The organism is Marinomonas sp. MED121 (assembly GCF_000153025.1).
Classification (GTDB): Bacteria; Pseudomonadota; Gammaproteobacteria; order Pseudomonadales; family Marinomonadaceae; genus Marinomonas.
In genome coordinates this window covers 349,716-465,058 of record NZ_CH672429.1, presented here as the reverse complement: position 1 = coordinate 465,058, position 115,343 = coordinate 349,716, and the positions used below count along the sequence as shown (strand labels likewise).

The 115,343-nt window shown below is 41.1% G+C and carries 96 protein-coding genes (2 of these 96 cut by a window edge); 56 read left to right on the top strand and 40 right to left on the bottom strand.

Annotation, left to right across the window (positions count from 1 at the left end):
- A protein-coding gene (locus MED121_RS02135; RefSeq protein WP_009831945.1) for an ATP-binding protein crosses the window boundary here: on the bottom strand, positions 1–7 show its start. 1,400 nt of this gene lie to the left of the window's left edge; only the first 7 of its 1,407 coding nucleotides appear in the window; the start codon lies at positions 5–7; its stop codon lies beyond the left edge, outside the window.
- Between the two features lie 224 nt (positions 8–231).
- Between MED121_RS02135 and MED121_RS02130 the strand changes: the two genes are divergently transcribed.
- Together MED121_RS02130 and MED121_RS02125 are read left to right on the top strand one after the other, a co-directional pair.
- Complete coding sequence (locus tag MED121_RS02130) at positions 232–552, top strand: hypothetical protein (protein ID WP_009831943.1); 321 nt, start codon at positions 232–234, stop codon at positions 550–552.
- A 140-nt stretch (positions 553–692) separates the two neighbouring features.
- A complete protein-coding gene (locus MED121_RS02125) occupies positions 693–1,577 on the top strand; it encodes an acyltransferase (RefSeq protein ID WP_036179150.1) in 885 nt (294 codons plus the stop codon).
- Between the two features lie 50 nt (positions 1,578–1,627).
- Here the strand turns inward: MED121_RS02125 and MED121_RS02120 are convergent, their stop codons facing one another.
- Positions 1,628–4,459, bottom strand: coding sequence for an FAD-binding and (Fe-S)-binding domain-containing protein (locus MED121_RS02120; protein WP_009831941.1), 2,832 nt, complete (start codon positions 4,457–4,459; stop codon positions 1,628–1,630).
- Between the two features lie 341 nt (positions 4,460–4,800).
- Between MED121_RS02120 and MED121_RS02115 the strand changes: the two genes are divergently transcribed.
- From MED121_RS02115 to MED121_RS02105, 3 genes are all read left to right on the top strand, one after another.
- Positions 4,801–5,967 (top strand): PLP-dependent aminotransferase family protein, encoded by a 1,167-nt coding sequence (locus MED121_RS02115; RefSeq protein ID WP_009831940.1) that lies wholly within the window; start codon positions 4,801–4,803, stop codon positions 5,965–5,967.
- A 277-nt stretch (positions 5,968–6,244) separates the two neighbouring features.
- Complete coding sequence (locus MED121_RS02110) at positions 6,245–8,263, top strand: EAL domain-containing protein (protein WP_009831939.1); 2,019 nt, start codon at positions 6,245–6,247, stop codon at positions 8,261–8,263.
- A gap of 54 nt (positions 8,264–8,317) precedes the next feature.
- Positions 8,318–8,527, top strand: coding sequence for a DUF1289 domain-containing protein (locus MED121_RS02105; protein WP_009831938.1), 210 nt, complete (start codon positions 8,318–8,320; stop codon positions 8,525–8,527).
- A 516-nt stretch (positions 8,528–9,043) separates the two neighbouring features.
- Here the strand turns inward: MED121_RS02105 and fusA are convergent.
- The 4 genes from fusA to MED121_RS02080 all read right to left on the bottom strand — a co-directional run bounded on the left by fusA (position 9,044) and on the right by MED121_RS02080 (position 14,690).
- Entirely contained in the window at positions 9,044–11,128 is a 2,085-nt protein-coding gene (gene fusA, locus MED121_RS02100; RefSeq protein WP_009831937.1) for an elongation factor G, read from the bottom strand.
- Between the two features lie 208 nt (positions 11,129–11,336).
- Positions 11,337–12,578 (bottom strand): glycosyltransferase, encoded by a 1,242-nt coding sequence (locus MED121_RS02095; protein WP_009831936.1) that lies wholly within the window; start codon positions 12,576–12,578, stop codon positions 11,337–11,339.
- Between the two features lie 177 nt (positions 12,579–12,755).
- Positions 12,756–13,481 carry a DUF3592 domain-containing protein gene (locus MED121_RS23525; protein WP_009831935.1) on the bottom strand — a complete coding sequence of 242 codons (726 nt, stop codon included), beginning with the start codon at positions 13,479–13,481 and terminating at the stop codon, positions 12,756–12,758.
- Positions 13,482–13,913: 432 nt separating this feature from the next.
- The gene (locus MED121_RS02080) at positions 13,914–14,690 is read right to left on the bottom strand and encodes a ferredoxin--NADP reductase (RefSeq protein WP_036178531.1); all 777 of its coding nucleotides are present in this window, start codon (positions 14,688–14,690) and stop codon (positions 13,914–13,916) included.
- A gap of 306 nt (positions 14,691–14,996) precedes the next feature.
- Here MED121_RS02080 and MED121_RS02075 point away from each other — a divergent pair, with 306 nt between their 5' ends.
- Both MED121_RS02075 and MED121_RS02070 read left to right on the top strand, forming a co-directional pair.
- The gene (locus tag MED121_RS02075) at positions 14,997–15,374 is read left to right on the top strand and encodes a methionine-R-sulfoxide reductase (protein WP_009831932.1); all 378 of its coding nucleotides are present in this window, start codon (positions 14,997–14,999) and stop codon (positions 15,372–15,374) included.
- Between the two features lie 34 nt (positions 15,375–15,408).
- Positions 15,409–16,248, top strand: coding sequence for a CLCA_X family protein (locus MED121_RS02070; RefSeq protein WP_009831931.1), 840 nt, complete (start codon positions 15,409–15,411; stop codon positions 16,246–16,248).
- 2 nt (positions 16,249–16,250) lie between these two features.
- Here the strand turns inward: MED121_RS02070 and MED121_RS02065 are convergent, their stop codons facing one another.
- Positions 16,251–17,162, bottom strand: coding sequence for a LysR substrate-binding domain-containing protein (locus MED121_RS02065; protein ID WP_009831930.1), 912 nt, complete (start codon positions 17,160–17,162; stop codon positions 16,251–16,253).
- A 101-nt stretch (positions 17,163–17,263) separates the two neighbouring features.
- On the opposite strand from MED121_RS02065, the gene MED121_RS02060 reads away from it, so the two are divergent.
- The 9 genes from MED121_RS02060 (at position 17,264) to MED121_RS02025 (ending at position 26,519) form a co-directional block, all read left to right on the top strand.
- Entirely contained in the window at positions 17,264–18,607 is a 1,344-nt protein-coding gene (locus tag MED121_RS02060; RefSeq protein WP_009831929.1) for an aspartate aminotransferase family protein, read from the top strand.
- Positions 18,607–19,443 (top strand): 3-keto-5-aminohexanoate cleavage protein, encoded by an 837-nt coding sequence (locus MED121_RS02055; protein ID WP_009831928.1) that lies wholly within the window; start codon positions 18,607–18,609, stop codon positions 19,441–19,443. The genes MED121_RS02060 and MED121_RS02055 overlap by 1 nt, the downstream gene beginning before the upstream one ends.
- A 104-nt stretch (positions 19,444–19,547) precedes the next feature.
- Entirely contained in the window at positions 19,548–20,519 is a 972-nt protein-coding gene (locus tag MED121_RS02050; RefSeq protein WP_009831927.1) for a TAXI family TRAP transporter solute-binding subunit, read from the top strand.
- Between the two features lie 80 nt (positions 20,520–20,599).
- A complete protein-coding gene (locus MED121_RS02045; RefSeq protein ID WP_009831926.1) occupies positions 20,600–23,200 on the top strand; it encodes a TRAP transporter permease in 2,601 nt (866 codons plus the stop codon).
- 8 nt (positions 23,201–23,208) lie between these two features.
- The gene (locus MED121_RS02040; protein WP_009831925.1) at positions 23,209–23,640 is read left to right on the top strand and encodes a universal stress protein; all 432 of its coding nucleotides are present in this window, start codon (positions 23,209–23,211) and stop codon (positions 23,638–23,640) included.
- Positions 23,641–23,848: 208 nt separating this feature from the next.
- Positions 23,849–24,430: an HD domain-containing protein gene (locus MED121_RS02035; protein ID WP_009831924.1), complete on the top strand. Its 582-nt coding sequence runs from the start codon at positions 23,849–23,851 to the stop codon at positions 24,428–24,430.
- A gap of 84 nt (positions 24,431–24,514) precedes the next feature.
- A complete protein-coding gene (locus tag MED121_RS02030) occupies positions 24,515–24,958 on the top strand; it encodes a GNAT family N-acetyltransferase (RefSeq protein ID WP_036179141.1) in 444 nt (147 codons plus the stop codon).
- 319 nt (positions 24,959–25,277) lie between these two features.
- Positions 25,278–25,451 (top strand): hypothetical protein, encoded by a 174-nt coding sequence (locus MED121_RS24360; protein WP_165474603.1) that lies wholly within the window; start codon positions 25,278–25,280, stop codon positions 25,449–25,451.
- 168 nt (positions 25,452–25,619) lie between these two features.
- Positions 25,620–26,519 carry a bile acid:sodium symporter family protein gene (locus MED121_RS02025; protein ID WP_009831921.1) on the top strand — a complete coding sequence of 300 codons (900 nt, stop codon included), beginning with the start codon at positions 25,620–25,622 and terminating at the stop codon, positions 26,517–26,519.
- Between the two features lie 45 nt (positions 26,520–26,564).
- Here MED121_RS02025 and MED121_RS02020 read toward each other — a convergent pair whose 3' ends face one another.
- The 9 genes from MED121_RS02020 to MED121_RS01980 form a co-directional block, all read right to left on the bottom strand.
- Positions 26,565–27,728 carry a tetratricopeptide repeat protein gene (locus MED121_RS02020; RefSeq protein WP_009831920.1) on the bottom strand — a complete coding sequence of 388 codons (1,164 nt, stop codon included), beginning with the start codon at positions 27,726–27,728 and terminating at the stop codon, positions 26,565–26,567.
- The gene (locus tag MED121_RS02015) at positions 27,725–28,681 is read right to left on the bottom strand and encodes a tetratricopeptide repeat protein (protein ID WP_009831919.1); all 957 of its coding nucleotides are present in this window, start codon (positions 28,679–28,681) and stop codon (positions 27,725–27,727) included. Before MED121_RS02015 ends, MED121_RS02020 begins: the two co-directional genes overlap by 4 nt.
- Before the next feature lie 109 nt (positions 28,682–28,790).
- Entirely contained in the window at positions 28,791–29,573 is a 783-nt protein-coding gene (locus MED121_RS02010; RefSeq protein WP_009831918.1) for a fumarylacetoacetate hydrolase family protein, read from the bottom strand.
- Complete coding sequence (locus tag MED121_RS02005; RefSeq protein ID WP_009831917.1) at positions 29,570–31,252, bottom strand: ABC transporter ATP-binding protein; 1,683 nt, start codon at positions 31,250–31,252, stop codon at positions 29,570–29,572. Before MED121_RS02005 ends, MED121_RS02010 begins: the two co-directional genes overlap by 4 nt.
- 15 nt (positions 31,253–31,267) lie before the next feature.
- Positions 31,268–32,098, bottom strand: coding sequence for an ABC transporter permease (locus MED121_RS02000; RefSeq protein WP_009831916.1), 831 nt, complete (start codon positions 32,096–32,098; stop codon positions 31,268–31,270).
- A gap of 9 nt (positions 32,099–32,107) precedes the next feature.
- Positions 32,108–33,064: an ABC transporter permease gene (locus tag MED121_RS01995; protein ID WP_009831915.1), complete on the bottom strand. Its 957-nt coding sequence runs from the start codon at positions 33,062–33,064 to the stop codon at positions 32,108–32,110.
- A 183-nt stretch (positions 33,065–33,247) separates the two neighbouring features.
- The gene (locus MED121_RS01990) at positions 33,248–34,840 is read right to left on the bottom strand and encodes an ABC transporter substrate-binding protein (protein ID WP_009831914.1); all 1,593 of its coding nucleotides are present in this window, start codon (positions 34,838–34,840) and stop codon (positions 33,248–33,250) included.
- A gap of 213 nt (positions 34,841–35,053) precedes the next feature.
- The gene (locus MED121_RS01985; protein WP_009831913.1) at positions 35,054–36,544 is read right to left on the bottom strand and encodes an aldehyde dehydrogenase family protein; all 1,491 of its coding nucleotides are present in this window, start codon (positions 36,542–36,544) and stop codon (positions 35,054–35,056) included.
- Positions 36,545–36,568: 24 nt separating this feature from the next.
- Positions 36,569–37,681 (bottom strand): mandelate racemase/muconate lactonizing enzyme family protein, encoded by a 1,113-nt coding sequence (locus MED121_RS01980; RefSeq protein ID WP_242603167.1) that lies wholly within the window; start codon positions 37,679–37,681, stop codon positions 36,569–36,571.
- A gap of 152 nt (positions 37,682–37,833) precedes the next feature.
- On the opposite strand from MED121_RS01980, the gene MED121_RS01975 reads away from it, so the two are divergent.
- The gene (locus MED121_RS01975) at positions 37,834–38,727 is read left to right on the top strand and encodes a LysR substrate-binding domain-containing protein (protein WP_009831911.1); all 894 of its coding nucleotides are present in this window, start codon (positions 37,834–37,836) and stop codon (positions 38,725–38,727) included.
- 157 nt (positions 38,728–38,884) lie between these two features.
- Here MED121_RS01975 and MED121_RS01970 read toward each other — a convergent pair whose 3' ends face one another.
- From MED121_RS01970 to MED121_RS01945, 6 genes are all read right to left on the bottom strand, one after another.
- Positions 38,885–40,498, bottom strand: a complete 1,614-nt coding sequence (locus tag MED121_RS01970) for a GMC family oxidoreductase N-terminal domain-containing protein (protein WP_009831910.1) — start codon at positions 40,496–40,498, stop codon at positions 38,885–38,887.
- A 235-nt stretch (positions 40,499–40,733) separates the two neighbouring features.
- A complete protein-coding gene (locus tag MED121_RS01965) occupies positions 40,734–41,645 on the bottom strand; it encodes an alpha/beta hydrolase (protein WP_009831909.1) in 912 nt (303 codons plus the stop codon).
- A gap of 168 nt (positions 41,646–41,813) precedes the next feature.
- A complete protein-coding gene (locus MED121_RS01960) occupies positions 41,814–42,338 on the bottom strand; it encodes a hypothetical protein (protein WP_009831908.1) in 525 nt (174 codons plus the stop codon).
- Between the two features lie 129 nt (positions 42,339–42,467).
- The gene (locus MED121_RS01955) at positions 42,468–42,827 is read right to left on the bottom strand and encodes a ribbon-helix-helix domain-containing protein (protein ID WP_009831907.1); all 360 of its coding nucleotides are present in this window, start codon (positions 42,825–42,827) and stop codon (positions 42,468–42,470) included.
- Positions 42,828–42,942: 115 nt separating this feature from the next.
- Positions 42,943–43,515, bottom strand: coding sequence for a DJ-1/PfpI family protein (locus MED121_RS01950; RefSeq protein WP_009831906.1), 573 nt, complete (start codon positions 43,513–43,515; stop codon positions 42,943–42,945).
- Positions 43,516–43,633: 118 nt separating this feature from the next.
- Complete coding sequence (locus tag MED121_RS01945) at positions 43,634–44,728, bottom strand: hypothetical protein (protein WP_009831905.1); 1,095 nt, start codon at positions 44,726–44,728, stop codon at positions 43,634–43,636.
- Positions 44,729–45,287: 559 nt separating this feature from the next.
- On the opposite strand from MED121_RS01945, the gene MED121_RS01940 reads away from it, so the two are divergent.
- Positions 45,288–45,560, top strand: coding sequence for a hypothetical protein (locus tag MED121_RS01940; protein WP_036178525.1), 273 nt, complete (start codon positions 45,288–45,290; stop codon positions 45,558–45,560).
- Between the two features lie 218 nt (positions 45,561–45,778).
- Here MED121_RS01940 and MED121_RS01935 read toward each other — a convergent pair whose 3' ends face one another.
- The 5 genes from MED121_RS01935 to MED121_RS01915 form a co-directional block, all read right to left on the bottom strand.
- Positions 45,779–47,290, bottom strand: coding sequence for a multicopper oxidase family protein (locus MED121_RS01935; protein WP_009831903.1), 1,512 nt, complete (start codon positions 47,288–47,290; stop codon positions 45,779–45,781).
- Positions 47,287–49,110, bottom strand: coding sequence for a GMC family oxidoreductase (locus MED121_RS01930; protein ID WP_009831902.1), 1,824 nt, complete (start codon positions 49,108–49,110; stop codon positions 47,287–47,289). Before MED121_RS01930 ends, MED121_RS01935 begins: the two co-directional genes overlap by 4 nt.
- A 24-nt stretch (positions 49,111–49,134) precedes the next feature.
- Entirely contained in the window at positions 49,135–49,737 is a 603-nt protein-coding gene (locus MED121_RS01925; RefSeq protein WP_036178523.1) for a sugar dehydrogenase complex small subunit, read from the bottom strand.
- Positions 49,738–49,882: 145 nt separating this feature from the next.
- Positions 49,883–51,592: a diguanylate cyclase gene (locus MED121_RS23520; protein ID WP_009831899.1), complete on the bottom strand. Its 1,710-nt coding sequence runs from the start codon at positions 51,590–51,592 to the stop codon at positions 49,883–49,885.
- 21 nt (positions 51,593–51,613) lie between these two features.
- The gene (locus tag MED121_RS01915; RefSeq protein ID WP_009831898.1) at positions 51,614–52,648 is read right to left on the bottom strand and encodes an amino acid ABC transporter substrate-binding protein; all 1,035 of its coding nucleotides are present in this window, start codon (positions 52,646–52,648) and stop codon (positions 51,614–51,616) included.
- A 284-nt stretch (positions 52,649–52,932) separates the two neighbouring features.
- Between MED121_RS01915 and MED121_RS01910 the strand changes: the two genes are divergently transcribed.
- Complete coding sequence (locus tag MED121_RS01910; protein ID WP_009831897.1) at positions 52,933–55,227, top strand: YgiQ family radical SAM protein; 2,295 nt, start codon at positions 52,933–52,935, stop codon at positions 55,225–55,227.
- 65 nt (positions 55,228–55,292) lie between these two features.
- Here the strand turns inward: MED121_RS01910 and MED121_RS01905 are convergent, their stop codons facing one another.
- Entirely contained in the window at positions 55,293–56,039 is a 747-nt protein-coding gene (locus MED121_RS01905) for a GntR family transcriptional regulator (protein WP_009831896.1), read from the bottom strand.
- 245 nt (positions 56,040–56,284) lie between these two features.
- On the opposite strand from MED121_RS01905, the gene lldD reads away from it, so the two are divergent.
- The 3 genes from lldD (at position 56,285) to MED121_RS23515 (ending at position 59,783) form a co-directional block, all read left to right on the top strand.
- Positions 56,285–57,424, top strand: coding sequence for an FMN-dependent L-lactate dehydrogenase LldD (lldD, locus tag MED121_RS01900; protein WP_036178520.1), 1,140 nt, complete (start codon positions 56,285–56,287; stop codon positions 57,422–57,424).
- Positions 57,425–57,720: 296 nt separating this feature from the next.
- The gene (gene fabV / locus MED121_RS01895) at positions 57,721–58,923 is read left to right on the top strand and encodes an enoyl-ACP reductase FabV (RefSeq protein ID WP_009831894.1); all 1,203 of its coding nucleotides are present in this window, start codon (positions 57,721–57,723) and stop codon (positions 58,921–58,923) included.
- A gap of 212 nt (positions 58,924–59,135) precedes the next feature.
- Complete coding sequence (locus tag MED121_RS23515) at positions 59,136–59,783, top strand: hypothetical protein (protein ID WP_050764514.1); 648 nt, start codon at positions 59,136–59,138, stop codon at positions 59,781–59,783.
- A 68-nt stretch (positions 59,784–59,851) separates the two neighbouring features.
- Here MED121_RS23515 and MED121_RS01885 read toward each other — a convergent pair whose 3' ends face one another.
- The 4 genes from MED121_RS01885 to MED121_RS01870 form a co-directional block, all read right to left on the bottom strand.
- Positions 59,852–62,737, bottom strand: a complete 2,886-nt coding sequence (locus MED121_RS01885; protein WP_165474602.1) for an insulinase family protein — start codon at positions 62,735–62,737, stop codon at positions 59,852–59,854.
- A gap of 185 nt (positions 62,738–62,922) precedes the next feature.
- Positions 62,923–63,687 (bottom strand): YciK family oxidoreductase, encoded by a 765-nt coding sequence (locus tag MED121_RS01880; RefSeq protein ID WP_009831891.1) that lies wholly within the window; start codon positions 63,685–63,687, stop codon positions 62,923–62,925.
- Positions 63,688–63,720: 33 nt separating this feature from the next.
- Positions 63,721–64,443: a bifunctional 2-polyprenyl-6-hydroxyphenol methylase/3-demethylubiquinol 3-O-methyltransferase UbiG gene (ubiG, locus tag MED121_RS01875; RefSeq protein WP_009831890.1), complete on the bottom strand. Its 723-nt coding sequence runs from the start codon at positions 64,441–64,443 to the stop codon at positions 63,721–63,723.
- A gap of 81 nt (positions 64,444–64,524) precedes the next feature.
- A complete protein-coding gene (locus tag MED121_RS01870; protein ID WP_009831889.1) occupies positions 64,525–65,856 on the bottom strand; it encodes a TRZ/ATZ family hydrolase in 1,332 nt (443 codons plus the stop codon).
- A 270-nt stretch (positions 65,857–66,126) separates the two neighbouring features.
- On the opposite strand from MED121_RS01870, the gene gyrA reads away from it, so the two are divergent.
- From gyrA to MED121_RS01815, 11 genes are all read left to right on the top strand, one after another.
- Positions 66,127–68,808 (top strand): DNA gyrase subunit A, encoded by a 2,682-nt coding sequence (gene gyrA / locus MED121_RS01865; RefSeq protein ID WP_009831888.1) that lies wholly within the window; start codon positions 66,127–66,129, stop codon positions 68,806–68,808.
- A 107-nt stretch (positions 68,809–68,915) separates the two neighbouring features.
- A complete protein-coding gene (gene serC / locus MED121_RS01860; RefSeq protein WP_009831887.1) occupies positions 68,916–69,998 on the top strand; it encodes a 3-phosphoserine/phosphohydroxythreonine transaminase in 1,083 nt (360 codons plus the stop codon).
- 120 nt (positions 69,999–70,118) lie between these two features.
- Positions 70,119–71,240 (top strand): prephenate dehydratase, encoded by a 1,122-nt coding sequence (pheA, locus tag MED121_RS01855; RefSeq protein ID WP_009831886.1) that lies wholly within the window; start codon positions 70,119–70,121, stop codon positions 71,238–71,240.
- A 61-nt stretch (positions 71,241–71,301) separates the two neighbouring features.
- Positions 71,302–73,578: a prephenate dehydrogenase/arogenate dehydrogenase family protein gene (locus MED121_RS01850; protein ID WP_242603166.1), complete on the top strand. Its 2,277-nt coding sequence runs from the start codon at positions 71,302–71,304 to the stop codon at positions 73,576–73,578.
- 16 nt (positions 73,579–73,594) lie between these two features.
- Positions 73,595–74,278 (top strand): (d)CMP kinase, encoded by a 684-nt coding sequence (gene cmk, locus MED121_RS01845; protein ID WP_009831884.1) that lies wholly within the window; start codon positions 73,595–73,597, stop codon positions 74,276–74,278.
- Between the two features lie 171 nt (positions 74,279–74,449).
- Complete coding sequence (rpsA, locus tag MED121_RS01840; protein ID WP_009831883.1) at positions 74,450–76,135, top strand: 30S ribosomal protein S1; 1,686 nt, start codon at positions 74,450–74,452, stop codon at positions 76,133–76,135.
- 201 nt (positions 76,136–76,336) lie between these two features.
- Positions 76,337–76,945, top strand: a complete 609-nt coding sequence (locus MED121_RS01835) for a flavin prenyltransferase UbiX (RefSeq protein ID WP_009831882.1) — start codon at positions 76,337–76,339, stop codon at positions 76,943–76,945.
- Positions 76,946–77,146: 201 nt separating this feature from the next.
- On the top strand, positions 77,147–79,030 hold the full coding sequence (locus MED121_RS01830; protein ID WP_036178515.1) for a methyl-accepting chemotaxis protein: 1,884 nt from the start codon (positions 77,147–77,149) through the stop codon (positions 79,028–79,030).
- A gap of 210 nt (positions 79,031–79,240) precedes the next feature.
- On the top strand, positions 79,241–80,095 hold the full coding sequence (gene yghU / locus MED121_RS01825) for a glutathione-dependent disulfide-bond oxidoreductase (RefSeq protein WP_009831880.1): 855 nt from the start codon (positions 79,241–79,243) through the stop codon (positions 80,093–80,095).
- Between the two features lie 209 nt (positions 80,096–80,304).
- The gene (locus MED121_RS01820) at positions 80,305–82,098 is read left to right on the top strand and encodes a YHYH protein (RefSeq protein WP_009831879.1); all 1,794 of its coding nucleotides are present in this window, start codon (positions 80,305–80,307) and stop codon (positions 82,096–82,098) included.
- A gap of 107 nt (positions 82,099–82,205) precedes the next feature.
- Complete coding sequence (locus MED121_RS01815; RefSeq protein WP_009831878.1) at positions 82,206–82,853, top strand: hypothetical protein; 648 nt, start codon at positions 82,206–82,208, stop codon at positions 82,851–82,853.
- Positions 82,854–82,972: 119 nt separating this feature from the next.
- On the opposite strand, the gene MED121_RS01810 is transcribed toward MED121_RS01815, so the two are convergent.
- On the bottom strand, positions 82,973–84,250 hold the full coding sequence (locus MED121_RS01810) for a YjiH family protein (protein ID WP_242603165.1): 1,278 nt from the start codon (positions 84,248–84,250) through the stop codon (positions 82,973–82,975).
- Positions 84,251–84,601: 351 nt separating this feature from the next.
- On the opposite strand from MED121_RS01810, the gene MED121_RS01805 reads away from it, so the two are divergent.
- Complete coding sequence (locus MED121_RS01805; protein ID WP_009831876.1) at positions 84,602–84,829, top strand: hypothetical protein; 228 nt, start codon at positions 84,602–84,604, stop codon at positions 84,827–84,829.
- A 128-nt stretch (positions 84,830–84,957) separates the two neighbouring features.
- On the top strand, positions 84,958–86,805 hold the full coding sequence (locus MED121_RS01800; protein WP_009831875.1) for an alkaline phosphatase D family protein: 1,848 nt from the start codon (positions 84,958–84,960) through the stop codon (positions 86,803–86,805).
- An 11-nt stretch (positions 86,806–86,816) separates the two neighbouring features.
- Here MED121_RS01800 and MED121_RS01795 read toward each other — a convergent pair whose 3' ends face one another.
- The gene (locus MED121_RS01795; RefSeq protein WP_009831874.1) at positions 86,817–87,080 is read right to left on the bottom strand and encodes a hypothetical protein; all 264 of its coding nucleotides are present in this window, start codon (positions 87,078–87,080) and stop codon (positions 86,817–86,819) included.
- Positions 87,081–87,096: 16 nt separating this feature from the next.
- Positions 87,097–87,843: a tRNA (N6-threonylcarbamoyladenosine(37)-N6)-methyltransferase TrmO gene (gene tsaA / locus MED121_RS01790; RefSeq protein WP_009831873.1), complete on the bottom strand. Its 747-nt coding sequence runs from the start codon at positions 87,841–87,843 to the stop codon at positions 87,097–87,099.
- A 133-nt stretch (positions 87,844–87,976) separates the two neighbouring features.
- Between tsaA and MED121_RS01785 the strand changes: the two genes are divergently transcribed.
- From MED121_RS01785 to rimJ, 16 genes are all read left to right on the top strand, one after another.
- A complete protein-coding gene (locus MED121_RS01785) occupies positions 87,977–89,236 on the top strand; it encodes a glutamate-5-semialdehyde dehydrogenase (protein ID WP_009831872.1) in 1,260 nt (419 codons plus the stop codon).
- Between the two features lies 1 nt (position 89,237).
- Positions 89,238–89,912, top strand: a complete 675-nt coding sequence (nadD, locus tag MED121_RS01780; protein ID WP_009831871.1) for a nicotinate-nucleotide adenylyltransferase — start codon at positions 89,238–89,240, stop codon at positions 89,910–89,912.
- A gap of 14 nt (positions 89,913–89,926) precedes the next feature.
- Positions 89,927–90,280 (top strand): ribosome silencing factor, encoded by a 354-nt coding sequence (rsfS, locus tag MED121_RS01775; protein WP_036178511.1) that lies wholly within the window; start codon positions 89,927–89,929, stop codon positions 90,278–90,280.
- An 88-nt stretch (positions 90,281–90,368) separates the two neighbouring features.
- Positions 90,369–90,836, top strand: coding sequence for a 23S rRNA (pseudouridine(1915)-N(3))-methyltransferase RlmH (gene rlmH / locus MED121_RS01770; protein WP_009831869.1), 468 nt, complete (start codon positions 90,369–90,371; stop codon positions 90,834–90,836).
- A gap of 10 nt (positions 90,837–90,846) precedes the next feature.
- A complete protein-coding gene (gene mrdA, locus MED121_RS01765) occupies positions 90,847–92,727 on the top strand; it encodes a penicillin-binding protein 2 (protein WP_009831868.1) in 1,881 nt (626 codons plus the stop codon).
- Positions 92,720–93,844, top strand: a complete 1,125-nt coding sequence (gene rodA, locus MED121_RS01760; protein WP_009831867.1) for a rod shape-determining protein RodA — start codon at positions 92,720–92,722, stop codon at positions 93,842–93,844. The genes mrdA and rodA overlap by 8 nt, the downstream gene beginning before the upstream one ends.
- Positions 93,841–94,965, top strand: coding sequence for a lytic murein transglycosylase B (mltB, locus tag MED121_RS01755; protein ID WP_009831866.1), 1,125 nt, complete (start codon positions 93,841–93,843; stop codon positions 94,963–94,965). The genes rodA and mltB overlap by 4 nt, the downstream gene beginning before the upstream one ends.
- Positions 94,965–95,909, top strand: coding sequence for a septal ring lytic transglycosylase RlpA family protein (locus MED121_RS01750; RefSeq protein ID WP_009831865.1), 945 nt, complete (start codon positions 94,965–94,967; stop codon positions 95,907–95,909). The genes mltB and MED121_RS01750 overlap by 1 nt, the downstream gene beginning before the upstream one ends.
- 77 nt (positions 95,910–95,986) lie before the next feature.
- Positions 95,987–97,135 carry a D-alanyl-D-alanine carboxypeptidase family protein gene (locus tag MED121_RS01745; RefSeq protein ID WP_036179110.1) on the top strand — a complete coding sequence of 383 codons (1,149 nt, stop codon included), beginning with the start codon at positions 95,987–95,989 and terminating at the stop codon, positions 97,133–97,135.
- Positions 97,136–97,154: 19 nt separating this feature from the next.
- Complete coding sequence (locus MED121_RS01740) at positions 97,155–97,463, top strand: DUF493 domain-containing protein (RefSeq protein ID WP_009831863.1); 309 nt, start codon at positions 97,155–97,157, stop codon at positions 97,461–97,463.
- Entirely contained in the window at positions 97,463–98,104 is a 642-nt protein-coding gene (lipB, locus tag MED121_RS01735) for a lipoyl(octanoyl) transferase LipB (protein WP_009831862.1), read from the top strand. Before MED121_RS01740 ends, lipB begins: the two co-directional genes overlap by 1 nt.
- 3 nt (positions 98,105–98,107) lie before the next feature.
- Positions 98,108–99,067: a lipoyl synthase gene (gene lipA / locus MED121_RS01730; RefSeq protein WP_009831861.1), complete on the top strand. Its 960-nt coding sequence runs from the start codon at positions 98,108–98,110 to the stop codon at positions 99,065–99,067.
- 215 nt (positions 99,068–99,282) lie between these two features.
- Positions 99,283–100,131 (top strand): polyamine aminopropyltransferase, encoded by an 849-nt coding sequence (speE, locus tag MED121_RS01725; protein WP_009831860.1) that lies wholly within the window; start codon positions 99,283–99,285, stop codon positions 100,129–100,131.
- 119 nt (positions 100,132–100,250) lie between these two features.
- The gene (gene speA, locus MED121_RS01720) at positions 100,251–102,146 is read left to right on the top strand and encodes a biosynthetic arginine decarboxylase (protein WP_009831859.1); all 1,896 of its coding nucleotides are present in this window, start codon (positions 100,251–100,253) and stop codon (positions 102,144–102,146) included.
- A gap of 452 nt (positions 102,147–102,598) precedes the next feature.
- On the top strand, positions 102,599–103,285 hold the full coding sequence (locus tag MED121_RS01715; RefSeq protein WP_009831858.1) for a hypothetical protein: 687 nt from the start codon (positions 102,599–102,601) through the stop codon (positions 103,283–103,285).
- 73 nt (positions 103,286–103,358) lie between these two features.
- Positions 103,359–104,243: a ribosomal protein S5-alanine N-acetyltransferase gene (gene rimJ, locus MED121_RS01710; RefSeq protein ID WP_009831857.1), complete on the top strand. Its 885-nt coding sequence runs from the start codon at positions 103,359–103,361 to the stop codon at positions 104,241–104,243.
- Between the two features lie 73 nt (positions 104,244–104,316).
- Here rimJ and MED121_RS01705 read toward each other — a convergent pair whose 3' ends face one another.
- Positions 104,317–105,021 (bottom strand): cupin domain-containing protein, encoded by a 705-nt coding sequence (locus MED121_RS01705; RefSeq protein ID WP_009831856.1) that lies wholly within the window; start codon positions 105,019–105,021, stop codon positions 104,317–104,319.
- Positions 105,022–105,429: 408 nt separating this feature from the next.
- On the opposite strand from MED121_RS01705, the gene parC reads away from it, so the two are divergent.
- Positions 105,430–107,718: a DNA topoisomerase IV subunit A gene (gene parC, locus MED121_RS01700; RefSeq protein ID WP_036178509.1), complete on the top strand. Its 2,289-nt coding sequence runs from the start codon at positions 105,430–105,432 to the stop codon at positions 107,716–107,718.
- Between the two features lie 55 nt (positions 107,719–107,773).
- On the opposite strand, the gene MED121_RS01695 is transcribed toward parC, so the two are convergent.
- Complete coding sequence (locus MED121_RS01695; protein WP_009831854.1) at positions 107,774–108,682, bottom strand: LysR family transcriptional regulator; 909 nt, start codon at positions 108,680–108,682, stop codon at positions 107,774–107,776.
- A gap of 185 nt (positions 108,683–108,867) precedes the next feature.
- Between MED121_RS01695 and MED121_RS01690 the strand changes: the two genes are divergently transcribed.
- Positions 108,868–109,401, top strand: coding sequence for an NAD(P)H-dependent oxidoreductase (locus MED121_RS01690; protein ID WP_036178505.1), 534 nt, complete (start codon positions 108,868–108,870; stop codon positions 109,399–109,401).
- A gap of 112 nt (positions 109,402–109,513) precedes the next feature.
- On the opposite strand, the gene MED121_RS01685 is transcribed toward MED121_RS01690, so the two are convergent.
- Positions 109,514–110,491, bottom strand: a complete 978-nt coding sequence (locus MED121_RS01685; RefSeq protein WP_050764513.1) for a LysR family transcriptional regulator — start codon at positions 110,489–110,491, stop codon at positions 109,514–109,516.
- Between the two features lie 123 nt (positions 110,492–110,614).
- On the opposite strand from MED121_RS01685, the gene MED121_RS01680 reads away from it, so the two are divergent.
- From MED121_RS01680 to MED121_RS01670, 3 genes are all read left to right on the top strand, one after another.
- Positions 110,615–111,799, top strand: a complete 1,185-nt coding sequence (locus MED121_RS01680) for a multidrug effflux MFS transporter (protein WP_009831851.1) — start codon at positions 110,615–110,617, stop codon at positions 111,797–111,799.
- Between the two features lie 13 nt (positions 111,800–111,812).
- The gene (locus tag MED121_RS01675; protein WP_009831850.1) at positions 111,813–112,220 is read left to right on the top strand and encodes an NUDIX hydrolase; all 408 of its coding nucleotides are present in this window, start codon (positions 111,813–111,815) and stop codon (positions 112,218–112,220) included.
- A 162-nt stretch (positions 112,221–112,382) separates the two neighbouring features.
- Entirely contained in the window at positions 112,383–113,408 is a 1,026-nt protein-coding gene (locus MED121_RS01670) for a LysR family transcriptional regulator (RefSeq protein ID WP_009831849.1), read from the top strand.
- Positions 113,409–113,820: 412 nt separating this feature from the next.
- Here the strand turns inward: MED121_RS01670 and MED121_RS01665 are convergent, their stop codons facing one another.
- A complete protein-coding gene (locus tag MED121_RS01665) occupies positions 113,821–115,212 on the bottom strand; it encodes an MmgE/PrpD family protein (protein WP_009831848.1) in 1,392 nt (463 codons plus the stop codon).
- Positions 115,209–115,343, bottom strand: the 3' portion of a protein-coding gene (locus MED121_RS01660; RefSeq protein WP_009831847.1) for an aspartate ammonia-lyase. It continues 1,287 nt past the right edge of the window; only the last 135 of its 1,422 coding nucleotides appear in the window; its start codon lies off the right edge, out of view; it ends in the stop codon at positions 115,209–115,211. The genes MED121_RS01665 and MED121_RS01660 overlap by 4 nt, the downstream gene beginning before the upstream one ends.

Genomic DNA, 115,343 nt, shown 5'->3' with positions numbered 1-115,343 from the left:
GGTTCATAGATTAATTTTTGTCATTCAATAATTTGGGTCAATGTAGCTTGAAGCATACGATTAAATAGGGCTAATTGACTAGATGTGTCTTGTGTAAATAAAGAGGAAAAAAAGTGAGCAGGCTGTTTTTTAATCAAATAAAGCCATTTATAATGCTCGGCCGACGACATTAATCTGCCATAGTGGCATGAAATAGATGACTGAAAATCTTGTAAATTGTAAGTGAGAAATATGCCTCCGTTCCGATTCCATGAAGAAGCGATTAGAAAATTAGACGATAAAACAAGACGAAGAGCTTGGCGTATTGCGTTATTTCAATCCAAAGTGTTCTTAAAACCTATTGTGATTCTTAAAATGATGCTCTTGCTGGCAAGTTTAGGGTATTTGCTTACTGGCCCTCTTGGGGGTGTTACTGGTGCTTGGATTCCATTTGCGATTTCCCTACCATTTATACTGCCTTTTCTTTTACATCATGATTATGAAAAACATGTCAGACCTGAGCTAATTCGTATCTCGAATGAATTGAAGCATGGTGCAAAAGTAAAATTCTAAATATCCTGCCTTTCCACAACAATCATCTTTCCATGTAATTAGAGTAAGGCATTCTTAAAGCCATAGGTTGTGAAAGAGGGACTTTAGCTCAAATTAAAAAAACAGTATTATGCAATTTCGTTATGTTTGTTGGTGTTGATATGAGTAATGTTTCTTTTCATGTGAAGGCGTTTTTCTCGCTTTTATTAATAATTATAAATACCTTGTTTTGGTTTACCCCAGTGGTTGGTCTTGGGGTGCTAAAAGTTTTGCTACCTAATCAATGGGTGAGAGGAAAATTAAACCTTCTCATTGACTGGATGGCAACCTGTTGGATCGCATTAAATAATGTCAATCAAGCGGTTTTAGGCCAAAGCAAAATTAAGCGCTATGATGAGGCAAGTCTTTCGACACAAGCTTGGTATATGTTAATTGCAAACCATCAATCTTGGGTTGATATCTTGGTGTTACAGCGTGTCTTTAATCGTCAAGTACCTTTTCTTAAATTCTTTTTGAAACAAGAGCTTATCTGGGTGCCCTTTATTGGTTTAACTTGGTGGGCATTGGATTTCCCTTTTATGAAGCGATACAGCCAAGCGGCAATCGCCAAGCGACCTGAATTAAAAGGTAAGGATATCGAAGTGACGCGTAAAGCCTGTGAGAAGTATCAGTTTTCACCTGTCACCGTGATGAACTTTTTAGAAGGCACACGTTTTACTCAAAGCAAATATGAAAAACAAGGAAAGGTGTTTAATCACCTTCTCACCCCAAAAGCGGGTGGTTTGGCTTTTGCATTATCTGTCATGGGGGAAAAGCTAGATAACCTCTTGGATGTGACCTTGGTTTATCCAGAGGGTATCCCTAGTTTTTGGGATTACCTTGGTGGCAAGGTAAAAGAGGTGAAAGTGCATGTCCGTGTTTTGCCTATAGATGAAAAACGGGTCGGTAATTACCTTGAAGATGAGGCTTTTAGACAGGCGTTCCAACTTTGGGTAAATGAGCTTTGGCAGCAAAAAGATCAGCAAATAGAGGTTATGCTGAAATAAATTACCAATGACCTCCATGTCATTTTAAATTCTGGCTGATTAAGAAAACCTTAATCAGCCGTCTTTGCTTGGCTTACCTCATCCAATAAATAATACAAAGATTGGTAAGGCACCCCAGCATGTTCGCTGAGGCCAATTTCGCAAGTTCTACTTGAGGAAATGCCCCGTTCACACTCTTTTGGTAGCTGCTGTTTAAGGGTTGCTAAAGCACTTTGATTAAGCTCTGGGTGAGAAAAACCTTTATCACCTGCGAAACCACAGCAGCCTATATCATCAGGTACATAAATATTGTCGCAGAGTAAGTTTGCTAAGTTTAACATGCTCGGCTCTAATCCTACTTTCTTCGTGCTACATGTAATATGAAGGCTAATGCTTTCAGTGCTTTTTTGAATATTAAGCGCAGGCACTAAATGTTCTAAGGCAAACCGAACCGGATCATAAGCCTCAATCTCTTTGTCTAAACCTTGGTCGGCGCTATTTATGCAGGGACTGGTATCAAACAATACAGGCCATTTTCCATTTTCAGAGGCTGTGATGAGTGCTTGGTTTAACTGGCTGCGTTTTTCATCTGCTTGATCAAAAAAGCCTTTGCTTTGAAATGGCATACCGCAACAAAGGTCTGCAACCTGTTTCGGGAGGATGACATCAAAACCTGCTTTATCTAACAGCTCGAAGATGACTTGAGTCAGACTGCGTGAGTCTTTCTGGTCCGGATCTATGCCTAAGGTTCTATTGGCGCATGATGGAAAGTACACAACTTTCTTTAAATGCTTAGCCTTATTTGCGCTTGTTTCTTTGAGCCAATGATTTGCTTTTGGGGTGTTAGGTCGCCATTCACCGACAGTGCCTTGGCTTACTTTGTTGACTTGAGAAACCAGTTTAGACATGGTTTTGTTGCCAATAATATTGCGAGTTATATTGGCACTGTCTAACGCCATTTTTATCAGTTTTGTACTGGTATCAAAATGCTTGGCAGCCCACTTTGCTTTGTTTTCATTTACTTTATTGTTTTCTTGTCGTAAATGTCTCGTTAAATCACCCGTATTAATGCCAACAGGGCATGCCATGCTGCAAAGCCCACAACCTGCACAGGTATCAATAGCTTGGTATTGGTAGTCTTTCTCTAAAGCCGTTAACCGTTCTTTCTCTTCAGGTGCGTTTGCCAAACGTGATAATTCACGGCTAATGACAATACGTTGCCTTGGCGAAAGCGTGAGGTCTTTTGAAGGGCAGTTGCTTTCGCAAAAGCCACATTCAATACAGGCATCAATTAATGGGTTGCTGGCGGGTAATGGTTTTATATTTTCTAGATGAATATTTTTATTGTCGTTTAGAATCACGCCAGGGTTAAGTATGCCTGTGGGGTCAAATATTTGCTTGATTTTCTCCATGACGCCATAGCCAGTCTGGCCCCATTCAAGCTCAACAAAAGGGGCCATATTGCGGCCTGTTCCATGCTCTGCTTTGAGTGAACCTTGGTATTTACCAACCGTCATATTGGCAACGTCTTTCATTAAACCATCATATCTTTCTATATCCGCTGGAGTATCAAATGACTGCGGAAAGACAAAGTGCAAGTTTCCTTCTAACGCGTGGCCAAAAATGACGGCATCATGGTAATGCCATTTTTCAAATAAACTGTGTAAATCATTCACGGCATTAGCTAGTTCTGCCACTGGATAGGCGACATCTTCAATTAAGACGGTTGATCCTGTGCTTCTTATTGCACCGACTGCTGGAAAAACGCCTTTACGAATTGCCCAGTATTGGGCGCATAAATGCGCATCTTGGCTAAATTGGTAATCAAGACAAGCAGGCTCACCTGATTGGTTTAACACTTGATTGATCTTGTCGACTTGTTCTTCTAATTGGTGGAGACATTGAGCTCTGGTCTCAACCAATAATACACATGAGCCTTGTTGTAATTGAGGCATTGTTTGGCTAATAGCATCATGATGACGAACAGAGTTTAAGGCAGGCCAATCCATGAGTTCAACGGCAGCCACAGGAGTGTGCTTTAAGCGACTTACTGCGTCACAGGCGGCTTGAATATCATTAAAAAAGATTAAAGCAGAGGCCTTGTGCTTTTCTTCAACCATGGTGCGATAAGCAACATTGGCAATAAAACCGAGAGTGCCTTCAGAGCCTATTAATAAATGGGCAAGAATATCGATAGGGTCAGTAAAGTCTGTCAGCGCGTTTAGGGCATAGCCAGTTGTGTTTTTAAGGCGATATTTGTGTTCTATTTTTTGTCTCAACTGAGGATCATTTTTAACCTCTTGAGCTAAAAATGATAAGGCTTCTAGCATGCTGCTATGGTTTTGTTTGAATTGGGTGACAGACTCTGGGTCGGCAGTGTTTAATTGACTGCCATCTGCCAAAATGCAATGAATAGATTCTAACGTATGGTAGGTATTGTGCGCTGTTCCACAACACATACCAGAAGCATTGTTAGCTGCTATCCCACCAATTTTTGCAGAATTAATTGATGCTGGGTCAGGGCCTATCTTACGGCCATAAGGTGCGAGGTACTTATTCGCCTGTGCACCGATAATGCCGGGTTCAAGTTGTATGATCTTACCTTCTTCAAGGATTTTATAGTTTTGCCATTTATTACCAAGAGAGATAAGAACAAATTCGGTAATGGCTTGCCCTGATAAGCTTGTGCCTGCCGCTCGAAAGGTAATAGGCACTGAGTACTTATTGGCCGCTTTTATTATATGAATGACTTCTTTGATTGATTCAACCTTAATGACAGCCTTAGGAATAAGTCGATAAAAACTGGCATCTGTACCGTAAGCGAGTGTGCGTAGCGGGTCTTCAATAATATTGTTTGCTACACAGAGTGTTTTTATATTTGACAAGAATTCCTGATACTGCATTTTTACTCTCTTTGGTAAGACCAATATTATTATTTAGTTGAATTTCAAGCTAACCCCATAAAAAATGTTTGTCAAAGGTAAATAACTAATGAAATATATGACCTTATTGGTAATACCAATTATTTGGTGAGATATTTTTAAAACACTCACTAGATAACTTCTACGATGACTTAAAAAGTGGCCTTATGGCAATGCTGGAAAAGCTTCCTCTGTGTGTTTTTATCCTGTATAAAATGCTTTTTTTTAATCTGTATGCTTGGTAATTATCTTGCCTGTCTGTTTGAAAATCACAAAGGCTTGATAATATTTACCCTAAATTAGAAATGTGTCAGGAAATTTGAATGAAGTTGTCTCAGTTGTTAACCGCTCAATCTCAACAGATGGAAAGCTCGCTTGTACGTGAGCTTCTTCACTATAGTCAGCAGCCCGATATTTTATCTTTTGCTGGTGGTCTACCTGATGAGGCTTATATGCCTGATTTTCCTGCTTTAGAGAGTGTGGCAGATAGTCGTCAATATGGTCCTAGTGAAGGTGAGAAGGCGTTGCGTGAGCAGGTTGTTGCAACTGTGGCTGAGCGTGGTATTCAAGCGTCTGTGGAGCAAACATTAATCACTAATGGTTCGCAACAAGGCTTGGATATAGTGAGCCGTCTGATTTTAGACAGTGATTCCATGATTTTAACTGAACAGCCAACTTACCTCGCTGCAATTCAAGTGTTTAAACTGCAAGGGGCGATCATTCAGGATGTTATTTCTGATGATGAAGGAATGTCAGTTGCTATGATGCGATCGCTTATCGAAGCGCATCAACCCAAAGCGGTTTATTTAATTCCAAATTTTCAAAATCCAGCGGGACATTGCTACAGCTTAAAGCGACGTCAAGAAATTGCTGCTTTGTTAGATGAAAAAGGGATTTTGCTGATTGAAGATGACCCATACCGAGATTTGTGTTTTGAAGAAGTGGATAGAACGCCTATTTCAAGTCTTCTTAAAAGTGCGCCTTGGATTTACATGGGGAGTTACTCTAAAGTCCTATGGCCTGGACTAAGAACAGGTTATCTTGTGTCTTGTGAAGAGATTGCCCCTTATTTGGTAAAACTGAAGCAGGCGACCGATTTACATACAAATCGATTAGGACAAAATCTCATTGCAAGCTACTTGGCAACAGGTGAGTTTCCGGCTCATTTAGAAAAACTTCAGCGAGTCTATAAAGCAAAGCGCGATACTATGATGTTGGCTTTGGATAAGTATTTAGGTGACCTTGTTCAGTTTGAAAAGCCCGCTGGTGGCATGTTTGTTTGGCTAACCTTGCCAGAGGGTGTGTCTTCGAAAAAGGTCTTGGCGGATGCGCTTGAGAAAAAGGTGCTGATTTTACCTGGCACGCCTTTTTACCCAAATAACAGTGAAAACTTTGATCGTAATATTCGTTTGAGTTTTGCGCGTGTACCTGAATCCAAGTTAGACCAATCTATATCTTTATTGGCTGATGTTATTAAAGCACAGCTTTAAGTCGCCTTCTCCTTCTTAAAAGCCACCAATTTATGGTGGCTTTTTTAATTGATTAGCCATCAGCTACTTGGGCTTTCTCTTCTTCGTTTCCTTCTCGTTCATTGTCGCGCTGCTTATTAAGTCTAAAGTTACTTTGCTCTACATCATGAAACCCATCAAACAGGCTTTAGCCAAGAGTCTACTAGTGTCATTATTTTAGTAAGTTTTTAGGGATGTTTGGTTCTCATGGTCGAGTTCCAATGCAAATCACAAGGATGTAGAAACGAGGTAACTTGTATTGTTAATCAATGAAGAGCAGCTGAGTGTTTTTTTAGAAGGTTTGCCTTGTATGGCCTATATGATGCGTGCTGATGGCACTCTTTTAGGGGTGAATCGTCGTTTGAAGGCTCTGTTTGAGCAGACTGATCTAAAACAAGCTGTTAAAAGCCAGAATGAGGTCTCTTGTTTTGATGCTTTTCGCCTTTTTTGTAAGAGAGAGTTCAAAAAACTGACTGACTTCTCTACAGGGTTCTCTACAGGGGGGGGATGGCAATATGCTGACACTTTATTTTTGCATATGAGTTTGAGCCCTTATGGTTTAGAGGGTGAGCAAAACGCCATACTTGGGTTGGTTGAGGATGTCAGTGAGAGTCAAATTGAGTGTGTTAAAAATGCGCAATATAAAGCTGTGTTTGATTCTATTAAAGAAGGTGTTTTGCTAGCGGGAGTTGATTCAAAAATAAAGGCTGTTAATCCTGCCTTCAGTGATATTACCGGTTATAGTGCTGCTGAAATGTTAGGAAGAAATCCTTCAATGTTAAGCTCTGGGCATCATGATAAAGCGTTTTATACTAAGGTTTATAAAGATCTTTATGAGCTAGGGCAATGGCAAGGAGAGGTTTGGAATAAACGTAAAAATGGTAGTCTCTATGTGCAATGGCAAACGATTACAGCACTTAAAAATGACGCCGGAGAAGTGGATGAGTTCTTGGCTATTTTCAGTGATATCACTCATCAAAAAGCGCGTCTTGAAGCGATTGAGTTCAGAGCAAATTTTGATCATTTAACCGGGTTGCCGAATCGCGCTTATTTTCATGAGTTAATGGCGAATCAACTGGTTAAAAGTTGCAAAGAGAAAAGCCAGTGTGCCCTCATGTATTTAGACCTAGATAACTTTAAGCGAATTAATGACACCTTAGGCCACAGTGTGGGCGATAGTTTATTAAAAGAGGTCAGTCAGGTTATAAGCAAGGTGATAGGTGCCAAAAATACTCTAGCCAGGTTAGGTGGAGATGAATTCGTTGTCATGGTGCCTTGTTTTAAACAGATCTCAGAGTTGGAAGAGGTTGCTCAAGCTATTGTGGATGCACTTAAGGTGCCTTTTGTAATAGGTGCCAATTTGGTCCACACAGGTGCGAGTATAGGGATAGCTTTATCTCGTAATGTAGAGAGTGTCGAGGAGATATTGCGACTTTCTGACTTGGCAATGTATAAGGCAAAAGAACAAGGTAAAGGTCGATTTGTGTTTCATACAGGCCAGATGTCTGACGATGTACAAGCTGCTAGAAACTTGGAATTGGAACTGAGAAAGTCGATTGCAAATCGAGATATTCGGGTTGCCTTTCAGCCTATTGTTGATATTGCGACTAAAGCCGTGCTTGGTTATGAGGCGTTAGCGAGATGGACGACGTCATCAGGTCAGGTTGTGTCGCCGGATGTGTTTGTTGCCTGTGCAGAGGAATTAGGGTTAATTCAGGCGTTGTTTGAAGTGGTTTATACCAAGGTATTAGAAGGGTTTTTGGATCTTCAAAATCAGCATGCTAAAGACATCTATGTTTCGATTAATTTATCCTGTTATCAAATTCCAAGTTTATTAAGTGTTGACTGGATGACTTCTCAATTAGCCTATTATCAACTGGCGCCGGGCAATATTATTTTAGAAATTACAGAAGGAGTGTTACTTAAGGATTCGGTCAATACAAGGCTCTGGTTAGAAAAGGTAAGGGAGGCAGGTTATCGTTTGGCCTTGGATGACTTTGGTACAGGTTTCTCGTCTTTAGCTTATTTAAAAAGTATTCCTGTGGATATTTTAAAAATAGACAGACGATTTGTGGCTGACATTGCTAATGACGAATCGGACTTGGCTCTGGTAAGTGCCATTTTAGCCATTGCAGAAGCCTTCTCAATTAGAGTGATTGCTGAAGGGGTTGAGCGGGAGTGCCAGCGTCAAGTATTAGGGCGTTTAGGTTGTGGCTTGGCACAAGGTTATTATTTTGGTCGGCCAACAGAAGTAGAGCAACAGGGTTTAACTATTTAGCTGACGACATGATTGATAACTTGTTATTATCTCTTTATTTGTGAGGAATAAGGTTTGTCTGATCTGAAGGGTATTAATATTGAGCCTGAAATTAAATCGCCCTGTATGTCTTTATGTTGCTTGGATGAGCAAGATATTTGCATAGGTTGTCATCGCAGTGTGAAAGAAATCACAGGCTGGAGTCGAATGGATCATCAGGCGAAAAAAGAGACGATGCAAAAAGTTGCTGAGCGCGAGCAGGCTAGCGGGCGTATGATGCGTTAGCAAGCTGTTAGTTTATTCTTAGGGTTAATTGATGTGAAAAGCTGAGATAGATTATCTTGGCTTTTTTTGTGCCTCAGTTTCATGTCTGTGCTTCGCTAACTACTTGGAAGTGCGAAGCAGTAACTTTCTAGTTTCTAGTTGGTTCTAAATTTTAGGCAAAAAAATCGATAACTAAATTATCGGGTTTTTGTGTTTCTCAAAGCTTAGGTATTAACCGTTAGCTTTTTTCTCACCTTGTGCTTCGCTAACTACTTAAGAGTGCGAAGTAGTAACTTTTCAATTCATTATAAACATCATAAATTTTAGGCAAAAAAAAACCGATGAATATATCATCGGGTTTTTGTGTTTCTCAAAGCTTAGGTATTAACCGTTAGCTTTTTTCTCACCTTGTGCTTCGCTAACTACTTAAGAGTGCGAAGCAGTAACTTTTCAATTCATTATAAACATCATAAATTTTAGGCAAAAAAAACCCGATAACTAAATTATCGGGTTTTTGTGTTTCTCAAAGCTTAGGTATTAACCGTTAGCTTTTTTCTCACGTTGTGCTTCGATTACTGCTTCTGCAACAGAGTTCGGGCAAGGAGAGTAGTGAGAGAACAGCATAGAGAACTGACCACGGCCAGATGTCATAGTACGTAGTGTACTGATGTAACCAAACATTTCTGATAGAGGTACGTCAGCTTTAATACGAACACCAGATACACCAGCGTTTTGGTCTTTGATCATACCGCGACGACGGTTAAGGTCACCGATTACATCACCAACGTGATCATCAGGCGTAAACACGTCAACAGCCATGATAGGCTCGATCAATTGAGGGCCCGCTTTAGGCATAGACTGACGGAAAGCGCCTTTAGCAGCGATTTCGAAAGCTACAGCAGAGGAGTCAACTGCGTGGAAACCACCGTCGAACAGTTCAACTTCAACGTCAAGAACAGGGAAGCCCGCTAAGGTACCTTCGCCCATCATAGACTTAAAGCCTTTCTCTACAGCTGGGAAGAATTCTTTTGGTACGTTACCACCAACAACAGAAGAGCTGAATGTGAAACCAGTACCCACTTCACCAGGCTTGATGCGATAGTCGATCTTACCGAACTGACCAGAACCACCAGACTGTTTCTTGTGAGTGTAGCTATCTTCAATTGATTGAGTGATAGTTTCACGGTAAGCAACCTGAGGTTGACCAACAACTAGGTCTACACCATAGGTACGCATTAGGATATCAACTTTGATATCTAGGTGAAGCTCACCCATACCACGTAGGATTGTCTCACCAGTTTCTTGGTCAGTTTCAACGCGGAATGTTGGATCTTCTGCAACCATTTTACCAATCGCAATACCCATCTTCTCGTTACCACCTTTATCTTTAGGTGTAACAGAGATAGAGATTACTGGCTCAGGGAATACCATGGCTTCAAGTGTACATTCGTGCTTAGGATCACAAAGAGTGTGACCTGTTTGAACGTTTTTCATACCAACGATAGCGATGATGTCACCCGCTTGCGCTGTGCTGATCTCGTTACGATCATCAGCTTGCATCTCAACCATACGGCCGATACGTTCAGTTTTACCAGTGAAAGAGTTAAGAACTGTATCACCTTTATTAAGTACACCAGAGTATACACGTACGAAGGTTAGGGCGCCGAAACGGTCATCCATGATTTTGAATGCCAATGCACGGAAAGGTTCGTCAGCAGATACAATTGCTTTCTCGCCGTTTGCATTACCTTCTTCGTCAGTAAGGTCTTGAGGCTCAACTTCAGTTGGGCTTGGTAGGTAATCAACAACCGCATCAAGAAGAATCTGCATACCTTTGTTCTTGAACGCAGAACCACAGTATGTAGGGAAGAAAGCAAGGTCACGTGTACCAGTACGGATACAACGTTTGATGTCTTCCATTGAAGGCTCTTCACCCTCCATGTATGCCATCATTAGGTCGTCGTCTTGCTCTACCGCAGTTTCGATCAACTGTTCACGGTAAGCTTCAACATCATCAACCATGTCAGCTGGAACATCTTCGATTGAGTAGTTTTCTGGTTGTCCAGTTTCGTCCCAAACGTAAGCTTTACGAGTTAGAAGGTCAACAACACCAGTGAACTGATCTTCAGTACCGATAGGCAATACCATGATTAGTGGTGTTGCACCTAGTACGTTACGTACTTGGTCAGTAACGCGGTAGAAGTCAGCACCCAAACGGTCAAGTTTGTTTACGAAGATGATACGAGCAACTTCTGAATCGTTAGCATAGCGCCAGTTAGTTTCAGACTGAGGCTCAACACCACCAGAACCACAGAATACACCGATGCCGCCATCAAGCACTTTAAGAGAACGATATACTTCTACTGTGAAGTCAACGTGTCCAGGTGTGTCGATAACGTTGAAACGGTGGTTTTTCCAGAAACAGCTTACTGCTGCAGACTGGATGGTAATACCACGTTCAGCTTCTTGAGTCATGAAGTCAGTTGTAGATTCGCCTTCATGTACTTCACCGATTTTGTGGATCATACCGGTAAGTTTAAGAATACGTTCTGTTGTAGTTGTTTTACCCGCGTCAACGTGAGCAAAAATACCAATGTTTCTGTAGTGCGATAAGTCAGCCATTACATTACTCTAATATATAAGGTTTGGACGAAAAATTTTCGCGCAAGTATACAGGATAACAGGAGCCTATTTGAAGGGGATTTAAGCAGTTAATTTTGTATTAATAAGTCAAAATTAAATAAATCACTTAAAGTTTTGGCTTTAGCCCCTATGAATAGGGGCTTTTGATAAATTCTTGTTAGTTTGTATTGGTTGAAAAAAAGACAATTTAGTCACATTTATTCGGTTTGTTTTTAGCCTCAATCCACTGTGACATGTATTGAGTGCTCTTCAAACTATGGTGTCTTACCATTAATCCCATGAAATTCTGTTGACGATTTTCACTTTGAGCGGCTTTTGCATCGTTTAGGCGAGCAATAAACTTTTTGTGCCATTCATCTTTGTGGTAATAGGTTGTGAGTATTGCTAAACCTTTTTGCTGACTTAACTGCCAGGCAGACTTATCTTGATATAAGGAGATAGCGGCGTTAACAAAGTCATCGTTAGAATCACAAATTTCACCATTCCAAGCTAGCTCACCATGCATTGATTCTGCGCCGACAGGTGTTGTTATACTTCCTGTACCATTTAGCATTGCTTCAACCAACTTTCCTTTAATGCCTGCCCCGAAGCGAATAGGTGCTAAGCAGATTCGTGATTGCTGCATGACTTGGTTCGCATCCCTTGCCCAGCCCTTAATCAGAAAGCCTTGTTTTTCATTATGCAATTGGGTTGCTTTAGGTGGTGGATAAGCGCCATAAATGTGCATTTGAGCTTGGGGCAATGCTTGTCTGATTTTTGGCCAGATTTCAGTTTTGAGTTGTAAGACTGCATCCCAGTTTGGTTCATGGCGAAAGTTGCCGATACTGATAAAATGCTGTCTTTGTTCGAAACTAGGCAGTGTGTTTAAGTCAGACTGAGTAATTGACGGCAGCATAAAAGGAAGATGCATTAGCTGGTATTGTGGGATATTAAATTTATCTTGTAGCAAGGTGTATTCATAGGCAGAAATCATGAGTGTTAAATCGCTACGTAATATAGCCGCAATTTCCCTTAACCCTAAGTCGGTGTGCATATTTTTGAGCTCAAAGTCTTTATTTGACTTCACCGCTTTGTGCCTAGCATGACGTAAGCTATGTAAATCTTCAGTATTAAGGACTCTTAATGCATCGGGACAATGCTTTTCAATGCGCCAAGCAAACTGCTCTTCCATCATAAATCGATCGAAGATGACAACATCTGGATTAAGCTCAATGACATAATCATCAAAGCTTGAATGATTAAGCGTAATTTGTGTTGTCTTTATACCTAATGCATCTAGGTTAACCATATGTTCGGTTTTCTGGGCTGGGGTAGCAAAGCTGATAGTGAAATGTTCGGCCTGCAGACTGTTTATTAGCTGCATCATACGTGACCCAGCTGCGGATGAGTTCGGCTCAGGCCAGACATAGCCTATGATTAAAATGTGCACGTTAATCTCTTAAATAAAATCAATGAAAGGGGATTAACGGCTATGGTAAATCTTTGAACCGAGACAATATAGTGAAAAGTGTTTTATCTCAGTAAGCTTGCTTTGCTAAGTGTTGCTCTTCTACTACCGCTATTTAAAGTCAAAAATAATCAGCAAAGAAGAGTTTAGGAAACGAAGTTACCATTTAAAGCTAGGGGATTTAGGTTTGATGGCTAAAAAAGAGGTATCAAAATAATATTCGCTGGGGTTATCTTCTTTTATTAAAACAGTGACTTGGATATCTTCTAGCATGTCGCTTGGGTCAAATAATAAATAGTCGCTTTTAAAAATATGTAAAGCACTGTGATCGGGTGCCAGCCACTCAGTACAGATACGGTAAGGTTTTAGGCCCTTTGCTTCTAATTCAGGGTCAAGCTCAACATTTCTCACCACTGTTTTTATCTCAACACCATTGTGACGTAGGTAGCGTATTTTATGTTGCTGTTTAAAGTCTTTAAGGTGAATAGCAATAAAGGCCAAAATAAGTAAGCAGCCTAAATTCGCCCAAATGCTGACTTTAGACGCAAGACTGGGGGTCGGTTTTATAATCGCTTTACTTGGCATTGAAGTGCTGTAAATTAAGGCGATTTTTTCGCCAACCTGATAATAGTTTGAGTCTTGATGAATTTGGAGTCGAAACTCAATAAGCTGATTAGTGAGCGTTTTAAAGTTAACGAATAAGCTTGTTTTTCCCGTTTGATTAAAACCAGAATCATCAAAATTAATGATTTTCATCACAGTGCCTGTTGTTTCTAAGCTGTCTTGGAAGGGGTGTTGGCTTTGATAATAAAAGATACTGGCAATAAAGAGTAAAAAAAGGCCAAGAGTGAGTAAAATATATTTGATACGTTCTAATGTGTGCATAGTGACTTCCCTTTATTTTAACGCACTGCAAATCCTTTACAGTCAGGTGATAAAAATGAGAGTTTCCAGCTTAAATAGTTGATCTAAATCATCTAGTTGAACTAGGTTTTGATGGGCAGAATAAGGTATGAGGACGCAGTCTGACCAGAAACCTTTTTTTGCTTTTTGTTGCTGCTTTGTAACAAGGCTGAGAAAGCTTTTATCTTCTTTTATCTTGTCGTGAATGGCGCATTTAAACGAATAAATTGTTTGAAGCAAAACAGGCTAAAAGGAAGAGGAAATAACGCTAACGAGTTATTTCCTAGTATTTAGTCGCTTGATTGCTTTTTAAGGACATAGTTTTGAAGGTAATGAATTAAAGGGGAATGGTCTAAAGCATAAGTTCTAATTCACTAGCTTTATAACTCACACAAAGACCATTTTAAACAAAGGCTATTTCTCAACGAAGGCTCTTTCAATAACATAATCACCCGCTTCACCAATACGAGGTGAAATATTAAAACCTCTCTCATCAAGTAACTCACGACATTCTGCGAGCATCGCCTGGTTACCACATATCATAACTCTGTCTGTTGCAGGGTTCATGGGGGGGAGGTCTAAATCATGGCAAAGCTTGTCATTTCGAATGAGTTCGGTCACTCTGCCTTGATGCTTGTAATTCTCTCTCGTAACAGTTGGGTAGTAGCTCAGCTTATCTTTAATCTCTTCACCTAGGTATTCATGATTAGGCAGTTCAGTTTCAATAAAGTCTTGATAAGCTAAATCAGCAATATGTCTTGTGCCATGAACTAAAATAACCCTTTCAAAGCGCTCATAAACATCTGGGTCTTGTATGACACTCATAAATGCCGCTAAACCAGTCCCTGTGGCAAGTAGAAAAAGGTTTTTCCCAGGAAGAAGGTCGTCAACAATCAGGCTGCCTGTTGCCTTGCCTCCTAAAATGATATTTTCGCCTACTTGGATGTTTTGTAGTAGAGAGGTAAGAGCGCCATCTGCGACTTTAATGCTAAAGAATTCAAGTTCATCGGCATAGTTTGGGCTGGCGATGCTATAGGCTCTTAATAAAGGTTTTGCGTTAACTTCAAGCCCTATCATCACAAACTGACCATTCTTAAATCTAAAACCCGGGTCCCGTGTGGTTTTGAAGCTGAATAAGCCATCGTTCCAATGATGGACTTGGGTGACTTGTGCTGTGCTTAAACTTGCCATAATTGGCTCCATATAATGATCTAATAACAAGACTATAAGGTGTGAGAAAGATAAAAACCTATGGATTGTGATGATTATCTATATAGGTATTGGTTATATTTTTGATATTATTGTTTTGTTTTTGTTATATTTAAATTCACTATCAATATAGCCAAAACCTAAGACCTTAAAGGTAAAATCCATTTAAATGAGAATGTATCCTATCACAAGTATTAATGACACCTTTTGTAATATAATGGAGAACTAAACCAAATTTACTTAATCCAATAAACGTTAGGTAAATAATTATTTAAGTGAGAAAGAAAGATGACTAAGCCCCTAAACCCTTTAAATGCAGCTGAGCAGCAGGTAATTATTCATAAAGGTACAGAGCGTCCTTTTACTGGAGAGTACACAGATACCACAGCAGAAGGTGTTTATCTTTGCCGCCAGTGCGATGCGCCTCTGTTTTATTCTGAGCACAAGTTTTTATCCCATTGTGGCTGGCCAAGTTTTGATGATGAGATTGAAGGTGCAATTAAACAGCTACCTGATGCTGATGGCAGACGCATAGAAATTGTATGCGCTAGTTGCGATGGACATCTCGGTCATGTCTTTGAAGGAGAAGGCTTAACAGCGAAAAACTTAAGACACTGTGTGAATTCAATTTCAATGAAATTAGTCACTCTTGAAGCGGCTAAATAGTCAGGCAAGTTCACTAACTTTGAGTCTAATAACATTGTCTAGAAAGCCAGCTGATCTCTTTTACCGTTTCGCGAAGTCGCCTTCTCAGTCTGTCTCTGATGAGCCGGAGATTAATTTTGTCGTGATACGAAAGCAATTTAACTTTCGCTCAATTCAAATAGGCAACTGGGTAACTCAAGCGGAGCAAAAAAAAGCGGCCTACTCTTTTTATGCTGCTCTCAACACGCTCATGCGAATATTGCAGGCGCCTGAAAGTCTGATTTCGCTTAGAGGGAGTTTGTCTTTACAGTATGGTAAGGGAGGCCGACCGGGTGTTGCCGCACATTATTCGCCAAGGGAGCGATGTTTTGCTTTAGCCAAAAACGCAGGTCCAGGCAGTATCGCCCATGAATGGTTTCATGCCTTGGATCATTACTTAGGTTCACAGGCGTTTTTATCTCTTCCCAAATTTGATTCATCTTTAAATTATCAAAGTGGCTGTCTGTTTGCATCTAAGGCTTGGCTTCTAGATGCGGCAATACGTCAACATCCGCTTAATGATTTGTTATCAAATTGTTTTAAAGCCATTTTACTCGATGAGAGTGGCCAAGCAGCAAGCCAGCTTGTTCAAAACGCCAACCTTATTGATAAAAAACTTAATCAACTTTATTACAGCTTGCCAGAAGAGCTATGTGCACGCGCTTTCGAAGCGTATGTTGAAGATGCGGGAATCACAGATGCAAGTCTGGCCAACTCATTTTTGGTAAAAGGCAGTCTATATTCCAAAGAAGCAGAATTAGGCCTCTATCCTAAAGGTGAGCAAAGGCAAAATATTAATCTTGCCTTTAATGAGTACTTTAAAATGTTAGGTGCCTACCTCAATAGCGGCTTGTGACCCTAAAGAGGTTTAATTTCAGTGAGTAACCATTGATAGAAGTGTTGTACTTGTTCGTTTTGTTGGCGGTAACTAGGGGCTAAAAAGTAGAAACCAAAGCTACTTTGATAGCGCATATTCAAGACATTAACTAACTCCCCACGCTTGATAAATTCAGACGCTAAGAAGTCTGGTACAAGGGCTATCCCTTGTTTTTGTTTCGCCGCCTCTAAAGACATAAAGAAATGTTCGAAACCATGATGGTAGTTTGGTATTTGCGCCTGTTTTTTTTCGGCTAACGTGCTGCTTAGAAATTGTGACCAGAGTTGTGGCCTTGTAGTGTGCATGAGAAGAGGATGGTTAAGAATATCCTCAGCTTGAGATATTGGAGCCTGAGCCAGAAGATCGGGGTGAATCACAGGGATTAGCACTTCTTCTGCTAACAGTGTTGAGTTTTCATGGCTTAAAGAAAGCGGTAAGCAACGAATCGCAATATCTGCACTGGCTTGATGAAATTGAAACGCACCATCACCTGATACCATAGTCAATCTTAAGTTTGGTAAAGCATCTGTAAGACGTTCTAAGCGTGGAATAAGCCAAAGGTGACTTAATGACGGGGTGATATTTAACGTTAAACTATGATTATTCATTTCTAATTGTTGCAAGTTTGCAGTAGAACTCTGAATTTGCTCTAACGCTGCCATGATGGTCGGTAGATATTGTTTGCCTGCTTTGGTTAAAGCAAGGCCTGTCGTTGTGCGATCAAATAAGGCTAACTGAAGGTGCTCCTCTAAGGATTTTATTTGTTTGCTAATTGCTCCTTGGGTAACACAAAGCTCAACCGCCGCTTTTGAAAAGCTTAATTTGCGTGCGGCCACTTCAAACGCTTTTAATGCATTTAGAGGGGGGAGTTTATTGGGCACAGCTGACCTCATTACTTTTTCTCATAGGGTCTGAGAATATATCGTTTGTGGGTGAGGGTAAAGACATCATAAATTTAGTTTCTTCTTGATAATGATGTGAACCTAAAACTGTAATGAACCATATTTTTCAACGCCACTGCCATGCCAATTTACCTGTCGCCGCTCGCGGTGAAGGTGTTTATATTTTTGATCAAATGGGTAAGTCCTATTTAGATGCGAGTGGCGGTGCTGCTGTATCTTGTTTAGGCCATAGCCACCCTGCAATAAAAGCGGCTTTACATGAACAAATTGATCAATTGGCCTATGCCCATACTGGTTTTTTTACCACTGAAGCTGCACAAAACTTAGCCGATAAATTAGTTGCAGCAGCCCCTGGCTCCCTTGAGCATGTGTACTTTGTCTCTGGTGGCTCAGAAGCCGTTGAGTCAGCCCTAAAATTAGCTCGTCAATATTTTGTTGAAAAAGGTGAGAAGCAAAGATCTCGCTTTATTTCGCGAAAACAAAGTTATCACGGTAATACCTTAGGCGCGCTTTCTGTTGGGGGGAACGCCTTACGACGTGAGCCTTTTTCTCCTTTACTTATGCCTGTTGGGCATATTTCTGCTTGTTTTGCATACCATGGTCAAAGTGCGACTGAAACCGCCTTCGAATATGGGCAACGCATGGCAAACGAACTTGAAGAGCGCTTGTTAGAGGTTGGTCCAGAAACGGTAATTGCCTTTATTGCGGAACCTGTTGTGGGTGCAACCGCGGGGGCTGTCGTAGCCGAAGAAGGTTACTTCAAGCGTATTCGTGAAATATGCGATAAATATGGCGTACTTCTTATTCTTGATGAGGTCATGTGTGGTATGGGTCGTACAGGTACCTTATTCGCCCATGAGCAAGAAGATATTGAAGCTGACATGGTGACCATAGCGAAAGGTCTAGGGGCGGGTTATCAGCCAATTGGCGCTATGATCGCATCTTCAGAAATACATAATACGATTGCCAATGGTTCTGGATTTTTTCAGCATGGCCATACCTATATGGGCCATGCAACGGCTGTCGCGGGCTCATTGGCAGTATTGAATACGATTGAGCAGGATAATTTACTTCCTCGGGTGAAAGCGGCGGGCAACTTATTACAGACCAAGCTTGAAAGTCGTTTTGATAATCATCCTTTTGTCGCAGATGTGAGAGGCCGTGGTCTGTTTCGTGCGATTGAAATCATGGCAGACAAAGAAAAGAAAATCCCTTTTGCAAGTCATACTAAATTGCATGCCAAAATTAAAGCCCAAGCAATGGAGCTTGGTCTTATGTGTTACCCCATGCCTGGCACCATTGATGGTAAAGAGGGGCATCATGTTTTATTAGCGCCGCCTTTTATTATTGCTGATGAGCAACTTGATGAGTTAACCGACAAGCTGTATTTTAGTATCGATGCTGTGACTCAAAAACATTATAAGGAAGTAGTGTAATGCAGGTGCAAAACAAGCTTAATCAAGATAACTGTATTGTGATCGTGGCGCCCAATGGTGCTCGTAAAAGTAAACTAGATCATCCTTCTCTTCCAATTACGCCCGATGAACTTGCTGATGATGTTGCTCAATGTGTGGCAGCTGGCGCCAGTATGGTCCACCTTCATGCTCGTACAAAAACGGGCCGCCATTCCCTTGAAATAGAGGATAACCTAGCCGTTATTAAGGCGGTTAAAGAAAAACTGGGTGATCAAGTGATGATCCAGTTAACCACGGAAGCGGTTGGTATTTATCAACCTGAGCAACAAATGGCATTGATTCGTACAATCAAACCAGAAGCGGCGTCTTTCGCTTTATCTGAGTTGATTCCTGATAGTTCTCATGAAAAGACCGCCAGTGAGTTTTTTTATTGGGTTGCCCAAGAGGGAATTGTTGCCCAGTACATCGTTTATAGTGCAGAACAACTTGCCTATTATTTAGATCTTAGAAAGCGAAATCTTTTGCCTAAATCAAAACATCATTTATTACTGGTTTTGGGCCGCTATCACAAACAACAAGAATCAGAACCATCCGATTTAGAACCTTTTATTCATCTGATAGAACAATTAGATAAAATTCGCTGGGCAGTTTGCGCTTTTGGCAAAAAGGAACAAGACTGTTTAGAGGCCGCAGCAAAATTAGGCGGAGATATTCGGATAGGGTTTGAAAATAATCTATTTTCTCAAACAGGGGAGTTAGCAAAAAATAATGCGGCTCAAGTTGAAGAAATGGTAGCGCGTTTGACACAGATTAAATGCGTCGCAATGAAAACTGATACCTTAAGGAATCAGTTTTAGTACACCTAAATTGAAATCGGTGTTTTGCCCTTGTTGGTTAAAAAGACAAGGAAAAACTATCACTTATCAAATAAAAGCAATTAATAAAAGCTAAGGGGTCGTCAATGAAATACATTAAATCCACACTTATCGGTGCAGGTATTGCAGCATGTTTTGGTGGAGCGTCTGTTACTGCTCAAGCGCAGGAATTTATCACCATAGGTACAGGTGGTGTAACAGGTGTTTATTATCCAACGGGTGGTTCAATTTGCCGTTTGGTGAATAAAGCACGTAAAGAGCATGGCATACGTTGTAGTGTTGAGAGTACGGGTGGTTCTGTATATAACATTAACACTATTCGTGAAGGCGAATTGGATATGGGTGTGGCTCAATCTGATTGGCAATATCATGCTTACAATGGCACCAGTAAATTTAGCAAAAATGGCAAATTTGAAGATTTAAGAGCGGTTTTCTCTGTTCACCCAGAACCTTTCACCTTGGTTGCACGTGCTGACTCCGGCATTAAGACCTTTGAAGACTTAAAAGGTAAGCGTGTCAATGTGGGTAATGCGGGTTCTGGTCAACGCGGTACCATGGAAGTTGTAATGAATAAATACGGCTGGGATATGGATGACTTTGCTTTAGCTTCCGAGTTAAAAGCAGCAGAGCAGTCTAAAGCTTTATGTGATAACAAAATTGATGCCATGGTTTATGTGGTAGGTCACCCAAGTGGTTCGATTAAAGAAGCAACAACCTCTTGTGATAGTGTGATCGTTGAGGTGTCAGGCACTAAGATTAATCAATTGGTCGCCGATAATTCTTTTTACCGTACAGCAACGATTCCAGGTGGCATGTACTCAGGTAATGCAAACGACATAGGCACCTTTGGTGTTGGTGCTACTTTTGTTACTTCAGCAAAAGTTGCTGATAACCTAGTTTATAACGTTGTTAAAGCTGTGTTCGAAAACTTTGAAACCTTCAAAAAACTTCATCCAGCGTTTGCAAATCTGAAAAAAGAAGAAATGATCAAAGATGGTTTGTCAGCACCACTACACCCAGGTGCGGTTAAATACTATAAAGAAGCGGGTTTGATGTAAGTCGACAAGTTGATTTAATTGTCACTTCAACAGGGGCTTAGGCCCCTGTATTTTTTCGTTTTCGGCATAGGAATTAATCTATGAACCCCAAACATTTATCTGACTCAAATAATGAGCAAGGCAATGCGGCTGATGAGTTTTTAAGCTCAGAAACGGGTAGTCGCCAATTTAACGGAAATATGGCTAAGCTTGTTGTCGGTACCTTGATTGCCTGGGCAAGCTTTCAAATATGGTATGCTTCTCCGCTTCCTTTTATCTTCAATTTTGCTACCTTTAATGAAGACCAAGCTAAGTATATCCATTTGTCTTTTGCGATTTTTCTCGCTTTCTTTTTATTTCCTGCAACAAAAAGTTCCAGTAAGTCCTCGGCATCTTTACTTGATATTTTACTGGCGCTAGCTGCCTCAAGTGCGTGTTTATATTTATTAGTTTTTCGCAATGATCTTGCCTCTCGTATGGGAGCGCCAACTGTTACTGATATTATTGTGGCTGTTGTGGGTATGCTCGCGTTACTTGAAGCCACACGACGAACGCTAGGGCCGCCATTAGTAATCGTAGCAGTGGTGTTTTTGACCTTTACTTTTGCGGGTCAATATATGCCAGATGTGATTGCCCACAAAGGGGCAAGCCTGAAGAAAGTTGCATCTCATCAATGGCTAACAACGGAAGGGGTTTTTGGAGTTGCAATTGGTGTTTCCACTACCTTTGTATTTTTGTTTGTCTTATTGGGATCATTGCTTGATAAAGCCGGGGCAGGTAATTACCTGATAAAAGTCTCTTTCTCTTTGTTAGGGCATATGCGTGGCGGACCCGCTAAAGCGGCGGTTGTGGCATCTGGTTTGAGTGGCATTATTTCCGGTTCTTCTATTGCGAATGTGGTTACCACAGGTACCTTTACCATTCCTTTGATGAAGCGTGTTGGTTTTCCTGGTACCAAAGCGGGTGCAATAGAAGTTGCGGCTTCAACGAATGGTCAGCTAACACCGCCTATCATGGGTGCAGCAGCCTTTTTAATGGTCGAATACGTCGGGATTCCCTATATAGAAGTTATTAAGCATGCAATTTTACCTTCTATTATTTCTTATATTGCCTTGGTCTATATTGTTCACCTTGAAGCCTTAAAGCTAAATATGAAGGGGATTGAGAAGCTCAATAAACCCACACTTGCAATGCGAATGTTGTCTTGGATGAGCACATCCGTAATCTTGTTGGTGTTAGGGCTTGTCGTTTATTACGGCTCAACCCTGCTGGAAATGACGCTGGGTGATGCGGCTTATTTGGTTATGTTGCTAGCTATCGTGGCTGCTTATTTTGCTTTGGTAAAACTCTCAGCGGCTTATCCTGATTTGGCAGAAGACGAAACCAGTATCGAGTTAGATCACTTACCTGAACCTAAACCAACGGTTTATTCGGGCCTTTATTTCTCTCTACCAATTGTTGTTCTTTTGTGGGCATTAGCCGTTAAACAATATTCGCCGCAACAATCTGCATTTTATGCGGTGGTGTTTTTAATTGCTGTGGTGCTGACTCACAGACCAATAAAAGCTTGGTTTCGAAACGAAACCAATTGGGCTGGGCAGTTTAAAGTATGCTGGAATGAATTTATTGATGGCATGATCACCAGTGCGAGAAATATGGTCGGTATTGGTATTGCGACAGCGGCGGCTGGGATTATTGTCGGAACAGTAACATTAACAGGTTTAGGTCAGATGATGACTGAATTTGTTGAGTTTATTTCCGGTGGCAATCTTATTCTGATTCTTATTTTTACCGCGATTATTTGTATTGTGTTAGGCATGGGTTTACCGACAACCGCCAACTATATTGTTGTCTCTACCTTGATGGCACCTGTCATAGTGTCTTTAGGCGCTGAGAATGGCCTAGTTGTGCCTTTAATTGCGGTCCATCTCTTTGTTTTCTACTTTGGTATTTTGGCTGATGATACGCCACCGGTTGGTCTGGCTGCGTTTGCCGCTGCCGCGATCAGTGGTGATGATCCCATAAAAACGGGTATACAGGGGTTTATATATGACATACGAACGGCAATCTTACCCTTCATGTTCATTTATAACACTCAGCTTTTATTGATAGGTATCGATTCCATTCTCGATCTCATATTAACCGTTGCCAGTGCGATAGTTGCCATACTTGTCTTCTCGGCAGGAACCCAAGGTTATTGGTTGGTTAAAAGCCGACTATGGGAATCGCTAGTACTTGTTTTAATTGCCTTTAGTTTATTCCGTCCAGGTTTCTGGTGGGATATGGTTTATGAGCCAAAAACACATGTTGCACCAAGTGCATTAATTCAAGAAGTAGAAGCCCTTAACCAAGGTGATTTTATTCAACTTCAAGTAGAAGGTGTCACCATTGAAGGGGATGAGGTCAGCAAAACCGTCTCATTGCAGCTTACTCAAACCGATGGGGATGGCATGGCAAGGCTTCAATCTTTTGGTTTGAACCTGACTCAAGACGGTGAGATTTGGACAGTGGACTATGTAGACTTTGGTAGTGCTGCAGAGAAAGCCAATATTGATTTCGGTTGGCAAATTATGGGCATAGAAAAAGACTCTGATAGACCACCTAAAGAACTGGTGTTTATTCCAGCATTGTTGATCTTACTCTTGATTCGTAAGTTACAACAATTAAGGCTTGATGCTCCCGTATCTGGTCAAACTGCTTAGGAGGCATTATGTATAACACTGTGCTAGTGCCAGTTGACCTGGCAGAAAAAGGCTATACAGATAAGGTGATAGAGCATGCTTTGCATCTTCTATCACCTGGTGGCAACTTAATTCTTTTGACCGCATTAGCGGGTTATCAAATGCCTTTAGTTGGCTCTTTCTTTCAGCCGGGAACCTTTGATAAAGCAGTAAAGCAAGTACATCAGAAACTGGTTGAGTTTGTGAATGATGAGCTTCCTATTGATGCAAAAGACTGCACGATTAAAGTGGTTGAAGGTAAGCCAGTAGAGTCGATTTTGAGTGTGGCCAAAGAGAGCCAAGCACAAGTGATTGTCATGGCGAGCCATAAACAGTCTAAGGTGGGTTATATGATGATTGGCTCAATCGCGAATAAAGTATTAAGCCACTCGGACATTCCTGTCATGGTCGTGAAGGGTTAGGGTTTAAAATAATCTAAGCGTTAATAATAAGTGTTAGACAATTTAGGCCGCACATCATAGTGCGGTTTTTTTGTTTTTGCGTATTAGGGCAGAAATTAAATGATGAATTGGTGAAAATAATTTGCTTATTAGATACAGTTTCTTAAATACAGTGAATTCAAATTTACGTATCCTAACTGCCTGATAATAATGAGATAAAGGATTAGCTATGTCAGATATAAAGCAGATACTAAACTTCATGGTTGAAGTAGAAAAACTCAAATCAGTCTTACGTAAAACAAAACCTGTTGGACACACTCGTTATGAAAACTCCGCCGAGCATAGCTGGCATGTGAGTCTTATGGCGCTTTTACTGAAAGATCATGCTGATGACGAGATAGATATTAATCGGGTAATTAAGATGCTTCTCATCCATGATTTAGGTGAAATAGAGGCTGGAGATACCATTATTTACGCCTCAGAAACAACTGAGTTAAAGCAGCAAGAGAGTCAAGGCATACAGAAACTTTTTGCGCTTTTGCCTGAAGAGATGCAAGTTGAATTCAATAGCTTATGGTTAGAGTTTGAAACGGGCGTAACGAATGATGCTAAGTTTGCTAAAGCCATTGATAGGGTGCCTCCGCTTTTACATAATATTCATGGAGAAGGGCATAGCTGGAAGCTGCATAATATCCCTAAAGAAAAAGTATTCTCATTAAATAAAGAGCGTATTCAAGGTGCCAGCCATACATTATGGGAAGCAGTAGAGATTGAGCTTGATAAAGCGGTTGAAGTTGGCCTGCTAAGCTAACTGAGAGTGCTAAGCATTTAATTCAGTTTAAACTTCGTGCTAATGACCTGTTTCATTATAGGTCTAAATATGGGTCTGCTTAAAATGACTAAAGCAATTCAGCTAAGACAAGTCTGTATTCAAGATGCAAAAAAGCTTTTAGCTTGGCGTAATGATGAGCTCACAAGGCTATCAAGTCATAATCAAAATGTGGTTGATATGACAGAGCATCAAGCTTGGTTAGAGAAATCTCTAAAAAACGTAAACCGCAAACTGCTTATTGCCGTTTATCAAGGAGATGATATTGGCTCATTGCGCGCAGACTATGATAATGAAAAACAGGCCTGGCAGCTTTCTTGGACTTTGGCACCAGACTTTAGAGGTCAGGGGCTGGCTAAGGAAATGGTGCGTCTTTTTGCGAAAAATATACAGGATGCGGTTTGGGCTGAGGTGAAAGAAACTAATCTAGCTTCAGTACGTGTCGCTGAATATGCAGGGTTAGATTTTAGTCATGCAAAAGATAACATTCTGTATTTTTCTCGTTCTTAATTCCCGTTAACGAATAAGTTAGAAAAGACGTAATTTAACGTAATATCTCATTATATCTTGCTTCTATAAACTCGATTAACTTGATCCCCTTTCAAGTGGGCCTAAAAGCCGCCAAAGCAAGGATGCTACATGGCTTTAACTGTCATAAAATTGATATAAATCCGATATAAAAACCTTAAATTTGCAATATTAAGCTCAATAAATGGCACTTTTGGTCGATGACATTTATAGGGTGATATTTAATCTAAATGTCATTAAATCTCTCAATAATTGAGTCGAACAATAACCGATGACTTTAACGGATTTAAAGGTGGAATGTATGCAATCGGAAAAATTGAGTTTAGCTCTAGATAAGGACCTAGTAGTAAATCAGAGCCTTGAAAAGCTCGAAGGTAAGGATGAAACCAAACCCTTAGAGAAAGAGAAGCAAACTAAAAAATCTCGTAAAAGTACCAAGGTAAAAGTTGCAAAACGCCTTTGTATTTTTGAATAATAATGCTTTATAACATTGCACGATTATTCACTTGAATGGCAAATAGTGATTGAACTAATCCATTTGCCATTCAAGAATTTTTATTCTTCTTATTAAACTTCATACAAACTCTACTTTTAAAGAGTATTCTTGCCTCATCAAGTTTATTAATCTGTATTTGGACTCTTCATGCTAATTTTACTTTTTCCTATATGGGCCTTATTGCTAAGTGCTTATGCTTACTTTCAGCCGAGCTTTTTTGTAGATTTTAAAAGCTACATCATTCCTTTGCTAATCGTTATTATGCTTTCAATGGGCCTGACATTAACAGCAAAGGATTTTAAGCAAGTCCTGTCGAGCAAACGGGCTGTGATAGTCGGCGTACTCTTACAGTTTATGGTCATGCCAATAGCTGCCTTGCTTGTTAGTAAGGCCTTTGGGTTTGAGAATGAATTAACGATAGGCATGCTTCTAGTGGGCAGTGTGGCTGGTGGTACAGCGTCAAATGTTATGTGCTATCTAGCAAAAGGGGATACTGCTTTATCTATTTCAATGACAAGTATCTCAACTTTAATCGGTGTGGTATTAACCCCACTTTTGGTTGCGCTTATGGTCGGAAAGGGAGTCGATATTCCGGTTCAAGCAATGCTTGAAAGCTTAGTCAAAATTGTACTTTTACCCGTCACAGTCGGCGTATTATTGAATACTTTCTTTGCCAAAAAAGTGGAAAAAATTCAGTTCTTATTACCTTATGTTTCTATGTTTACCATCGTCTTTATTATCGCCATAGTGGTTGCATTAAGCGCTGGGAAACTGGCTGAAATAGGTTACTTGATTGTTTTAGCTGTGATGATTCATAACAGCATAGGTTTAATCTTAGGGTATAGCGTAACCCGCTTATTAGGGTTTGATGAAAGAGTTTGTCGAACGATTGCGTTTGAAGTCGGGTTACAGAACTCAGGGTTAGCTGCCGCTTTAGCGATTAAATTCTTTACACCTGTTGCTGCATTGCCGGGCAGCATATTCAGCATTTGGCATAATGTATCGGGCTCGCTATTAGCGAGTTATTGGAGCAAGCAAAAAAGTTAGATAAAAAGGCCTGCTAACATTAAGTTGCAGGCCTCGTTTTAGTGCTTATAGACTCTCTATTTCAATTAGTAGTTTGCGTGCATCCCTATTACCATTTTCTTTGGCTTGGTTTAACCACATAATTGCTTTGTCAGAGTTCTGTGTCGTTCCCTGACCAAGGTAATAAAGTTTACCTAACTGGTATTCCGCAAAACCATCAGTCCCGTTTGCGGCCTTTAAATACCACTTAAGAGCAAGAGCAAAGTTTTTATCTGTGCCTTGTGCTAATCGATAGGCTTCGGCTAGGTATAAATAGGCATCTTCATAATCTTGTTCTGCGACTTTCTTGTACCAATAAAAGGCTTGAGCTAAATCTTTTTCTGTTCCATTGCCATAGTGGTAATTTTTGGCTGTGATAAAACCTGATTTTAAATGGCCTTGTTTTGCTGCTTTCTTATACCAAAATGCAGATTTTAAATCGTCACGCTTTATTCCTTCACTATATTGATAGCTTTCGCCAAGTCTATATTGTGCTTCTCTGCTACCTTTATTCGCGGCTTTTTGGAACCAATAAAAAGCTTGTGAATAGTCTTTAGCATGCACATCACCATAATAATAGTACTTACCTAGATATAGCTCGGCTTGGCGGTTATTTTGAGCTGCTGCTAGCCTAAACCAATAAAGCGCTCTTTCTTTGTTCTCTTTTACGCCTTTTCCCCAGTATAAATAAAATCCAACACTTGACTGTGCTTTAGCTAACTCTAAATTTGCAGACTTTTTGAACCAATTAAATGCTAACGTTTTATTTGTGCTGAAACCACCATTGACGTAGCAGTTTCCAGTAGAATACATGGCTTGGCTTTGTACTTCTTTAGAATAGAAATTGTCACTTTCAGCCGCTTTTTTAAAAAGCTTACAGGCTTCATACCTACTTTGAATTGTGATTTCTATCTCATTTTTGCATTGAGCTCTCATATATGTAGCTTCGGGAGTATTTTTTAAGCTATTACTATTGGCTTTATTACAAATTTCTTTTTTTATCAGTAACCGCTTTTTGTCCGTTAAGCCCTTATTATTTGATGCTTGGGCTACAAGAGATTCAATTGACTTTAATGCTTTATAAACTTTTTTGTCGCTCTTTGCTTTGTTGACATAGATATCATTTATTGAATTCGTTGCGCAGCCAGCAAGCATTAAAGATAATATTGCAGCGCAATAACTAAGTTTCATAATTTATCCTTTGTTTTTGGAAATGTATTCTTTTCTAGTTTTTGTAGAAATACGAGTGATTTTAGGTTTCCATTATCCGCTGATAGCTGAAGCCACTTTTTAGCTTCTTGTTTGTCTTCTTCTACACCTTTGCCTAAGTAATAAGCATTTCCTAGGTGATAATAGGCGTCTACAAATTCATCTATCGCAGCTCTTTCAAACCAATAAAAAGCATGTTCAAAATCTTGCTCTAAGACATTTCCATTTTGATAGGCTTTACCCATTTCAAATTCAGCTTCATCATTGCCTTGATCCGCGGCTTTTTTATACCAATAAATGGATTTCTTTAAATCATATAGCGCTATTTCATCATTTGAGTAAATTTTGGCAAGAGCAAGTTGGGCGTCTTCATCACTTGTCGCCGCGTAGCTTTCCAAGGTATTTAATGCTAATGCTGGGCTTTCTTTTACATAACCTGCTTTACCTGACTCAATTTCTTCAAGATACTCTAATGCTAGGTCATCTCCTTGTTGAGCTGCTTTTTTAAACCAAAAGAGTGCAAGTTCAATACTTTCTTGCCCATGTAAATTATGTTTAAAGCATCCTGCATAGTCCCTTTGCGAGCTGGCAAGGCCAAAATTAGCGGCTTGTTTGTATAGGTCACAGGCTTTGATATTATCTGCTTCCCTGCCTTCACCAAAATAAAAACAATTGCCATAGCTGTGTATCGATTCTGGGTCTTGTTTAAACGCTAAGGATTCATAAATGTCACAGGCTTTTTTCTGATTTTTCTTTCTGTCAAAACCGTAAAAATAGTCGTTGGCTATGAGATATTGTTTGCGGATTTGTTTTTCTACTTGGCTAACAGGCTTAAGTGAATCCTTATACCTGTTAACATATTTATTGTTAAGCGAATTTGATTGGCATGCGACTAGAGTCATGCCAGTCAATAGCAATATGAGAGGTTTAAACATATTCTTCCCTGTTTAAGAGCTGTAAAATTAATCTGTTCTTAAAAGGGTAACTTATTGTTTGTATTAAAATAAATAAGAAATGAATATATTTTAAATTTTATTCAAAAAGTTAGAGAGTTAGCTCTGCCTCACCTATATCTTGGAAGGAAACGTTAACCTTATCCCCTGCGTTTGCACTAGGGTAGCCACTCCATGTTCCTGTGGTCACCCAGCTGCCTTTAAGAATGTCATAACCGCGTAAATTCGCTTCTTTGATAAAGTCGAAGATCAAACTGACGGGATCACCTTGCGGGTGAGTGCCTGTATCAAGCACAATCTCGTTATCGTTAATGCTAAGCACAAAACCTTGTTGGCTAAAGTTGAGAGGATTATGAGCATCAAAGGGAACCTCTGTTCCTAAAATAAGTGCCCCATTCATTTGATTATCAGCAAGGTGTAAGTTTTCTGCTGCTGTTTGCCAATCTAAAAGGCGGCTGTCCAGTACTTCGATGGCAACACACATCTGATCTAGGCTATTTAAAACGGACTCTTCAGTGACACTGCTTGCCTGATCAGGCAAAGCAAGAAAATCTTGGTTAACTCGAAAAGCTAACTCTGCTTCCACATGAAGCGCATTAAATCTTTTACCTGAAAAGTTTGCTGGGCTTTGCTGGCATAAATGATTGGCAATAGGGGCACAAAAACTTCTTTGGTTAGAAAGTAACCCCGTTTTCCAAAATTTAGGCTTGGTATCTAACTTTTTAACGGTCAGTTGTTGTACTTGATAGGCCTGATCAAGTGTTAAGTCACTAGCTTCTAGCGTGATACTTGTCTGTGTTTGATAAGCCTGAAAAAGGCTTTCAGCGAGTTTTAAACACTTGATATCTGATGCTGTATTGTTAGATGTTGTCATGATTGATTTCTCTCTTGTTGGCGCTGCTTCAATAAATTATCAAGCCAATTTGGGTCCATTTGTGGCACGCTGGATAACAGTTTTTTAGTGTATTCGTGATAAGGAGGGGCAAATAAAACATCTGTTTTTTCTTGCTCGACGACCTTACCTTGGAGCATAACAACAACTTCGTCAGCAATTGCCTTGACGGTAGATAGGTCATGGGTAATGAAGAGGTAAGTGATATTTAAGCTTTTTTGAAGTCGATCTAGTAGGTTTAAAATACCCTCTGATACCACCTGATCTAAAGCAGAAGTGACTTCATCGCAAATAATAAATTCAGGTTCTGCCGCTAGCGCTCGAGCAATCGAAACACGTTGTTTCTGCCCACCCGATAACTCTCCTGGTAAACGAGAAATATACTTATCTGGATCAAGGTCAACTTGGGCTAATAAGGCCTTAATTCTCGCCTGTTTCTTTTCACCTTTAAGGCCAAGATAAAAGTCTAATGGCCGACCGATAATTTGCCCTATGGTTTGTTTCGGGTTTAACGCCGTGTCCGCCATTTGATAAATCATTTGAACATGGCGTAAGGTCTCTTTATCTCGCTTTTTATAGTTTAAAGGGAGAGCTTTATTGTTAAATAAAATCTCACCTTCACCGGCAGCTAATAAACCCGTTAGCACTCTTGCTGTGGTGGACTTTCCAGAGCCTGATTCACCGACAACAGCGAGTGTTTGACCTCTTTTTACATTGATGTTGATGTTATGTAAGACGTTTTGCGTGCCGTTGCCATAGCTGGCACTGATATTTTTAAGTTGTAGAATATAATCGTCTTCTACGCTTTGCTGTTTGGCTTCACGATTGATGTTTCTAACTGCCCACAACGACTTGGTATAGTCTTCTTTTGGGGCACTCAACATGGTTTTTGTATCAGCAATTTCGACCGTGTTGCCATCTTTTAATACTTGAATTCTATCGGCCATTTGCGCCACTACCGCTAAATCATGGGTGATATAAATGGCGGCGGTTTTATATTCTCTTACTATGTCTCTAATCGCCGATAACACTTCAATTTGAGTGGTGACATCAAGCGCCGTGGTTGGCTCGTCAAATATAATCAGGTCAGGCTTGCATGACATGGCCATCGCTGTCATGGCTCTTTGAAGCTGACCACCAGAAATTTGGTGCGGATAGCGAAAACCAATTAAATCTGGAGTGGGTAAGTTAAGCTTTTTATAAAGCTCTATTGCTTCTTTCTCTGCACTTTCACTGCTCATCAAACCATGCTTAATTGGCGCTTCGCAATATTGTTTGATAAGGCTGCTAGCAGGATTAAATGATGCTGCGGCAGATTGGGCAACATAGGCAATTCGCGCGCCTCTTAAGCTTTGCTTCTGTTTTTCACTGGCTTGCATTAAATCAATGCCATCAAACTTAATTTCACCCTCTGTGAGTTTACAACCATTTCTAGCAAAGCCCATGGCGGCAAGTCCGATACTGGATTTACCTGCACCAGATTCACCAATTAAACCCAGTATTTCACCTGCTTTTAAATCTAAATCGACACCATGGACAATTTCACCCCAACCAGAGTCGAGTAAGGCTGAAATTTTTAATCCACGGATAGTGAGCAGAGAGTCAGCTTGCGTGTCTTGTTTAACGGTTTCGCTTGTTAGATTTTCTTCACATATTGTCATCTCATCTCTCCTTAATTATTCGTCTTTTAGGCCGCTGGCATTATGAAGTTTCCAATCCACAACAAAGTTGATGGCAATGGTAAGTAATGCAATTGCGCTGGCTGGAATTAAGGGGGTGATGTCGCCAAAGGTAATCAAGGTGGCATTATCTCGTACCATTGAGCCCCAATCGGCAAGCGGAGGTTGGGTGCCAAGGCCAAGGAAGGAAAGGGCAGAAATAAAGAGAAATACAAAGCAAAATCTCAGGCCAAACTCGGCAATTAAAGGTGAGCTGATATTCGGTAGGACTTCATATCGAATAATCCACCATAGGCCTTCACCACGATATCTTGCGGCTTCAACATAATCCATCACTACGACTGTTTGAGCGACAGAGCGTGCTAAACGGAACACTCGGGTGGAGTCTAAGGTGGCAATCACTAGAATCAATGAGCTGGTGGAGGTTCCAACAATAGTCAATATAAGGAGTGCAAAAATAAGGGAAGGAATGGCCATCAGCACATCCACAGTGCGCGATAATAATTGGTCAACAATACCGCCCATGACAGCAGCGACTATGCCAAGCAAGCCACCTACGAGAAACGCCAGAATAGTGGTCGCAAGGGCGATACCCACTGTATTACGAGCCCCATAAATAATGCGGCTAAACATGTCTCTACCTAGGCTATCTGTGCCTAAAAGGTAAGTGCTGCTCCAAGGTTCGAAAGCGCTGCCTAAAATTTCAGTTTCACCATAGGGTGCAATCCAAGGGGCAAATACCATGGCAATCAGGTAAATACAAATAATGAGAATACCGAACTGAGCACTTAAAGGTGCTGTACGTAAGGAGGATAAAAAGGTAAACATACAAGGCTCCTAACGAGGGTTTAACAAGCGTGGATTACTTAAAATCGATAAAATATCGGCAATTAAGTTAAGTAAAATAAAGGTGCCAGCAAAAATAAGGCTTGCTGCTTGAACGACGGTAATGTCGCGTTTAGAAACAGAGTCCACTAATAATTGACCTAGACCTGGATAAACAAACACCACTTCAACCACCACAACACCTACCACCAAGTAAGCCAGATTAAGCGCGATAACGTTAATAATGGGGGCTAGGGCATTCGGCAATGCATGAAAAACAATGACTCTTGCTGGAGACATGCCTTTCATTCGCGCCATTTCCACATAAGGGCTTGCTAGCACATTGATAATGGATGCTCTTGTCATTCTCATCATGTGCACCACAACCACGAGCGTCAGGGTGATTGCTGGCAATATGGTGCGATACAGCTGCTCAGATAAAGGCATGCTGTCTGAAATATTGGCTAATGAAGGAAAAAAGCTGTTATTGACGCTTAAAAAGAGGATGAGGATATAAGCGACGAAAAACTCAGGAAATGAAATTGACGATAAGGTTGTGATATTCGCAATGCGATCAAACCAAGAGTTGCGATAAAGGGCGGCTAAAATACCCAGAGTCAATGCCAAAGGTACGGCAATAATAGCTGCGTATGCAGCCACAAATAAGGTGTTTGAAAAGCGGTCAGATAATAAATCTGATATCGCTCGACCATTGGCAAGCGAATGCCCAAAGTCACCTTGAATCATATTTGTTAACCAAGACACATAGCGGCTAATAGCGGGTTTATCTAGCCCTAGTTCATGACGAAAAGCAGCAATGGTTTCAGGTGTTGCTGTTTGGCCAAGTACTTCTTGCGCTAGATCACCTGGAAGAATTTCGACCGCAGAAAATATGATTAATGACACGACAAACAAGGTAATTACACCTAGACTTAGTCGCTTTAATGTCATGAGAAGAATGCTGTTCATAGTGTGCTCTTTCCATCTCTTAAAATTGCTTTAATTGCCTATTCCGTTACAAACTCATGGTATAGGTATGAAAAAAGAGGCCTGAAAAAAACTGCCAATCAGGCCCGGAGTAAGAGACGTTTAAATAGGGAGTTAACATGTGCCAAATGATGTGATCATTCGACACACAGGGAGTATTAGGTTTTAAGAAATCCACCAGCGTTCCATGAACCTCAGGCCATCAAGGTTCCAGTTAGAGGCGGTTTGTCCATGCTGTACCTTGTCATTCATTGCTAACACATAGTTACCAAACATGGGGATAATAGTACTGCCTTCATCATGAACAAGGCGCTGCATGTCAAAGTACATTTCGCGGCGTCTTTCTTGGTTAAGCTCAGAGCGAGCGGCAACTAATAGTTGATTGAATTTCTCGTGAGACCAACGAGATTCGTTCCAGCTCACTCCGTCAGCGTAAGCTGTAGTAAACATCCAATCGGCTGTTGGGCGACCACCCCAGTAACTTGCACAGAAAGGTTTTTTCAACCAAACGTTAGACCAGTAACCATCGTTAGGTTCTCGGACGACCTCGATGTTAATACCTGCTTTAGCACTGGTCTCTGAGAATAAAACACCCCCATTAACCGTGTCATTACCCCAAGCACTTTCAGCTAGATTAAGTTGAATATCGAGTTTTTTAAGCCCTGCTTTTTTAAGATAAAAGCGTGATTTGTCTGCGTCGTATTCTCTTTGTTTTAGTTCGTTGTTGAAAAACCGCATAGAAGGGGCAATCGGGTGATCATTACCCACAGTACCATAGCCTTTTAATATCTTATCAACCATTTCTTGACGGTCGATTGCATACTTAAGTGCTTGTCTTACATTATTATCTTTGTAAGGTGCAACATCTGAAAGCATGGGCAGGGTGTAATGTTTGGTGCCTGTAGTTTGTTCAACTCTCAAGCCTTTACGGCGCTTTAATAGGTGTAAGGTTTTCAGGTCTGGACGGTCAATGAGATCAACTTCACCTGTTGTAAGCGCATTTAATCTCGCAGCAGGGTCTGAAATTAAGATGATTTCAATTTCATCTAGGTGAGCTCTATCTTCTTTCCAGTAGTTTTCATTTCTTTGATAAAGGGCGCGAACACCGGGTTCAAACTGCTTTACTTTATAAGCTCCCGTACCATTCATACTGGTGAAATCAATACTCTCTCCCTTGGCTGGGTGTATGACTAAATTGTATTGGCTGAAGATGAAAGGGAAGTCGGCATTACCGCCAGCAAGTTCTATTGTTATTGTGTATTTATCTAGGGCCTTAATGCTAGTGATGTCGGCTAAAAGGGGTTTGGCGCTGGATTTAGATTGTTCGCCTCTGTGATGGTTGATTGAGGCAATGACGTCATTTGCATCAAGTTCTTTGCCATCATGAAAAGAGACACCTTGGCGTAATTCAAAGATCCACATTTTTGCGTCAGGTGTGGCATCCCACTTTAATGCAAGCTCGGGAATCAAAGAGCCATCTGGGGCAATTTCGGTCAAATTATTAAACACACCATAAGCATAAGTGAACATGAAATCATTATTAAAGGTCGCCGGATCAGTTGAATCCGAAGTCGCTCCCTGAGTGAATCCCACTCTTAATGTGCCACCTTTTTTTGCTGGCATAGCCATCAGGTTAGTCGACATCATTGAGCTGGCACCTATGGCTGCCCCAGTTGCTAAAGAGCCAGATAAAAAACGGCGTCTATCAATCGGTTTGTTTAAGGTGTTGGCATGATTTAGAGTTTTAGTTTTATTCATGTTTTGAAGCCTCAGTGATTTACTTTTGTTTTAAATTAGCCCGATAAACAAGCTCACTTTTAATACTTAATGTATGTTTATTGCTCGAAATTTGTCTTTTTATCCCTTAAATATGAAATTCTGGCCCAAAAAAATCATAGTTCTCGATGACAAAGCACCTACTTAAGCGTTTGTCTTTTTAATCGAAAACCATGATCTTGTATTGGGTAAGCGTTAAAATGCCAAGGTGATTGCCTTGGTCGTACAATAATTGTCTAGGGCAACTAATCCTTTTTCGCGCCCTATACCTGAATGCTTGTTACCGCCAAAAGGTACTTCTATTCCTCCTGCCCAGTAGTTATTCACTGTGACTTGGCCTGAATCAATACCTTGTGCAGCAGCCAGTGCTTGATCAATGTTTTGGCTATAGACACCCGCTGCTAAAGCAAAATTGGTACAGTTAGCGGCTTCGATCGCTTCATCTAAGCCATCGACAACTTGCACGGTTAGTACAGGGCCGAATATCTCCTCTTGTACCAACTCATCATCCATAGGCACATCATCCATGATGGTGGGCGCGTAGAACCAGCCACCGCTTTTGGTCTCAAGTTTATGACCACCGCAAGCGGTTTGAATACCGCGCTCTTTTGCTCTTTTAATAAAACCATCAATCTTATTAAGCTGCTGGGCTGAGTTAATCGCGCCGTAGTTTGGGTTTTCTAGCGCATGGGCGGGGGTAAGCTGTTTGGTCTTTTCGACGATTAGGGCAACTAATGCCTTATGGATGCTTTTATCAACCACGAGACGTGAACCTGCAGAGCAAATTTGGCCTGCATTATAAAAAATGGCCCAAAGTACGCCTTCGGCTGTTTTCTCTAGGTCACAATCTGCTAGGGCAAGAATAGGGGATTTACCTCCTAACTCTAGCGTGACACTGTTAATATTTTTAGCTGCTGCCTGCATCACACCTATGCCGGTTGCGACTGAACCTGTGAAAGTAATATGGTGTACGTCTTTATGGTTGACTAAGGCTGCCCCTGCTTCTTTTCCAAGTCCAGGAATCACGTTATAGACCCCATCTGGTAACCCCGCTGCATGAAAAATATCGGCCATCATAAGCGCAGTTAATGGTGTGGTTTCAGCTGGTTTAACCACAGCGGTACAGCCTGCTGCAAGTGCGGGGGCAACACCGCGAATAGTGGTGCTTAATGGGAAGTTCCAAGGGATGATATGAGCGGTGACACCACAAGGCTCTTTACTTGAAAAAGAGAAATTGCCTTGACCTAATGGGTAGCTATTTCCTTCAAGTTTATCGGCGCTGCCAGCATAATATCGTAATGTAGCGATCGCGCTTGATACATCGCCTTGGGCTTCTGCCAGTGGTTTACCTGAATCTAATGCTTCAACCACACTAAAAAGGTCGGCTTTTTGTTCTAATAAAGCGGCGGCTTTATTGAGAATAGCTGCTCGAGCACTGCCTTTAGCCGGTTTCCATACCTGCTTAAATGCTTGGTTGGCAGCACTGATAGCAAGTTCAACATCACTTACCTGTGCTGCACTGACATGAGTAAAGGTTTTAGCAGAGCTTGGATCATCGATAGCAAGCTTGGCATCACCTTCAGCAGCTTGCCATTGACCATTGATATAAAGCTGGGTTGGCAAGTTAGCCAGTGTACCTGTGTGAAAGTATTCTTGGATAAGCTCAGAACAAGGTGTGGTCATCATACTTCTCTCTAAATCTTGTATAAGTTAAAAACGGGATGCGTTATAGCTTACTTGATAATCTGCATTCGCAAGCCATTGACTGTCCATTTCTATGCCCCAGCCAGGCGCTTTAGATAAGTTTAACTGCCCTTTTTCAATCTCAAAATTGGGTGTGAATAACCCAGCTTGCCAAGGATAATAATCAAGGCCTTCAATTGAGTATTCTAGATACTTACCGGCATTTGGCATCGCTGCCATCAAATGGGCTGAAAATAAGGTGACTAACGACAGGTTGGCAGCATGTAAGGTACAAGGTATGTTCTTTTCTTGTGCCATCTTAGCCACTTCTAAGGTACGGGTTATACCGCCTATGTAACACACATCAGGTTGAATGATATCGACAACGTCTTGTTCGATGATTTGGCGCCATACATTGATGTTGTTATCTTGCTCACCGCCCGAGACATCTAATTTCAGTGCTTGGGTTACTTGCTTGGTTTGATCTAATTCCCAGTAAGGGCAAGGTTCTTCAAAGTGGCTGATACCATAGTCTTGCAGCATATGACCGACTTCGATGGCTTTGTCTGCACTAAAGGCACTATTTGCATCAACCAGTAAGGTCACTTCATCCCCTAAACTTTGACGAATATGCTTAATGATTGCTTCAGTACGGCCAGGCCATTGGTCGATATCATGGCCACATTCGCGACCAATGCGAAACTTAAAACTGTGATACCCAAACTCTTCTTTAAGAGCAATAAAGCGCTCAGCTTCTTGCTCTGGGGTAATATCACGGCGCATGCTCGACGCATAAACATCGACTTTGTCTGCTTCGCTACCCAGTAGTTGAGCCACACTTTTACCCGCTATTTTGCCTTTAATATCCCAAAGGGCGGTATCTAGACCACATAAGGCGCGATAGAGGTAAGTGCCTGGAAATTTATGCTCACGTTCTAAAATGAGTTGGGTGAGTGCATTTAGGTCACTTGCATCTTGCCCTAAAGCATGAGGGGCAATGTGTCGGTGAACTACCTTAGCGGTAATATCAGCGTTGTATGTGGAGACCTGTCCCCAGCCTTCATGGCCTTCAACCGTTCTGACTCGAACAAAGCAAACATATTCATTAGTAAAGGTTTCTATGCTGGCGATTTTCATCATGCTCTTTCTATCAATTAATGAGATTGCAATCATTATGAGCTGAGGTTGTGATTAAAAACAAATGAAGTATTATGCCTCTAAGAGGTGGCTTTATTTGTCGATAGAGCATAAAACCAGATCAAACGATGACGTGATGAGTAATAGGAAGTGGTATGGATTATCAATTACCCCCATTAAATTGGTTAAGGGCTTTTGAAGCGGCTGCTAGGTATAACAATTTTACCTTGGCCTCTAAAGAATTAAATTTAACCTCAGCGGCAGTGAGTCATCAGGTCAGATCATTAGAACAACACCTTGGTTTTCAATTATTTGAACGTCTAGCAAGAAGTTTAAAACTCACGGATAAGGGGCGGGCTTATTTGCCTTCGGTGCGAAGAGCATTTGAAGATTTGTCGGCTTCCACCATAGGTTTATTTGGAAGTAAGGGCAGACAATCAATCAGTGTGCGTTGTACTGCGGCTTTCTCTATGCTCTGGTTAGTTCCTAGGTTGAATGACTTTATGCAAAAGTATCCCAATATTGATGTACGCCTTTACACCGCAATTTGGACAGAAGCTTTAAGTCAAGATGACATAGATATAGACATTCGCTTTGGTGATGGTAACTGGCCTGGTTTTAATTCCCAAGAAATTTTGCATCTTCCTTCTGTTGTGGTGGCAACCAAAGAAAGTAAGGAGAGGGTGCTGAATATGGCGATGAAGCGAGATAAAAATTTGCCCCATGATTTAAGGTGTGTGCAAATAATGGGCTGTGAAGGGCGTTGGCAAAAAATTATTGAAGAGAAGTTAAACGGTATCAATATTGGCGTGACTTTAACGGTTGATACCTCCTTAAGTGCTTTGAAGCTGGCTTGCTGTGGCATGGGGGTTGCTTTAGTACAAGAAATATATGCCGAACCTTATCTTAAAGATGGCCGTTTAGTGAAAGTATTTGATGAAGGTATTTATTATGATGAATCTCATTATATTCTAATGCCAGACAGAGAAATGCGAGCTAAGCCAGAAAGCCTGCTATTTAAAAACTGGTTACTAGAACAAAGTCGTTAATGTTATTCGCTGGTGCTATTGAGAGTAATGAAGCTGACTCTGTCCACCCGCCAAGGCGGGTGAACAAATTTGACGCTCCCTCTTAATGAGGGGATGACACTAAGTTGCTTGTACCATGGCTTTTAAGGCTGCTTATAAAAAAGATAAGAGTCATACCCTAAGCATCTGCCAAAATTAAATCCGCTGCTTTTTCGCCCACCATGATGGCTGCTGCATTGGTATTGCCAGAAACAATGGCAGGGAAGATAGAGGCATCTGCTACCCTTAATTGCTGCATGCCATGCACTTTAAGCTCATGATTTACCACATTCTCTTTTGGATCCGGCCCCATACGACAGGTACTGGTTGGATGGAAACAGGTCCAAGCATAACCTCTAATATCCTCGATAAGCTCTTCATCGGATTGACAATGAGGACCAGGTCTTAATTCATCAATAATGATGTCCTTCAAGGCAGGTGTACTCGCAAGTTCCCTTAAGTACTTGACCCCAGCTAATAAAGTATCGACATCTTCTTTAGTCGATAAATAATTAGGTTTAATTTGAGGGGCGTCTAAAGGATCTTTAGAGCGAATCTTAATATAACCGCGTGAAGTTGGCTGGCAATTGGTGAGACCCACTAAAAAGGCAGAAAAAGGGTCAGGGTTCATTAGTGGGCGTGTTCCTGCTGGGGCCTTGGTATAACTTACTGGTGAAAAGTAAAGTTGAATATCTGGCTGTGTAAGGTTTGGGTTGGTTTTAATAAAACCGCCTCCCTGGTTGATACTCAAGCTTAAAGGGCCGCGACGGGTTAATACATATTTAATGCCTGCCTTTAACTTACCCTGCCACGAATGTAACTCATCATTTAGGGTCGGCTTTTTACTGCGGTAAAGGTAATCCATGCCGAGGTGATCTTGCAGATGTTGCCCCACTGCTGGACTCTCTTGTACTAGCTCAATGTCATGTTGCTTTAAAAGCTCAGCTGGGCCTATGCCAGAGAGTTGCAATAATTGTGGACTATTGATGGCGCCGCCAGCAAGAATAACTTCCTTATTAGCGTATAAGGTTTTAAGTTTGCCTTTGTGTTGATATTCAACCCCTATGGCTTTGTTGCCTTTACAGAGAACTTTAGTGGCCTGTGCATGAGTTACTAAGGAAACATTAGGTCGCTTTAATGCTGGGTATAAAAAGGCTTTGGCAGTGGATTGACGAAACCCTTTATGGGTGGTGGTTTGATAAAGGCCTATACCTTCTTGCTCTGCACCATTAAAGTTCGTGTTTTCTTTTAAGCCTAATTGTTTGCCTGCATTGATAAAGTGATTGCAAAGACGGTGTAATTCTCCCGATACGTCTGCCACATGAAGCGGTCCATTGCCCCCACGATATTCATCTTCCCCAAGTTGGTTGGTTTCAGATCGTTTAAAGTAGGGTAATACATCCTGATATCCCCAACCAGGATTACCGGCGGCTTCCCAAGCATCAAAATCGGCTTTATGGCCGCGAATATAGACCATGGCATTAATGGAACTTGAGCCACCTAATACTTTTCCTCTAGGCCAATAGCTTTGACGATTATTTGTGCCTTCATCAGCGTCGGCCATATACATCCAATTAACGGATTTTTGGTAATAGGTTTTGCCATAGCCAATAGGAACTTGAATCCAAAAACGTTTGTCAGTACCACCTGCTTCAAGCACTAATACAGAATACTTTCCTGATTCACTCAATCTATTCGCGATCACACAACCTGCAGAACCAGCGCCAATAATCACATAATCAAAGTCTTGCATACATACCCTCTCGACAACGGAAGCAAGCGTTTATGGCTTGCCCTTTTAAAGGCAAATATAGATCAAGTTAAAATTCTATTTCAAACTATATTTTATCTAATTTGATTAAGGGTATGTTTTGTTTGTTGTAAGGGGTTTGGAAATTTGTTGCCAGTGGTGTGTTGCAAAAAAAAGCGCTCTATAGGCGCTTTTTGTGAATCTGATGTGCTGAAAATTTTATTCAATTTAGAGCCAATTATTCTAGTTGGCCTGTTAGCCAAGCAAGAATATCTGCTGTCACTTCGGCACGATTTGTTTCGTTTAGGAGTTCATGTCGGGCATCAGGATAGAGCTTAAAGGTGACTTTCTCTTGGCCTGCCTCTTGATGGCTTTGTGCCAGTTTACTAAGCCCTTTGCCCATTAATCCGACAGGGTCCTTATCACCACCAATAATCATAATGGGGAGGTTTTTTTGTATTTTTTTGAGTTGGCCTGACTGAAAAAGTTGCGTTAAAGCGGTTAAAAAATCTTGCCATAAGCTGATGGAGCAAGCGAAACCACAAAGACTATCAGCAACATATTTATCAACTTCTTTTGTGTCACGACTGAGCCAATCATATTCTGTCCTTGTGGGCTTAAAGTGATTGTTAAAGGAGCCGAAGGATAAGAATTGCAGTAACTTACTGGGCCTATCAGAACCAAGGCGCATGGCTTCAATATTCGCAACCAGTGTGCCAGCGCGACTCATTAGCGTATTTTGTTGGTTGGAGGCGCTTAGCATTAGGCCGTCAATCGATTTGGCATTGCCGATCAAATAAGATTGGGCGATAAAAGACCCCATACTATGGCCAAAAATATAATAGGGGAGGCTGACTTCTTCTGTGCAAATAGCGTCTCTGACCGTCTCTAAATCAGTTAATACTTTTTGCCAGCCGTCTTGCTCTGCAAACTGGCCAAGTACCCTTGTTTTACTTGTACCATGACCTCTATGGTTGTGAGCGAGGACACTATAACCCTCTGCCACAAGCGTTTTAGCAAAAGTATCGTAGCGCTTGGCATGCTCTGCCATTCCATGAAAAATATGAATCCAAGCCTTTGGTTTTTCATTGGCCCAAACAAAGGTTTGTATTTCATGACCGTCATGGGCCTTTATTACTTGCTCTATCATCTTTTTGCTCTTAAACAGTCAAAATTCTTATGAGAAGGTAAATCAGAATAAACACATGCTGATAGAATTAGATATACCATATCAAGATGAAAATATGTGTTAGAACAAGCATTTCTGTTTGTTTATCAGGTATTTGTTTAAGTAATAAAGAAGAAACGCTATAGCAGTTTAATCGTCATTATATGTTTTAGGATAATACTTTTGGCTGCTTTTAGGTTCGTAATAGGCGTTATATTCTTGTTTTAAAAGTTTATCGACCAGAAAAGAAAGTTTTTCGAATGTGCTGTCTTGATTACTGGATTCCAGCATGATTTTGATAGAGTCTTGGTTATTTTGAGCGCTTAATTCAATGGTTTTTTGTGAATAAGACGTGCTTTGAGGGTAGTTGTTATTCTTATAGTCATTTCCTTCTGGGGTTTGATAGGTAAAACCAAAACTATAACCAGAATAGGTCTCAGCCCCTTTAAACTTACATTCGGTATTCGATTGTGATGAGTTAGGGGGGAGCACTTCATCTAATAAGTTCATTTGGGCGATGATGGATAATTGCCGACAAAGTGTCTCAAATTTTAATTGTTGGGACTTATCTTGAAGGTGGTAGTCCTCACTGGTATTCAAGCTAAATGCTTGTTGCTGAACTGAGCTACAGCCAATGATAGAAACAGCGCTGATTACTAAGGCGAATTTAATCATATTTGAAAATACCTTTTAAATACTCTTTCTTAAAGGTAGATCATAAAAACGAGCGCTTTCTCCTTTTCTTATTTAGAAATGTAAGTTTCTTGAGCGGATTAATGAAATGATCGCCTTTTCATTAAGTTGCTAATGCTTGGCTTGATGAATGGCTTTTTCATTCAATAATATTTCATCGGCATTTAAGGTGTTTATAGAAGTGTTGATGTCGGATGATATTTGCCCGTTTGCTTGTAGTGACAGATAGCGTAGCGCGCAGACTCGTAAAAATGATGTGAAATTTCCCATATCATGGCCCGCATCTATGGACTCATGGTAAAGGCGGGTAATCATTTGAGGAACGAGTAAATCATCTCGTTTAGCAATTTCTTCTAAAATACCCCAAAAGCTATTTTCTAAACGTATGCTCGTAACCATACCGTCAATTCGAAGCGAGCGTGTCGAACTTTGCCAGAGTTGGCTATCGGCTTGAATAAAAAGTTTGCACATGATTCTAACCTTGTTTGTAAAATATGAGTCTAACGAGTATAGCAACGCTTTAAAGCATACTATGAAATGCTTTAAAGCGTTTTTATGTGACGTATTTGTCGCGTATTCCTATCGCTTAGTTAGCTTCAAGTAAAAGGTAGAATTGTTTTAGCCATTCAGGGTGAGCAGGCCAAGCTGGTGCTGTAACAAGGTTGCCTTGAGTGATAGCTTGATCTACTTCTATATCCGCATAAATGCCTTTACTTGCTTCTACTTCATAGCGGCACGCTGGGTAAGCCGAACACTGTCTTCCTTCTAATACTCCTGCTGCAGATAAAAGTTGCGCCCCATGGCAAATGGCCGCCACAGGTTTATCTTTGATGAAAAAATGACGCACCATTTTTATCACCTCATCATTAAGCCTTAAATACTCAGGAGCACGACCACCAGGTATCACTAGAGCGTCATACGTTTCTACTTTTATCTCAGCAAAAGACGCGTTTAAAACAAAGTTATGTCCAGGTTTTTCGGTATAGGTTTGATCACCTTCAAAATCGTGAATCGCTGTTCTTATACTGTCTCCAGTTAGCTTGTTAGGGCAAACAGCATCAACCTGATAACCATTAGCGAGTAATGCTTGAAATGGCACCATGGTTTCATAGTCTTCGGTAAAGTCACCCGTGATCATAAGAATTTTTTTATTATTCATTGTCTTTCCTATCGTTAATTTGAATACGGTAGTTAGTTGTAACAATAAATAATCTATTAAAGGTATTAACGGGTTAATACAGAAGAGAAACGTGCAAGTTAAGGCCCTTAACTTGCGTTTATATTTCGTCTTTCAAGCCTTTAGGGAGAAAACCTTCCATTGCCTCGGTTTGTTCAAAAGAGCAGGCAAGGCGTTGTTTTTGCTGTGCTAATTTAATATTAGGTGCTCGGCTTTCATCGACTTGGCAGTTATGTTCACTAATAAGACGCTTACCTTCTTCGTTTAATTTATCGTCATGAATTTTACGGGTATTGATAGAGAAATCGCCGATTGCTTGAATGTTATTGTTACGACTAAATCTCCTAAAGCCATTAAAGCTAAAATTCTCCTCCACATATCTATCGCTTAAATTGACTAAAGACTGCATGAGTTCATATAGCAATTCGTTTATGCAGGCCTTGCTTAGGACTAATGTGCACTCTATGCCATGTAATTCGGCGAACTCAATTTGTGGATCTTGGGTTTCATTACCTATGTGGAAAATAATATCGATAAGAAACTTTCCATTCTTGCGAGTAGTCATATCTAGGCATTCAATACGGGTTTGATCAAAGCTTAATCTTGCAAAGGTTTGATTGATGACCTTCATATTGAACTCAGCATCAGGGTCCATGCTTAGGTCAAATAATTCAGCATATTGAGCCATTAAGGGCAGATCGTGATGGCTATTAAAAGGGGTGCTGATACGCTTTCCATCTTCTGTTCTAAGATTAAATAGCTCTCTAATTTCATGTTCTCGGGTTTTTTTTAGGGCTAAAAAAACAGTTTGTATAATCTCTGAGGTGGGTAGGTTAGGTTCTACGCGCCATTTACGACCATAAACAATTTTCTTCTTTCGATCAGGTATGTGTTTTTCATAATTTTCCCTGCCAATAATACCAACTTGAATAAAAAGCCCTTGCTCATCTTCAGCGCAGAAAATAGGAAAGGCTTTATCAAAACTTACTTTGCCAAGTAAGTGTTCAACGCTTTCCAAGCTATGGCTGTAACCATAAAAATGTTGAGGGACACAGGTTTGCCCATTAGGAAGATCGACTACCGGTGCGGAAATAAGGCAGTATTCACCTAAAGCAAGGTGGGCTTGAATGTCCATTTGGCTAAGGGATGTGTTTTGAGTTTTATCAACCAATGAGTTATTCACTTTTTTAGTCATAGTACCTGCAACATGTTTAGCATGAGAATATTTGCGAAAACAGAAAAGCGTTTCAAACCTTAGATAGATTAGTCTTGTCTACTTTAGTTCTAATCTATGGAATAAAAAGGTGATTAATTAAAAAATAAAACTGTATGAATGTACAGTTAATTAGATTTCATATTCTGCTTTTATTCACTGTCTGTTGAATGCTATACGTAGAATGTGACTAAAAAGTTCAATCAATTAAACTTTTTTAGCGTGTTCAAACCTATGAGGTAAAAATAGCTAAGCAAGCGATAGCATGTTTTTAAACTTATGATTAACAAGTGTTTTATTGAATCTAGATTCATCTTTATTGTTTATGACTAAAAATTATAAATATTTTTATAAAACAATAACTTAGTTATGTTGTTTGAAAATATGAGCCTTTAACGTTCGTTAAATGAGACTTTTTTATATTCTGTTTTTTAGACTGGCTGAGGGAGAGTCCGTGTTTTATATTTGCATAGGTAAGGGATAACTATTGCTTATTCTTTATTCAAACATATCAATATGATTATATTTAAAGGAATAAATTATGTCGTACATGATGGTAGGGACTTATGGCCCATTTAGTTCTTTGTTAGATGAAAGAGCCATGATGTGCTTTAAAGAAGCAACGGCGCACTTCGACGATTTTATTTATACGCCAGTTGCCGTAGCGACCCAGGTGGTTTCGGGTACCAACTATGCTTTTTTTTGCGATGTTAATTCAAAAGAAAGTAGTCAAGTTTACTCTGCTATGGTCACTATTTTTAAACCCTTAGATGGTGTTGCAGGGATTATGGACATTGAACGACTGGCGAGTTAAATAATTTGTTTTTGTGCTCTTTAAAGCGCGAAAAGGCGGGGCTAAGCCCCGCCTTTTAATTTATGTCTAAGTTAGTTAAGGAACCTGTGATTAAGTCACCTCTTCTCAGTCTACTCTTTTAAGGTATATAGGAAAAAAGTGTCAAACAAGGCGTCACTTTGCGTTTATTAATAGAAAGTCATTGTAGGTACCTTGCAAGAAGTGACAACACAGGTTCCTTAACGTTGAACAACTTCAATTGCCTGCATCATGCCTAAATCTTCATGAGTTAGGTTGTGACAATGAAAAACAAAGGTGCCTGTAAAGTCAGTAAAACGAGTTCTAAAGCGTATACGTGAGAAAGGAGCTAGATTAACCGTATCTAACCAGGTACCTGGCTCAACATCTCCGCCACTTATCATCTGAAACGGATTAACATGGATATGAAAGGGGTGGGATTCTGCTGTATGGTTGTAAACCTCCCATTCTTCCACTGCACCCAATGGGATTTGCCATGGGTTAAGGCAAGAAAAGGGTTCGCCATTGATGGTGTATTTATTCCCCTCAGCGGCACCAGATAGACCAAACTCTAAGCGGCGCCCAAAAGTGACTTCATCATGTTCAATCTTATTAAGGGAGTTAGGCCTTGGCAATTCACCGCTAAAAAGTGGCATATCTAATACCTGTGATTCGACCACTAAACTTCCTAAACGTTTTGCTTCAATGTCGGTGTCACTATCTTCAGGTGTTACTGTTTCTGAATAGATTGCATAGGTCCCTGCTTTTGATGCTTTTACAAGAATATCCGCTCGATTACCCGGAACCATGACAATCTGGTTTTGGACTCGGCTTGTTTTTAATGGATTGCCATCAAAGCAAATAGCGGTGACTTGATGTCCTTGTAGGTTAAATTGCATATTGGCCATATGGCTTGCATTCACCATACGCCACCTTTGAACTTCGCCTTGCTTCATGGTGATGACGGGCTTGTATTGTCCATTAATTAATATAGCACCAGGTTCACTTAATAAGTCGTAATTCTCACATAAGCCTTCTTTATCAAATCTGGGTGTTTGAAAACACAAGACTTGCTCCTTACAGGCTTTAATCTCTGCCACTTCATCGATTTCCCCTTCAATGATTAAAGCGCCAGCCATGCCAGAAGCCACTTGTAAGGCAACTGAGCCATGAAAGTGAGCGTGATAAAAATAGGTACCAGGAGGGTGATCTTTAGGAATGTTGTAAATATAGTGCTCTGATTCTTGGAATCGTACCAAGGTGAAAATATTATCTGCTGGACTTTTAGGTGACACATGAACCCCATGCACATGCATGTTGGTGACATTAAAACCTCTAGGGGTATTGTCTTCTAGAGTAGGTACACTGGTGCAGATTTCCTGTAATGGGTCATAAGGCAGTTTATTATGTAATCCTAAGCGTATGGTGTCTCCCGCTTTCACTCTCAAAGTACGGCCTATTGGTTGATTATCAAAGCAACGCAAATAAGTCTGTTGGTCCATTAGCTCAAAATTGCCATATTGAGCATTAATATTAACCCTTAATAAGCCATCAACCGCGACTTCTTGAGGAGGGTTTTGTAGAGGGCGTGAGTGGGTGTTTTGCGCCCAAGCAGAGGGGGTTGCAGACAAAAAGTAACCTGTACCAGCACCAAGTACACCAGTTAATCCCGTTAACCCAACGCCTTTAATAAAAGAGCGTCTAGGGTATTTATCCTGTTTAATTTTGCTCATGACTGCTCCTTAGTCTGGTGTTTAAAAAACTTATCAATAATATGTTCAGCGCTTCGCAGCCCAAGAGCGGCTGCAGTGAGAGAAGGCGACGCACTGCCAACACTTAAATAATTGGCTGTGCCCACAACATAGAGGTTATCGTGATCAAAACTTTGGCAATGTGAGTTAACGACTGCTGTTTTTGGATCGTCTCCCATACACACGGTACCCGCGATAACCGCATCGCCTGAGGTCAGGCTTAATTGATAGGGCTTATCAAAGTCGCCAGCGACAAATTTATGCCAATTTTCATCGGTTTTAGCGGGCATCTTATCCCCTGTAATAGTGGTGATATTCAATTTATGAAAAATATCCAGATGCCAATCCCATGCTTTTTTACAGCCCTTTAGTGTGTAATCATCAAGTTGAAAGTTTACTTCGGGTCTGGGTAGACCTAATGGGTCTAATTGATCCGAAAGGGTCACTCTGTTATCAGGGTCAGGTAAGATTTCAATGGTACTGTGAATATTTACTTGGCGTGCGGTTCTGTCATCAACATATTGTTTTAATGCCGTACCCACTAAGCCTTTCTCAATGCCTTTTTCTGCTTCTTGTATCGGGCCAATTCCTCCCTTGAAAGCGGCGTTGACTATAAAGGGCGCAATGGAGGCGTACTCAGAACGAAAACTGCCATCTCGCCATTGGCCAAATGCGCCTGTCGCACTGACTGGACCTCGATAGGGATAGACTTTCATGTCCTCTGGCGCATAGCCCAAAGTATTGATATTGGCAAAGCCCATTAGGTTTCTACCAACCTGATCTGATGAGTTACTTAGTCCCGTGCTTGGCACATTAAATTTGCCTGCTGAAAGTAGCATTAATCTGGCGGTTTCAACTGCATGGGCCGCTAAGATAAAGGTTTTTGCTCTAGCAATGCCAATCGGTCCGGTTTCTGGGTCAGCATCAAAATTACGATAGTAAATCTCTTTTACATTTTTACCATCTTGCTCAAGTGCAACTTGATAAACAACACGGTTAGCTAGCACTCGAGTGCCCAATCTTTCTGCTTTATGGACATGCACGCTGGCATCGTATTTGGCGCCGATAGGGCAAATAGGTAGGCAGCTTGAGTTGCCACAACATTGGGGTCTGCCATCTCTTGGGACTGAATTGCGACAGTGAGGTAATGGTTGGCTGTCTGGGCCCAAGTTATTGTCTTTTACGCCTTCGCCTATGACTTTATCAAGATAGGATCTAGGTACCTCTGGCATAGGGTAGTGGATGTCAGGGGAGGGCGCGATGCAATCTGGGCCACCTGCAACGCCCCAGGTATCTTCGACTTGATAATAATAAGGTTCTATTTCTTCATAGGAAATAGGCCAATCTTTGCCCACTCCATACTCGGTTTTCATCCTAAAATCATTGGGAAATAAGCGTTCAGCGTGACCGGTCCAATGCCATGAAGTGCCGCCAACTAGGCGCATAAAAAAACCATCGAAAGCGATTTGTTTCTTGGGTTCTTGTGGCGCGTTTGGGTCGCTAGGTAATTTAGGCTGAACATAATAACTTAATGGGTCATTGTCATCGGGTACCGGCGCCCAAGGCATCATTTTATAGGGTGAATTTGCGTCTTTTTCAAGATCGTTTTTATAGCGGTTAATCGCCTTTACTTTATCTACACGGGCACCCGCATCTAATATAGCAACATTGATTCCAGCTTGAGATAGCTTCCAAGCCATCATACTGCCGACTACGCCTGCTCCTACGATAATGACATCGTCTTCGATCACTTCTTGAGGATGAGTAAGGCTATAGGTTGATTTTTGATTTGCAATTGACATGATTAATCCCTGAAATGGAAAGACTTAGGCTGTTTGAGGAGCGAATGACCAATAGCCAAAAGGGCCCCCGCAGGTCGCTGCGGGCTTCGTGAAGTGGCAGGCTTGCCAGGTGAGCGCTTCATCATAATTGATTTGACCTATGATTCGCTGCTGCATGCTTGCGTCATCTTGACGAGACCCCTCATCTGTTAAAGGCTCCCTTAAATTAGGGCAGAGTCTTTGTACTAACGGGTTAAATCTATCTTTTTCAGTAAGGCTAACTTGGCTTAGATACCAAGCTTTGAGAATTTTTTTAACGGGAGATGAGTGGATTTCAGCCAGAGATTGGGCGTTAACTTGATTCGATTCAGTCAGTTTCTCATAACTTAATAAAAGGCTCTCGTACTGCAAATTAAATTGATAATCTAGTTTGAGCAGTTGCAGAATATCTTGACCTATTTGTATATAGCTTAGATCCAGCTTTACGCCAGTTAACATACTACTCAGGGTTAAAAAGCCTTCTACTCCTTGATGTTTAGCAGCCATGGATGGCGAACTGATGAGGCTGAGGGACAGTGGAGCACTCGCTAATAAAGCAAAGCTTTTTAAAATGTTTCGACGTGATATTGGAGGGCTTATCTTGGGCATGTATTTATCCTTTACATTACGCAAAATGAAATTTGATGTGTATTCGTCAGTTATTCTCGTGTATTCAAAATACCTTGCTTAAGTTTCCTATTTCAACAAGGTATTTCTATTCAAACAAACGCCTTAAACTATCAAGGCTGAGTGATTATTCGTTAAAACTAAAGGCTTCATGTTGGGCTAATCTAACCTGACAACGACCTTGATTCTTAGCTTGGTAAAGTGCGTTATCAGCATCCTTAATGAGCTCTTTCACCTGAGTATCAGGTGAAGGTAAACAGGCTGCAACCCCCATACTCAAAGTCACTACCTTTCGTGGGTTTTGTAAATGAGGTAGTTGTGCTTCTACGATTGTATTGAGTAACATTTTTGCCCTAGTTAGACAGCTGGCTTGGTCCTGCATAGGCAAAATAATAATAAATTCTTCACCACCATAGCGTGCGATCAGGTCTTGATCATGATCAAGTTGCTGCTCAAGCAGTTGCGCAATTTTTAATAAACACTCATCGCCAGCAAGGTGACCATAATGATCGTTATAGGATTTAAACAGGTCAACATCTATCATGATGATACCAATCCAATTGTTGTAATGTAGGGCATGTTGCCATTTATCATTGGCTTCTAAGAAGAAGCGACGACGGTTTGCAACTTGAGTGAGTTCATCTGTTTCACTTAAGGTCTGTAGCTGGTTATTAAAACGCTTAAGTTTACGGTTGGCTTCTTCGGTTTCAAGGTGGGCTTTTTTCAAGCTTTCCTCAGCATCACTGCGGGCCTTGACAAAGACGGAGAAGGCTTGGGCAATCAAGGCAATTTCATCATTACCATTGAGAGGGATTTCAACCGCTTTGCCCCTAACATGCTGCTGCATAATCTTGCTTAAATTGTTAAGCCTACGAATGATATATAAGCGAATAAAGAAATAAGTTAAGCCAGTTAATAAGACAAAAATCGCCGTAAAAATAAATAGGCGATTAATTGCCTTATCAACCACATTTTGATGGCTTTGACTGGCTTTTTTTGCGGCCTCTTTAAGGCTTAAGAAATAATTATAACTACTACCACTAAGTCTTTGCGCGTGCAGTCTGGCTTCTCTAGCTGCAGCTAAAGTAGCCCTGTGACTTTGTTGCAATGGGGTTTGTAGTGCAATGGTTGATTTGAGCAAAGGCGCTATTTGGTTTAAAAAATCTTGTTGCTTTTTTTGACTCAGTTTTAAGCTAGATAATGAGTTAAAAGAAGCCTGACTTAGCTTATCTAATTTATTCAGTTGTCCCTGACTTTGGGTGTTAAGTGCAAGGGAGGTGTAATTTAATGCCGCCAGTGCATGCAGGTAAAAGTCTGGATGGGATTCTTGAGTGTTTTCTTCCACCAGCCATTGAGATAGCAGGGCGAGTTGTTGCGTATTTTCATACTTTTCACGAATCAGTGTTTGTTCCTTAAGTAAACTTAGCTCAAGGTGCTTAAGGCTTTTAAAAAAAGGAACTTGTAGCTTATCAATTTTTTCTAATTGGGCTTCATCCATTTCGGCATTAGAATTTAATTTTTGCCTAACATTTTGATAAATGGCGACCAAGTTTTTATTCAGTACATCTTCGTTTGAGCGGCTTCGATCACTACTGATAAGCTGCTCAATCGCTTGGGCTGCAATGACTTCGGCATCTCGTGCAAGTTCTGCTGCGTTCATTGCACTGTCAAAATGCCCCCCTGAAAGTGCTTTAAACTCATTGGCCTGTTTGGCTAAGGTATGAATGCTCAAGTAACTAGCAATGAGGTAAAAGCAAAGCACGATCAAAAGCGCCGTGTTGAGACGAAAGCTAATGTGCTTATACTTATTTGACTTCAATGTCTGATCGCTCGTCATTATTTAACCTTAGGCATTTTATTATTTAAAGATTGGTGCATAGAGTATGCCACCTTGATTCCAAGGTTGATTAATACCTCTCTTCACGCCGATTTTAGAGTGGGAGCCGAAGTGTCGGTTATAAACTTCCCCATAATTACCCACGGCTTTAATTGCACGATACGCCCATTGATTATCAAGGCCAAGTTGTTGACCAATTTCGCCTTTTTTACCTAATAAATTTTGGACTTCGGCATTTTTACTCTGAGTTAGTGCCTGATCAACATTGGCAGCATTGATGTTTTTCTCTTCCGCTAAAATAAGTGCGTGGACAACGGCTCTAATAATGCGACTCCATTGTGCATCATCATTTCGAACCATAGGGCCTATTGGCTCACGGGAAATGGTATCGGGCAAAAGGCGGTAATTTTCCGGTTTGTCTGTTCGATTAGCACGGTTTGTGGCAAGGTTCATGCGATCTGCTGTATAGGCATCACAGGGGCCTCCCCGAAAAAAACTATCGCCATTTGAGAAAAGTATCTTGGTCTTGAGTTCACGGCTTTCGATGAGATCAACCAAATTTTGATGGGTGCTGGTATTTTGCGTGACACAGACGGTTTTATTATCTAAATCGTTTATTGTTTGGATATTGGTCGCCGCTCGTACAATAAAGCCTTGCCCATCAAATAAATAAACCGCAGGGAAATCTAATTGGTATTGAAACTCACGTGAATGTGTCCAAGTTGAACTGTACATAACCACGTCTGTTTTTAATTCAACTAGGGTGCTAAAGCGGGTTGTTGCACCCACTTCAATATAATTTACAAATTCTTGATCCTTTAATACCGCAGCGGCGGTAGCACGGCAAAAATCAACATAAAAACCTTGCCATTGACCTTCTAGGTTGATTGCACTTCTTGAAGGATCATCTGGGAATACGCCGCAGTTAAGGTCACCCCGTTGAATAACTTGAGTTAAAGTTGAGTTAGGCTTTATGATTTGAGCAGCCTGAGAAAGAGTCGAAAAACTAAGAATAAATAGCGTAAGATATAGGCTCGTTTTTTTAGGTAAAAACATCATAACTCTTATATTTTAATTTCTTAAAGTAAGTGGATACTAACGCATCTTTTTGGTTTTTGAAATGTGAATTTTAATCCCCTTTAATTTAATTATGAACACAACTTCAATTTTTGTTCTGTCACAAAATCTGTTGTAAAACCGTTATTTATAAATTTTGCTTATTATTGCTAGCGAACAAGCCTGTATTCAGCCGTAGATTTCTGGGACAATAGCGGCCATTAGAAATGTTTCGAATAGCAGTCAGTTTTCCTTGGGAAACGGCAAATCAGGCACAGTAAATCATGATCAAAAAACACAAGAGCGCAGCTAACCTATTTTCATACCCACAATACTGGGCTGAATGTTATGGCATAGCCCCATTCTTACCCACAAGTCGTGCAGAAATGGATCAACTTGGTTGGGACTCTTGTGATGTTATCTTGGTGACAGGTGATGCTTATGTCGACCATCCAAGCTTTGGTATGGCGGTTATGGGCCGTTTATTAGAGCGTCAAGGCTATCGGGTCGGCATCATTGATCAACCGGATTGGCGCAGTGCTGAAGATTTTCGACGTTTAGGTGAACCTAACCTTTATTTTGGGGTAACAGCTGGCAACATGGACTCCATGATCAACCGTTATACGGCTGATTTAAAAGTGCGAAATGATGATGCTTATACCCCTTATGGGGCAGGTGGTAAGCGCCCAGATCGGGCGGTGATTGTTTATTCCCAACGTTGTAAAGAAGCTTTTTCAAATGTGCCTGTCATGATTGGAGGCATAGAGGCAAGCTTACGTCGTATCGCCCAATACGATTATTGGAGTAATGAAGTTCGGCGTTCAGTGTTAATTGACTCAACGGCTGATATTTTACTTTATGGTAATGCTGAAAGAGCGATTGTTGAAGTGACTCATGCCATTGCCGCTGGTAAAAAAATGTCTGAAATTAAAGATATTCGCGGAACTACCGTGGTGCTGAATACTCCGCCAGGTGGTTGGACTGAACTTGATTCCACTCGCGTTGATTGGCCGGGTAAAATTGATAAGATTTACAGCCCTTATGAATATATTCCTGAGGGTAAATGTCAGTCTGATGAGGAAGAATCAGATGTCATGCCTATTCGTGTTATTCCGGCGCCTCTGGGTCGTAAGCAGAAGTTAGACCCTGCGAAAACCTATGTGCGTTTGCCATCGTTTGAAAAAGTGTCGAAAGACCCAGTGTTATATGCCCATACATCGCGGGTATTGCATTTGGAGTCTAACCCGCACAATGCAAGAACCTTAGTGCAAAAACACGGTAAAAAAGAAATTTGGGTGAATCCACCGCCAATTCCTTTACTCACAAATGAGATGGATGGTGTGTTTGATTTACCATACGCTCGAGTGCCTCACCCTAAATATGGTAAGGCTAAAATACCCGCTTATGACATGATTAAAACCTCGATCAATATTATGAGAGGTTGTTTTGGGGGGTGTACCTTTTGCTCTATTACTGAGCATGAAGGGCGAGTAATTCAAAGTCGTTCTCATGAATCTATTTTGAATGAAATTGAAGACATTAAGCTGAAAGTGCCAGGTTTTACCGGTCATATTTCTGATTTAGGTGGCCCGACATCTAATATGTACATGCTTAATTGTAAGAATGATGAGATTCAAGCCTCTTGTCGTAAGCTATCTTGTGTTTATCCGACTATCTGTGAAAATCTAATTACAGATCATAGCCCAACTACACAACTTTACCGTAAAACACGTGCGGTTGAAGGCGTGCATACCGTCTCTATTGCTTCTGGGTTGCGTTATGATTTAGCCGTTGAGGACCCTGAGTATGTGCGTGAGTTGGTTACTCATCATGTGGGTGGTTTGCTAAAGATTGCACCAGAGCACTCTGAAACTGATACTTTGGCGAAAATGATGAAGCCGGGTATGGGGACCTATGACAGATTTAAACGTATGTTTGATAAATACTCAAAAGAAGCGGGTAAAAAGCAGCATCTGATCCCTTATTTTATTGCCGCTCATCCAGGCAGTGATGATAAGGATATGTTGAGTCTTGCACTTTGGCTTAAGCAAAACGACTTTAAGCCAGATCAGGTGCAAACCTTTTATCCTTCACCTATGTCATTGGCCACAGCCATGTATCATTCTGGTAAGAACCCTTTAAAAGCGGTGACTTATAAGAGTGAAGATGTGGTAACCATAAAAGAAGCGGAACAGCGAGTGGTGCAAAAAGGCTTTTTACGCTATCACGATCCTGATAACTGGTCTGCATTGCGTAAAACCTTACGGGCAATGGGGCGTGGTGATTTAATAGGGGATGGTGTTAATAAACTGGTGCCAGGTGAAGAAAGAGATAAGCAAGTTTCTCGTCGCCCGAAAAAGGCGAAGCCAGGTCAGGCAACCGGTGCATCCCATTCTAGCAATCGACCGACAATGGCGAAAAATGCGGCAAAGGCAAAAGCAAATCAAAAGGCGGATAAAGCCAACGCAAGGGGAGAGTCTCGTCCTGCTAAATCCCAAAGCGCAGGTAAAAAGCCTGCAGGATCAAGACCGGCGCAGCAAAAATCAGGCAATAGAAAGCCTAAGCGTCCGGGCCGCTAATATTTGAGTTGAATAAAAAAGCAGCCCAGGCTGCTTTTTTTGTGCAAAGAAATACCTTTGAAAGACTATAGAAGTAAATTAGCTTGTTTGAGCGCTCTTTGGCGGCGAGATTCAAGACGGCTAACTTCCAATAAAATATCTTCCACATAAGATAAGTGTTCATGAATCGCTAGCTTAGCCACATTGCCATCACCTGACATGATGGCGTTGTATATGCTGGTATGTTGCTGCATCACCATTTCTCGTGCTTCACTGTGTTGAAATAAGTAGTTTAAATTTGCCTTAATGCTTTGTGACAGCATTTGAAATAAGGCTCGCATGGTATGAAGCATGACCGCATTATGGGCACACTCAGCAATGGTTAAGTGAAAGGCGGCATCTTTTTTTGCTTCTAGCTCTGGTAAGCGCATATTGTGGGCTTGCACTAGATCTTCATAAGCTTTTGTGAGCTTTTCTTTGTCCTGATCGGTACTTCTTATCGCCGCATAATAGGTGGAAATACCTTCTAGGGCATCACGAAATTCTAATAAGTCATACCTAAATTCATCATGCTCTGATAAGGCTTGTAATAAGGGATCTCGCAGGTCACTGCCTAGGTTATCGCTAATATAATTTCCTCCCCCTTGGCGACTGATTACCATGCCTTTTGCTTTTAGGTTCTGAATGGCTTCTCGCAATGAAGGTCTAGATACACTAAAGCGCTCAGCCAGTTCTCTTTCGGGTGGCAATCGATCACCGGGTTTAAGGAGGCCTTCAATCATCATGCTCTCAAGCTCTTTGGTTATTTGATCAGAGATTTTTAAGCTTGCCATTTGAATTTCCTAATTGACTTTTTATGATTTCGATAAATTGGTAATACCATTTAAAGGCTTTATTACATGGATTTTAGCCCTGAGGCATATAAATATCTAGTGCTTGATAATCGGTTTAGGATATGGAATAAAGAGATTAGATAATTGGTAATATTGGTATTACCATTTTTGATGCTCAAATGTCTAAAAATGTTTGAGTGTTTAGTTCTTCTTTCATTTTAATCCTAAAACAAGAGGCTAATCCTGTGATCATTGCATCTTCAACAGACTTTCGAAAAGCCGCAAAAGCAAAGTTACCGCCATTTTTATTTCATTACATAGATGGTGGCTCTTATGGGGAGCATACTTTACGTAAAAATACGCAAGATCTAGCAGAGATAGCCTTAAGGCAGCGGGTGTTAAATGATATGTCTCAAATGGATCTGAGTACGGAGCTATTTGGTGAAAAGTTAAGCCTTCCTATAAGTTTGGCGCCTGTTGGATTGACAGGTATGTACGCCCGTCGTGGCGAGGTGCAAGCGGCGAAGGCCGCGGATAAAAAGGGTATCCCTTTTACCATGTCTACCGTCTCTGTTTGTCCTATCGAAGAGGTAGCGCCAAGTATTGAGAGGCCTATGTGGTTTCAGCTTTATGTCTTAAAAGACCGTGGTTTTATGAAAAATGCCTTAGAGCGAGCGAAGGCGGCAGGTGTTACTACCTTAGTGTTCACCGTGGATATGCCAGTACCTGGGGCCCGTTATCGCGATATGCATTCAGGTATGAGTGGCGAAAATGCGCCCATCCGTCGGGTTCTTCAAGCTATGTGTCACCCCCAGTGGGCATTGGATGTGGGATTGTTAGGTAAGCCTCATGACCTTGGAAATATTTCAACTTACCGTGGCGAAGCGACAAAACTTGCTGATTATATTGGGTGGTTGGGTGATAACTTCGATCCCTCTATCTCCTGGAAAGACTTGGAATGGATTCGCGATTATTGGGATGGCCCAATGGTGATCAAAGGTATTTTAGATGCTGATGATGCTAAAGATGCGGTGAAGTTCGGTGCTGATGGCATCATAGTATCGAATCATGGTGGGCGTCAGTTAGATGGGGTTTTATCTTCCGCTAAAGCTTTGCCTTATATTGCTGATGCAGTTAAAGGTGAGGTTAAAATTTTAGTCGATTCAGGGATTCGTAATGGGCTAGATGTGGTGAGAATGCTAGCGTTAGGTGCCGACTCTACTTTGTTAGGGCGCTCGTTTATTTATGCATTAGCGGCGAAAGGCCAAGCGGGTGTTGAAAGTTTGTTAGATCTTTATGAAAAAGAGATGCGAGTTGCCATGACCTTGTGTGGGGCTAATAAGTTAAGTGATTTAACCCGAGATTCGTTAGTGAGTTTTAAATGACGGTTTTATTGCTTGGTGTGTTTAATAGATTGGGTATGACAAAGTGAGTGATATGATTCTTAGTAATTGTTCTGCTTATAGTTATGTGTCTTGCATTGAATGAAAAAGGAATAATTTAAGGCATTGCCTGATATTCAAAGGGCGAGAGTAGGACTGAGGCGCTGGGTAGGGTATTATGGGCAGGTTTTTATAATTGTTTGGCCAAATGCTAGCAATTGATAATACTGGATTTTTATCACTTTTAGCTAAATCATCTTTTTTATGATGGGCTTAAAATACGACTTTGAGAAAATTTTATGATCATTAAACCAAAAATTCGCGGATTTATTTGTACGACAACACACCCAACGGGTTGTGAGTTGAATGTTAAAGAGCAAATCGAATTTACTAAAAACAAGGGCGAGATTAAAAATGGCCCGAAAAAAGTTTTAGTAATTGGTTCTTCTAGTGGTTACGGTTTAGCGTCACGTATTACGGCGGCATTCGGATCTGGCGCAGCGACTTTAGGTGTTTTCTTTGAAAAGCCTGCAACTGAGAAAAAAACCGGTACAGCGGGTTGGTATAATGCGGCGGCATTTGAAAAGTTCGCCAAAGAAGAAGGCTTGTACGCTAAAAGCATTAACGGTGATGCTTTCTCTAATGAAGCACGTGAGAAAGTGATTGAAACTATCAAGGCTGATCTAGGTCAGGTTGATATGGTTGTTTATTCTTTGGCTTCTCCGGTGCGTAAATTGCCTGAAACAGGCGAAGTGATTCGTTCTGTGCTTAAGCCTATTGGCGAAACTTACCGTGCTACAGCCATAGATACGAATAAAAACACCATTATTGATGCCGAAGTGGAGCCTGCAACAGAAGAAGAGATTGCAGCGACAACCACGGTAATGGGTGGTCAGGATTGGGAGTTGTGGATGTCTGCTCTTGAAGAGGCGGGTGTTCTAGCGGATGGTGCACGTACTGTTGCTTATTCTTATATCGGTTCAGAAATCACTTGGCCTATCTACTGGCATGGTGCGCTAGGTAAAGCGAAAGAAGATTTGGATCGTGCTGCCAATGAAATTAACACACGTCTTGCTGTTAATGGTGGTGGTGCTAACGTTGCTGTGCTTAAGTCTGTTGTGACGCAAGCATCTGCGGCGATTCCTGTTATGCCTTTGTACTTAGCAATGGTATTTAGCATTATGCGCAAAGAAGGGTTGCATGAAGGTTGTATCGAGCAGATTCAACGTATGTTCTCTGAGCGCCTTTATAATGATCTTAATCCTTCATCTAATGTAGATGATGCAAACCGTTTGCGTTTAGATGATCTTGAGTTGCGTGAAGATGTGCAAGCAGCTTGTCGCGAACTATGGCCAAGCATTACAACTGAGAACCTGTTTGAAAAAACAGATTATCAATTGTATAAAGATGAATTTTTGAAATTGTTTGGCTTTGGCGTTGAAGGCGTTGACTATGATGCGGATGTCGCACCAGAAGTTGAGTTCGATGTCATTACCTTGTAATTTGATACTAGGCTAACGCCTTTTATCTGAAAAAAAACCGAGCCTTGTGCTCGGTTTTTTTATATCTGTCACAATGAGGCGGTATTAATATAAAGCTGGGTGCTTGAGTTATCTTCATAGGCGCCGATAAATTAAGGTTAGAGTTTATCTGCTAGTGAGGTACACTCAATAAGGTTATTCTGTTATTTGCTAAGTTTTTAGGCGAGGGTTTTGTGTATAAGTCTGCTGTGCTAATCGCGCTAATGTCATCTGGATTGTTTGCCCAAACGATTGAAAGGCGTGTGGTAGATATTGTCTATGGCGATAAAGTGATAAGAACCACTCACCAAGTTGTGCTCGATACAGAATTGGAAGTCGGTGTTATTCGCGCAGAAGAAACCAAGCCTGAAGTGGCCCAAAACGTTGTTATTACAGCTAATGATGAGCGTTTATCCTATCTTGAACTTAATGAAGCCGCAATGAGAGAACAGTCTATTTATGATGAAGTAAATAGACGGACAGAAGATGCTCCCTATACTGTGCTGTTTACTGGACATATCCCTGCTGAAATACAAAAAAAGCGTATGGCTATGATGCCTGAAGTGGGTTTATTTGGAGATCAGAAGGATAAGCTGCTACAGAATCAGGGGGATATTACCCAAGAAATTGGCTTTCCGACGCAAGAGAGCAATGGGTTAGACACAGGGGACTTTTCTAATATGAGTCCACAGCAACCAGGGTCCCAGAATGCGAGAAACTCGGTTGATTCTGAGTTAGATAACTTTATTAATGGTAAGGGGCGTAGCGAGGTACAAGAGGATAGTGCGCCACAAGTTGAGCAAAGCAATGATGACATGTTAGAAAAGCTAATTGGTGGCTAATCCCAATCCTTGTCAATTTAGGTTTAATCAAAAAAATGCCAGCAAAATGCTGGCATTTTTTATGCTCGTTATAGGTTGGAGTTGGCTGAGACTTCTTGCCAGTTTTCCTTCAAGTCGCTTTCTATTAATGGTTGGTTATGCACCAGTATGCTGGGGGCTTTGCCTGATAAAATCTGCTGGGTGACAAAGTCATTAAAGGTGCTCTGTTTAATTCCTTCAATTGCCGCTATAAATTTTTCGCGCTTGTAGAAGTTTTGTTCGGGTTTTGCGATTTCTCGCCAGAAACGGCTTGTGTCTTCACCTAGTTCTTTTGGCTCGCGTTTTAATTGAACCAAGATGTTGTTGCGAATTGTTTCGAACTCATCAGGAGAGATATTGCAAATGCGCTCAAGGTCTTGGCTGATAAATGTTTCTATCTCATCCACAATCTCAGGGCTTTCATGATCTGGTGATTGAACGGTAAAACCAATCGCGGGTACGTCAGCTTTGGTTAAATTGTGTGTGCTAACAATATAGCCTAGCTGCTTTTCTGTTCTAAGTTGGCTAAAAAAACGGCTGCCAATCGCTTGTTTAAGTAGGGTGAAGTGGGCTTTTTCGGTGAAATTATCTTCAAGCTTTCCTGAAAGAACATACAAGATGGCGTTATCTTGGCTGGTAGTGTCAACTTTGAAGGCTTGTCGGCTACCTGAGTCTAATAGCTGTCGTTTTATTTGCTTGGCAGGAGATGGCTTTAGGCTCGATTGATAAAGGGTTTCAAGGCTTTGGGCAAGCTCAACAGTTTGGTCTTTTTCGATATTACCATTGCTAAAGCCAACTAGATTATATTGACTGAGTGCTTTGTTTTTAAAAGCAATAATGTCCTTGTATTGAATATTGTCTAGAGTGGAAAGCATGTCTGTAATCGTATGACTATCCTCAATTAATATCTCTGATAAACGCCACAGTGCAACAGAATAAGCATTAGCATGCTTGCTATTTAGTAGGTCTTTCTTGAGTTGTTGTTTAGCCAGCTCGAAGCGTTCAGACTCAGGCTCAATTTGATTAATTTGCTTCATTAACCACATAAGGTATTTGTTTTGCTTGTCATTATAGCCTGCGGTAACCAGTGTTAGACCGTTAATATGAGCATAAATGTTGTAGTTTAAATTGGCATTGTAAGGCAGGTAGGTTGCTTCACTTAAGGCATCGTTGAGTAGTCGCGCCCACAACTTATTTAATACATATTGTTGGTTATTATCAGAGGCACCTGGGTAGCGAATCGCGAGATAGTTACTGCTTTTAGGTTTATCAAATCTGTCGTCAGATCTGTGCCAAAAATTAATCCCTTCTGCCTCATATACCTGTTTGGGTATCTCATCGTAGCCATTAATAAGAGACAGGGAGGATGGAATATAAGTGTTTTTCTCTGGTGCCTGCAGTGCATCAATTTTAGGGGCGTGAGTGAGTGATGTTAGAAAATCTTGGTTAAAAGTGAGATTGGCGTATTGGCTCTGGTACCAAGGCTCAAGTTGCCATTCTGGCTCAGTTTGGCCCCAGTGAGTTGGCACTTGTCCTTTTGTTTCAATTTGCACCAGCATGTTGTCACTGGTTAGAAGCGCGGATAAAGCTTTAATCTTTTGTGTGTCTGCAACTTGTGTGATCTGAAACGCATCAAGCACATCCGTTGCTGGGACAGTCAATAGTTGGCTGGCAAGGGTCCTGGATAGTTGCATGGGCTCTATATAGCTGTGGTAATTAAAACCTAATTGAGAAAGGGCTTTTTCCTCTTCAATGTAAGTCTTGTTTATCTCATTGTTTTTGATTTCATTGATATTCGCAAAAACAGCCAAAATAACCTTGTCTATATCGACTAACCCATCATCGGTTAATCGAATTCGAATATTAAAGGTTTGTTTATTTATATAGTCTGCCCCTAACCCAGCGCTTAAAGAGCGTGCCCACCCTTTAGACTTAAGATAGCTATGCAGTGACCCTTGGCTTTCTTGGCCTAGTAAATAGCTTAAATAACGTGTTGGCTGGTCTTTATAATTTGCTTTTTGGGGTGGCAGTATGAAATTTAAACTAAGGGTATTTCTATCTTTAATGGGGCGAATAAATTGCAGTTTATCTGTGTTGTCTAGGGTTAGTGGTGGAAGCTTACTTATGGCAAGTGTTGATGTAAGTGTTGTTGCTTTAATTGCTGTAAAGTACTTCTTGGCAAGGCTTTCTAATTGCTCAAGTGGCAGGTTTGCAACTAATGACAGCGTCATATTTTGGGCAAAGTAAAATGTCTTATAGCTAGCGAGTAGCTGCTCTCTTAAAGGTAAATTTGGTCGATCTTTTAAAGTCTCTAAGTTGCCAACACTAAAGTGGTTGCTTGGGTGTGCTGGGTTAAATAAGGTTTTAAACGCTTGATTGCTGCGTCTTGCATCATCATTGATTTTAGCAATGTATTCAGAGTGAACCGCTTTGCGTTCTCTTTGGGCATATTCTTCACTAAATAAAGGGGCGATAAAAAATTGTGAAAAACGATCTAGCGCACCTTCATAGCCTGGGGCTAAAACATCAAAAAAATAGTTGGTGTGATTGGCGGCTGTATAGGCATTGTTGGAGCCTCCAAACTCATTGATATAGGTTTTGTACTCATCTGCCTCAGGGTATTTTTCTGTGCCTAAAAAAAGCATATGTTCCAGGAAATGAGTGAGACCTTCTTGTCCTTTAGGGTTGTCATTTGCACCAACACCTACAGCTAACGCTGCTGATGCTTTTTCGGCTTTAGGGTCTTGTACTAAAATGACTTGTAAGCCGTTCTTCAGAATAATGTGTCGATATTGGTTTTGATCACTTTGGCTTTGCTTAATAGGGGTCATTGGGTTGTCTAATGTATTCAAGTTTGGTGTTGGTTCAGAAGGCTTTGCAATTAGCTCTGGTGTGATCATAAGAGGGATGAGGCAAATACTGCTGCGTTTAGCCAACTTTACTATGAAATATTTTATGAATCGTTTTTTAAATAAGGACATATTATGCAAATCAAAAAATGGATTTCACATACTAACAGCAGGTGTTTTTTAAGTGCAAAGCTTTTTTAGCCCCATTTTTAGAGGGTTTGAACAAAAAAAGAGAGCCGGAGCTCTCTTTTTTTGTTCGAAAAATTTAAACTTTAATTGCTAGTTTTTTCCTTTTTTTCTTGCGCGTCAATGGATTGACCATTTACTTCAAGGCTGTCATCACCCATTAAATAGAGGTAAAGCGGCATGATATCTTCTGGTGATGCAATTGTATTTGGATCTTCTGCTGGGTAAGCACGAGAGCGCATGCTTGTCGCTGTTGCACCTGGGTTAATGGCATTGACTCGAATTTCAGACGTGTTTTCTAGTTCGTCAGCAAGAAGTTGCATCATGGCTTCGGTAGCAAATTTTGAAACTGCATAAGCGCCCCAGTAAGCACGAGCTTTGCGGCCAACACTCGATGTAGTAAAGGCAATAGAAGCGCTCTTTGCTTTTTGCAATAAGGGCATGACTGCTTGAGTTAGCATAAATTGGCTGGTGACATTGATGCGCATGACCTGCTCAAAAGTGCTGGCTTCATAGTTCGCTAACCCTGTTCTGTCACCAAGAATGCTTGCGTTATGAAGTAGGCCGTCGAGTTGACCAAATTCAGTTTCAATAATGTTGGCAAGGTCGGCGTAATCGTGTTCAGTGGCGCCATCTAAATTCAATGGCACAATGGCTGCCTGAGGGTAACCTAGGTTTTCTATTTCATCGTAAACGGCTTCGAGTTTTTTGGTTGTACGGCCAAGTAAAATAACGGTCGCGCCATGCTTTGCATAATTGATAGCAGCAACTCGTCCTATCCCGTCTCCTGCTCCTGTGACAAGAATGATCTTGTCTTTTAATAGGTCGCTCGGTGCTTGGTAATCTAACATATAAATTCCTTTGAATATCTGAAAGTAAGCGGTCTAATCTATTGTTTTTGTTGTGTGCATCAGATAGTTAACCGATACGTCTTTATTATTTAACCGATATTGCTTGGTGATAGGGTTGTAAGTCATGCCGGTAAGCTCATGGACATCAAGTCCTGCAAGGCGGGCATAATTGCTAAGTTCGGCAGGTTGAATAAATTTAGCATAGTCATGTGTGCCTTTAGGTAGCATGTTCAGTACATACTCAGCGCCAATAACGGCAAATAAATAGGCTTTAGGATTACGGTTAATTGTGGAGAAGAAGACATGTCCACCAGGTTTTACAAGTTTGTAGCATGCTCTGATAATAGAAGAGGGGTCTGGTACATGCTCAAGCATCTCTAGGCAGGTAACAATATCATATTGACCTGCTTCTCTATCTGCTATTTCTTCTGCAGTAATACGCTCGTAATCGATATCAAGCTGGCTTTCTAATTTATGTAATCGAGCGACACCTAAGGGTGCTTCTCCCATATCAATACCTTTAACTTGAGCCCCTGCTTGTGCCATTGACTCTGATAAAATACCGCCACCACAGCCTATATCTATAGTTTTTTTACCAGCAAGTTGCGCTCTTTCATCTATGTATCTTGTACGAAGAGGATTGATGTCGTGAAGTGGTTTAAATTCGCTTTCTTTATCCCACCAACGGCTGGCTAGTGCTTCAAATTTTGCGATTTCTGCATTGTCTACATTGCTTGAATTTGCGTCGCTATTCATGAAAAGTTCCAATATAAAGGGGTTAAATCAAAATTAGGAATAGGGTTCAGATTATTATTAAATCAGTGAGTGTTTAAAAAGTTAGAGTGTGAGTTTCCTTTGCCACACCTGTACCTCTTCTTTGAGCTTGTTTGTGTCTATTGTCATAAGTTCTTTGTCTTTGAGTAGTATCTTACCTGCGACCCAAACATGGCTAACTTGGCTTCGGTTAGCGGTATAGATAAGTTGTGATATTGGGTTGTAAATTGGCAGGTTGGCGAGTTCGTCGAGCTTAATTGCACATAAGTCAGCTTGTTTTGTGGGTTCTATGCTGCCTATTAGTTTATCAAGGCCTATGCTTTTTGCGCCATCCAGTGTCGCCATGCGTAAGGTTTCTGTCGCATTTAATGTGGTCGCATTAGACGAGCTTGCTTTGGCTAAAAGAGAAGCGCTGCGCATTTCGCCTAACATATCGAGATCATTATTGCTGGCAGCACCATCTGTACCAAGACCTATGGTGATGTTTCTAGTTTTTAGTGAACTTATAGGGCAAAAGCCACTGGCGAGTTTGAGGTTGGATTCTGGGCAATGGATGACTTTTACATTGCGTTCGGCGAGTAAATCCATTTCATGTTCTGTGAGTTGTGTCATGTGAACGGCTTGGAGTTTCTCATCTAGCATACTCACTCTATCTAGCCTTGCCAGTGGTCGGCAATAATAATTTTCTAGTGAATGGCTAATTTCTTGAGCGGTTTCATGTATATGCATTTGGATCATGCAATCAAGTTCATTTGCCTTGTTAGCCACTTTGCTGAGATCGTTATCCGTTAAAACATAAGGTGAATGCGGCCCAAGTATGCTGTAGATAAGAGGGTTGCTTTCAAAGGTGTGATAGCTTTCTTCTGCCTTTGCTAAATACTCATCAATATTTGCCGCCCATGGGGTTTTGATGTTCAAAATAGTGGGGCAAAGTTGTGCTCTTATACCGGCTTTTTCTGCTGCTTTACCTACCTCTTGGCTAAAGAAGTAATTATCGCTAAAACAAGTCGTGCCACTTTTAATCATTTCTGCAATCGCAAGTTCACTGCCGACTCTAGTGAATTCTGCACTCAGCCATTTCGTTTCTTGGGGCCAGATGTGTTCCTCAAGCCAAGTCATAAGGGGGAGATCATCAGCTAGGCCCCTGAAAAGCGTCATGGCGGCATGGCCATGGGTATTGATGAAACCTGGTGTAACAAGGTGTTGATCAAGTGAATAAGTTGAATTTGCTTGATACTTCTGTAAAGCACTCCCTGTTGGCAATACCTCTATGATAATTCCCTGATTAAGTGCAATGCTATGATCAACAAGGAGCTCGTCAATGCTTACCCTAGCTATCCATTTGGCATGGATTAGGGTGTTAATTGATTGCTTTTCTTGACTGCGACTTGGCATACAAGCTCCTTATTTTAGATAGTTACATTATAGCGGTTAAGGTCACTGTTATTCCAATTTAAACTGTATTTTTGTCTTGTCTTACCTCGATTTTTTTTACTTTTAATGATTTTTGTTCTGGCTTTGATTGAGTCTATTAGCATCTGTGAAATCAATTCCTATTTCAGAGTGGGAGTTATCGAATTGCTTGTGCTACAATGCCGCGCTTATAAAAAAAGAACATATCCAGAGAGTCGATGTGACTCTAAGGCATAAGGAACGATTGTACCTATGGGTGAATTAGCCAAAGAAATTACTCCCGTCAGTATTGAGAACGAACTGAAAAGCTCTTATTTAGATTACGCCATGAGTGTTATTGTTGGCCGAGCTTTGCCTGATGTTCGTGACGGTTTAAAACCTGTCCATCGTCGCGTTTTATTTGCGATGCATGAAGAGAAAAATGATTGGAATAAAGCATATAAAAAATCGGCTCGTATCGTTGGTAACGTAATTGGTAAGTACCACCCACATGGTGATACGGCTGTTTATGATGCAATTGTTCGATTAGCCCAGCCTTTTTCCATGCGCTATACCTTGGTTGATGGTCAAGGTAACTTCGGTTCTGTAGATGGTGATAACCCAGCTGCGATGCGTTATACCGAAATTCGTATGGAAAAAATTGCCCATAACTTCCTGATGGATCTTGAGAAAGAGACGGTTGATTTTGTACCTAACTATGATGGTACAGAGCATATGCCTGAGGTTATGCCCACTCGTATTCCAGGGTTATTGGTTAATGGCTCTTCTGGTATTGCGGTTGGTATGGCTACAAATATTCCGCCACATAACCTGTCTGAAGTGATTGATGGTAGTTTGGCGCTCATTGATAACGAGGCCATTACGATCGATGAGCTAATGGAATACATTCCTGGCCCTGACTTCCCAACATCTGCCTTTATTAATGGCAGAGCGGGTATTGTCGACGCTTATAAAACGGGTCGTGGCAAAATCTATATGCGTGCACGTCACCATATTGAGCCAATGGAGAAAGGGAACCGTGAAGCCATTGTTTTCACAGAAATCCCTTATCAGTTAAACAAGGCGAGAGTCATTGAGAAAATTGCCGAGCTTGTTAAAGACAAAAAGCTTGAGGGCATCAGTGAGCTTCGAGATGAGTCTGATAAAGACGGTATGCGTATTGTTATTGAACTACGTCGGGGTGAAAACGCGGATGTAGTGGTTAATAACTTGTTCATACAAACCCAACTACAGGGTGTTTTTGGTATTAACATGGTGGCCTTGGTTGATGGGCGTCCAGAGTTGTTAAACCTGAAACAAGTGCTTGAGTGCTTTGTTAAGCACAGACGAGAAGTTGTTACTCGCCGTACTATTTTCGAACTTCGTAAAGCGCGTGAGCGTGGCCATGTGTTAGAAGGCTTGGCTGTTGCATTAGCGAATATCGAAGAGATTATTGAGTTGATTCGCCAATCTCCTACTTCAGCAGAAGCGAAAGAGAAGTTGGTTTCTAAAGCCTGGGCCCCAGGTGATGTGTCAGCAATGCTAGAGCGTGCAGGTACGGATGCCTGTCGTCCAGATGATTTACCTGAAGAGTTTGGCTTTAAAGACGGTTCTTACTACTTATCTCCAGTTCAAGCGCAAGCCATTCTTGACCTTCGTCTTCATCGCCTAACAGGGCTAGAGCACGAAAAACTTCAGAACGAATATAAAGCGCTAATTGAATTAATCGCGGAGCTACTTCATATCTTGGCATCTCCTGCAAGATTGATGGAAGTTATCCGTGAAGAGCTGGAAGAAATTAAAGCGCAATTTGGTGATGTACGTCGTACTGAAATTCTGACTTCCCGTCAAGATTTGACCGTAGCTGACCTAATTGACGAAGCGCCAATGGTAGTAACCATTTCTAATACGGGTTATGCCAAGTCTCAGCCTCTAGAAGAGTATCAAGCTCAACGTCGTGGCGGGCGTGGTAAGTCATCGTCAAGTATGAAAGATGAAGACCATATTAGTCATTTGTTAGTCACAAGTAGCCATGACACCATCATGTTATTCAGTAACTTTGGTAAGGTTTACTGGCTGCGAGTATTTGAAATTCCTGTTGCCAGCCGAAATGCGAAAGGGCGTCCTATTGTTAACCTTCTGCCATTAAGCGAAGGGGAGTCCATTTCTGCTCTGTTGCCGCTTGTTGCTCCTGAAAAATCAGATGCTGAAGATGCCGAGACTGAAGTGAGCGAAGACGCTGAAAGCTTTATCTTTATGGCGACAGCAAATGGTACCGTGAAGAAAACAGCCATGCAGCATTTTGCTCGACCTCGTTCAACCGGCTTGATTGCGTTAAGTTTGGATGAATCTGATGAGTTGGTGGGTGTGTCTATTACGAATGGTAATGATGACATCATGCTTGTTTCTAGTACGGGTAAAACGATCCGCTTTAAAGAGTCTGATGTTCGTGCAATGGGCCGAACTGCCGCGGGTGTTCGTGGTATTAAACTTGCTGCTGAAGGTGCGAAAGTGGTCTCTTTGATCGTGCCAGAAGAAGGGATGAGTGTCCTAACGGCATGTGAGCATGGTTATGGTAAGCGTACTGCAATTGACGATTTTCCAGTTTATGGTCGTGGTGGACAGGGTGTCATAGGTATCCAGGTGTCTGATCGTAATGGGCCGGTTGTCGGAGCGGTTCAAGTGGCTGATGATGATGAGATTATCTTAATTACTGATCAAGGAACCTTAGTTCGTACGCGAGTCAGTGAAGTGTCTTGTCAGGGTCGTAATACTCAAGGGGTGACTTTAATTCGATTGACGAATGAAGAGCAGCTAGTGGGTGTAGTGCGAGTTGTAGAAGATGACGAGGACATTGAAGACGTTGAAGGTGAAGCGGTTGAGGAAGGGGTTGAAGCAAATGCTGAAACGGCTCCAGAAACTGCAGAGCCTGATGCGGGTGAGTCTGAACAATGATTAAGTGCCTTAATCGTTAATGTTATCTCAGCAAGGGCGCCTTATTTAATAATGCGCCCTTGTGTTTTTTAGTTGTTTTAGCTTTTTAAAGAAGGGTTATTTGCGTCATGTCTCGTGTTTATAATTTCTGTTCTGGTCCTGCTGCTTTACCTGAAGCTGTCTTAGTCAAAGCACAACGTGAAATTCTGGATTGGCACGGAGTGGGTATGTCGGTGATGGAAATGAGTCACCGCAGTAAGGAGTTTGTTTCCGTCTTAGAGTCGGCTAAGCAAAACTTGATCAAGTTGCTTGATATTCCTGAAAATTATGAAGTGTTATTTATGCAAGGTGGCGCATCAACTTTGTTTGCTCAAATCCCTGCGAATTTAACCCCGGGTTATGATTCTGCTTGTTATTTGGATACAGGTGTTTGGTCTGCGAAAGCGATTAAAGAAGCGGGTAAATACACAAAAGTGAATGTTCTTGCGTCATCTAAAGATTCGAATTACCAAACAGTGCCTTCTTTTGATGGTTTGGAAATTGATGAATCTGCATCATATCTTCACATTACTCCCAATGAGACCATTGGTGGTTTAGAATTCGCTGAGTTACCTGAAACTGATTTGCCAATTGTTGCGGATTTATCATCAACCATACTGTCTCGCAAAATTGATGTGAGTCGCTATGGTTTGATTTATGCAGGTGCCCAGAAAAATATTGGTCCTGCGGGTGTTGTGGTTGTCATTATTCGTAAAGATTTATTGGCACGCAGCCAAGATGCATTACCGACAACATGGAATTTTGCCAAAATTGCCGAAAATGGCTCCATGGTAAACACACCGCCAACTTACAGTATTTATTTGGCTAATTTGGTGTTTGAATGGCTGCTTGAGCAAGGTGGCGTTGAAGCAATTGAAGAGATTAATGTTGAGAAAGCGCGACGTTTATACCAAAAATTAGACGCGAGTCGTTTATTCTCAAATGGGATTGATGCTAACTACCGTTCTCGCATGAATATTCCTTTTACCTTGGCGGATGAGTCTTTAGAAAAAGCCTTTTTGCAAGAGTCCGAGGCGGCAGGGTTAAAAACCTTAGCGGGGCATCGTTCTGTAGGGGGGATGAGAGCCAGTATTTATAATGCGATGCCAATGGAAGGGGTTGTGAGTCTGATCGACTTTATGAATGCATTTGAGAAAAAATACGGCTATTAAATTATTATCTCTTATTTTGCGTGTGGGCAAATAAGCGAAAACGAAATTTAAGTGAATAATGCCAACAGGCATTTAACGAGTCGTAAGAGCTCGATTATAACGAAAAGGTTGCTAGTAAACGTGCCAAAAAATAAAACGAATATTCCTGATACCTTGCCTTTATTAAGGGATCGAATTGATGCAATTGATTCTGAAATTCAAGTGCTTATTAATGAGCGCGCCCAATGCGCACAAAAAGTTGCTGAAGTGAAGCTATCTGAGCAGGGTGATGATGCGGTTGTTTTCTATCGCCCTGAACGTGAAGCGCAAGTATTGCGTCGCGTGATGGAACGTAATCAAGGTCCTTTGGGCAATGAAGAGATGGCGAAAATTTTTCGTCAAGTCATGTCTTCGTGTCTTGCGCTTGAAAAACCAATGCGCATTGCCTTTTTGGGGCCAGAAGGGACCTTTACTCAACAGGCTGCGATAAAGCACTTTGGTCGCTCAATTATCAGTGCGCCTATGGCGGCGATTGACGAGGTATTTCGTGAAGTTGAGTCCGGTGCTGCTAACTATGGTGTGGTACCTGTAGAGAATTCGACGGAAGGGGTAGTGAATCATACGTTAGATAGTTTTAGAGATTCTGCGCTGAAGATATGTGGCGAAGTTGAGCTAAGAATTCACCACCACTTATTAGTGGCACCAAACGTTGATGCTGAGCAAATTACGCATATTTATTCGCACCAGCAGTCATTGGCTCAATGTCGTGCTTGGTTAGATAGATATTGGCCTCATGCAGAGCGTATTGCGGTTAATTCTAATGCTGAGGCGGCTAAAATGGTGGCGGATGCTGCTCAAAATGGCACTGCGATTGCGGCAATTGCTGGTGATATCGCAAGTGAGCTTTATTCTTTAACCAAGCTTTCTTCTAATATTGAAGATCATCCTGATAATACGACACGATTTTTGATGATAGGTCATCAAGATGTGTTGCCAAGTGGTAAAGATAAGACCTCCTTGTTAATCAGTGCCAAAAACGAACCTGGTGCACTTTACCGATTATTGGAACCTTTTCAAAAACATCAGGTGAGTATGACGCGATTAGAAACACGACCTTCTTTGATGAGTCGTTGGGGTTATATTTTCTACATTGATTTTGAAGGGCATGCTGATGAGGCTAATTCCTTGGCTGTGATTAAAGATTTAGAGCGTCAAGCCTCGGAAGTGAAAGTGTTGGGATCCTATCCCATTGCCGTTCTTTAGTATTTGTTAAAGGCTACTTGAAAGAAGTAGTTAACCTAATTTGTTGTATAGGGTGTTGTCTTTGTCTGAGTTGCAATCAAGCCAGTTTGAAAAAACGGGTGAACATTTTGGTAATGTTTTAATTGTCGGTCTAGGAATGATAGGTGGTTCAGTTGCTAAAGCGCTGAAAGAGCGAAGTCTTGCTTATCTTTTTGGTTCTGATCGACGCCATGATGAATTGACCTTAGGGATTGCAACCCATGTAATAGATGTTGAAGCTGAGTTAAATGCTGAATTTATTGCGAAAATGGACATCATTATTTTGGCCACGCCTGTTAGAGCGATGGAGGCCGTGCTTGAGCAAATTAAGCCACATTTGTCTGCAACAACATTAGTGACTGATGTGGGTTCCACTAAGCAAAGTGTGGTCGAGGCTGCAAGAAAGGTGTTTGGTCAAGTCCCTGCTAATTTTATCCCAGGCCATCCTATTGCGGGAGCGGAAAAAAGTGGTGTATTAGCGGCCAACCCAAATCTATTTGAAAACCATAAAGTCATAGTCACACCCTTGCCAAACAGTGATGCGATATTGGTTGATCGTTTACATAGAATGTGGACGGCGATTGGTGCTGATGTGGTGAGTATGGACGTTGTTCACCATGATCATGTGTTAGCAGGTTCAAGTCATTTACCTCATTTATTGGCTTATACCTTGGTGGATGCTCTGGCTAATAGTGAGCGTAGTCAGGATGTGTTTAGGTTTGCTGCAGGTGGGTTTAGAGACTTTACGCGTATTGCATCGAGTGACCCTATTATGTGGCGTGATGTGTTTTTAGCAAATAAAGATGCCACCCTCGAGTCGTTGGACTCTTTTACGGATCACCTACAGCAACTTCGACACTCTATTGAAGTGGGCGATGGTCCAGCTATGTTTGGTGTTTTTACTCGGGCAAAGTCTGCGCGAGATCATTTTTTACGTTTATTAGAAGCGCGTTCAGCCACATCTGCTTCGACTGTTAAGCCTATATCCATTAAGGTACTGCCCGCTTCGCTTATAAAAGGCGAAATTAATTTAAGAGGTGACAAGTTTTTGTCACATATTGCGATTACAATAGCGGCCCTTTGTGAGGGTGTCAGTGATCTCAGTAATTTGGATATGGGGCAGGGGGTTAAAGTAACATTGCAGGCCTTGCGTGATATGGGCGTGGTGGTTGAAGACTTTGGTGGGCAAAGGTTACGAATTCATGGGGTCGGACTAAACGGGTTAAAAGCACCGATTGCCCCGATTAATGTGCATGATTCAGCGTTAAGCTTGCATGTATTGTTGCCCGTGCTAGCGGCTCAAAAATTTGCCGTTACCTTTATTGCGGATGACGCTTTAAGTGCGCAGCCGTTTGTAGATTTGCTTGATATCGTTAAATCCATGGGAGCTAGTGTCACTACTTCTGAGTCTGGATGTTTACCGTTTGCAATCGCAACTGATAATCAATTGATTAACCAGTTTAAAGTTGATGTAAAAGGTCATTCAAGGCAGTTGAAACTTGCCGCTTTAATGGCAGGTGTTATGAGCCAAAAAGATACAGAATTAAATTTATTGGATGCGATTGAAAGCGATGGCGTTGAAGGCTTGCTGGCTTTGTTTTCTTGTCAGATAACATCAAAGTCTTGTGTTAAGGCATCAAGCAGTATTGCATTGGCGCAAGCACAAAAACCGCGTGCCGCTCAATTAGACATGCCGGCTGATATGGATAAAGCAGCATGGTTGATATTGTTGGCGAGTCTATCACCGGGTTCTCGTCTTGAAGTGGGTAATTTGGCTTTATCTCAGATAAATACACATTTCTTAAACCTCTTGATACAAGGTGGCGCTAAAATTGAGAGCTCCCATAATTTGAGTGAGCCTTTATCTGTGGTGCGTCCGATGGATAAGGCGAGCATTAAAGTCGGTTTTACGGAATTTTCGGGTTTTAAGGTTAGCGAGGAAGATGTTTTATCTGTGCGCAATGAATTGTTACTGCTTTGTGTGGCGGCGGTTTACGCTAAAGGCACAAGTCGGTTTGAAGGTTTACAACGTTTGCCGTATCACTGGGAAGACAGAATAACGACTTTTGTCGATGCGCTGGTGATTATTGGTGTTCCTTGCCGTTTACAGGCAGGTGTTTTAGAAATTGAAGGCTGTATTCCTTGTGGTGGGGAATTGGACAGTGCGGGCGACTATCATCTTGCGCTCGCTATGCTGGCATTAGGTATGCGCAGTCGCAGTCCGGTGACAGTCAATGATTGCCACAAGTTATTAGAAGAATTTGAAGAGTTTGAAACTATTGTTGAGCCCCTTGGCTTTCATTGCCAAATCGCTCAATAACAAGAGAGGAAAGAATATGATCAATCAGGCACCTATCATCACAATAGATGGTCCGAGTGGCGCTGGTAAGGGCACAGTAAGTCAGATTATTGCTGATAAACTTGGCTGGAATCTATTGGATAGTGGTGCGTTGTATCGCCTTTTAGCACTTGCTGCTACCCACCATGGGATGGCGATGGACGATGCTGACACATTAAAAGTTCTTGCTGAGCATTTAGATGTTCAGTTCCGTCATGGAGAAAATGGCGAAACTGAAATCGTGCTAGAAGGTGAGAATGTGACACAAGCGATTCGTACCGAAGTTATCGGTAACAACGCCTCTAAATTAGCTGCAATTCCTGAAGTACGTGAAGGTTTATTGCTACGCCAACATGCTTTTGCCCATGAGCCTGGTTTGGTTGCCGATGGTCGCGATATGGGAACAATTGTTTTCCCTGAAGCACCAGTAAAGGTTTTTTTAACAGCAAGTGCTGAAGAACGTGCAAACCGTCGCTTCCTTCAATTGAAAGCTAAGGGTGAGAGTGTTAATATTGAAGAATTAGTGAGCACCATTCAAGAAAGAGACGAGCGTGATGCAAATCGCCCCGTTGCCCCTCTAGTACCGGCCGTCGGTGCCTTGGTTGTTGACAGTACAGATCAGTCTATTGAACAGGTCGTTGATTCTATTCTTGCTGAAGTAGCAAAGAAGGGAATTAACTGATCTGTTTTTTGGCGTAAATAACGCCTTGAATTATACTTTAAAGCGTTAGTGAAAATTTATCCTTGAGATAGGCGCCAGCAGAGTCTATCTCGCACTTTTTAAAAACTGACCCGTGTTTGCTGGCAATGCGGTTACAGTATGGTTTTCCATACTTACTTAATAGGAAATACAATGACTCAAAGCTTCGCTGAACTGTTTGAAGAAAGCTTGTTAACCGTCGAAATGGCGCCAGGCTCAATTGTTACCGGTATTATTGTTGATATCGACAATGAATGGGTAACTGTTCATGCAGGTCTTAAATCTGAAGGTGTTATTCCACGCGCTCAGTTCCTATCTGAAAGCGGTGAATTCACTCTTAATATCGGCGACGAAGTTAAAGTTGCTCTAGACGCAGTAGAAGATGGTTTCGGTGAAACTAAGCTTTCTCGTGAGAAAGCGAAACGTGCTGAGACTTGGGAAGTTCTTGAGAAAGCATACGAAGACAGCGAAATCGTTGTTGGTGTTATTAACGGTAAAGTTAAAGGTGGTTTCACCGTTGACATCGCTAATATCCGTGCTTTCCTACCTGGTTCCTTGGTTGACGTTCGTCCGATCCGTGACACTTCTCACCTAGAAGGTGTTGATCTAGAGTTTAAACTTATCAAACTTGATCAAAAACGTAACAACGTTGTTGTTTCTCGTCGTGCCGTTATGGAAGCGACAAACAGCGCTGAACGCGAAACATTGCTTGCTTCTCTTGAAGAAGGTCAAGAAGTTAAAGGTATCGTTAAGAACCTTACTGACTACGGTGCATTCGTTGATCTTGGTGGTGTTGACGGTCTTCTACACATCACTGACATGGCTTGGAAACGCATTAAGCACCCAAGCGAAATCATTGCTGTTGGTGATGAAATCGACGTTAAAGTTCTTAAGTTCGACCGTGAGCGTAACCGCGTATCTCTAGGTCTTAAGCAATTGGGTGAAGATCCATGGGTAGCAATCAAAGCCCGTTACCCAGAAGGTACTAAAGTAACAGCTAAAGTTACTAACCTGACTGACTACGGTTGCTTTGCAGAACTTGAAGAAGGTGTTGAAGGTCTTGTTCACGTATCTGAAATGGATTGGACAAACAAGAATATCCACCCATCAAAAGTTGTTCAAATTGGTGACGAAGTAGAAGTTATGATCCTAGACATCGACGAAGAGCGTCGTCGTATTTCTCTAGGTGTTAAACAGTGTACTCCTAATCCATGGGAAGAGTTCGCTACTTCTTACAACAAAGGCGACAAGATCTCTGGTGGCATCAAGTCTATCACTGACTTCGGTGTATTCATCGGTCTTGAAGGCGGTATCGACGGTCTTGTACACCTATCTGATCTATCTTGGGATGAGACTGGTGAAGAAGCCGTTCGTCAATACAAGAAAGGTGATAACCTTGAAACTGTTGTATTGTCTATCGATGCTGAACGTGAGCGTATCTCTTTGGGTGTTAAACAACTTGAAGAAGACCCATTTGTTGGTTTCGCAGCTGAAAACGACAAAGGCGCTATCGTAACTGGTACTGTTAAAGAAGTTGATGCTAAAGGTGCAGTAGTTGTTCTAGCTGAAGGTGTTGAAGCAACACTTAAAGTTTCTGAACTAAGCCGTGACCGTGTTGAAGATGCAACTTCTGTATTGAAAGAAGGTGATTCTGTTGAAGCTGCTGTGATCAATGTTGATCGTAAAGCTCGCACTATTGCTCTTTCTATCAAGCAGAAAGATGCTTCTGAAGAGAAAGCAGCAATGAAATCTCATTCAGAGAAAGCAGCACAAGTTGAAGCAAATGGTCCTACCACTATCGGTGATTTGATCAAGGCTCAGCTAGAAAACCAAAACTAAGATTTAGTTTTCTTGTGTTAAAAAAATGCGGGCTTTGCTCGCATTTTTTTTATTTAAATTCTTATAAACTAGGCCTAAGTCGTTGACAATAAAAGTATGCACAGAAACTGTGGATAACTGTGGGTATAGGGTAAAGAGTTAAAAATATGTTTATAACTTGTCTTTCGCTACTTATAAATTAAAGCTACTCAAGGTATTTAAATGTTTGATAAAAGAGTTTCGATTGCACTAACCGGTGCATCAGGAATGCCCTATGCATTACGCTTGATTGAACTGTTGGTAAAGGCCAATGTTCAGGTGTTTGTTATGGTGTCTAAGGCTGCACAAATTGTGATGGCGACAGAAACTGAGTTTAAGTTGCCTGGACAAGCTGCCGCTCAGCAAGCTCATTTAACTGATATTTTTTCGGCAAAAGATGAGCAAATAAAAGTCTTTAATAAAGAGCAGTGGTTTTCACCAGTCGCTTCTGGTTCATCTGCTCCTTCCTCTATGGTTGTTGTGCCTTGTTCGACAGGTTGTCTTTCTGCTATAGCAACCGGTGCTAGTAATAATTTGATTGAAAGAGCGGCTGATGTTGCATTAAAGGAGCGTCGTAAGCTTATTTTAGTGCCAAGAGAAACGCCTTATTCGGAAATTCACCTTGAGCATATGTTAAAGCTGACGCGTATGGGGGCCATCATTCTGCCTGCGTCACCTGGCTTTTATCATAATCCAGAAACACTCGATGATATGGTTGATTTTATTGTTGCCCGCATATTGGATCATCTTGATGTTGAACAAGGGTTAATTGATAGGTGGGGGGAGTCTTAGTTTTATTAAGAAATATAAAAATAGCTGATGTTATTTTTATATAAGCATTGTCTGATGTTGTTCACCTGTTATTATTTGTATTAAGAAAAATTCAACTAACTGTTTGTTTGAAATGGCTAAATACCAATTAATGTTCCACTCTTAATTAGTTGTTGAATCCTTATTAAATTTTTAATCCTTATTTAATTTATTGGTGAATGTATGAAGGTCTCTCATAAGGTCGCTTTGTGTGCATCCTTTGTTGTGGTAATGGTATTTTCAATATACTCATGGATGCAGTATGCAAATTTAAAATCTGCTCTATTCGAAAAAACGACAATTAGTACACAAGAAACAAGCAAGGCTTTGGCTGTTCAAGTTAATAATTGGCTAAACAGCAAATTAGCCTTAATTGATATTGCTGCTCAGAATATAGAAGCAGAATTTAATCAAGAAAATATTCAAAGTACTTTTAATCTCCCTCTGTACAAAAAAGAGTTTATTCTTATTTTCGGTGGCCTTGCTACTGATGGTAAGCGTATTACCAATGACCCATCTTGGAATCCAGCCAATTGGGATGCACGTAAACGCCCATGGTATCCACTCGCTAAAGCTCACAAACAAGCTATTTTGACTGAGCCTTATGCCGATTCTGTTTCGGGTGAGTTGCTTATCTCAGCAGTAGCAAACTTTTATGATAAAGGGGAATTTAAAGGTGCTTTTGGCGGTGATTTAAGTCTGAAGAGTGTGTCTGATGCAGTCAATACACTTAACTTTAACCACACAGGTTATGCATTTATTTTAAATAAAGACGGCAATATTATTAGTCACCCTCAAGGTGAGTTTAATGGCCAAAATATTTCTGATTTGATTGAAGGTGGTGAATCTAACTTTGGCGTGAGTTTAAGTGCTACCAAATTATTAGATGGTACAGATGTATTTACCACGTTTAGCCCATTGTCTAATTTATATGGAACGGACTGGTATATAGGTGTTGTGCTAGAAGAAGATAAGGTGATGGCTGATGTGAAAGCATTTGGTTGGATTGCTTTAATAAGTACCATCATAGCGGCGCTTTTATGTTCTGCTGTACTTTATTATGTTGTTGCTAAACTGCTTCAGCCTTTAAAGGCTTTAAGAGAGTCGTTACAGGAGATTAACTCTGGTGAAGGTGATTTGGTTAAGCGTCTTGATATTTTAAGTAATGATGAGTTTGGTAAGGTGTCTGAGGACTTTAACCAATTCTTAAGTTATTTGCAGAATTTAATCAAAGAAGTTAAAACAACCTCATCACAGGTAAGGTTAAATACTGATAAAACTGAAGATTCCTCTTCTAAAGCAGCGCAAGAACTGAGCTTGCAATTAACCGAGCTTGATCAGTTAGCGACGGCCATGAGTGAGATGTCGGCGACGGCTCATGATGTGGCAGGAAATGCTCAAAGTGCTGCTCAAAAAGCCAGTGAAGCGGATAGTGTTGCTAAAAGTGGCGTTGAAATAGTGGATAAAACATCAAGCTCTATCGCACATCTCACAAATCAGATGGGAAGTGTGGTTACCACGATTAATGAATTGGTTAATTATAGTAATAACATTGAATCTATCTTAACCGTGATCACAGATATTGCTGATCAAACGAACCTATTGGCGCTTAATGCTGCGATTGAGGCTGCTCGGGCGGGTGAGCAGGGCCGTGGGTTTGCCGTTGTGGCAGATGAGGTAAGAACTCTGGCTTCGAAGACGCAAGAATCGACAGAGCAAATTAAAGGTATGATCTCACAGCTTCAAGTGGGTGTGAAAAACGCTGAAAAAGTTATTCTTGAAAGTCGTGAAAATGCGGATCAAACGCAACAAGTCGCTTTGCAAGCCAGTACGTCATTAAATGAAATTCGCGACAGTATCGAAGCAATTAATGGTATGAATGTTCAAATAGCGACAGCTGCTGAAGAGCAAAGTATGACAACCAAAGAGATTAACCAAAACACGCAAAATATCCGAGATATTAGTCAATCAGTTTCTGAGATGGCGATTAATCAAGAGGGGCTTTGTAAGGAGATGGTTGATTTAACTGAACAGCAAGAAAAGGCATTAGATAAGTTTAAAGTTTAACTGTGCCTTGTTTCGATAATAGAAATGGCTCTTTATAGTAAAGGGCCATTTTTTTGTGTGTATCTTTGATGTGTTATTTGTTGTGAGTGGGATCTGTCTATTGCTGCTTCCTTGAAGTTTGCTTTTTTCTTCCTTGAAGCTTATTCATAATGACTTGTTATGATATTTGATCTCTTTATAGTGAAATGAAACAATTTTACGGAGTAGGTTATGCAAGATGTTAATGAGTATGAGCCACCTAAAGTTTGGAAATGGGAAGCTGAAAGTGGTGGTACTTGGGCGAGCATAAATCGCCCTGTTTCGGGTGCAACACATGAGAAAACCTTGCCTGTTGGTAAGCACCCTTTGCAGCTGTATTCTTTAGCAACACCAAATGGCATTAAAGTGACCATAATGCTAGAGGAGTTATTGGTGCTTGGGGTAAAAGATGCTGAATATGATGCGCATCTAATTAAAATTGGCGAGGGTGACCAGTTCTCTTCTGGTTTTGTTGATATTAACCCGAACTCAAAAATCCCCGCCTTACTTGATAATGGCCTTGAAGTGCCACAAAAGGTATTTGAATCAGGTGCGATTCTGCTTTATTTGGCTGAGAAATTTGGACAGCTTATTCCTAAAGACTTTGGCAAACGTACTGAATGCCTATCCTGGTTATTCTGGCAAATGGGAAGCGCGCCTTATCTTGGTGGCGGCTTTGGCCATTTTTATGCCTATGCACCAGTAAAAATTGAGTACTGTGTTGATCGTTTCACAATGGAAGTTAAGCGCCAATTAGATGTGCTTGATAAGCAACTTGCAAATAATACTTATCTTTGTGGCGATGAATATAGCATTGCTGATATTGCTGTTTGGTCCTGGTACGGAAACCTTGTTTTAAATGAAGTTTATAATGCGGCGGAGTTTCTTGAAGCGGACTCTTATCAAAACTTAGTACGTTGGGCGAATGACATTAAAGCAAGGCCAGCGGTGCAAAGAGGGAGAGTGGTTAATAAAACGTGGGGAGAAGAATCTCAGCAAGTCCCTGAGCGTCATGATGCAAGTGATATTGACTCAAAGCTAAAGTAACCTCCAGCAAACATTAGCTAAACATTTAGAAGCGGATCTATGTATACGAGATCCGCTTTTTTTATAAAACATCTATTCTCCTTTCTCTCTTACACAAAACTTGTAGCAATCACTTTTCTGACATACTTTTCAATCTAAGCGCTAAAAAATACACGTTTAATATCGATTCGAATGGCATACTTGTGTTTCATCGTAAAAGGAAAATCGTTATGTATGTTAGTCAAAGCAAGACTAATAGATTGCATCAGTTGGGGTTTATAAAAACGGCTGTGTTAATTGCATTAAGCTCCACTTTATTAACCGCTTGTATGGGGCCAAGAGAAAAACCTGATGATCCACCTCCTAAACCTGGAGAAGGAAGAGTTGATAGCCAAGGAGTGCAGACCAATGCTGCCCAGGTTCAACTAAATGGTATGCAAGTTCCACAACAAAAAGCGCCAGAAAAGGGAGTGGGTACTTTTTCTTTAGCCAGTGATGGGGTGAAAAGTCGTTATGTACTGCCGTTTAGTGCGACTTGTGATGCACTCAATAAAGGCGAGTCAATAGCGCTTAACTGGCAGGGTGTGCCAGAAGGGACTCAATCCTTTGCTTTGGGGATGTATCACTACCCATCTCCCAGAGATGAGGGTGATTTTTCTAAAGCGCATGTGTATTGGACGCAATTTGATATTCCTGCAGGGGTAAATGCGTTAATACAAGGGCAAACAGATATCGGCGTTTTTGGGCCTAATACTGTTAATGGGGCACTTGCTTATTCAGCGCCTTGCTCTAAAGATACAAATAATCAAATGTATACGATTACACTTTATGCACTTTCAAGTGGGCCTGGTGAGCTCGGGTTAACCGCAAAAAGTGCTGATCTTGCTTCTCTTTATCAAGCTATCTCACCTTATCTATTAGCGGATGCATCCTTAACCTTACAAAGAGCAAGATATAATCCTAAGAACAGTGATCATATTCCTACAGAGGTGGCGACAGATTGCGCCACTAAATCCGGCGACTTTGCAGCCTATAGCGATAAAGTTAGTGTGAGTTGTAGTGACACTGAGCTCTTGGTTACCAGCAAAACCTTTTTACCTGATCGCTCAAAATTAGCGGCAGATAAATCTAATGTAGGAATCGCTTCTTGGATAGGTCGAGTTCCCATTCCGACACAGGCAACTTGGTCCTTGCCTTTAGTGCCAGATTACCTTGATGCCCTTGAGAGCAATTTGAATATTCATGATGCTATCGGCATTTCAGTTGAAGGGATTCCTATATTGCATTATGCAAAAGAAAATAGCCGCGGAGAGGTTGCTCAGATAGGAGCTGATTATAGTGATAGGGATACCGCGCTGTTAGGGGAGATTGATCAATGTGGTGCCCATGCCGGGAATGGTGAGGATTATCATTATCATATGGCTCCCTTATGCTTGATGGACACTCATGACCCTTCAAAGCCTTTAGCTTATATGTTTGATGGTCTGCCTCTTTATTATGGTACCGCAGGGGGGCAGTTGGTCGAAGGAGGAACTGACTATGGTGCTGGTCGCTATACGGATTTAAATTATCTACCTGAAAGTGTGCAAAGAGGGCAGGTTAAATTAGATGAATGTAATGCCTATGACTTGCATGGGGATGGCAGTGAGTATGTGTATTACACCACTCAAAAGGCGCCATATACTATTGGTTGTTATCGAGCAAAAGCTGATCAAAGTGCTTCTGTTCCTAGGGGAGAGCATTGGACTAAGCGACGAGACCTTGCTTGGTCAGGTTCAGATGTTAGCTTAACGGATGCGGATGACATGCAGTTTCAAGATCAGACATGGTCTTATATCGAGATTGCTCCTGGAAAGAGTAATCGAAAAATTGCGGCTTCGACTAGCGCTATGATTCTTTATCGAAAATTAAACGAAGGAGAGGTGGGCTATCAGTCAAGGCAGAGCTGTTTTGCTTTTCGCTATCGCTTAGATACTCGTGATCAAAAAGGCGTAAAAGACATAAGTTCAACTCATTGTCGATAGTGTTAGCGAGTTGTCTTATCGATTATTTTGAATCGTATTTTAAGTTGCATGCTTTTTGTTAGGCGATGTTTAAAGGTGATGGGAGCGTTCCCGTTTTAGGAAGCTAAATGAGCGTTTTATTTGTATTGATGTTCCAAATGATTAAGCTAGTAAAAAACCAATTCCTTTTTAGGCAAGGGTATAAAAAACTCGTTTTATTACTGGTGTTGAGTGTTTCTGGCCAACTTTATGCTCACGGGTTAACGATGACAACGGCGGAGTTAACATTGCGCAATAATAACCATTTAACGGTGACGGTTAGGGTCTCTTTAACTGAGCTTTTTAACAGGATGAATTGGCAGCATAAGCCGCCAAGCCTAATTCACCTTATGGCTGAGGATGGTATCGCATTAGCGGGTTTTAGGGGGGCAATAAGTCAGTTATTCTTGGCAGAAATGCCGATTAGTTTTATGGGGCAAAGCTTAATATCGCCTAATTTGAGGCTCCCAAACCTGGCTCAACTTAAGCAACAAGTAGAAGCTGACATTGCTTATTCCTTGATGCCTGCAGCGGATGAACATGATAGGTCAAATTACTTGGTGGTTTACCTAGATGGTTTTATTCCTAAAAAAGCGTTTGCTGCTAAAGGGGCTTCTAGTGTGGAGGCGGTTTTTCCTGAAGTACTGGGGGATATTATGGTGAGTTTTAATCGACCTCTAGTGCAAACTTTACCTGCTACAAAAGGTGATAGACAATATCAAGAGTCTTTCTATTGATCCTAAGAAACAAATCATAGATAAATTAAACTAAAAAAACGCCAATAAATATTAATTTATTGGCGTTTTTATTGTCGATTATATTGCCGTTTATATTGCCGTTTAAGTTGCTGACTCCCCTAAAAGATAAGATGTGCCATCAAGGCAATCACGGGTAGCGTAATTAGGGTTCTTAATAAGAAAATAATGAAAAGCTCAAAGATATTGACAGGAATTTTACTTCCTAATAGTAACGCACCGACTTCAGACATATAGATAAGCTGAGTAACAGACATGGCCGCAATAACAAAGCGGGTCATATCAGATTCTATGGATGCGGCTAAAATGGAAGGAATAAACATATCGGCAAAGCCAACAACTATGGTCCTAGAGGCTTCCTCTGCTTGAGGGATTTGTAATAGCTCTAAAAATGGAACAAAAGGCTGTCCTAACCAATCAAAGATAGGTGTGTTTTCGGCGATAACTAGAGCAATAGTACCAATCGCCATGATGACAGGTAATACACCTAAAACCATATCCGCGGCGTTACGTGAGCCTTCTGCTGCAAGTTGGTTTAAGTTTGGGGCTTGTTCTGCACGCTTTAGCGCTTGTGTCATTCCCCATTGTAAAATGTTGTGATTCTCTGGACGTTTATCTCTTTCACCCTCTACCTTGCTGCCATCAATAAAGACGTCTTTTTTCCAGCTAAGAGGTGGAAGTCTTGGAATGATGATTGCACAAACAAACCCAGCTAAACATACGGTTAGATAAAAAGGTAAGAAATAAGCTTCTAATTCTACTTGCGCGATCACAACCAAACTAAAGGTGATGGATACTGCTGAAAAGGTTGTACCAATAACAGCGGCTTCTCTTTGGGTGTAAAACTTTTCTTGATACTGCTTGCTGGTTAATAGGATTCCCACGCTACCATCACCTAACCAGGATGCAAGACAGTCAATGGCAGAGCGGCCAGGTAGTTTGAAAATAGGGCGCATAATCACTGTCAGTAACGTGCCCATTAGCTCAAGAAGGCCAAAATTCAGTAATAGAGGTAGTAGAAGGCCTGCAAAAATAAAGACGCACAGAAGAACGGGTAGTAAGTCGTTGAGAACAAGTCCGCCAGTGGCCCCATCATGAAACATGGCTGGGCCAAACTGTGTGAGGGTTAGTACGGCTAAAATAGCACCTAGAATACGGATAAAAAGCCAAAACGGACTGACTTGGAAAAGCTCTTTTAAGTAGTGACTTCGGGTAATAAAATCGGGTTTTACAGCGACTGCCAATAATGAAATCGCAGCGGATATAGAGATAATCACTGCAATGATTAACGTCATTAGTTCGCCAATTGCTGCCTGTAACTCTTTGGCAAGAATCGCAACCGGAATGGTAATGGCGTCATTGTAATTGATGGGGGTCATGAATAAAAAAAGGCCTAGAAGCGAAGGAATTAAAAAGCTAAGCCAAGTTTTTGTCGTATAAGTATGGGGCGTCGTCATCTGTTTTTGCATATTGTTATGATTCTAAAAACGGGAACTACCCAGACGCATCGTGCGTGGGTAACTTAATTAATGAAATTGGCTATCCTTAGCCGGCTGCGTAAGATACAGGGACACAATGGAAATTTGAAGATAGAAAATTATACTTTTGAGTCCTGAACTTTTGAGAAAGAGCCAAAAATCCAAAAGCTGTTTAATTTTTGCTCGTTTATCGCCAATCTATATTCGGTGTATTGGTTGAGGGTTGAACGTGCTTCTTGCTATAGGTGTAAAATGGAAAATGTTGAAGAGTTAAATACAAGGGATGATTTAGGTTTTAGTTTTGTACTGCATAAAAGTGGCAAGCTTGATATTTTGCATCATGCGAATGTGGTAACCCACTTTAATACACAAAAAGGGAAGAAGGTGGCCGCTCAGTTGCAAGGGCGCTCTTTTAAAGAGCAGCAAGTGCTAATGGCCCGTTTAACGGGAAACTATAAAAGGGGTAATGAGCGTCATTAAATGAGAGTTTGTGGTTAGTTGGCTCTTTATGCTCAAAAAACGTGAATGTTAAGCGTTTTTTCTCTTTTTACTGATGGTTATAATGCTTTTATTAAACCACTTAATTAAGAATCTTTAGGGAGTATGTATTGGATTTACCTTTGGTGCTGGTTGGGCCAATTATTCGACACCTGTCTTGTGAAGCCTTGACGCTTTGGCTGGTTACAACACAAACGGCTAAATTTGATCTTTCTTTATTTGATGAGTCCGATTATTGCTTTGATAACCAAGCTTTGGATGAATTTCAGCAAGAAATAAAGGTTGGAGAGCATTGTTATATTCAGTTAATTCATTTCTTGCCTAATAAAGCTTTTGCAAAGGATACTTTAATTCAATATGACTTAAGTATTAATGGTCAATCTCTGGCTCAGTTAATACCAGGCCTTCATTATGAAGGGATTAGTAAGCCAGCGTTTATGGTTAAGTCTAGAGCAGATAATATTTTACATGGTTCCTGTCGTAAACCTCATCATCCTAGCGAAGATGGTTTGTTGGCTGCAGATACTTTGCTAGCTAATACCCATCATAAATCGGCTGCAAGACCTGCGTTAATGATGTTCTCAGGAGATCAGATTTATGCCGATGATGTGGCAGGGCCGACTCTCGTTGCTATTCATCAATTGAGTGCCAAACTAGGCTTATTTAAAGAGACCTTTGATGATGAACTTATTCATAATTGTCAGTCTTTAATTGATCATGCAGATACCTATTATAATCGCCAGAATCTATTGCCAAATTGCCAATATACCCAATTTAATATTAAAGGTAAGCGCCCGATTTTTACCTCAGACTCAGCTGAGAATCACCTTGTTAGTCTCGCTGAAATGCTCGCCATGTATTTGCTTGTCTGGTCGCCTCATTGTTGGAAGCTGGTGGATTGTGAGTTGGGTATGGCCCGTATTCCAGAGGCGCATTATCAAACATATCAGCAACAATTAGCTGTGCTTAAAGTGTTTGAAGCAGGTTTGGGTAAGGTGCAACGTCTTATGGCAAATATGCCTGTGTATATGATTTTTGATGATCATGATGTGACGGATGATTGGAACCTAACACGAGGTTGGGAAGAGGCAATCTATACGAATCCTTTAGGCCGTCGTATTATAGGAAATAGCCTAATTGCCTATTGGTTATGTCAAGGTTGGGGGAATCAGCCTCAGCATTTCTCTTTATTACAAGAAGATGTTCCGCGTTACTTTGAGCCGACAGGGATTAAGTATCAAGATGAGTTGATTAATCGTTTATTAGATTGGGATCAATGGCATTATAGTTTAGCGACCCAACCTAAAATTGTGGTGTTAGATACAAGAACTCATAGGTGGCGCTCTGAGTCGAATGCTAATAAACCCTCAGGTCTCATGGATTGGGAAGCTTTGATTGAAATGCAACAGGAACTGATTAATGAACCAGAGGTAATACTTGTTTCTCCAGCGCCTGTCTTTGGGGTGAAGTTAATTGAGGTGATACAGAAGATAGTGACGTTTGCAGGCAAGCCTTTAATGGTTGATGCGGAGAATTGGATGGCTCATCCAGGTGCTGCCAATGTCATGTTAAATATTTTTAGGCATAAAAAAACACCCCCTAACTTTATTATTTTATCTGGTGATGTGCATTATTCTTTTGTTTATCAAATTAAAATACGCTTTAAAAAACATGGTCCCCAAATCCTGCAAGTCACAGCTAGTGGTATAAAAAATAATTTCCCCGAGAAGTTATTAAATTGCTTTGATACGTTAAATCGTTTGTTATTCTCTAGTGCATCCCCATTAAACCTCTTTACTCAAAGGCGGAGGATGTCAGTTCGATGGCGCAAGCCGGATACTGGCTGTAAAAGTGTGCTGTATAATCAAAGTGGTATTGGCCAACTCATTCTAGATGAGGATTTTGAGAAAACAAAAACCTTGGTGATAAGCCAAGAAAAAACCACAGAGTTTAAATAGATAAGGCTGGTTTAACGTAGCATGGCAAGGAGTTTTTGTGTGTCTTCTTCACTCCAGTCTTCTTTATTGATAAGAGATTGGAGCTCAGGATGGCTTTGCGCTTGGGATAGGTTTTTTCTAAATTTAGCGAAATGATATTCTTTAATTAAAGCCTCATCTTTGGCGCTTTGATAAAGGTTTGACTGGTAAGGTTCAGGCGCTTGTTTCTGAGGGTTTTCTGACTCAGCAAGCTTATTGACCGTTTGATAGGCTTTTAAAAACGCTTTTTTATTCATGCTACAAGTCCTCTGGTTAATCTTGCTTAATATTAGACAGGGGTTCTAAGCGTAAAATTTCAAAATGATCTGTTTTGGCTTGCCACTTAATATTGATATCCCAAAGTTGCATGCCATGTTCCCTGTTCGTTTTTTCAACTAGATAGGCAGGTCTAGGGTCTTGGCTAACAATTTGCTCAATGAGATCACGAATATTTCGCCCTGTTGCTAGAGTATAGCTTTCACAGTCGGATTCAGCTTGTTTGCTAAATAAAACGGGGCGAGTTACGGTTGATAACGGTGCAAAGCCGCCTTTAGCATCATCTACGATATCGGCATAAGGTAAATAGGGTTTAATATCTATCACTGGCGTGCCATCTAATAAATCAGCCCCATGTAAATCGATAAAAACCTTCTTATCTTCTTGGTAAATCTTCCCTAATTTAATCACAGATAAACCAATAGGGTTGGGTCTGTGGGTAGCTCTGGTTGCAAAGACGCCCATTTTGGTTTTACCACCTAAACGAGGAGGGCGGATTTTGGCTTTCCAACCATCTTGAATACAAGCATGGAAGATAAAATGCACCCAAATATGTGAGAAATCTTCTAGTCCATCCAGCACATCAAGTCGGTTAAATGGCGGTAATAATTCAATTCTAGCCGTGGCTTCTGTCACTAATCCTGGCTGTCTTGGGATGCCGAATTTTTGTTGATAACAAGAATGGACGATTCCTATGCTAGTTAATTGAAAAGCTTGATGATTTGTTTGAGCGCTGAGAGACAAAATAATCCTCGAAAAAAAAGCGGATGGGCAGTAATTCACCTGAGAATTTTGTTAGTATACCTTTTACACGTCTAGGTAACCTAGGCTTGTCGATTGAATTTTCATTTTTAGTTAATTAGTTTGAGATAAGAAGATGACTGTCAAAGATTACATGATCCAAGTTGGCCAGCAAGCCCGAGCGGCTTCAAGAAAACTAGCACGCGCGTCGACACAAGATAAGAACGCAGCTTTAAATGCTATGGCAAATGCTTTGGATCTGGCACGACCTCAACTGTTAGCTGAAAATGCCAAAGACCTTGAAAACGGAAAAAACAAAGGCTTAGATGCCGCTTTACTTGATCGCTTGGCACTAACTGAAGCACGTATCGATGGCATGATAGAAGGCCTTCGCCAAGTAGCGGGGTTATTAGACCCTGTTGGTGAGATTACCGATATGGCGTACCGTCCTTCTGGTATCCAGATAGGGAAAATGCGTGTGCCATTAGGTGTGGTCGGTATTATTTATGAGTCTCGTCCTAATGTGACCATAGATGCTGCAAGCCTGTGTTTAAAATCAGGTAATGCCACCATTTTACGTGGTGGTAGTGAAGCTTATTATTCTAACCAAGCTATTGCTAAAGCAGTGGTTGAAGGTTTAAAAGTCGCTAATCTGCCTGAGCATGCTGTACAGGTAATCAATACCACAGATAGAGCGGCAGTCGGTGAACTAATTACCATGCCTGAGTATGTTGATGTGATTGTGCCTCGTGGTGGTAAAGGCCTAATCGAGCGTATTTCTAACGATGCTCGTGTACCTGTTATTAAGCATCTTGACGGTAATTGTCATGTGTTCATTGATAATGAGGCGGATATCGATAAAGCAATTAAAATTGCGGTTAATGCTAAGACTCGTCGTTATGGTGTCTGTAATGCCATGGAATCTTTGTTGGTTCATAAAGAAGTTGCACAAAGCGTATTGCCTCAATTGGCTGATATTTATGCTGAGAAAGGAGTTGAACTGGTGGGTTGTGATGCAACTCAAGCTTTACTTTCTAATGCGGGCGCAGCTACTGAAGATGATTGGTATACAGAATATATGGCACCTAAATTATCAATTAAGTTGGTAGATGATATGGATGAGGCAATTGAGCATATTAACAAGTATGGTTCACAACACTCAGATGCCATCGTGTCTCAAAACTATTCTAAAACGCGCATCTTTATGACAGAAGTGGATTCCTCTTCTGTGATGGTAAATGCCTCAACCGCTTTTGCAGATGGCTTTGAATATGGACTAGGGGCTGAAATTGGTATTTCTACCGATAAAATTCATGCCCGTGGACCGGTTGGTTTAAACGGCTTAACGAGCCAGAAGTATGTTGTGTTAGGTGACGGCCATACGAGAGATAATTAAGTTGGCAGAATCTCAAACAAAAGAATCGAAAAACAAGCAAATTAACAGTGTAGCCATTATGGGAGGAACCTTTGATCCTATCCATAATGGCCACCTGCGAATCGCGGTCGACATTGTCGACCGTTTTCATTTTACTGAGCTACGTTTAGTCCCTTGCTTTATCCCCGTGCATAAATCCCATCCTTCTATCAGTGCTAAACAAAGATTGGATATGGTGACGCTTGCCGTAGAGCAACATCCAAGTTTGTTAGTGGATGACAGGGAAATTAAACGCACGGGAGCAAGTTACACCATAGATACTCTCATTGAATTGAGAGACGAGCTAGGCCCTGAGGTACCCATTACCATGGTAGTAGGTATGGATAGCTTTTTATCATTACCTCTTTGGTATCAATGGCAAAGAATTTTGAACTATGCTCATATTTTGGTTGTCTCAAGACCCGGGTGGCATCCAGAATTTGATATTGAATTGCAAGAGTTAGTGGAAAATAGTCGTGCTCAATCGGCGGCTGAGTTACAATCCGCCCCCGCTGGCAAAATTCATATGGAAACCCTGACAGAGTTAAGGATTTCATCTAGCATGATACGATTATTATGTGAGCAAAATAAGTCAATTGCTTATTTATTGCCTGAGTCGGTTCATGCGTACATAGACCAGCACACACTTTATCAATAGGAATGCAGAATTTTATGAGCGATACACAAATCACAAGTGATCAAATTTTAGACCTTGCCGTTGAAGCATTGAAAGATGTAAAAGGTGACAAGATCACTGTGCTTAACGTTAAGTCACACACTGATATGATGGATTTTATGGTGATCTGTAGTGGTACTTCTAAACGCCACGTGAATGCCCTTGGTCAAAATGTTATCGATACACTTAAGAAAAGTGGATTGCAGCCATTAGGCTCTGAAGGCCGTGCTATGGGTAACGACTGGGTATTGGTTGACCTTTATGATGTTGTTGTTCATGTGATGACAGAAGAAGCACGCTCGTTTTATGACCTAGAAAAATTATGGGATATTACCCCAGAAAGTATCTAGTTTAAGGCTGCTATCTTAATCCTGTTACCCAAACCTCGTTGTTAAAATTAATCTGCGATAAGCAGCTTAAATAAGGTGAAATCATTAAATGAGAATAAAGCTCATTGCGGTTGGTACTAAGATGCCAAAATGGATTACCGACGGTTTTACTGATTACAGTAAGCGTTTACCAAAAGACTTTAGTTTAGAATTAGTTGAGATTCCCATGTCACCAAGAGGGAAGAATACCGATATCGCAAAAGCCATTCGTAAAGAAGGTGATGCCATGTTGGACGCTATTCCCGCTAATGACAGAGTCATCGCAATGGAGGTTTTGGGTAAAGAATGGTCAACAGAGCAATTGGCCGAACAGTCTGAAAATTGGCGTATGGAAGGCAATAATATTAGCTTATTAGTGGGCGGGCCTGATGGTCTAGATCCAAGATGCAGTGCAAGAGCTGATCGTTTATGGTCCTTATCTAAATTGACCTTGCCACACCCTATTGTCCGAGTGATCTTAGCAGAGCAAATTTATCGTGCTTGGACACTAATGAACAACCACCCATATCATAGGTAATTTATTCGGTATGGATGCTGGCCAAAAGTATTTTCGCAATTATAAATTAGAGCAATCTCTCACCCAGCGACGCATTGTCTTTGCGGCTATTTTTGTGCTGATTCTAATCGCCGTTCTCATTGGCCGCCTTTTCTATTTACAAGTCATTGAATTTGAACGTTATCAAACCAAGGCGGATCAAAATCGATTAAAACTGGTCACTGAACCGCCTTCGCGAGGCTTAATCTATGATAGACATGGCTTAGTACTGGCTGATAATAGGCCCATTCATAGTTTGACCATAGTACCTGAGCGTGTTGATGATATGGCGGACTTGCGGGGTGAATTGGCCGACGTAATTGATATCAGTGATGAAGAGTGGGACGACTTTAATCAAAGACGAAAAGCGTATCGACGTCCTTATCAATCTATCACTTTAAAATCTCACCTAAGTGACAAAGCTTGGGCCAAACTCTCTGTCGATCTTTATAAATGGGAAGGGGTGCAAGTCGAAGCTCAGTTAACTCGCTACTATCCTTATGGTGAAGCCTTTGCCCATGCGATTGGTTATGTGGGCCGAATTAACACTAAAGACTTGGAAAAATTAGATAAGCAAAGATATCAAGGATCTTTGTTTTTAGGTAAATCGGGTATTGAGAAATTCTATGAAGAAGAACTTCATGGCTACCCTGGATTTAGTAAGGTCGAGGTGAGTGCCCGTGGGCGTATTATGTCCGAGGTGGAAAGGCAAAACCCAGTCCCAGGTAAAGCCATTCAACTTCATCTAGATGCCAGATTACAACAGTACGCCTATGACTTATTGGGTGACTATACCGGGACTGTGATTGCGATGGATCCTAAAACCGGTGGCATACTTGCTTTTGTAAGTAAGCCAGGATTTGATGCTAACTTGTTTGTACGTGGTATTAGTGTCAAAGATTACAGCGCCTTAAGAGACTCCCCCAAATTACCTCTGTTTAATCGAGCATTACGTGGCGGCTATCCGCCAGCATCAACCATTAAACCTTTTATGGCGCTTGCTGGCCTTGAGAATAAGCTCTCTTCTTGGACAGAGCGTTATTATGCATCTGGCTCTTATCAAATAAACCCTGATGGTCGTCGCTATCGAGATTGGAAAAAAGGCGGCCATGGCTGGATTAATCTTGAACATTCCATCATAGAATCAGTCGATACTTATTATTACCAGTTGGCCCACAAAATGGGGATTACACCCATTCATGATTTCTTGGCTGAATTTGGCTTTGGTGAGAAAAATATATTGGATTTATATGGTGAAAATGGCGGACTTTTACCCTCTAATCAATGGAAAAAGGCCAAATATGGCGAACCTTGGTACCCGGGTGATTCGGTTAACGTCGGCATTGGTCAAGGCTTTATGGTGGCCACGCCACTGCAAATTGCAACGGCAACAACAGCGCTTGCTAATCGAGGTCAATGGCTAGCCCCGAGAATGGGTAAAACCGTGAGTGGTGAACTTATTGATTGGCCAGAAAATAGAGTCATTTCTAAAAAAATTGATTTAAGACGCGAGTCTGATTGGCAGCGTATGGTCAATGCGATGAAAAAGGTGATAACCGACGATCAAGGCACGGCGAGACGTCTACAGGGAACTAGCTATGACATCGCGGGCAAAACCGGTACAGGCCAGGTGTTTAGTTTGCAAGATGATGAAGAGTATGAAGCGGATAAACTGGCTAAAAAACTACACGACCATGCTTTATTTATAGGCTTTGCACCCTCAAAAAAACCTGATATTGCCGTATTTGCCATCTTTGAAAATGGCGGGACTAGTTCTAAGCCAGCGGATCTTTCTAAAAAACTATTTGACGCTTATATTCTTGGAAAATATCCTCGCAAGTATAATCATTTAAAGGTTAGTGCTGATGAATAAGGGCTTTTACGCTCAGTTAAGAGACTTTAGTAACGCTAAGTTTTGGCGTGATTTGCATATCGACTTCTTCTTAATTGCTTCCCTAATGCTATTAACCGGTGGCGGTTTAATTATATTGTATTCTGCCTCGGGTCAAGATGCGGCCATGGTTGAAAGGCAAGCCGTACGCTTATCCCTTGGCTTTGCTTCCTGTTTATTTCTTGCTCAAGTTCCGCCTAAGTTTTTACGACGATTATCGCCGTTATTATACCTAGGTGTGTTTAGCCTATTGGTTATGGTGCTGTTTTTTGGGGTGGGAGCAAAAGGGGCTCAACGTTGGTTAGAAATTCCAGGGGTAGGGCGCTTTCAGCCGTCTGAATTAATGAAGGTGGTGATGCCAATGGCCGTGGCTTGGTATTTTTCTAATCGCCATTTACCTCCTAAATTCAAACACATTAGTGTGGTGCTTATCATGGTAATGGTGCCTGTGCTTGTTATTGCTAAGCAGCCTGACTTAGGTACTTCTTTGCTGGTGGGCGTATCGGGTATTTTTGCACTCTTTTTAGCCGGTTTAGGTTGGCGTTATATTCTCGGGGCAGCCCTTTCTGCACCTGCTGCGGGTTTCTTGTTGTGGCAGGTCATGCACACGTATCAAAAGCAGCGAGTACTGACTTTTTTAAACCCCGAAAGTGATCCATTAGGCTCTGGCTGGAATATTATTCAGTCTAAAACTGCCATAGGTTCAGGTGGTATAGAAGGTAAGGGATTCTTAAGTGGTACCCAAGCACAGCTTGAATTTTTACCAGAAAGCCATACTGACTTTATTATTGCCGTATTAGCAGAAGAGTTTGGCATGTTTGGTTGCTTATTATTATTGACGGGTTATTTGTTAATTATTGCAAGGGGTTTATACATAGCGGCTTTTGCAGAAGATAATTATGCTAGATTGTTAGCCGGTAGCTTAACCTTAACTTTCTTTGTTTATATTTTTGTGAATATAGGCATGGTATCTGGGATTTTACCTGTTGTTGGTGTGCCATTGCCTTTGGTGAGCTATGGCGGCACATCCATTATTACTATTATGGCGACGTTTGGGATATTGATGTCTATTCATACTCATAAAAGAGCGAGAAAATGATGAAACCCTTATTGATTATTGGTATTGCCTGTATTTTGTCTGGCTGTTCTCAAAATGGTCTTCAGGCACAAGCCGCTTCTCCTGAAGCAGACGAAAAAAATCAAGAAACACAAACCCTTGCCCTTTTAGATGGGGACCTTGTTAAAACGGATAAACATAAAAACTTAAGTGATAATTTACATAAAAATAGCCAGGACTATCTAACCTCCTATGCGGCTAAGCCTGATGTTCAGATGTTTATCACTAAGATGGTGAGTACCTATCAATATGATGCGGATTTATTGCAAGCAGCCTTTGCGAAGATTCAAGCTCGTACAAAAACCATTTCAAAATCAGATAATCAACCTGAAGTTATCACACCTTACTACAAATATCGTACGCGCTTTGTTGAGTCTAGCCGTATTCGAGAAGGCAAAAAATTTGTTAAAAAACATCAGAAATGGTTAGCCAAGGCACAGAAGGATTATGGTGTTAATCCCGAAATTATTGCTGCCTTGATTGGTGTGGAAACCTTTTATGGTCGTATTACGGGTAAAAAAGATGTCTTCACTTCGCTTGCGACCCTTTCGTTTGATTACCCAAGACGGGCTAAATATTTTCAATCTGAACTTGAAGCCTACCTATTATTGGCCCGTGAAAATCAGTGGCAAATTGGGAATACAAAAGGGTCTTATTCTGGCGCCTTGGGAATGACTCAATTTATGCCCTCTAACTACCGTAAATTAGCGGTAGATTATGATAAAGACGGTAAAGTAGATTTGTGGGGCTCTGTGCCTGATGCCATAGGCAGTGTGGCAAATTATCTGCGTCACCATGGTTGGCAGGATGATCGAGGTGTGATTGTCGCAACCTCGACCAATGGTGCGACAAAAGATAAATGGCAAGAATGGATTAATAAAGGTAGAAAACCTGCTAAATCCCTGCCTGAATGGCAAGCAATGGGTGTGGGTAAAGACATAAAAACACTTAGCAGCCAAACCGGTCTGATTGGTTTGCAGGTGGGAGATGCCAAATTTAATTACTGGTTAGCGGATGAAAACTTCTTTGTCATCATGCGATATAACCCAAGCCGCCGCTATTCGATGGCGGTCTTAGAACTTGCTAAGGAGATTCGCCTTTAATGAAAAGGTTGTTTTTTATGTCTGGGGTCGCCTTATTTGTGGCCGGCTGTAGTCATAACCAATCCGTTTGGAATAACAATGCGTCAAGCAATAGCCCGTCTAGAGGGAATATGACGCAAGCCGAGTATGATAAGGCAACAGGAGGTGGCCGATATACTCAATTACAAGATACTGCGCCAACAGATACAGTGAATACTGAGTTGTTACCTGAACTTGTTCCTAAATGGGAGCCTAAAAGTCGAGGTGGCAATAAAAGTACTTACGAGGTTTGGGGTAAAACATATAAGGTGATGGATTCGGCTAAAGGGTTTGTGCAAACAGGCACAGCGTCTTGGTACGGAAAGAAATTCCATGGGCATACTACGTCAAATGGAGAAACCTATGATATGTACAATTACTCAGCGGCGCATAAGAACCTACCTTTACCGACTTATCTTAAAGTCACTAACCTTGATAATGATAAAAGTGTCATTGTTAGGGTAAATGATAGGGGGCCGTTTCATAGCAAGCGTATTATCGACCTTTCCTATGCCGCAGCTGTGAAACTTGATTACCACACAAAAGGCTTGGCTCGCGTTAAAATCGAAGCGATCACGCCGGCAAAAGGCAGTGTTTATCAAGCCCCTGTTGTGAAAACTCAGGTGGTAACGCCAGTGGCTGTTGCGCCTGTTGTTGTGCCTGCTTCTGTCCCCGTTGCGGCTAAGATGGACTTTACCCATTTGCAAATGGGCGCCTATAGCAAGGTCGCTTCGGCAGAAGCTCTAAAGCAAAGGTTATTGGAAGAGTTTGATACCAGTATCAGTGTTTTTATCAGTGAACAAACAGGGAGCTTGTTTAAGGTAATGGTTGGTCCCTTTGCCAATGCACAAGATATGAACCTTTGGAGTAATAAATTACTCGAACAAGGTTTCAGTAAACCGGTTAGAGTAAATCTGACCCCTTAATGTTGATTCAGGCTAGAGATTGCTTAAGCCCTCTAGTATCATTCGCACATCATTCTTTGGAAAGCACTAAATTGGATATGAAAAAACCATTTATTTTATTTGCCGCTCTGATGTTGAGCCTAGTAACGTCTGTTTATGCTGCGCCGACTCTTATTCCTGCGCCACCGCAGCTCTCTGCAACCAGCTATATTCTATTAGATGCCTATACGGGTGAAGTGCTGGTTGAACACAATTCCAGAAAAGAATATCCACCGGCGAGTCTAACCAAATTAATGACGGCTTATATTGTCGATTATGAGCGCAATCGCGGCAATATCGGGCTAGAAGATATGGTGCGAGTGAGCGAAAAAGCTTGGCGCATGGAAGGTTCTCGTATGTTTATTCGAGAAGGCACCAAGGTTAATCTAGAAGATCTAATGCGTGGCATTATCATTCAATCTGGTAATGATGCCAGTGTTGCTGTTGCTGAGCATATTGCAGGTAGTGAAGGTGCGTTTGCTGATCTAATGAATCAGCATGCTGAACTATTGGGGATGAACAACTCTCATTTTGTGAACTCAACAGGTTACCCTGCTGAAGGGCACTATTCGAGTGCCTATGATTTAGCGGTGCTATCACGCGCAAAAATCATTCAATTTCCAGATAGTTACCCAATGTATTCTGAAAAATACTTTACTTATAACGATATTCGCCAACCTAACCGTAACAAGCTTTTATGGCGAGATAAAACTGTTGATGGTTTGAAAACTGGCCACACTGAAGCGGCAGGTTATTGCTTAGCGGCATCTGCTGTGCGTAATGGTACCCGTTTAATTTCTGTTGTTATGGGGACTAAAAGTGATGAAGCCCGTGCTAACGAAACCCAGAAATTATTAAATTATGGTTTCCGTTATTACGAAACACGTAAGCTTTATAGCCGCGGACAAGTGATTAATGAAAGTAAAGTTTGGGGTGGTGCTGCAGAAACCGTTAAAATAGGGTTTGTTGATGATGTATTGGTGACAATTCCTCGTCGTCAAGCGGATGCGATTCCAGCGACTTTAGAAATATCACCAACGATCCAAGCGCCAATCAGTGCAGGTGATATTTTGGGTAAAATTGTTGTCACAGGTGATGACGGCATTATTTTAGAGCGTGATGTTGTTGCCTTAGAGGATGTCGCTGAAGGCGGTTTCTTCAAGCGTATGTTAGATAGCATAAAACTTTTCTTTATGAATTTGTTTTAAGCGGTACTGAGTAAAAGATATGGCACTAATTAAAACCAATGGCAAAAATGCTGTTGATGTCTCTGATGAGGCGGTAAAAATTGAATTTCCATGTGAAAACTACATGGTCAAGGTGGTTGCACTTGATGGGGATAATATTCTTGAAGAATTAACCCAGTGTGTGCAAAAGCACGCACCTGAAGTAACGGCAGATACTGTAACAAGTAAGCGTTCATCGAAAGCACGTTTTGTTAGCTTCACTTATCGTATTCTAGCGACAGGTGAGCCGCAATTAGCTGCTTTGCATAAAGATTTAATGGCACATGGTGCTGTGAAGATGGTTATCTAATGTCGAAATTGATTTGTCGTGACCTTGGCGTTGTTGATTACAGTGAAACATGGGAAAAAATGAAAGACCTTACTCAGACACGTGATAAAAGCGTGGCTGATGAGATCTGGCTGCTACAGCATCCACACATTTTTACTCAAGGTCAGGCAGGTAAAGCAGAGCACTTATTAGCGCCCGGTGATATTCCTGTCGTTCAAGTCGATCGAGGCGGTCAAGTTACCTATCATGGGCCAGGGCAACTCATTGCCTATGTGATGGTAGACTTGAAACGAGCACAAATAGGGGTGCGCGATCTAGTTACCCTATTAGAGAACTCTGTGGTAAATACGCTAAAACAAAATGATATAGAAGCTTATCCTAAAGCGGATGCGCCAGGCGTTTATGTCAACGAACAAAAAATAGCGTCACTAGGGCTAAGAGTAAGGCGAGGGTGCTCCTTTCATGGATTAGCTTTAAATGTGGATATGGACCTTACCCCTTTTGATCGTATTAACCCGTGTGGCTACCAAGGCTTACAAATGGTAGATATGAAACATCTCAACAAAAATGTGATGTTTTCGCACGTTGTCGTTCAGTTAGCGAATCAGCTGGCTGAGCTGCTCGGACACCCAAGTCCGACTATCCAACAAGGGTGGAATTAAGAAATGACTACACAAGTAAAACGCGCTGTACAAGGTGAAAAATTACGTGGTGCCGAGAAGATGGCTCGAATCCCCGTAAAAGTAATCCCGACTGAAGAGATTCCACGTAAGCCAGACTGGCTACGAGTTAGAATGCCTGCTTCGCCTGAAATTGCGCGTATTAAAAAAACGCTTCGTGATCATAAGCTTGCCTCTGTATGTGAGGAAGCCAATTGCCCGAATCTAGGTGAGTGCTTTAGTAATGGTACTGCTACCTTTATGATCATGGGCGAAATCTGTACACGTCGCTGCCCATTTTGTGATGTTGCTCACGGTCGTCCAAATGCATTAAGCCCAGATGAGCCAAAAGAGCTTGCTGCTGCGATTCGTGATATGAAACTTAAATATGTTGTTATTACGTCGGTTGACCGTGATGACTTAAAAGATGGTGGTGCTCAGCATTTTATTGATTGTATCAATGAAACCCGTAAAGAATCGCCAAACATTGAAATTGAAACCCTAGTGCCTGACTTCCGTGGTCGTATGGATAAAGCCTTAGATATTCTTGAGCTTGCGCCACCTGATGTATTCAATCACAACCTAGAATCTATTCCACGCTTGTATCGTCAAGTGCGACCAGGTTCTGATTACCAATGGTCACTGGATCTGTTGAAAAAATTCAAAGACCGTTGCCCTGATGTCGCCACTAAATCTGGCCTAATGGTAGGTATGGGTGAAGAGTTTGAAGAAATCGTTCAGGTAATGAAAGATCTTCGTGCTCATAACGTAGATATGTTGACGATTGGTCAATATCTACAGCCTTCTAAGCATCACTTCCCAATGGCACGCTTTGTACCACCAGAAGAGTTTGCTCGTTATGAAGAAGTTGCTAAAGAGCTAGGCTTTAAGCATGCGGCATGTGGCCCATTGGTACGTTCATCGTACCACGCGGATAAACAAGCACATGGGGAGCACGTTTCTTAAGATTATTTTATCCAATGAGTAAAAAATCTTGCTATGAAAAGGCTTTTTAGATATATAGATTGCTAGAATTTCTTTCATAAAGAAACACATAAAAAAGGGGGCCAATAGGTTCCCTTTTTTCATCATTAGAAAATAAAATTGGCACAGAATCGGCAGATCTAATCGCGTGTTTGAATCGCTTTTTATGATCTTGTGCCTAGGTTTGGAGAAAGGTTATGACGAAACGACTATTAACAGAAGCACTTCATAAAGGTTACGGACAAAGCTTTGAAGTTGATGAAGTATTATTTGAAATTAATACGGATCATCAACATTTGGTGATTTTTAACAATAGTCAGTTTGGTCGTATTATGGCATTAGATGGTGTGATCCAGACAACCGAACGAGATGAATTTGTATACCATGAAATGATGGCCCATGTACCTATGTTTGCCCATGGTAATGCAAAGAAGGTCCTGATCATTGGTGGTGGTGATGGTGGTATGTTACGAGAAGTTCTGCGTCACCCAGGTGCCGAGCAGGTCACACAAGTTGAGATAGACCAAGCGGTTGTAGATATGTGTACTAAGTACCTCCCTAATCATTCCGCTGGGGCTTATGAACACGAGAAAACCAAAGTTGTGATCGCCGATGGGGTTGATTATGTCAACGAAACTGAAGAAAAGTACGACGTTATTATTTCAGATTGTACTGACCCAATTGGACCAGGTGAGGTTCTGTTTAGCTCGAGTTTTTATGAAGGCTGTAAAAATTGTTTAACACCAGGGGGCGTTTTTGTGGCTCAAAATGGTGTGAGTTTTATGCAAATTGACGAAGTCTCTACCACGGCACAACGTTTAAAGCCTTATTTTGCTGATCAATCGTTTTACTCAGCTGCAGTACCAACCTATGTGGGTGGGATTATGACGTTTGCTTGGGCAACCGATAATCAAGCTTTAAGAGGTCTAGATGCTAGCACGCTAAGAGAGCGTTTTGATAAAGCTGGCTTTAAAACCCGTTTTTATACACCTGAGTTACATCAAGCTTCTTTTGCACTTCCTCAATATGTGATTGATGCAATTTAATCACTCATTGACGAGTAATAATGACAGGCTGATTTTGTGCTAACGCCACAATATCAGCCTTTTTTCTATTTTCCTGATAGGCACTCTCTTATCAGATGTGTCTGTTTTAAGGAGACACTATGGCAACTTGGTCTGTTAAAGACTCAATCGAACTTTACAATGTCAATCATTGGAGTGGTGGCTTTTTTTCAATTAATGATAAAGGCAATGTGGAGGCGCGACCTGATAGGGAGCAGAGCATTGATTTAACTAAGTTAGCGGCTGAGTTAAAGCAACAAGGCATTCCTTTTCCTACTTTGGTACGTTTTCCCAACATCTTACATTCTCGTATTAGTAAGATTACCAGCTCATTTTACGAAGCGATTGCGTTTTATCAGTACCATGGTGATTACTCGATTGTTTATCCTATTAAGGTAAACCAACAACGCCGTGTCGTAGAAGAAATCACAGGTTTTCAAAAAGAGAACCCCTTATCAGTAGGCCTGGAAGCAGGTAGTAAACCTGAATTAATGGCTGTGCTTGCCATGCACCAAAGCCCAGATGGGGTGATTGTGTGCAATGGTTATAAAGATAAAGAGTTTATCCACCTTGCGCTTATGGCAGAGAAAATGGGTCATAAAGTCTTTATTGTGGTAGAAAAAATGCATGAACTGGCTTGGATTCTAGAAGAAGCTGAGCGCTTATCGGTACAGCCAAGAATAGGGATCAGAATTAAGCTTGCGTCGACTTGTACTACCCATTGGGATAATAGTGGTGGCGATAAATCTAAGTTTGGCTTGACCACGTCTCAGCTAATGCGTGCTATAGACAGCTTGCGTGATGCCAATATGCTGCATTGTTTAGAATTAATTCATTTTCATCTGGGTTCGCAAATTACTCGCATTCGCGATATTCAAAATAGCTTAAAAGAATGTGCTCGCTTTTATGCTGAATTACATAGCCTTGGGGCAAAAGTAAAGTGGGTTGATGTGGGTGGCGGCTTAGGTGTTGACTATGAAGGTACCCGTTGCCAAAGTGCTTACTCTGCCAATTACAGTATTAGTGAGTATGCGAACAATGTGGTGTTTGCCTTTCATAATGTGTGTCAGGAACATGATTTACCTCATCCGAATTTAATTTCAGAATCTGGGCGTGCAGTGACGGCTCATCATGCCATGATGATTACCAATGTTTTCTCCCATGGAGAGGAGCTAATTGTCCCGCAAGCACCGCAAGCAGATTCTCTATCTGTTATTCAACGTTTATGGGATGCATTACAGGCTTTAGAAAATAAAGTAGAAGACAAGCGTTCTAAGGTCGAGTTATATCATGACCTTTGGGATGATTTTAATGAGGCTTTATCACTTTATAATCACGGGCAGTTAGGCTTAATGCAAAGGGCGCAAGCTGAAAACCTTTTTACTGCTGCTTGCCGTTTATTGTTGCCCCTGTTAGATAATCGTAACCGTGGGCATAGAACTATTATTGATGAATTGAATGATAGATTAGCGCAAAAGGTGTTTGTTAATTTATCCGTATTTCAATCTATGCCAGATGCATGGGGGATTGATCAGGTATTTCCTGTTTTACCTTTGCAAGGGTTAGAGAAAGCCCCTTCTTTTAGGGGGAAAATTCAAGACATTACCTGTGATTCTGATGGGTGTTTGTATCGATATGTCGATGGTCAAGGGTTGGAGTCCAGCCTACCATTACCACCGCCACCTAATGCAGATGAAGAGTATCTATTCGGATTTTTTCTAGTGGGGGCTTATCAAGAAACTCTGGGAGATCTGCATAATTTGTTTGGGGATACGAGCTCAGTGGATGTTTATTTACAGGAAGACGGGTTTATTCTGGATCATGTTTTAATGGGGGACAGGGTGCAAGATGTACTGCGCTATGTCAGTTATAACGAGCATGAACTGATAGAACGTTATCAAGAAAAAATCAGCTCAAGTCGTCTACTTGAAACAGAGCAAGCCAAGTTAATTGAGCGTTGTAAGAAAGTGCTTAAAGGTTATACCTATCTCACCTAAATAGCCCTTAGTGGGTATTGGTTATGGCGAGTTTAATGGGTAAGATGCTGACTAATAAGTTAATCAAGATGCGATTAAAAAGCTGATTGTGACAGTGGTAGACAAAAAAGAGCCCGCGCAAAACGCGGGCTAAGAATTTACAATAAGAATACCGTTAAAGGGGAAAACGATACTCGATTTGAACTGCATTACAAAAAACGTAATGCATGACAGTAATACAAGTAATACCGCACTTCTGCTAATCTTTTGATTGAGTCCAAGTATCGGACATGCTCCAACTGAGCTATATAACATCAGTGGCAGTAAAGTAATGGTTCCAAATCAAAAGCCATAATTACCTGTCACTTTTAACTATAGACAAACTTCTGATTTCTCGCGTTTTTTAATGAACTTTCTTCAATTTTAATTTGTAACTGTCCGTTAAGATAGTGACTTTTGTGATAGGAAAAAGAATGAAAATAGCCTTGCTACTTTGTGATGATATTAGTGCCGAATTACAAGATAAGTTCGGCCATTATCAGGATATGTTTCACCATCTTGTTAATAAAGAGGATCAATTAGATGTCTTTCCTGTGTATTTATATCAAGAAAATCAGACCGGTTTTTTCCCTGTTATAGCGGATTATGACGGCTTTATTGTCTCTGGTAGTAAACACGGCGTGTACGAAGATCATCCTTGGTTAGCGCCACTTTTTGCAAAGATTCAGCAAATTTTTGAGTCAGGTAAGAAGTTAGTGGGGGTTTGTTTTGGGCATCAAGCGATTTCAATGGCGCTAGGTGGTAAAGTCGCTAAGTCTGATAAAGGTTGGGGAATTGGCCATTATCAAACTACCTGGATGGCTGAAAACAAACCACTTAGTTTACTGAGTTTTCATCAAGATCAAGTGGCGCAAATGCCGAAGGGATTTGACGTTTTAGCAGGGAGTGAATTTTGCCCATATTATGTCACTCACCATCAACAGCAGGTGCTAACGACGCAAGGGCACCCTGAAATGTCACAAGATTACATTTTAGCTATCGTTGACTTATTTGAAGATAAAATTGGTGCCGATACTGCAATTAAATGTCGTCAATCGCTACAATCCCATGATGATACATTGGCATTTCGACAGCTTATTTGTCACTTTTGGACTGTCTAAACCCCATTGTAAAAAAATTGAACTGAATGAAATGTTAACCTGCTCGCCTAACTGCTTATAAGGAAGTCGCTTGATGTTTAGTGAATCGGTTGAGTTACCCTATTATGCCGCTATTTTTACGGTCAAATTAAATGCTGCCCATGCCGCATTTGAAATTATGATGGATAAAATGCTGCATGTTGCAGCCCAGCAAAAGGGCTTTTTAGGCTCAGAGCAGGCTCTGGATGAAGAAAATATCCATATCACCTATTGGCAAGACTTAGCTGCTATTGAAGCTTGGCAGCAACATACACTCAATACACGAGCATCCCACCTTGGTGAAAATTTTTGGTTTGAAGCTTATCAACTGAGAATTGTACAAGTCTTAGATCAAAGCCAGTTTGTGGCTAAGCAAAATGAGTATGTTGCACCGCGTTTTCCTAGGCTCAAAACTGAGCGTGGCGTGCTTAAGATTTTATCCTTAGATGAGGCGCCGCTCCTACATGATTATGTGTGCCAAAATCGAAAGTTTTTTAATGAGTGGGAGCCGTCACGGCACGAGTCCTACTATGAACTAGAAACAAGTAAACAAAGAATTCGTCAATGTCGTAAAGACTTTTTACAGCATCAAGCCTTTGCTTTTTTCTTTTTAAATCCAGAAGAGAGCAAAATTTTAGGCTATTGTAATTTTTCCAACCTAGTGCAAGGTGTCTTCCATGCATGTTATTTAGGCTATAGCTTGGCCGAAGCAGAACAGAAGAAAGGGCTTATGCATGAGGCACTGACCGCAGGGATTGAATACATGCAAAAAGAGCAAAACATTAGCCGTATCATGGCCAATTATATGCCTAAAAATAGCGCCAGTGGGGCAGTCTTAAAGCGCTTAGGCTTCACAGAAGAAGGTCGGGCGAAGGATTACCTTAAAATAGCAGGTAAATGGGAAGATCATATTTTAACCGCTTTAGTAAAACGACCTTAGCCTGAGGAAGGCTTTAGTAAAACGACCTTAGCCTGAGGAAGGCTTTATTAAGCATCGTGTGATGAAGTAAAAATCAGTCATTTTTCTTGAGAACCAAGACCCTGTCTTTGGCCGGTGGTGGGCTATAAATACTTAAACAAAGGCTTGATTCTGTTTGGTTGTTTTTTAAAAAATGCCTTTGCTTCGCTTTTACTAACGCCCAGTCATAGGGCTCAATTGTCACCTCAGCGTGGTTAACATTTAATCCCATTTCGCCTTCAAGAGTAATGATAAATTGGCCGGACTGTCTGTGATAGTGTAGGTGCTCTGTTTGCTTTCCAGGATAATTTTCGAGCTCGATACTTAAGCTTTCAACTTGGCTAAGCATCTGCCTTTCAATTTGATTTGATGTGATGGGCTTGTTCTCGATCGTTTGACTCTCTAGATAAAGCGCCTGAGCACAAGGGGCAAGATTACCCTGATAAGCAATAATTAAAAGCTCCAGATGAGGGCTGAGCAAAACGAGCTTATGAGCTTGGTCAGGGCTAATCCAGCTCCCCTGATATTGCTCTAACGCAAGTCCAGCTTGATTATCACTTAAGTAAACCTGACCTTTTAAAATAAAAACAAAGGCATCGTTAGGAAACTGATAAAAGCGACTATGCTGCTCATCTTGCAAGAGAGTTTCATGGTAAATTCTAAATTGACTCTCATCACATAAAATCCGCCGTTTACTTTCTTTACCAAGGGCGTGAACAGGCCATTGGTAATCAGTATCTGGCTGACTTGATAAACTCATTGCATATCCTTTAACCGGGTTAATCTAAGATCCTGACATGATTGTCTATTATGTCGTATTTTTAAATTCCTAAAGCAAAAAATCAATGTTAATTAAGTTAAGAAGACTATGAATGGATCTTACTGTTTTCATGTGTCGCTAAAATAGTTGAGATTTAACCTAGGTGTCTTCCTTTAACGCGAGTCCTGTTGAGTTAGGTAATCAGGCTAGATATGTTGAAATTCTAGCCAATCTAAAAGGATTTTTTCACCTAAGCGCTTAATTTAGCATTATCTTTTAGATAAAGTTGCTAGCATTGGGGCCAATTCTTTATAGTAGAGCTCATATTTTTCATCCTAATTAAATTTAGGGAAGCAGAGTCTTAGCTTTACTAAGCGCTGGCCAAATTTTGTAAGAAGGAAACCATCCTTGAGCGAGTTGTCAAATTTCGAGCAGAACGAAACACTGTCCCTGCAGGAATACACAGAAAAAGCCTATTTAAATTATTCCATGTACGTCATTCTAGATCGCGCTTTACCGCATATTGGTGATGGTTTGAAGCCGGTACAAAGACGTATTGTTTATGCCATGAGCGAGCTGGGCCTTAAAGCCACAGCCAAGTATAAAAAATCGGCCCGTACTGTGGGTGATGTATTAGGTAAGTTTCACCCCCATGGTGACAGCGCCTGCTATGAAGCCATGGTGTTAATGGCACAGCCTTTTTCATATCGATATCCGCTTGTAGACGGACAGGGCAACTGGGGGGCACCAGATGATCCTAAGTCCTTTGCCGCAATGCGTTACACAGAATCCCGTTTATCAAAATATTCAGATGTTCTTCTGCGTGAAGTATCGCAAGGAACAGTGGATTGGGTACCAAACTTTGATGGCACTATTAAAGAGCCATCCGTTTTGCCAGCAAGATTGCCTAACCTGCTTTTAAACGGTACGACAGGTATTGCGGTGGGGATGGCAACCGACGTTCCACCTCATAATCTAACGGAAGTGGGCAACGCTTGTATTCACCTGCTAAATAATCCTAATTCTGATCTTGATGATCTGATGAACTTTGTACAGGGGCCGGATTATCCTACGGGGGGTGAAATCACAACACCGCGTAACGATATCAAAAAGCTTTACGAAACAGGTAAAGGGCAGATTAAAGCCCGTGCTCGATATGAGATGGAAGAGGGTGACATTGTCATCAAAGAGTTACCTCATTACGCCTCAGGTTCAAAAATACTCGAACAAATAGCCGCACAGATGCAAGCTAAAAAGCTGCCTATGATAGTGGATTTACGTGACGAGTCAGATCATGAAAACCCGACTCGCTTAGTGTTAGTACCTAAGTCAAATCGAGTGGATGTTGAGGCTGTCATGACGCACTTGTTTGCTTCGACTGATCTTGAACGTTCTTATCGAGTCAATATGAACGTGATCGGCTTAGATGGTCTACCCCATGTGAAGGGGCTAAAAGACTTCTTAACTGAGTGGCTGAAATTTCGTATCGATGTGGTACGTAAGCGTTTGCAATTCCGTTTAGATAAGGTACTCAATCGCCTGCATATTTTGGAAGGTTTATTAGTTGCCTTTTTAAATATTGATGAAGTGATTGAAATTATCCGTAATGAAGAAAAACCGAAAGTCGAATTAATGTTGCGCTTTGGGTTAACGGATATTCAGGCTGAAGCCATCTTGGAATTAAAATTACGTCATCTTGCTAAATTAGAAGAAATGCGTATTAAAGGTGAGCAAGATGAGCTTGAGAAAGAGCGTAAACAACTTGAAGCACTATTAGGTTCTGATCGTAAACTTAAAAAACTTATCAGTGAAGAAATTCAAGAAGCCGTGGATGCCCATGGTGATGAAAGACGTACACCCATTGTCGAGCGTAAAGAGTCCCAGGCTTTCAGTGAAGAAGATTTACTGTCTAACGACCCTGTGACTGTCGTTATCTCTAAACAAGGTTGGATACGTTCAGCTAAAGGCCATGATGTTGATCCACTGGCGCTTAACTACAAGTCTGGAGATGAATTCTCCATTTCTTGTAAAGGTCGTAGTAATCAGACCTTGGTATTGCTTGCGTCTAATGGGCGTAGCTACTCAATCAAAGCGCATACCTTGCCATCAGCAAGGGGTCAGGGCGAGCCAATTACAGGGCGTATTAGCTTAGAGAAAGATGTCACCATAGTGGCTGCCATGTTGAATGCTGATAATACATTCTACTTAATTGCCAGTGATGCAGGTTATGGCTTTATTGCCAAGCTAGGTGATCTACATGCTAAGAACAAAGCGGGTAAGGCAACGTTAACCTTACCGACTTCGGCGAAAGTGCTCACGCCAATTAGCGTTTCTGATCCTGCAAGCTCTCATATAGTAGTGACCTCTAATGAGGGTCGTATGCTCGCCTTTAAAGCAGATTCATTACCGCAAATGGCGAAAGGTAAGGGTAACAAGATGATTAGCATCCAAGCCTCTCGTGCAGCGAGCCATGAAGAGTATGTGGTGGCCATGGCAAGTGTGTTGGCGGATGACTTATTGCAGGCTCATTCAGGCAAGCGTTTTATGTCATTTACTCAAAAAGACCTAAATGAATACTTGGGTGAACGAGGTCGTCGTGGTCTGAAACTGCCTAGGGGCTTCCAACGTGTGGATGCGCTTGAAGTGAAACAAGGTGAGGGTAAAAGTGCCCAAGCTCAATCTGACCTTTTAATCTAGTTTAAAAGGCGTATAAAAAAGGGCCGATTGGCCCTTTTTTGTTATTACAATAGGCTTAACCATCTTGATTTAAGGCGTCACTGACAAAATCGATAAAGCAGCGTACTTTTGATGATAAATGCTTGCGACTTGGATAGATAAGGTAGATATCAATTTTATGCTTATCGTATTCTTCAAACAGTTGCACCAGCTTCCCTGTTTCTAACTCATCTTTTAAACTGAACCTTGGTAATCGGGTAATACCATTACCAGCGACGCATAAATCTAACTCTAGTTCAGAATTATTGGTCATTAAGCGACTTTTAACCGGTACCTGAAATGATTTTTGATGCTCGTCTACATACTGCCAAATGTTGGGCTGTTTAAGATAAGAGTAGGAAATGGTTTGATGATTAATCAGATCATTCGGATGTTGAGGTACCCCGTATTTGGCTAAATAACTTGGTGCCGCAATGGTAACCGCATGGGAGGCATATACCTTACGGCTAATAAGGCTAGAATCATCAAGTTGATGCGCTCCCCTTACGAGAATGTCGTAGCCTTCTGTAATCATATCAACCTTACGGTTATTGAGATCCACATCCAGATTAACCAACGGGTATTTATCCAGAAAATTAGCAATGATGCAGGGCATTTGAGAGAGAGCAAAGCTAGTCGGACAGCTAATGCGCAAATCGCCTTTGGGCTCAAGCTGTTGTCCACTTAGGGCCGACTCTGCTTCCTCTGCTTGGCTAATGATGAGGGAGCATTGTTGATAATAAGCTTCTCCCTCAGGAGTCAAACTTAAAGAACGAGTGGTTCTATGCATTAACCTTAAACCTAATCTGGCTTCTAGTTTATGAATCTCTTTACTGATATAAGAGGTAGAGTGGCCGCTGTTTTGAGCCGCTTGAGTAAAGCTACCGCTATTGACGACTTCGACAAAAACTACCATGCCGTCTAAAAGTTGTGCGTTATAGGTCATAAGTTTAAATTCTAATTTAGGCGATTCACTCTAGTGTGCCTTTTTTCTGATTAAGAGCCAAATGGAAATTATCATTCTACAAAATATGGATTAATCATTAAGTGTTGATAGTCTAATATAACTTCATCGATCAGCTGCACACCAATTTGATGCAGCTTCACACTGAATTAGATGAGAGAAACATTATGAAAGTATTAGCCTTTGCAGCAAGTAACAGCACTCAATCTCTAAACAAGCAATTAGCAAGTTATGCCGCCAGCCTACTGGGTCAAAAAGACAATGTAGAAGTTGAGATTTTAGACCTAAATGATTTTGAAATGCCTATTTACAGCAGCGATAGGGAAAATGCCTCAGGTTTACCTCAATTGGCAAAAGACTTTTATGCAAAAATTGGCGAAGCGGATGCTTTGATTATTTCCTTTGCTGAGCACAATGGTACTTACACCGCAGCTTATAAAAACACCTTTGACTGGACATCACGTGTTGATATGAAGGTCTACCAAGAAACACCAACGGTTTTATTAGCAACCTCACCAGGCCCTGGCGGTGCAGCGACTGTGCTTGCTCAAGCGAAAACATCGGCACCTTATTTTGCGGGTAATGTAAAAGCGGATCTTTCTATCCCAAGCTTTTATGACAACTTTGACCTTGAAAAAGGTGAGTTAACGAACTTAGAGCTTAAAGACAAACTAGAGTCTGCATTGGCTCAACTGGTATAGCTTTTTTGAAAGATCCAGCATAAAAAGCTTGGGTTAACAGCGCAGGATAAAGCCATCAATGTTAATTGCTTGATGGCTTTTTAGTGTTTGATGGCTTTTTAGTGTTTGAAACTTATGAGTCCAGTGGTGCTGGTGGGTTTATTTTGACACTTTCAAGGCATTTTTTCTGAATAAACTCCCTTAACCAAATATGGGCTGGGTTAGTTTCCTGTGTTTCTGGCCACAGCATAAAGTATTTAGCCGGCCCTAAATGAAAGGGCATAGGTAGCATTTTAAGCTCGTATCTTTCACATAGTTGATTGGCAAAGGCTGAGGTACAGATCATACTCATGTCAGAATGCTGAGCGAGCAGTGCAGCACTGTGAAAGTCAGCAACGACCGCCATATCAGGGCTCTCTTTTCCTTGCGCTAATAGCACTTCATCTAACAACCAACGGGTTTGCTCTTCAACACTGATCTTAATCCTAGATAAACTTAAAAAGCTTTCTAGGTTCCATGGATGAGTTAACACGGGATGGTTTTTTCTGACTAAGCAGACATTCTCATCTTCAAAAAGCGTTACTCTAGGGACTTCAGGTAAATGATTGATGTGCCAAGGAAAACCTGCTCTTAAGTCAGTATCCCTAGCAATAATGAGTAAATCTAATTGGCTTTGTTCTACTAGTTGCAAACTTTTAGAGTGCGTTTTGGCAATATTTAATTTTAGTTTTGGCGCAGCTTGAGTTAATGATTGCATAAAGCCTGGTACCACCACAGGAAAGGCATTCTCGGCAATGGATATTTTAAATTCCCTCTCATCTTGTTGAGGGTCAAAGTGATTAGGGACCATCATCTGACAGTATAATCTTAACCATTCTCTTAAAGGTTGCTCCATTGCTTGTGCCTTAGCAGTGGCTTTTAGTCCTGTGCCTGCCTTAATAAATAGAGGATCTTTAAGGGCGCTACCGACTTGTTCTCTGAGCTTAGTTAGCTGTTTACTGATCGCTGATTGGCTTAGATTAAGTTGATAAGCCGCGCGGCTAACACTGCCTTCTTCTAATAGGATGAGCATAAGTTTGAGGAGATTAAGGTCGATTTGAGCAAGCTGCATAAAACATTCCAAATTGGAAACAAGTTTAGGAGAATAAATCATTATATTTCATCTATTAAGGAAACTAAAATGCGGCCTTTGAAATGATTCTTGTATTTTCGCGTTTTACTTTGGACTCTTGATATGGCTCAACCAGCACCATCTCTTTATTTATTCTTGTTAATTATTTTATTAGGCCCCCTTGGGATTGATGTTTATTTACCTGCCATTCCTGCGATTGCTGAATCCTTGAATACTCATGTCGATGGGGTGCAAGCCTCGGTTGCTATCTACTTATCTGCCATGGGAATTGGCCAGCTAATTGCTGGGCCTTTAGCCGATCGGTATGGACGCAAGCCCTTAGGGTTATTTGGTATTGCCCTGTACTTTAGCGGCGCATTATTAGCCTCATTAGCGACTGTGGTTGAAGTGCTTTGGTTATCAAGGGTATTACAAGGCTTTGGTGCTTGTGCCATTTCTGTGTGCGTAATCTCTGGTGTACGTGACAGCTATAGTTTGGAAAAAGCCAGTCGCATTTATAGTTATCTAAATGGCGTTATTTGTGTGATTCCTGCCCTTGCGCCCATGCTAGGCGGGATCTTATTGACTTGGTGGGGATGGCAATCTGGATTTATCCTAATGTATGCCTATGCCATCTTAATGGCTTTATTAGTGATTCTAAAATTGCCTGAAACCTTGCCAGTAAATACGGTTAAACAGAAGAAATTGATTAGTCTGGCCAGATATAAGCCAATTCTAGAGAGTTCTAAATTTCGCTTTCATGCGGGTATGGTCATGTTATTTATGGCGATTATTATTGCCTACATCAGTATGGTGTCGGTGCAGCTGATGGTCGTCATGCAGCAGTCTACGTTTGCTTTCTCCCTTTGGTTTGGCGCTAATGCCTTAGTGAACATTACTGCGTCTTTTTCTGCACCAAAACTCGTTGATAGAATAGGGCGTAAATTAGCGATTCAAGCGTCAGTTGGCCTTGCGCTCGTTGCTGGCATCTGGCTATTTGTTGCCCAAGATAGCCTAGCGCCTTTGGCATTAATGATACCTGTGTTCATTTCGAGTGTGGGTATTAGTCTTGTGTTTGCTGTTTCAAATGCCGGTGCATTAGCGCCATTTGCTGAGCGAGCAGGGACAGCATCCGCTTTGCTTGGCTTTTTTCAGATGACAGGTGCAGCCGTACTCGTTGGTTTGGTTAACCTATTACCTTTTGGCCCTATGGTTAATTTTGCCTTGGTGATGTGTTTACCTCTGATTTGGCTCGGGTTACATTCTTATAGTGATCAGGCATTATTTAAATTAGAAGAAGCCGCTTAGAGGGTTAGACAGGGTGCAGGATAAAAGGGTTCAAGTCGGTATTGGTGTCCTGTTAGTAAAAGAAGGTAAGGTTTTGCTGGGGCATCGTATTGGTGCCCATGGGGCAAACACTTGGGGCTTACCAGGCGGCCACCTTGAGTTTGGTGAAACCTTTGAAGACTGCGCCATAAGGGAAACGAAAGAAGAAACTAATCTCACCATTTCTGAATTGACCTGTGTGGGAGTCACGAATGATCTTTTTAGTGAGGTGGATAAACATTATGTCACGCTATTTTTACGGGCTAAAAAAATAAGTGGAGAATTAAAACTTAATGAACCAGATAAATGCTTAGGATGGCAGTGGTTTGATTGGCAGGATTTACCCAAACCTTTATTTACTTCTTTAGTCAACCTAAAAGCACAAGGCTTTATTTTAGATTGAGGCTTATATATATTATATAAAATGAAAAAAATATTTCTTTTAATAGGAAGATAAAAAGGAAGCTTCTTCCTAATAGAAATAAAGTGTCTTATAAATAAAAAGAATATTTTAAATTGTTGTGTTTTTTGTGCTAATCTTTCTTATTTAAAATAAGAAAAAATTATGCTCTCTTCTTCTCGTCACAGTGTTCATTCATTACTTCATAGTACAACTCTGGATACCTTCTTGGCCGTGTGCCAACATCAAAGTTTTACAAAGGCTGCAAAGGCCTTGGGTTTAGGCCAGTCCTCTGTGTCGCAAAATATTCAGAAGTTAGAAGAATCATTAGGTGTGACCTTATTTGATCGTGAAGTCAGGCCAATTATGCTTAAGCCAGAAGCGGTTATGCTAAGGGAAGTATTAGAAGGGCAGTTCGCTGAAATTGAGCATGTGGTCTCACAAATTCGTGAGCAAAATGAGCTTAAACCCATTGTGAAAATTGGCGTCATTGACTCCTTGTCGACCAATGTAGCGCCCGCCTTAATTCGTTTGTTAACCGCTCAAACACGTCAAGTATCAGTATTAAGTGGGATCTCTCCCAACATAGCGCAAGATCTTTTAAATCGTGAAGTAGACATCATTATCACCAGTGACCCCCTTGATGGTGTTGAAGGGTTAAGTCGTTACTTTTTATGCCAAGAACCCCACCTCTTAGTATTACCAAAAAATTCTGAATTAGTTGATAAAGCCGTTACTTGGCAACAACTTATCTCATATAAACTGCCTATTGTTAGGTATTCCAGACGTTCAGCCTCGGGGCGTGTCGTTGATACGCATTTTTCACGAATGCGTATGTCCGTTCCTTTTAAAATAGAAGCAGATACCACCCGGGTCGTATTGTCTATGGTGGCAGATGGGCTGGGTTGGGCACTCTCTACTCCCTTGTGTTTAATGCAATGTAAGGATGTATTGGGCGACGTACATCTTCAGCCAGCACCTCAACCTCTCTTTAGTCGAGAGATATATATCGTAACTCGCCACCAAGAGTTTTTAAGTTTGGTGGAGATGATTTTGGCAGAGTGTGCCCATCAATTAAGCATTAACTTGCTGCCCGAAATTAAGAAAAATTTCCCTTGGTCATTGGACGATATTGTCATTGATGAAAAAGCAGTTGAGCTTGCGTGTCAGCGAGAAAAAGCAGCAAAATAGGAAAAACCTGATCAATAGCATATTAAATAGTATAAGGATGCTATAAACCTAGGTGCTGTTATCTTCAAATTAAGGCGAGAAAGCTTAGTTGTCGCCTTAACTTGATCATTATTCTTAATAAAAAATTTGAGCATAAAAAAAGGGTAACAGCCAAAGCCATCACCCCAAAAAGAAAACTAGCAAGCTAGTTTTCGAGAATAAAGAAGGTTAAAAATATCCTAATGCTTAAATCCTCGCTTATCACTATTTTTAGTGAATTAGATTAAAGCTGAAATTAATATTAAAAGTTATAAATAACACCTTTAAATAAATGATAAAACTGATCATTCAAACTGAAATTTTAAAAACGGTAAAACCTTTTCGATAAAAACGATAAAAGTTTTCAATCAAATTTACTAATGAAAAGTATCCATTAATTTAAATCGCTAATTAACTCGGTAATACTGGTTACTGACTTTATTTGCTCTAAATGAATAAGTTGATCTAACAAGGTGTCAGCTTTATCAAGGGGCATTTTGTCTTTTACGCATGCTTTAAACTTGTCAAAGAATTCCGCTTGTGTGAAAGGTTTTTCAGGGTTGCCTCTGGCAAGATCATTCTCTAATAAGATCACCTCACCATTATTTTTCAGTATTTTAATCTTGACGGGAGCAGTACCAATAAAGCCCAGCTTTTCTAGCTCTTTATCCACTGACATATTGATTTTGCCCATCATGTCTTGCACTCTGGGGTCTTGAATTTTTGCTTCAGTAAATTCATCCAAGGTGATTTGACCATAAATAAGCGCACAGGCTATGGAATACTCGATCGAAAAGCGAGCTTCAACCGGTGTTTGTGGTTGATGACATACAAGCTCTTTCGGGCCCAATAAACTTACACCACAATGGATAGAAGCGATTTCCTGCCAAGTGATTTTCTGGCTTTCAACCAGGGCTAATATGCTATCGCAAGCCGGGTGATTACCACTGCAATTGGGATACTTTTTATAAGCATAACCTTTAGTACTTAAATCCCAACTCGCACCGAATAAAATAGGTTTAGCCATACGGCGTGCTTTTTCTGCTAAGGCTTGGCTGGCATAGCATTGAATAAACCCATCAACGCCTTCTAGCGCCGTACTTGAAGAGGTAATCCCGCTTTGGGCAAGGCTAATAGCTTCTAGCCCTGCCTTTGCCGCCATACCTGCATGATAAGGTTTAGCTTGGGTACCAAAATTACTTCGAATCCCACCACTTTTTGATAAAGATAAGGCCAGTGCACGTGTTGTTGTCTCTTGATCTAAGGCCAATAACTGACAGGCCGCCGCAGCTGTCCCTAGCGCATAAAAAACCCCTGTCGTGTGCCAACCGTTTTCAGAGGTTTCAGGCATCATCAGGTCTGCAACTTTATGGGCGACTTCAACCCCTGCAATATAAGCTAAAAGTAGTGCTTTACCCGAGCTCTCTTTTTGTTCTGCTAAGGCCAAAAGGGCGGGTAAGATAACCGTTGTTGGGTGGCCGATTGTGGCCCAACTGGTATCGTCAAAGTCTAAAGCATGGCCTGCTGCCGCATTCACTAAGGCTGCGTGCTCGACATCAAGTCTAGCTTCACTGCCAATGACACACGCAGAGCTTCCCCAACTTCTTTGTTTCGCCCAATTTAATAGGTTTTGAGCAACGGCTTGATCACTGCCAGGAATAGCCACCCCAATATAATCAAGCACAGCATATTTAGCTGTTTGTATCACATCTGCTGGAAGTTGTTCATAGCGAATCCCTTCTAAGAAGCGTGACGCTTGTATTAGAAGTGGCGCTTGGGTGCTCATTTTTCACTCCTTCGCTTAGTGCTATAAAGTTGGTTAAACTTCTCTGGCGAGGTCATGGTCAGTGGCGATAGGTAACGTTCTGCTTCCGTTGGCGATAAAATGCCTGATTCGATGACGACTTGCTTGATAGT

Excerpts from the sequence above, each read along its gene's own strand:
- rpsA (WP_009831883.1), top strand. The coding sequence starts at position 74,450 with ATGACTCAAAGCTTCGCTGAACTGTTTGAAGAAAGCTTGTTAACCGTC.
- MED121_RS01970 (WP_009831910.1), bottom strand. The coding sequence starts at position 40,498 with ATGCAAGACTTTGATTATGTGATTATTGGCGCTGGTTCTGCAGGTTGT.
- MED121_RS01880 (WP_009831891.1), bottom strand. The coding sequence starts at position 63,687 with ATGTTAGATTACCAAGCACCGAGCGACCTATTAAAAGACAAGATCATT.
- rimJ (WP_009831857.1), top strand. The coding sequence starts at position 103,359 with ATGTTTAGTGAATCGGTTGAGTTACCCTATTATGCCGCTATTTTTACG.
- MED121_RS23525 (WP_009831935.1), bottom strand. The coding sequence starts at position 13,481 with ATGCACACATTAGAACGTATCAAATATATTTTACTCACTCTTGGCCTT.
- MED121_RS01945 (WP_009831905.1), bottom strand. The coding sequence starts at position 44,728 with ATGACTAAAAAAGTGAATAACTCATTGGTTGATAAAACTCAAAACACA.
- fusA (WP_009831937.1), bottom strand. The coding sequence starts at position 11,128 with ATGGCTGACTTATCGCACTACAGAAACATTGGTATTTTTGCTCACGTT.
- MED121_RS02075 (WP_009831932.1), top strand. The coding sequence starts at position 14,997 with ATGACTAAGCCCCTAAACCCTTTAAATGCAGCTGAGCAGCAGGTAATT.
- MED121_RS01665 (WP_009831848.1), bottom strand. The coding sequence starts at position 115,212 with ATGAGCACCCAAGCGCCACTTCTAATACAAGCGTCACGCTTCTTAGAA.
- MED121_RS01830 (WP_036178515.1), top strand. The coding sequence starts at position 77,147 with ATGAAGGTCTCTCATAAGGTCGCTTTGTGTGCATCCTTTGTTGTGGTA.
- MED121_RS02080 (WP_036178531.1), bottom strand. The coding sequence starts at position 14,690 with ATGGCAAGTTTAAGCACAGCACAAGTCACCCAAGTCCATCATTGGAAC.
- MED121_RS01975 (WP_009831911.1), top strand. The coding sequence starts at position 37,834 with ATGGATTATCAATTACCCCCATTAAATTGGTTAAGGGCTTTTGAAGCG.
- MED121_RS24360 (WP_165474603.1), top strand. The coding sequence starts at position 25,278 with ATGCAATCGGAAAAATTGAGTTTAGCTCTAGATAAGGACCTAGTAGTA.
- rsfS (WP_036178511.1), top strand. The coding sequence starts at position 89,927 with ATGAGCGATACACAAATCACAAGTGATCAAATTTTAGACCTTGCCGTT.
- rodA (WP_009831867.1), top strand. The coding sequence starts at position 92,720 with ATGAATAAGGGCTTTTACGCTCAGTTAAGAGACTTTAGTAACGCTAAG.
- MED121_RS02120 (WP_009831941.1), bottom strand. The coding sequence starts at position 4,459 with ATGCAGTATCAGGAATTCTTGTCAAATATAAAAACACTCTGTGTAGCA.
- MED121_RS01930 (WP_009831902.1), bottom strand. The coding sequence starts at position 49,110 with ATGTCAATTGCAAATCAAAAATCAACCTATAGCCTTACTCATCCTCAA.
- MED121_RS01870 (WP_009831889.1), bottom strand. The coding sequence starts at position 65,856 with ATGCCAAGTCGCAGTCAAGAAAAGCAATCAATTAACACCCTAATCCAT.
- MED121_RS01740 (WP_009831863.1), top strand. The coding sequence starts at position 97,155 with ATGGCACTAATTAAAACCAATGGCAAAAATGCTGTTGATGTCTCTGAT.
- MED121_RS02020 (WP_009831920.1), bottom strand. The coding sequence starts at position 27,728 with ATGAAACTTAGTTATTGCGCTGCAATATTATCTTTAATGCTTGCTGGC.
- MED121_RS01810 (WP_242603165.1), bottom strand. The coding sequence starts at position 84,250 with ATGACCCCCATCAATTACAATGACGCCATTACCATTCCGGTTGCGATT.
- MED121_RS02005 (WP_009831917.1), bottom strand. The coding sequence starts at position 31,252 with ATGACAATATGTGAAGAAAATCTAACAAGCGAAACCGTTAAACAAGAC.
- mrdA (WP_009831868.1), top strand. The coding sequence starts at position 90,847 with ATGGATGCTGGCCAAAAGTATTTTCGCAATTATAAATTAGAGCAATCT.
- MED121_RS01750 (WP_009831865.1), top strand. The coding sequence starts at position 94,965 with ATGAAAAGGTTGTTTTTTATGTCTGGGGTCGCCTTATTTGTGGCCGGC.
- lipB (WP_009831862.1), top strand. The coding sequence starts at position 97,463 with ATGTCGAAATTGATTTGTCGTGACCTTGGCGTTGTTGATTACAGTGAA.
- MED121_RS01925 (WP_036178523.1), bottom strand. The coding sequence starts at position 49,737 with ATGCCCAAGATAAGCCCTCCAATATCACGTCGAAACATTTTAAAAAGC.
- MED121_RS02010 (WP_009831918.1), bottom strand. The coding sequence starts at position 29,573 with ATGACAACATCTAACAATACAGCATCAGATATCAAGTGTTTAAAACTC.
- MED121_RS01715 (WP_009831858.1), top strand. The coding sequence starts at position 102,599 with ATGAAAATAGCCTTGCTACTTTGTGATGATATTAGTGCCGAATTACAA.
- MED121_RS01680 (WP_009831851.1), top strand. The coding sequence starts at position 110,615 with ATGGCTCAACCAGCACCATCTCTTTATTTATTCTTGTTAATTATTTTA.
- MED121_RS01835 (WP_009831882.1), top strand. The coding sequence starts at position 76,337 with ATGTTTGATAAAAGAGTTTCGATTGCACTAACCGGTGCATCAGGAATG.
- gyrA (WP_009831888.1), top strand. The coding sequence starts at position 66,127 with ATGGGTGAATTAGCCAAAGAAATTACTCCCGTCAGTATTGAGAACGAA.
- MED121_RS02130 (WP_009831943.1), top strand. The coding sequence starts at position 232 with ATGCCTCCGTTCCGATTCCATGAAGAAGCGATTAGAAAATTAGACGAT.
- cmk (WP_009831884.1), top strand. The coding sequence starts at position 73,595 with ATGATCAATCAGGCACCTATCATCACAATAGATGGTCCGAGTGGCGCT.
- MED121_RS01990 (WP_009831914.1), bottom strand. The coding sequence starts at position 34,840 with ATGAATAAAACTAAAACTCTAAATCATGCCAACACCTTAAACAAACCG.
- fabV (WP_009831894.1), top strand. The coding sequence starts at position 57,721 with ATGATCATTAAACCAAAAATTCGCGGATTTATTTGTACGACAACACAC.
- MED121_RS01910 (WP_009831897.1), top strand. The coding sequence starts at position 52,933 with ATGATCAAAAAACACAAGAGCGCAGCTAACCTATTTTCATACCCACAA.
- MED121_RS01960 (WP_009831908.1), bottom strand. The coding sequence starts at position 42,338 with ATGATTAAATTCGCCTTAGTAATCAGCGCTGTTTCTATCATTGGCTGT.
- MED121_RS01980 (WP_242603167.1), bottom strand. The coding sequence starts at position 37,681 with ATGATGAAAATCGCCAGCATAGAAACCTTTACTAATGAATATGTTTGC.
- MED121_RS02015 (WP_009831919.1), bottom strand. The coding sequence starts at position 28,681 with ATGTTTAAACCTCTCATATTGCTATTGACTGGCATGACTCTAGTCGCA.
- rlmH (WP_009831869.1), top strand. The coding sequence starts at position 90,369 with ATGAGAATAAAGCTCATTGCGGTTGGTACTAAGATGCCAAAATGGATT.
- MED121_RS02035 (WP_009831924.1), top strand. The coding sequence starts at position 23,849 with ATGTCAGATATAAAGCAGATACTAAACTTCATGGTTGAAGTAGAAAAA.
- MED121_RS02055 (WP_009831928.1), top strand. The coding sequence starts at position 18,607 with ATGCAGGTGCAAAACAAGCTTAATCAAGATAACTGTATTGTGATCGTG.
- MED121_RS01815 (WP_009831878.1), top strand. The coding sequence starts at position 82,206 with ATGAGCGTTTTATTTGTATTGATGTTCCAAATGATTAAGCTAGTAAAA.
- MED121_RS01670 (WP_009831849.1), top strand. The coding sequence starts at position 112,383 with ATGCTCTCTTCTTCTCGTCACAGTGTTCATTCATTACTTCATAGTACA.
- MED121_RS01955 (WP_009831907.1), bottom strand. The coding sequence starts at position 42,827 with ATGTGCAAACTTTTTATTCAAGCCGATAGCCAACTCTGGCAAAGTTCG.
- MED121_RS01685 (WP_050764513.1), bottom strand. The coding sequence starts at position 110,491 with ATGCAGCTTGCTCAAATCGACCTTAATCTCCTCAAACTTATGCTCATC.
- serC (WP_009831887.1), top strand. The coding sequence starts at position 68,916 with ATGTCTCGTGTTTATAATTTCTGTTCTGGTCCTGCTGCTTTACCTGAA.
- yghU (WP_009831880.1), top strand. The coding sequence starts at position 79,241 with ATGCAAGATGTTAATGAGTATGAGCCACCTAAAGTTTGGAAATGGGAA.
- MED121_RS01950 (WP_009831906.1), bottom strand. The coding sequence starts at position 43,515 with ATGAATAATAAAAAAATTCTTATGATCACGGGTGACTTTACCGAAGAC.
- MED121_RS01940 (WP_036178525.1), top strand. The coding sequence starts at position 45,288 with ATGTCGTACATGATGGTAGGGACTTATGGCCCATTTAGTTCTTTGTTA.
- MED121_RS01985 (WP_009831913.1), bottom strand. The coding sequence starts at position 36,544 with ATGATGACCACACCTTGTTCTGAGCTTATCCAAGAATACTTTCACACA.
- MED121_RS01745 (WP_036179110.1), top strand. The coding sequence starts at position 95,987 with ATGAAAAAACCATTTATTTTATTTGCCGCTCTGATGTTGAGCCTAGTA.
- lipA (WP_009831861.1), top strand. The coding sequence starts at position 98,108 with ATGACTACACAAGTAAAACGCGCTGTACAAGGTGAAAAATTACGTGGT.
- MED121_RS01705 (WP_009831856.1), bottom strand. The coding sequence starts at position 105,021 with ATGAGTTTATCAAGTCAGCCAGATACTGATTACCAATGGCCTGTTCAC.
- ubiG (WP_009831890.1), bottom strand. The coding sequence starts at position 64,443 with ATGAATAGCGACGCAAATTCAAGCAATGTAGACAATGCAGAAATCGCA.
- MED121_RS01905 (WP_009831896.1), bottom strand. The coding sequence starts at position 56,039 with ATGGCAAGCTTAAAAATCTCTGATCAAATAACCAAAGAGCTTGAGAGC.
- MED121_RS02065 (WP_009831930.1), bottom strand. The coding sequence starts at position 17,162 with ATGAGGTCAGCTGTGCCCAATAAACTCCCCCCTCTAAATGCATTAAAA.
- MED121_RS02040 (WP_009831925.1), top strand. The coding sequence starts at position 23,209 with ATGTATAACACTGTGCTAGTGCCAGTTGACCTGGCAGAAAAAGGCTAT.
- MED121_RS01785 (WP_009831872.1), top strand. The coding sequence starts at position 87,977 with ATGACTGTCAAAGATTACATGATCCAAGTTGGCCAGCAAGCCCGAGCG.
- MED121_RS02060 (WP_009831929.1), top strand. The coding sequence starts at position 17,264 with ATGAACCATATTTTTCAACGCCACTGCCATGCCAATTTACCTGTCGCC.
- MED121_RS01795 (WP_009831874.1), bottom strand. The coding sequence starts at position 87,080 with ATGAATAAAAAAGCGTTTTTAAAAGCCTATCAAACGGTCAATAAGCTT.
- MED121_RS01965 (WP_009831909.1), bottom strand. The coding sequence starts at position 41,645 with ATGATAGAGCAAGTAATAAAGGCCCATGACGGTCATGAAATACAAACC.
- MED121_RS23520 (WP_009831899.1), bottom strand. The coding sequence starts at position 51,592 with ATGACGAGCGATCAGACATTGAAGTCAAATAAGTATAAGCACATTAGC.
- mltB (WP_009831866.1), top strand. The coding sequence starts at position 93,841 with ATGATGAAACCCTTATTGATTATTGGTATTGCCTGTATTTTGTCTGGC.
- MED121_RS01805 (WP_009831876.1), top strand. The coding sequence starts at position 84,602 with ATGGAAAATGTTGAAGAGTTAAATACAAGGGATGATTTAGGTTTTAGT.
- MED121_RS02000 (WP_009831916.1), bottom strand. The coding sequence starts at position 32,098 with ATGTTTACCTTTTTATCCTCCTTACGTACAGCACCTTTAAGTGCTCAG.
- MED121_RS02030 (WP_036179141.1), top strand. The coding sequence starts at position 24,515 with ATGACTAAAGCAATTCAGCTAAGACAAGTCTGTATTCAAGATGCAAAA.
- speA (WP_009831859.1), top strand. The coding sequence starts at position 100,251 with ATGGCAACTTGGTCTGTTAAAGACTCAATCGAACTTTACAATGTCAAT.
- MED121_RS02125 (WP_036179150.1), top strand. The coding sequence starts at position 693 with ATGAGTAATGTTTCTTTTCATGTGAAGGCGTTTTTCTCGCTTTTATTA.
- MED121_RS02045 (WP_009831926.1), top strand. The coding sequence starts at position 20,600 with ATGAACCCCAAACATTTATCTGACTCAAATAATGAGCAAGGCAATGCG.
- MED121_RS01995 (WP_009831915.1), bottom strand. The coding sequence starts at position 33,064 with ATGAACAGCATTCTTCTCATGACATTAAAGCGACTAAGTCTAGGTGTA.
- MED121_RS02115 (WP_009831940.1), top strand. The coding sequence starts at position 4,801 with ATGAAGTTGTCTCAGTTGTTAACCGCTCAATCTCAACAGATGGAAAGC.
- MED121_RS01935 (WP_009831903.1), bottom strand. The coding sequence starts at position 47,290 with ATGAGCAAAATTAAACAGGATAAATACCCTAGACGCTCTTTTATTAAA.
- MED121_RS01820 (WP_009831879.1), top strand. The coding sequence starts at position 80,305 with ATGTATGTTAGTCAAAGCAAGACTAATAGATTGCATCAGTTGGGGTTT.
- MED121_RS01695 (WP_009831854.1), bottom strand. The coding sequence starts at position 108,682 with ATGACCTATAACGCACAACTTTTAGACGGCATGGTAGTTTTTGTCGAA.
- MED121_RS02025 (WP_009831921.1), top strand. The coding sequence starts at position 25,620 with ATGCTAATTTTACTTTTTCCTATATGGGCCTTATTGCTAAGTGCTTAT.
- speE (WP_009831860.1), top strand. The coding sequence starts at position 99,283 with ATGACGAAACGACTATTAACAGAAGCACTTCATAAAGGTTACGGACAA.
- MED121_RS01915 (WP_009831898.1), bottom strand. The coding sequence starts at position 52,648 with ATGTTTTTACCTAAAAAAACGAGCCTATATCTTACGCTATTTATTCTT.
- MED121_RS02050 (WP_009831927.1), top strand. The coding sequence starts at position 19,548 with ATGAAATACATTAAATCCACACTTATCGGTGCAGGTATTGCAGCATGT.
- MED121_RS01690 (WP_036178505.1), top strand. The coding sequence starts at position 108,868 with ATGAAAGTATTAGCCTTTGCAGCAAGTAACAGCACTCAATCTCTAAAC.